The following is a 92705-nucleotide window of genomic DNA, read 5'->3' on the forward strand; positions in this document are numbered from 1 at the left end:
TGCGGAGGTGAGCGTGCCACCAACCAGCCTTGATTGACAGGTATGCAACAAGGATTTGACCTGCAGTTGTCCGAAGGGCGGCCAACTCCGTCCGCTATACGGGGAGGTGACCGCCTCAAGGGTCGTGCGGGGGTGCAATAGGGGTCGTGCAGGGTCGCGGAGAGGGTTTGTGAAAGGTGGTTTCGGAACTCCGGCCGCCTCCTCCGAGCCCCCTTCACGACCCCCTCACGACCCCCTCGCGACCCCCACCCGGCCTCTCCCGACCACCCGCGGGCGACCCTTCGACCGCCTCGCGGCCCCGGCGTCAGTCGAAGACCGGGCCCGAGATCCGCGCCCGCTTCAGCTCCGCGAAGCCCGCCACCGACGCCGCGAGCAGCGTCGCCCGCCACAGCCGCGCCGCCTCCTCGCCCCGCGGCACCCGGGTGAGGACCGGGCCGTTGAAGCCCAGCGGCTGCCCGTCCGGGCCCGGCACCGCGAGGACCGGGCTGCCGGCCTCCTCGCCGACGGCCGTCTGGCTCGCCTCGTGCGAGGCGCGCACCTCGCCGTCGTACGTGTCGTTCCTCGCGTACGGCATGAGCTCGCCGGCCGGCAGGCCCGCCGCCGTCAGCGCCTCCTCGATCACGTCGAGCTCGGGCGCCCGGCCGCCCGGGTGGTAGCGGGTGCCGAGCTCGGTGTAGAGCCGGCCGGCCGCCTCGTTGCCGTACTTGTCCTTGACCGCGGCCAGGGCCCGCACCGGGTACCAGCCCTTGGGGCCGAGCAGCTCCCGGTACTGCTCCGGGATCTGGTCCAGCCGGTCCTCGTTGAGGACGGCCAGGCTCATCACGTTCCAGCGGATCTCGGCGAGACCCTGGCGCTCGGCCTCCACCAGCCAGCGGGAGGTCACCCAGGTCCACGGGCACAGCGGGTCGAACCAGAAGTCGACAGCGACGCGCGTCTGCTCTTCGGTGGTGCTCATTTCCGTTCCTCTCCTCCGTACGTACGACGACGGGGTCCACGTCCGCCGCGTGCCGCCGCGACCGACGTGAACCCCTCACGAATCTGCGTCAGTTGGTCGCCAGGCCCAGGACCACCGGCGCGGCGGCGAGCAGCGCCAGGACCACCGGGACCGGGGCGCCCTTGCCGTCCTTGGCGCGGATGTGCGTGACGAACGCGCCGAGGAAGTACAGGACCACGCCGACACCGGCGGCGATGCCCAGCGGGCGGAACCAGATGCCGGCGATCAGGCCGATCGCGCCCAGGATCTCCAGGATCGCGAGGCGGGGCAGCCAGGAGTCCGGGACGTTGACCTTCTGCATGCCGGCCACGATCTTCTCGTCGCGGACCAGCTTGCCGCGCGCCGAACCGACGAGGACCAGCGAGACCAGGATCGCCAGGACGACATAAGCGATGAACACGGTTGCTCCTTGAGCGGGTGAGGGGGAAAGGGGACGGGGACGGGGACTGTCCAGGAGAGAGAAGGAGGTCAGGGGCGCGGGATCGCCTCGACCACGCTGCTCGGCGAGCGCGTCGGCAGGATCCGCGTGAGGGTGAAGCCGGCGGCGTCGAGCAGGGCGCGGAACTCCTCTGCGGTGCGCTCCTGTCCGCCGCTCAGCACCATCATGTTGAGGTCGATGATCTTGCTCGGCGAGAAGCCGCCGCCCTCCGGCACGACCGTGTCGACGACGAGCAGCCGCCCGTCGGCGGGCATCGCGCGCCGCACGGACTTGAGGATCTCGATGCTCGACTCGTCGTTCCAGTCGTGCAGGACCCACTTCATCGTGTAGAGGTCGGCGCCCTCCGGCACCTTCTCGAAGAAGCTGCCGCCGATCAGCTCGCAGCGGTCCGCGAGGCCCGCCTCGGCCACCCGGGCGCGGCCGTTGGCGACCACGTGCGGCAGGTCGAGGACGATGCCGTGGGCCTTCGGCTGGGCGCGGAGGATGGCGGACAGGAAGCCGCCCTCGCCGCCGCCGACGTCGACGATCGTGCCGTACGGGGTGAAGTCGAAGGCCTCCACGACGGCGTCGGCGACCATCGCGGTGAGGCCGGTCATAGCCTTGCCCAGGTGGTCGGCCAGCTCCGGCGTGCGCTCGAAGTACTCCCAGATCGGGTGGCCGTTCGCGGCCTCGAAGACCGGGGCGCCGGTACGGACGGACTCCGCGAGCAGGCCCCAGGTGCCGTGGTGGGCGGCGCCGAGCTCCAGCTGGACCAGGGAGGCGAGCGAGCCGGGGACGTCGGTGCGCAGCGTGTCGCCGAGCGCGGTGGTGGCGTAGCGGCCCTCGTCGTCGACGCTCAGGACGTCGACGCCTTCGAGGGCGCGCAGCAGGCGGTGCAGGGAGCGCGGGTCGGTGCCGGTCGCCGCCGCGAGTTCGGCGGCGGTCCGGGGGGCCTCGGCCACGAGGTCGGGCAGGCCGAGCGCGGTTCCGGCGTGGACGGCCCGGGACACCCAGTAGCTGGTGACGATCTCGAACATCCGCTGGAAGTCGGGCTGCCGGTCCTGCTGCTCAGGTCCGCTGGTGCGTGCGTCCATGGGGAGGTCTGCTCCGGTGCTCGTGAAGGCGGGACAAGGGACGTGGAAGGGCGCGGGCGCGGGCGTCGGGCGCGCGGCCGTACGGGGTGGCAGGGGCCACCCCGTACGGTCGTGCTGCGGTGCGCGCCGTGCGCCGTGCCGGCGCCGGCTGTTGCTGGTGGGTGCCGGTACCGGTGCCGGTCGCTGGTTGCCGGTTGCCAGGCCGGTTTCCGGTGCCAGTGGCGGTTGCGGGTGCCGGTGCCGGTGCCGCAGGTCAGGCCTCAGGCGGCCGGCGACCGGCCACCGGCGACCGCCCAGCGGCCACCGGCGTCAGGCGTCAGGCGTCAGGCGTCAGGCGACCGTGACGCCGATCTTGCCGACCGTGCCGGCGCCGAAGGCGGCGAAGCCCTGGCCGACCGCCTCCAGGGCGACACTCTGGGCGATCGGCACCGTCAGGGCGCCGGAGACGACGGCGTCGGCGAGGCGCTGCAGGGTGGCCGGGTCGGGGTTGGCCATCACGGAGGTGACGGTGATGTCGAGCTCGGCGGCCGCCTCCGGGCCGAAGCCCAGGGTGGAGGCCAGCCGGCCGCCGGCGGCGACGAGCGCGGCGACGGCGACCGGGTCGCCGGCCAGGTGGGCCGCGGCCTGCACGCCGTTCGGGGCGATGGCCTTGACCTGGGCGGCCAGGTCGCCGGTGTGGTCGACGACGTGGGCGGCGCCGAGGCCCTTGACGAAGTCGGTCTCCTCGCCCGGCTTGGCGGTGGCGATGACGGTGGCGCCGGCCTTGGCGGCGAGCTGCACCGCGTACGCGCCGACACCGCCGGTCGCGCCGACGATCAGCACGGTCTCGCCCGACTGCGGGGCGAGGGCGTCGACGACGCCGACGGCGGCCGAGCCGGCCAGGCCGAGCGCGCCGGCGTGAGCGGCGTCCAGGCCCTCGGGGGCGGCGGCGATGCCGTAACCCTCGCCCACCACCACGTAGTCGGCGAGCGCGCCGTCCTGGACGACGGGCTTCATCACGACGCCGAAGACGCGGTCGCCGGCGGCGCGCTGGACGCCCTCGCCGACGGCCTCGACGGTGCCGGCGAAGTCCTTGCCGAGCGTCACCGGGAACTTGTGCTCAAGGACGTCCTTCAGGAAGCCGTAGATGACGGCGCCGTCGAAGCCGTTGAGGGAGGAGTGGCTGACCTTGACGAGGATCTCGCCCGGACCGGGAACCGGCTTGGGCACCTCGGTGACGGTCGGGGCCGCGCCGAATTCGTCGATGGTCACTGCGCGCATGGGTGTTTCCTCTTTCCGATGAAACGGCGGAACGGTGAATGCGGGTGAAGCGGAAGGTGAAGCGGAAGGCGAACCGTTGCCCGGGTACGCCGGCGGTCAGGCCACGGCCTGCTCGTACGAGGCACGCAGCACCGTCGCCGCGACCTCCAGCTCGTCCTCGTCACGCGGCGCGTAGAGCATCACGATGCTGTTCGGGAACTCCGCGCGGCGGGTGATGGGGTGCGGCTCGGTCCAGCCGAGCTCGGTGAGCGTGGCCAGGGCGTCCAGCGGCACGCACAGGTGCATGAAACCGGAGCGGTGGATGTGGCCGAACTCGTCCACCGACGGGTGCAGGAACATCTCGAACGGCCGGTTCTGCCGGTTGAGGCGCAGGGCGAGCGAGCCGGGCTCGGAGACCAGGCTGGGGCTGGTGAAGACGCCGGGCAGTTCCTGGGCACGGGCGATGAGCGCGTCGCGGATCTCCCGCGGCGAGAAGTCCTCGAGCTGGTCGTGCGGAATCTCCCGGCCGGTCGTCGCGGGACGGGTCCCCTTGCGCGGGGGCAGAACGCTCAGATCGACGGCCATGGGAATTCCTCCGGGTGCGGTGCGAGGTGCGGCGAAGCCGCGCACTTTCCGTGCGCTGGTTACTTCTTGTTTCCGACAGAATTCTGGGCGATCCTTCTGCTGTGGCAGAAGACGGCACTTCAAAAATCCCTACGCACATGAATGTTCCCGAGCAGGTCGGAGAGGGTCTCACCACCTGTCAGCTACGGGATGTGCTCGACCGGGTCGGCGACAAATGGAGCGTCCTGATCATGGCGCTGCTCGGCGACGGGCCGCGGCGCTATTCGGAGCTGCGCCGCTCGATCGACGGCATCTCGCAGCGGATGCTCACCCTGACGCTGCGCAGTCTGGAGCGGGACGGTCTGGTGATCAGGACCGTCACGCCGAGCACGCCGCCGCGGGTGGACTACGAGCTGACGCCGGTCGGCCACACCCTCTCCCGTGAGGTGGCCTCGCTCATCAAGTGGTCCGAGGAGCACCGCGAGTACATCAGCATGTCCCGGCTCACGTTCGACTCGGACTGAGCCCGTACGGCATGCCGACGGCCGGCGGCCCGCTCTCGGCGGGCCGCCGGCCGTCGGCGTGTCCGGTCCGCGACGTCAGGAGACGCGCATCTGGGCCATCATGCCCATCGCCGCGTGGTCGAAGATGTGGCAGTGGTAGAGGTACGTCCCCCGGTAACCGGTGAACGTGGCCTGGATCTTGACCGTCTCCCCCGGGTTCAGGTTGACGGTGTCCTTGAGCCCGACCTCCGGCCCCGAGGTGATCGGCTTCCCGTTCCGTTCGAGGACCCGGAACTGCACCAGGTGGATGTGGAAGTTGTGCGGGATGATCTTGTTGGCGTTGGTGACGGTCCAGATCTCCGTGGTGCCGTAGGCGATCTCGGTGTCGATCCGGTTCATGTCGTAGCTGACGTTGTTGATGTAGCCCATGTCCGTGGCCATGCCGTTCTCGTCCATGCTCAGGGTGAACGAACGGTTGACCGTGGCCGGCGGGAGGGCCGGGAAGGTGCGCATCTGGTACGGGATGGCGCCGAAGTCCTTCGCCCCCGTGCTGCCGATCCGGAACTGGAGCACCTTGGTGATCTGGTCCGCCGGGCCGCCTGGCATGGCGTCGGCCGCGTTCCGGAGCTCCACGGTGCTGTTCAGCGGGTAGTCGTAGAAGTCGATGAGGATGTCGACGCGCTCGCCGGGAGAGAGCATCACGCTGCTCATGTCCTGCGGCTTCTCCAGCAGTCCGCCGTCGGTGCCGATCAGCGTGAACGTGCCGCTGGACAGGCTGAGGTTGAAGTACCGCATGTTCGAGGTGTTGAAGATGCGGAAGCGGTACTGGCGGTGTTCGACGTTGAAGTACGGCCACGCCTTGCCGTTGGCGAGGATGACGTTCCGGTTCAGGAAGTCGTCCATGGCGTAGACGAGCTGGCCCTGGTCGTCGAAGCGGGCGTCGCGCAGCTGGATCGGCACGTCGTACGCGCCCGTCGGCAGGATGGTGTTGCTCTTCTCGACGTCGTCGGTGAGCAGGTACGTGCCGCTCAGGCCGCGGAAGACGTTCTCGGACTCGGCGTGGTGCGCGTGGTCGTGGTACCAGAGGTTCGCGTGCGGCTGGTCGTTCGGGTACGTGTAGGTCTTGGTGCCGCCGTTCGCCGCGATGAGGTCCATCGGGCCGCCGTCGCTGTCCATCGGCACGTGCGCGCCGTGCAGGTGGACGGAGGTGGCGACGGGCAGGTTGTTCGTCTGCTGCACCACGGCCCGCACGCCCGACTTGGCGCGGATGACGGGGCCCGGGAAGCTGCCGTTGAAGGTACGGACCCGGGTGAGGCGGCCCGGCAGGATCTGAACGTCCGCCTCCTTCATGGTCATCGCGTAGTAGTCCGCGGTGCCGGTGGAGGAGTACGGGGCGAGCGTCGGCGGGATCGGCATGGCCTGGGCGAACTTGGGCACGGTGGCCGGATCGAGGTCGGCCGCCTCGGCGGTGCCGCTCGCGACCGGTATCAACAGGCCCGCGGCGCCGGCCGTACCGGCCACCGCCGCGCCCGCCTTGAGTACGTTTCGACGAGTGATCACGAAAATCCCCCATGATGCCCCCGGTGAACGGCCGAGACCGGCGTCCGGGAGTAGTCCGTCGTGAACGAGAGTCCGGCCACGGAGAATCGGGCCGGATCATGGCCATAATTCTCCGGTGGCCCCACGACTTGATCAATGGAGGAGGATTCAGGGGTACGTGCAATTCCGCAGGTCATGCACGCGCCGCGTCAGTTTTCGGCATGCGAATGTCAAGATTCCGCCAGTACGGACCGAAGCCCGTCGGGCACCCTAGGCCGGAATTCGTCGTTCCATTGCGAGGGTCTCGGCCAGCGAATCGCCGATCGGCTCGGCGATCGACTCGGCGATCGACTCGGCGATCGACTCGTGGTGCCGGATGACCTCGGCGACGACGAAGCGCAGGAACTTCTCGGCGAAATCGGGTTCGAGCCCGGCCGACTCGGCGATGGCCCGCAGCCGGGCGATCTGCCGGGCCTCACGGGCCGGGTCGGCCGGCGGCAGACCGTGCTCCGCCTTCAGCTCGCCGACCCGGCGGGTGTGGGCGAAGCGCTCGGCGAGCAGGTGCACGACGGCCGCGTCGAGGTTGTCGATGCTGGCCCGCAGCCGCGCGAGTTCCGCCCGTGCCTCTGCTGCTGCCGTCGTGCCTGCCACGTCTGTCATGCCTGCCAGGCCTGCCAGGCCTGCCAGGCCCGTCATGCCTGTCATGCCTGCTCCTCGCGGTGCAGGAACTCCGAGACCAGGAAGGCCAGATCGAGCGACTGGCTGCGGTTGAGCCGCGGGTCGCACGCCGATTCGTACCGCTCGAAGAGGTCGGGGAAGCCGAGGTCGTGGCCGCCGCCGACGCACTCCGTCACGTCGTCGCCGGTGAGCTCGACGTGGATGCCGCCGGCGTGCGTGCCGAGCGACCTGTGCACCTCGAAGAAGGCGCGGACCTCGCCGAGGATGTCGTCGAAGTGCCGGGTCTTGTGGCCGGACGGGGCCTCGACGGTGTTGCCGTGCATCGGGTCGCAGACCCAGGCCACCCGGGCGCCGGACGCGGTGACCTTCTCGACCAGACCGGGCAGCACGTCGTGGACCCGGTCGACCCCGAGCCGTACGACGAAGGTGAGCCGGCCCGGCTCGCGGTTCGGGTCGAGCCGGTCGATCAGCCGGAGCGCGGTGTCGGCGGTGGTGCTGGGGCCGAGCTTCACGCCGATCGGGTTGTCGATGCGGGAGAAGTACTCGACGTGGGCGCCGTCGAGGTCCCGGGTGCGCTCGCCGATCCACAGCATGTGGCCGGAGGTGGCGTAGACGCGGCCGGCCTCGGGGTCGTGGCGGGTGAGCGGGGCCTCGTAGTCGAGAAGCAGGCCCTCGTGGGAGACGTAGAACTCGGAGTCGTCGAAGGCGCGCGGGCTGGCGCCGGTGGCCTGCATGAACTTCAGCGCGCGGTCGATGCCGTCGGCGATGGCCTCGTACTGCTCGCGCTGCGGGGAGGTGGCGATGAAGTCGCGGTTCCACTCGTGGACCTGGCTGAGGGCCGCGTAGCCGCCGGCGGTGAACGCGCGGACGAGGTTGAGGGTGTTGGAGGACGCCTGGTACATCCGCAGCAGCCGCTCCGGGTCGGGGACGCGGGCCTCGGCGGTGAAGGCGAGGCCGTTGACGGCGTCGCCGCGGTAGGTGGGGAGGGTGAGGCCGTCGCGGGTCTCGGTGGGCTTGGAGCGCGGCTTGGCGTACTGGCCGGCGATCCGGCCGACCTTCACCACCGGCATGGCGGCGGCGTAGGTGAGCACGGCGGACATCTGCATCAGCGTGTTCAGCTTGCTGTGCACGGTCTCGGCGGAGACCCGGTCGAAGGTCTCGGCGCAGTCGCCGCCCTGGAGCAGCAGCGCCTCGCCGCGCGCGACGGCGGCGAGCCGGTCCTTGAGCCGGTCGCACTCGCCGGAGAAGACCAGCGGGGGCGCGGCGGCGAGCTCGGCGGTGACGCGGAGGAGGGCGGCGGGGTCGGGGTACTCGGGCTGCTGGGCCGCGGGCAGCCCGCCCCATGTGTTCACCAGTTCGAATTCAAGGCTCGGGGTCTGGGATTTCAAGGTCTCCATGACGGAAGCTCCCGGAGAGGTGGCGAGGCGGGGTGTGACGGTCCCGCCGGGCGCCGCCCGCGAAGGGGACGCCCGGCCGGGACCGCCGGGCTGCGGCGGAGGGGAGCGCCGCAGGTCTTGTGGGATGTGGGAAGTCGGGCCGGTACGGGGTCAGGCGCGCTGGGCGTGCTCGCGCGCGCCCGCGAGCGCCGCCTTCAGCGACTCGGCCGCCATCTGCTGGAAGCCGGCGAGCCGCGGGACGTGACCGGACTTGGTCATCTCGGCGTGCAGGAAGGTCAGGTCGTCCGCGAGCGCGATCATGCTGAACGCGGCCTTGAGGTAGGGCTCCTGGAAGTCGTACGCGTGCCGGGGCGTCCCCGGGCCGTACGCGCCGCCGCGCGCGGTGACCACGACGACGCGCTTGCCGGCCAGCGGGCCGGTGCCGGTCTCGGGGTCGACGACCAGCGGCGCGACGACGACCCGGTCGAGCCAGGCCTTGAACGTCGACGGCAGCGAGAAGTTGTGCATGGGCAGGCCCAGGAGGATCGTGTCGGCCGCGAGCACCTCGTCGACCAGCTCCCAGGTGATCTCCCAGCTCTCCTTCTCCTCCACCGTCCGGGCCGCCCCGCGCGCCTCGTCGAGGTCACGGACGCCGGCCGTCTCGATCCGCTGCATGACGGCCATCTGCGCCCCGTCGATGTGCGGCACGGGCGCGACCCCGAGGTCGCGGTACACGATCGTCCCGCCCTCGTGCGCGGCCCGCCACGACGCGGCGAACTCGGCGGTGACCCGCCGGGTGGTGGAGCCGAGGCGGGCGCTGGTGTCGATGTGGAGCAGGGTGGGCATGAGGTGGTCTCTCCTGACGGTCCGGTGCGGTGGGAAAAGGACGGGGCGAGGAGCACGACGCGAAGCCCGCGTCAGGGGCGGCGTACGACCCGCCCACCGACCCGCGCGAACGCGAACGCGAACCGGCCGAGACCCCGGACCTCCCGGGAGGGCGGAAGGCCCGGGGGGCCGGACGGGGCGAGGGCCGGGGTGGCCCGAGGCCCCGGACGGGTCGAGGGCCGGGTGGGCCGGGCCGGGCCAGGCCGGGACAGACCAGGCCAGGCTGGACCTGGTCGGACCAGGCCGGACCCGGCCGGACCCGGCCAGGCCGGGCCGGGAAGCCTGGGGCTCCCGCCCCAGACCGGGCCACCGGGGCCGAGGCCCCCCGGCGGCCCGTGCCCGTCAGGCAGCCGCCCGCGCGCCCCGGAGGGCGGACGGACCGACTGCCGGCTCAGCCGAGCACGGACTCGGCCGGGCAGTCGGGGTCCGGCCCGACAGCCAAGCCGGTCGCCAGGCCCGGGGGCCTGAAACTCCGGGCCCGACCGAGAGGCCGAGGAGCAGGCAGCCCGGAGACCGGGCCTCCCGGCCCAGGCCGGAACAGGCCGGGCCCGAGACCCTGGCCTCCCTGCCCAGGCCGGGAGGCCGGACCGAGGGTCCCGGAGGGCCGGGGCTCCGTCAGGCAGCCGTCCGTGCCCCCGACAAGGCGTACTGAACGTCCGCCGACTGCGCGGTCGCGGAGCCGGCCACGGCAGCGGCACCCGGCGCCGGCCCGGCGGCCGGGCCCGTGATCGCGCCCGTGGGCGTGACCGCACCCGGGACCGCGCCCGCGGCCGTCCACCGCGGGTAGCTGCCCAGGAAGCGGGCTCCCGCGCCTACCGCCGGGAGGGCCGACAGGGCGCCGCGGACCGCCGGGTTCTCGACGTGGCCGTCGAGGTCGACGAAGTAGCGGTAGCTGCCGAGGCGTTCGCCGGTGGGCCAGGAGTGGATGCGGCTCACCGGGATGCCTCGGCCGGAGAAGAGGCCGAGGACGTCGGCGAGGCGGGACGGGCCGCCGTCGGGGGTGGTGACGACGAGGGAGGTGCGGTCGCGGGCGGTGCGGGCGGGCGGGAGCCAGGCCGGGGCGACCGCGACGAAGCGGGTGACCGCTCCGCCGCGGCGGCCGAGGCCCTCGGCCAGGATCCGGAGCCCGTACCGCTCGGCTGCCGGCGGAGCGGCGATCGCCGCCGTCCCGCCGCGCGCGCCCGCCGCCGCGGCCGCCGTGGAGTCGGCGGGCACGGTACGGGCGTCCGGCAGGTGCTCGGCCAGCCACCCCGCGCACTGCGCGAGCGCGTGCGGGTGGCTGACCACCTCCCGTACGTCCGCCAGCTCCGTACCCTCCGGCGCCATCAGGGCGAAGGTCACCGCGAGTTCCACCTCGCCGATGATGTGCAGCTCCGCCTCGGCCAGCTGGTCCATGGTGGCGGGCACGACGCCCTTCACCGAGTTCTCCAGCGGGACGACGGCGACCGCGCAGTCACCGCGCCGTACGGCGTCGAGCGCCGCCGGCACGCTGGGGTACGGCCGACGGGGCAGCTCCTCCGCGTAGCCGGGCAGCCTGCGCAGCGCCGCCTCCGTGAAGGTGCCCTCAGGGCCCAGATAGGCGTATGAGGCGAAGGTCATGGCCGGGGCACCCGTCAGCTCTCGATCACCCGGTGGAACGCGACCGTGTCGAAGATGTCCTCCATGCGGACGGCCTTGCCGTCGCGGAACGTCCACGAGTGGACGAACTGCAGCGTCTCGGTGTGGCCGGAGCGGGAGGTGACGTCACGGACGCCGAAGACGACGACCCGGTCGCCGTTGTCGAGGAACTCCAGCGGCTGGAGCTTCATCCCGCCGAGCACGGTCGGGACGTGGGCCAGGAAGGCGCGGACGCCGGCGTGGCCGTGCTTGGTGCCGCCGAGGCCGTACTTGTCCATGCTCTCGGGGTGGATCCACTGCATGTCCTCGGCCATGGTCGCGACGAGCGCGTCGACGTCACGGTCGCGGAAGGCCGCGTAGGCGGCGTGGATCAGGTCCAGGTTGCTCGCGGTGGAGGTCGCCGTGGAGGTCGAGGTGGGGGTCGTGGTGGTCATCTGCGCGTGCCTCAGGCCTTCTTCGCGTACTCGGGATACATGGACTCGACCGTGCGGCGGATGCCCTCGCGCCAGTCGACCTTGCACGGGCCGGTCAGCTGCTTCCGCAGCGTCGGGTCGAACTGGTAGGTCTCGCGGGTGACCTCGCTCGGCGCGAGCTTGGCCTCGACGCCGGTGAGCTCCTCCAGGTAGCGCACGCAGTCGGTCATGCCGACGGACTCGTCGCCGCCCCAGTTGGTGAGGGTGGCGGGCACGGTCGCCGCGTTCCACAGGTGCGGGACCTGCTCGATCAGGTCGTCGGTGTAGAGCAGGGAGCACCAGTTCTGGCCCTCGATCGGGACCGGGATGGGCTCGCCGGCGAGCATCCGCTTGAAGTAGATCATCGGCACGCCGCCGTAGCCGCCGGGGCCGTACGCGATGTTGAGGCGGGCGATGATGGTGGGCAGGCCGAGCGTCTGCGCGTACGCGCGGACCGCGCCCTCCGTGGCTATCTTGACGACCGGGTAGACCGGCAGCCAGTCGGCGACGCCGTCGACCGGGTCGGTCTCCTTGTACTTGTGGTCGAGCGTCTGGCGCTTGTAGAGCGCGCCGGTCGACACGTACAGGAACGCCTCGGCCGTACGGCAGTGGGTCATCAGGCGCCCGGCGGCGACCGTGTTGACCTCGATGGCCTTGTTGAAGTCGCCGTCCTCACCGCGGTTCACGGCGGAGTGGATGACGTGCGTGAAGTCCTCGGGCAGGCCCTTGAGGCCGCCCTCGCTGGTGTCGTTCATGTCCCAGCGGAAGGTGGTGATGCCGTGCTCGCGCAGCGCCTCCTCCGAACCCGGGGAGCCGAAGCGGCCCAGCGCCCAGACCTCGTTGTCCTTGGCCAGCGCCTTGGCGACCGGGCCGGCCACCTGTCCGGTGCCGCCGGTGACCAGGATCTTCTTGCCTTGCATGGTGGTTCAATCCCCTCAGATTGATCTCGGGTGGTTCTCGGAACTGACGTGTTCCGCCGCTTGCTCGCCGCTGCTTACTTGCCGTCGCCGAGCGCCCGGTCGAGCTCCTTGCGGAGGATCGACTGGAAGCTCGCCACGTGCTGCGGGCCCATGAGCGTGTAGTGCTCGCCGGGGACGTCGATGTAGTTGACGTCGTCGGAGTGCTCCTTCCAGCGGCTCAGCTCATTGTTGAGCCAGTCTTCCTTGGTCCCGCGCAGCGGGATCGCGTAGAAGACCGACATCGCGCGCACCCGGCCGGACGGGGAGTAGGTGCGGCCCAGGTTGGTGAGGCCGTCGGCGAGCTCGGCCCAGGCCGTGAACTTGGGCAGGTCCAGGTCGAGTTCGGCGAGCCGGGCCTGCGGCGCGTTGTCGATGAAGTACGCGAGCTGCTCCTCCTTCGACAGGTGGCGCAGCTGCGCCGGCAGCTCCAGCGACTGCTTCTTGTCGATGAGCGCCAGGAAGAAGGCCAGGTTGGCGGCGGTCTCGACGAAGTCGAGCTCGTCCATGCGGTACTTGATGTGCGGCGGCAGGTTGAAGCTGCCGACGAAGTCGACCTTCTCGCCCTCGGCCTCCAGGACCTTGGCCATCTCGAAGGCGACGGCGCCGCCGTACGAGTAGCCGGCCAGCGCGTAGGGGCCGTGCGGCTGCTTCTCGCGGATGGCGGCCACGTAGGTGGAGACCATCTCCTCGAAGCTCTCGAAGGGCTTCTCGCCGGGGTTGAAGCCGCGGGCGCGCAGGGCGTAGAACGGCCGGTCGCCGACGAAGTACTTGGCGAGGTTGACGAAGACGAGGACCTCGCCGACGCCGGGGTGGACGCAGAACAGCGGCGTCTTGTCGCCGATGACCTGCATGGGCACGATCGGGTCGTACGGGCGCTCCACGACCCCGCTGGCGTCCTCGGCGAGCCGGGCGGCGAGCTGGCGGACCGTGGGGTTGGTGAGGACGGTGATGACCTGGAGGTCGTTCGCGCCGAGGCGCTGGGCGACCAGGCTGCGCAGCCGCAGGATGTCGAGCGAGGTGCCGCCGAGGTCGAAGAAGTTGGCGGTGGCGCTCAGCTTCGCCGGGTCCGTGTCGAACATCTCGGCGTAGATCCCGGCGAGGACCGTCTCGGTCTCGCCCTCGGGCGCGGTGTAGCCGCCGAGGCGGCGCAGGATGAGGTCGGCGACGGCGTCGACGGTCTCCGCGTACGCGCCGGCCTCCAGGCGCTTGCGCATCAGCGGGCGCTGGATCTTGCCGAGGCTGGTCTTGGGGAAGGCGTCCTTCGGCAGCGGCAGGATCAGCGAGGGGCGGAAGCCCCAGTGCATGACGACGCTGGAGCGGACGGCGGAGAGCACGCGGTAGAGGGCGAGTTCGTCGCCTTCCTCGGTCTCCGGGTGGAAGGCGATGACGAGCTGCTCGGTGTCGGAGCCGGGGGCGCGGGTCGGGAAGGCGGCGACATAGGAGCGGGCGACGTCGTCGAGCTCCTGGAGCAGCGTCTCGATGTCGTGGCTGAAGTAGTTGACGCCGTTGACGATGATGCTGTCCTTGCTGCGGCCGACCAGGGTGAGCCGGCCCTCGTCGATCCGGCCGAGGTCGCCGCTGCGGAACCAGCCGTCGGCGGTGAAGGCCTCCTTCGTGGCCTGCTCGTTGTTGTGGTAGCCGGGCGTGATCATCGGGCCGATGAGCTGGAGCTCGCCGACCTCGCCCTCGCCGAGCGGGCGGTCGAGCTCGTCGGCGACGCGGATCCGCAGGCCGTCGACGGGGCGGCCGAGGTTGGCGAACTCCTGGCCCTGATCGGAGAGCGGGAACTCGCGGGAGTAGATGGAGCCGGCGCAGGTCTCGGTCATACCGAAGGCGGGCCACACGGTGTCGCCCTTGAGGCCGTACGGCGCGAAGCGCTCCAGGAAGGTCTCGCCGGTGGCGCGGACGACGGCCTCGCCGCCGCTGATGATGTGGCGCAGCTTGGAGAGGTCCACCGGGCCGTGCTCGGTGAGCCGGTCGGCGGCGGCGTTGAGCAGGCCGAGCAGGAAGTTCGGGGTGAACGTCATGGTGACGCCGTAGCGGGAGATCAGCCGCAGGAAGTCGAGCGGCTCGCCGAGGACGACGGCCGCCTGGACGTGCAGCTGGGTGGCGCCGACGGAGAGCGGGAGCAGGTGGCACTCGAGGAGCGCGGCGACGTGGTCGAAGGAGACCCAGTTGAGCGAGATGTCGTCGGCGCCGATGCGGTGGGCGCTGTTCTTGCCGGCCATGGAGGCGAGCAGGTTGGCGTGGGTGAGGCGGACGGCCTTGGAGTTGCCGGTGGAGCCGGAGGTGAGGACGAGCAGCGCGGTGTCCTCGGGCGCCGCCTCGTGCAGCGTCGCGGTGTCGGCCGGCTCGGCCGCGTACAGCGTCTCCAGGGCGGTGACGGCCAGGCCCTCGACGCGGGGCAGTTCGGCGGCGAGGGACTCGCTGGTGACGACCAGCGGGTGGTCGAGGAGGGTGTCGACGTGCCCGAGCTGGGCGGCCCAGCGTTCCGGGTCGCCGCCGAGCGGGGCCATGGGCACGGGTATGTAGCCGCCGAGGAGGCAGGCCCAGAAGGCGGTCAGGAACTCCTGCGGGCGCTCCAGGAGCAGCACGACCTTGTCCTGCGGCGCGAGACCGCGGTCGCGCAGGGCGGTGAGGACCCGGCGGGCCTCGCGGACGAGCTCGGGATACGGCTGGAGGTGGCTGTCCTCGGAGGTGGCATCGCCCTCGTGGTAGAGGACCCCGTTGCCGGGGTGGTCCTCCGCCGCCTGGAGCAGCAGGTCGGCGACGGTCCGGATCGATGGGATGGCCACGGTCATGGCGATGTCCTCTCTTCGCTGAGTGGGGTGTACGGTGCGGGCGCTCCGCGCGAGGGCCGTGTCCACGGTTCGCATGAGGGTCCTTGTGACGGGGCCGTGTGACGGGTCCGGACACACGGCCGCCGCCGGCCGCGGGATGGGCGGCGCGACGGCGGCGTCGGGTTTCGTGGGGGGGGCGGGGATCTACCGGGCCGGAAGGGTGCTTCCGGCTGGGCTGGTCACACGGTGGAGGCAACGCACCGGACCTTGACAACCAGCTTCTTCGGTCGGGCCGCCGGGTTCAATGGGCATCGTGTCAGAGCTTTGTCGGGATTCTCAAATCCCGGTCGGTGTGAGCGGGTTGTCCTGGATTTCGGTCGGGGACGCGAGCCGGTGGAGGCGAGGGGCCGGGGCGTCGGACCGTGGTGCGTGGACGGCGAGCGCGCCGTGGTGGCGGGGGCCGCACGGCAGGTCGTGGACGGTCCAGCCGGCCGGCTCGCCGGTGAGGTCGTCGAGGGTGGTGGCCCGGCCGAGGCCGGTGCCGATGCCCTTCAGGTACGCCTCCTTGCGTGCCCAGATCCGGCTCAGGACGGCCGCCCCGCGCTCCGCGTCGGCCGCGGCCTCGACCTCCGCCCGCTCGCGCGGATGCAGCGCGGGCAGCAGATCCCGTACGGCCGCGGGGACTTGGGCGCACTCGACGTCGGCGCCGACCGGGACGGGCGCGGTCGCGACGAGGACGCGGCCCCGGGTGTGCGACAGCGAGAAGTGCACCGGCGGCTCCGGTACGGCGAGCACCGGCCGCCCGTGCGGCGCCCCGCAGCACGGACACGGCTCCCGCGCGAACACGAGCTCCCCGGGCCGCTCCCCCAACAACCGCCCGAGCACGGCGCGCAGCGCGACATGCGCGGCGACGTAGAGCCGCCGGTCCTCGGCCCGGAGGAAGGAGTCGGCGCGCTCGCGTTCGTGCGCGTCGAGAGTGGCGGTGTCGAGGTCGTCGACAGAGCTCTCGGCGAGCTCCAGAAGCCAGGCTTCGGCCTGCATGATGCGGTGTCCTCACAGTGCGGGCGACGGGCACACGGCGTCGCCCCGCCGGCCTGGTGGGCGGACGGGGCGAGGGCGGTGCGGGGGGTGCGGGGGTGCGGGTAACGGGGTTGGGAGGTAACGGGGTTGGGCCGGGACTCGCGGTCGCGGCGGGCGCGGGCCTGCGCCGCGCGCCGGGCCGGGGCACGCCCGGCCGGTCACGGCGGGCACGGCGGCGCGGCCCGGGGCGCGCGGTCTTGCCGGGTGTGGCCCGACGCCCCGGGGAGCGCCAGGCCACACCCCCCGCGTCACGGCCTGCAGGTCGTCGCCGGGGTGCGGCGGCGGCTGAAGGTGTTGTGGACGTCGGTTTCGGCGTAGTAGGTGCGGCCGCCGAGGTTGCGGCGGCGCCAGCGCTGTTCACTGGCGAGGCGGTAGACGGTGCCGGTGGGTGCGCCGAAGAGTTCGGCGATGTCCCGGGCGGTGAGCCAGCGTTCGCCCGATTCGGGGGCGGCCGCGCGGCGCAGCCGGGACCAGTCGGGGGCGCCCCAGCGGTGCGTGGGGTCGGCGTCGCACTCGATGTGCCGGGCGCCGGGCGGAACGGCGAGCCGGCCCGTGCAGCCGGGCTCCACGCAGGGCCCGACCGGCAGTTCGCGGGCGGGCTCGGCGCGGGCCACCCGGCGGGCCGCGCGGGCCAGCCGGTGCAGCTCGCGGGTGGCGTCGGCGGCGGCCGGGTGCGCGGCGAGCCACTCGGCGCTGCGCAGCACGAAGGCCGCGAGGTGCGCCGGGGTGCGCCGGGGCGCCGGGAAGCGGCGTTCGTCGGCGATCAGTCCGCTCCAGGAGGCGAGGGTGGCGACGATCGCCGAACGCACCTCGGCCGCCGGGCCGTTGAGAGGGATCCCGGCGGGCGCCCCGCCGGTGCCGCGCCGTTCGCCGCCGCCGCGAGCGGGTCCGCCGCCGCCGAGCAGCCGCTCGCACTCGGCGTAGAGGCCGGGCAGCTCCTCGACCGTGGCGACCAGCCGGGTGAGACAGCTGGGGCAGAGCCGGAGCCCCGGCCGCGCGGATCGTTTAGTGCCGCCGTCGGCGGCGTTGCGCCTGCATTCCTCGCCCACGCACATGGTCCGTGGAGGGATGTGCGTTCCCGGGTGAGTCATTTTCTTTTTTCCGTCCTGTTCCGAAGCCTGCCGAAATGCGCACTGAGCGGAATGGATGTCGAAATCCACCGGATGTCACCCGTGGCCGAGTCTGAATCCGACTCCGCGAATGGTGACGATCCAGTCAGGACAGCCGAGCTTGCTGCGCAGGCTGCTGACATGCGTGTCGACGGTCCGCCGGGACCAGGAATCCCCCCAGATCTGCTGCATGAGCTTTTTGCGCGGCACGACGTTTCCGGTATTGGAGGCGAGCAGATAAAGGACGTCGAACTCCTTGCGGGTGACGTCGATCCGCTTTCCGTCCAGGCTGACCTGCCGGGCGCCGGCGTCGATGCGCAGCGGGCCCTGGTCGATGACGTCCACGGTCTGCGGCCGGGGCTTGGCGCGGCGCATGACGGCCTGCATGCGGGCCATCAGCTCGTGGAACCCGTACGGCTTGACCATGTAGTCGTCGGCACCGGCCTGCAGGCCGAGGACGCGGTCGAGTTCGCTGCCGCGCGCGGTGAGCGCGATGATCGGGGTCTCGCCGGCGGAGCGGATGGCCCGGCAGACCTCCAGTCCGTCCAGATCCGGCAGTTCGAGGTCGATGAGGACGAGATCGGCGTTGCCGTAGACCTGCAGGGCGGCGCCGCCCGTCTCGACCCTGGTCACCTGGTGGCCGTGCCGGCGGAGGCCCGCCATCAGCGACTCCGCGTACGTGACGTCGCGCTCCACCACCAGGATCCGCCAGGCTTCGCCGGCCGCGGCGGGAATTATGCTTTCCGATATGAGAGGTGCAGGCTTTTCTTGCGTACGCTGACTCATCATCTCCCCCATGGACTAGTGTCCCCAGGAGTCTAAAAACCGCCGCTTCGCTTTGTCAAAGATCCCCGACGTAAACACGTCATGTCGACGGAGTAACGCGGATCATCGAATCGCTCAGGAATGTTCGGGGAATTTTTTTAATCTCCGAGGATACACGGCGCGGGTGTGCGACCCGTGCCGGGCGAATCATTCCGGACACCCTCCGTGGGGCTTTGGGCAGGGCTCGGGCGGCGCCGGGGGGCCGCCCGGCCGGTCAGGGCGGTGCGAGGCTCGGCCGAAAACAGTCAGGAACACGCGTGTGCGCTGCCCACAGGCATGTGCGCCGAGAGCCTGTTCCGCATATTGAGACCTCCTGGAACCGGCATGGGATTCTCTTTGCCGTAGGCCGTGAACGGGTGTGTCGGGGGTCACTTCCGGCCACATGGGCGGAACCGGAGGTTCAGGGCTCAGGCAGTCCGCTTGCGCGGGGTCGCCTTCTTCGCGGCCTCCTTCTTCGCAGGCTCCTTCTTCGTGGCCTTGGTGACCTTCGCGGCCTGCTTCTTCGCCGCGCTGGACCCGGTGGCGGCGGACTTGGTGGCGGTGGACTTCGTCGCCGTGGACTTCGCGGCCGTGGACTTCGTCGCGGCCGGCTTCGCCGTCCTCGCCGTGGACTTCCGGGCCGGCGCCGCCGTCTTCTTCGCCGCCGTGCGGGCCGTGGACTTCTTCGCCCCGGTCTCCTTGGGCTCGGCCCGGGACGCCGCCGTCCGCCCCCGCGGCCGGAGCTCGGTGACCTCCGCCGCCGCCTCGCCGCGGGCCTCCTTCGCCGCGCGCACGCTGCTCTCCAGGGCCGCCATCAGGTCGATGACCTTGCCGCCGCCGGCCGCCGCGGGCTCCGCGGGCGCCACGGCCTCGCCGCCCTCCGTCTTGGCCGCGATCATCTCCTCGACGGCCTCGCGGTAGTCGTCGTGCAGGCTGGTGATGTCGACCTCGCCGAGCGTGGCCATCAGGGCGTCCGCCAGGTCGAGTTCGGCCTCCCGCACGGTCACCTGGGTCTCCGGCGCGACGCCCTCCGGGGCGCGGATCTCGTCCGGCCAGAGCAGCCCGTGCATGGCGATCACGTCGTCCACCACCCGCAGCATGCCGAGCCGCTCGCGCCCGCGCAGCGCGTACTTCGCGACCGCCACCTTGTCGCTGCGCTTCAGCGCCTCGCGCAGGAGCGTGTACGGCTTGGCGGCGGGCACACCGTTGGCCGAGAGGTAGTACGCGGCGTCCATCTGGAGCGGGTCGATGTCGCCGGCCGGCACGAAGGCCACGATCTCGATCGTCTTCGCCGTCGGCAGCGGCAGGGCGGCCAGGTCCTCGTCGGTGATCGGGATCATGGTCCCGTCGGCGTCCTCGTACGCCTTGCCGATCTCGGCCTGGGTGACCTCCTCGCCGTCCAGCTCGCACACCTTCTTGTAGCGGATCCGGCCGCCGTCCTCGGTGTGGATCTGCCGGAAGGAGACCGACCGGCTCTCGGTGGCGTTGACCAGCTTGATCGGGATGCTGACCAGACCGAAGGAAATGGCACCGTTCCAGATGGATCGCACGCTTCATCCCCTTCGTCCTGGTAACCGTGGGATTCTCATCGTATGACGCCCATCACAGAGGTGGCGGGACGGCGGATCGCCCTCAGCAACCTGGACAAGGTCCTGCACCCGGCCACCGGCACCACCAAGGGCGAGCTGCTGCACTACTACGCCACTGTCGGGGCCGCGATCCTGCCGCATCTGCGGGACCGGCCGGTCTCCTTCCTGCGCTACCCGGACGGCCCGGACGGCCAGCTCTTCTTCACCAAGAACCCGCCGCCCGGCACACCCGACTGGGTGAACACCGCCCCCGTGCCCCGCTCCGACGCGCCGGGCGCCCGGCAGGTGCTGGTCCAGGACCTGCCGTCGCTGATGTGGGCGGCGAACCTGGTGGTGGAGTTCCACACCCCGCAGTGGCGGGACGGCTCACTCGGCGTCGCGGACCGGCTGGTCCTCGACCTCGACCCGGGGCCGCCCGCGACCGTCGTCGAGTGCTGCCGGGTCGCCCTCCACCTGCGGGAACGGCTCGCGGCCGACGGCATCACGGCGTACGCGAAGACCTCCGGCGCCAAGGGCCTGCACCTCCTCGCGCCCCTGGAGCCGGCCCCGTCCACGCAGGTCTCGGCATACGCGCGGCAGCTCGCCGTCGAGGCGGAGGCCGAGCTGCCCGGGCTCGTCGTGCACAAGATGGCGAAGGTGCTGCGCCCCGGCAAGGTCTTCGTCGACCACAGCCAGAACGCCGCCGCGAAGACCACCGCGACCCCGTACACCCTGCGGGCCCGCCGTCTGCCGGCCGTCTCCGCGCCCGTGACCTGGGAGGAGGTCGAGGAGACCGCCGGCGCCGGTGACCCGGACCGGCTCCTCCTGCTCATGGACGACATCGCGCCCCGCCTGGAGGCATACGGCGGCGACCTGCTCGCCCCGCTCTTCGACCCGTCCGCCGCCGGAGCCCTGCCGTGACCGCGGGACCGGAGCGACGTGGTCCCGCGGCCGCCCGCCGCGACCGGAGCCCTGCCGTGACCGGGCACCGGAGCCCCCGCGCGGCCGGAGACGGCGGCGACGTCGTCCCGCGGCCGCCCGTCGCGAGCGGAGCCCTGCCGTGACCGGGGACGCGGGCGGCGTGGTCCTGCGGCCGCCCGTCGAGGTCATGCGGCCCCGGCCCGCCGACGCGATCCCGCCGCAGGGTTCCGTCCCCGGCGGCCTCCAGTACTCCCTCAAGCTCGACGGCTTCCGCGCGCTCGCCTTCGTGCTCGGCGACGGCCAGGTCTTCCTCCAGTCGCGCAACCGGCGCGACCTCGCCCCCGAGTTCCCGGCCGTCGCCGCGTACCTGGGCGAGCGGCTGCCGGCCGGCGTCGTCCTGGACGGTGAGCTCTGCGCGTACCGCGAGGGCCGGCTCAGTTTCACCGACCTGCTGCGCTCGCACCGGGAGCGCGAGCGGGCCGGCATCCCCGTCTCGTACATCGCCTTCGACCTGCTCGCCCTGCCCGGCCACGACCTGCGCGGCCGGCCGCTGCGCGAGCGCTGGGAGCTGCTCGGCGCGGCCCTCGCCGGCACCGGGCCGCCGCTCCAGCGGGTGCTCGCCACCGACGACGAGGCGACGGCCCGCGAGTGGTTCGGGGCGCTGCGGGAGGCGGGCGTGGAGGGGGTCGTGGCGAAGGCGTGGAACTCGGCCTACCGGCCCGGTCACACCTGGCAGTGGCGGAAGGTCCGGCACGCGGACACCCAGGACGCCCTCCTCGTCGGGGTGTTCGGCCCGCCGGACCGCCCGCACGCCGCCCTGGTCCGCCTCCCCGACGGGCGCACCCTGCGCACCACGCCCCGGCTGACCGGCCCGCAGGCCCGCGAGGTCGCCGAGTGGGCGGCGGGGCGGCTCGAAGCGCCGGTGACGGACCCGGAGCACGGGCCCGTGCGCCCGCTCGCCGATCCGCTGCCCGTGGAACTGCTGCTGATCCGGACCCGCCAGGACGTCGCGCGCTTCGTCCGGGTACGGGACGAGCCGGCGGACGAGCCGGCGGACGCCGCCGCGGACGGACCGGCGGACGGACCGGCGGACGCCGCCGCGGACGGACCGGCGGACGCGGCGCCGGACTGAGCGGCCCGCCCCCCCGAACACCCCCTCCACGCCGGCCCGGCACGTGGCTCCGGCGACGGTGACGACACGCCGACGGCGCCGCCCCAGGCCGACAAGCGTCCACGCGGCTGAATCCCGACTCCCCCTCCGCTCCGCTCCGTTCAGGACAAACTCCCTGTGCGTCCGCCGTGCGCGCCCCGGGAGGCACCCCGGCGCACAAGTGCGCCGGTAGGGCGGGCGCGGAGGGCGGTCCGGATCGGCCTGAGGGGGTGTAAGGGGCGCGGTGGAGCGCCGGGCCGGGGGCCGGCCGGGGTCCCGCGACCGCGCGGACGTGGCGCAAAGCGAACGCCCGGGCGGGGCTTACCGGGCAGGCTCCCGCAGGCGGGGCCTTGTTGTCGGTGCGTTGGTGCACACTTGCGTCCTGGTACAGCGCTCACGGGGAAGGCGGCCTTGGCATGCTGACGGGGATCGAGGAGGTCGACTGGGCCTCGCTGGGTCATGCGTACGGCCCCGCGGACGACGTGCCGGAGCTCCTGCGCGGCCTCGCCTCCGACGACCCCGCCGAGCGCGAGCAGGCCCTCGACGGCATGTACGGGGCGGTGCACCACCAGGGCGACGTGTACGACTCGACGCTCGCCTGCATCCCCTTCCTCCTCGAACTCGTCGCCGACCCCGCGGTCCAGGACCGGGGCGGCATCGTCGAGTTGCTCACCAGCATCGGCGGCATCGAGCTGTCCGACGACGACGAGCTCGACGAACTCGACGAACTCGACCCGGACGACGAGGAGTTCATCCCGGCGGCGAACTACGCGATGGCCGCCGCGGCGATCGCGGCCGGCGCCGACGTCTTCCTCGGCCTGGTCGACGACCCCGATCCCGAGGTGCGGCTCGCGGCGCCCTGCGCGCTCGCGTCCCTGCACCCCGACCCGGCGCACGTGCTTGACCTGCTGCGCGAGCGGCTGACCGTCGAGCGGGACACCGAGGTGCGGCTCGCGCTGGTCGCCGCCGTGGGACGGATCGCGCTGCGGCACGAGTCGCTGCGCGCCGAGACCGTCGACTGGCTGGGCTGGCTGTCGTACGTGGCCCAGGCGCCCGGCCTGCGGCTCGCCGCGCTCGCCCAGCTCGCCCGCTGCGCGCCGGCGGAGATCCCCGCCGACGTGGTGGAGCGGGTCACCACCCTGCTCGACGAGGTGCGCACGGCCCCGCCGGACCGCCCCGTCGAGACCCCGAGGGCCGCCGCCCCGACGCTGATCGGCCAGGTCCGCGAGCTGCTCGAAGAGCACTCGGCGGGCCGCCCCACCCCGTGGACCGAGGAGCTGCTCCGCACCCTGCACACCGCCCTCGACGACCGCGTCGACGACCGCATCGCGCTGATCCTGGCGCAGCTGCGCAGCCCCGACTGGGGGCAGCGGTCGGACGCGGTCTGGCTGTGTGGCGGTCTGATACGAGCCTGGCGCGGGCGGTACGAGGAGGTCGTGCGGCTCGTCGGGGAGCAGCTCGCCGATCCGGAGCCGCGGCTGCGCGAGGCCGCGACCTCCTTCCTGGAGCGGCTCTTCGAGCTCGGCGCGCCCGCCGCCGACGCGCTCGCGGCCCGGCTCACGGCGGGGCCCGTGGGCCCGCTGGGCCTGCCGGGGCCGGGTGCCCGCGCGGGGCGCGGCGGTGCGCTGCTCGCCCTCGCCCGTTCGGGTGATGCCCGCGCGATCCCGCTGCTCGCGCGCGCCCTCGACGAGGAGCGCGAGATGCGGCGCGAGCTGCTGTACGCCGTGGACGCGCTGGGCCCGGCCGCGCAGCCGCTCGCCCCGGTGCTCCGGCGCCGGCTCGCCGAGGTCGAGCTGGACGAGCTGCTGTACGACCGGGCGGCGCCGCTGCTCTTCGCGCTCGGGTCGGTGCGCGGCGCGCAGGCGCTGCCGGAGGTGTTGCGGGTGCTGCGCGAGGCGCCGCCGAACCGGCGGGACCGGGTGCGCGAGGCGTGCCTGCGGACGCTCGCCGCGTTCGGGCCGGTCGCGCGGGAGGCGCTGCCGGACGTGCGGGCGCTGCTCGGCGACGGGTCGGCGGCGGTCTCGACGGTCGCCGCGCAGGCCGTCTGGTCCCTGGACGGCTCCGTGGGCGAGGCCCTCGCCGCGCTCGAGCGCTGGCTGCGTCCCGGCACGACCTGCGCCGAGTGGTGCGCGGCCGCCCAGGCCCTCGGCGCCATCGGCCCGGCGGCGGCGGAGGCGGCCCCCGCGCTCCGGGCCGGCCTGGGCGCGCGCGACCTGTGGGTCCGGGTCCGCTCGGCGGCCGCGCTGTGGCGCGTCTCCGGCGAGGCGCGGACGGTGCTCCCGGTCCTCCTGGCCGCCTGGGAGGAGAACCGGCACGCCCGCGTGGCCGTGGCCGAGTGCCTGGCCGAGATGGGCCCGCTCGCCGCGGACGCCGAGCCCGCGATCCGCGCGGAGCTGTCCCGAAGACGTCGCCACAACGCCCGCGACGACGGCTCGGGCTCCCACGACGTCCACGAGGACGAGAAGCTGATCACCCTGTGCCGCGCGGCCCTGTCGCAGATAGAGCACCCGCTCCGCTAATGGGCAAAAAGGACTTCCCTACGAATAAGGTCTAGGGGAAGACCGACGCCCGAGCCGGAGGGAGCAGGGAGTGAGACAGCGCCGCACCCTGCTTCTGCCCGCCGTCCTCCTCGGCGTGCTCGCCGTCGCCTCCGCCGGGCTCACGGGCTGCGGGCGCCAGGGCGGGCTCAAGAGCGCCGGCCCCTCGCCCGCCGCGATCGGTCCGGTGCGGCTGTGGCCGAGTCTGCCGCCGGCGACGAATCCGCCGTTCGACTACGGCGAGTCCGACACCGAGCGCGTGCCCGGCATCCGGGTCCCCGACAACGACGTGCGCCGGGTCGACCCGGTGGCGGTCGTGCAGGCCGAGGTGCGGGCGCACCCGAGCGACCGCTCGGGGCAGGACGGGCTGTACGAGGAGACCGTCAGGGCGGTGCTCGCCTGCACCACGGACCGGCCGCACTGTCCGGTCCTGACGCCGTACTACCGCGACCTCACGGGCAACGGCCGCGACGAGCTGATCGTCGGCATCCGGATGCCGGAGCAGCAGCTCGGGGTCCGGGTGTACCTCGCCGAGAACGACGGCCTGATCCGGATCATGTCCACGGTCGACCAGGTGATCAGCGTCGACGTGGCGGGCCGGGACCTGATCGTGCGGGCGAGTTCGGCCGGGATCCCGGGCTACGAGTACCGGACCGCCTGGTCCTGGGACGAGCAGCAGCGGGCGATGCTGCCGGCCCGGGACGAGATCGTCCGGATCAAGCCGCCCGACCCGGGTGCCTCGCTGGTGCCGGCGCCGGACTTCGTCAGCCCGAGCCCGTCCCGTACCCCCGCGCCCGTGCCGTCCGCGCCCGAGGTGAGTCAGTGAGAGCGCCCCGGCTGCCCGCCTGGACCGCGACGCTCACCTGGAAGGCGGCGGTCTTCATCACGGTGATGTGCTGCGCGCTGGCCGCGCTGCTCGGCGTCCTGGTCCATGTGTCGGTGGCCGGCCAGACGGTGAAGGACTCGCGGGACAAGGCGCTGGCCCGGCTCGGCGAGGTGAGCCGGCTGTACGAGGCGGGCGAGCCGCTGCCGCGCTTCGCCGGGGTGAACCCGCCGGGGATGCCGGACCGGCTGCGGGACCTGGCGGTGCGGGGCGACCGGGGCACGATGGTGGCCGATTTCGAGGGCCGGCCGACGATGTGGGCGGCCGGCCCGGCGGACGGCCGTGCCCTCGCCGTGCGCATCGACTACACGCAGAGCGCCGCCACCATCGACGGGCTCGACCGTTCGATCCTGGGCTCGTCGCTGCTCGCGATCGGGGCCACGCTGCTGGTCGGCGCGTTCGCGGTCACCCGGATCACCCGGCGGCTGCACGCGACCGCGCAGGTGGCCCGCCGGATCAGCGCGGGCGATCTCGACGCGCGCGTCAACGACCCGCGTACGAAGGACCCTTCGCGCCCGCAGGACGAGGTGGCGACGGTGTCGGGGGCGCTCGACACCATGGCGTCCTCGCTCCAGCGCAAGCTGCAGACCGAGCAGCGGTTCACCGCCGACGTGGCGCACGAGCTGCGCACTCCGCTGACCGGGCTGTCCGCCGCGGCCGAACTGCTGCCCGAGGGGCGGCCGTCGGAGCTGGTGCGGGACCGGGTGCGGGCGATGCGCTCGCTCACCGAGGACCTCCTGGAGATCTCGCGGCTCGACGCCGGCACCGAGCGGGTGGACCTGGCGGTGCACGACCTCGGGCCGCTCGCGGAGCGGGTGGTGCGCGCTTCGGGCACCGACACCGAGGTGCGGGTGGTGCGGGACGCGCGGGTGGAGACGGACCGGCGGCGCCTGGAGCGGGTGCTCGGCAATCTGGTGGCCAACGCGCACCGGCACGGGGCGCCTCCGGTGGTGCTGACCGTGGACGGGCCGGTGGTGACGGTACGGGACCACGGGGCCGGTTTTCCGGCGTACCTCCTGGAGTCGGGGCCGCAGCGCTTCCGCACCGAGAGCGGCGGCAAGGGCCACGGTCTCGGGCTGACCATCGCGGCGGGCCAGGCGGAGGTGATCGGCGCCGGGCTGGTCTTCGGCAACGCGCGCCGGACGGAGGGCGGCGGGGCGGTGGCGCGCCTGACGCTCCCGCTCGCCGACCCGGGTGAGCACGGCGACCCCGAGGGCTGACGCGGAGGACGACGCGGCCGACGCCGACTGACGCCGACGACGCCGCCCACGACTGACCCCGACGCCTGACCCCGACGCCTGACTCCGACGCCTGACGGCTCACCGTCACACAAAAGGGACATAAGGCTTACTGCTTGCTACGTTGCGGACCATGACCGCACCGCCGCCGACCGACTCCAGGGACGCCAGGGCCCCCGGGGACGCACCCCCGCCCGGGGTGCGCATCCCCAAGCGGCGCGGTGTGGAGCTGTCCCTGCTGGTCGGCGCGGTGCTGCTGTCCGTGCTGGGTTACGCCGAGGTCGGTCTGGCCCGCAGCGGCGCCGTGCCGCCGGACGCCGCGCGGTACGGCGCCGGGCTCGGCGCCCTCGCGCTCGTCGCGCACCTCGCGGTGCGCTGGCGCGCCCCGTACGCCGATCCGCTCCTGCTGCCGATCGCCGTGCTGCTCAACGGACTCGGCCTGGCCCTGATCTACCGGCTGGACCTGGAAACGCCCGGCGACATCGCCGCGCCGACCCAGCTGGTGTGGTCGACGCTCGGCGTGGGCCTGTTCATCGCGGTGGTCGTGCTGGTCCGGGACCACCGGCTGCTCCAGCGGTACGCCTACCTCTCCGTCGCCGGCGCGCTCGCCCTGATGATCCTGCCGATCTTCTTCCCGGCGGTGAACGGGGCCAAGATCTGGATCCGGATCGGCGGACTCTCCTTCCAGCCGGGCGAGTTCGCGAAGATCCTGCTCGCGGTCTTCTTCGCCGCCTATCTCGCCGCCAACCGGCACGCGCTCGCGTACACCGGCCGCACGGTGTGGAAGCTCCAGTTCCCCACCGGCCGGGTGCTCGGCCCGATCGTGGCGATCTGGGGCCTGAGCGTCTGCGTGCTCGTCCTGGAGCGGGACCTCGGCACCTCGCTGCTGTTCTTCGGCCTCTTCGTGATCATGCTGTACGTGGCGACCGGGCGCACCGGCTGGATCGCGGTCGGGCTGCTGCTCGCCGCCGCCGGGGCGTTCCTGGTGGGCTCGCTGGAACCGCATGTGCACAGCCGGGTGCAGGACTGGCTGGACCCGTTCGCCTCGATCCGGGCGGGCAAGGGGCCCGGGCAGCTCGCGCAGTCGCTCTTCGCCTTCGCCGCCGGCGGGATGCTCGGCGCGGGCCTGGGCCTCGGCCACTCGGTGCTCATCGGCTTCGCCGCCAAGTCCGACTTCATCCTCGCCACCGTCGGCGAGGAGCTGGGTCTGGTGGGCCTGACCGCCGTCTTCCTGCTGTACGCGCTGCTCGTCGCCCGCGGCTACCGCGCCGGACTCGCGCTGCGCGACCCCTTCGGGCGGCTGCTCGCGATCGGTCTCGCCTCGATCCTCGCGCTCCAGGTCTTCGTCATCGCCGGCGGGGTGATGGGCCTGATCCCGCTCACCGGCATGGCGATGCCGTTCCTCGCCCAGGGCGGCTCCTCGGTCGTCACCAACTGGGTCATCATCGCGCTGCTCGTCCGGGTCTCCGACTCGGCGCGTGCCCCGCGCCCCGACATGGCCGACACCGGGGTCATCGCCCCGATCACGGACGACTCGTAGTGAAGGAGACCAGGTGATCCGGTACATCCGACGGGCCGCCGTGCTCTGTCTCGCGCTGCTCGTGGCACTGCTCGTGAACGCGGCCCGGGTGATGGTCGTCGAGGCCGACTCGTACGACGACAACCCGGCGAACCGGCGGATCGCCATCACCCGCTGGGGCCAGCCGCGCGGCGAGATCGTGGTGGACGGCCGCCCGGTCACCGGCTCCCGGGACAGCGGCCAGCAGCTGCGCTACGAACGCACGTACACCCAGGGGCCGTTGTACGCGCCGGTGACCGGCTACGCCTCCCAGACGTACGGCACCACCCTCCTGGAGAGCGCCGAGGACAGCCTGCTCTCGGGCACCGATCCGCTGCTCGCGCCGTTCCCGCTGTGGAACGACCTGAGCCGGGACCGGCGGCCCGGCGGCGACGTCGTCACCACCATCCGGGCCGGGATGCAGCAGGCCGCCTTCCGCGGCCTGGACGGCAAGCGGGGCGCGGTGGTGGCGGTCGAGCCGTCGAGCGGCCGGATCCTCGCCCTGGTCTCCTCGCCCTCGTACGACCCGGGCGTGCTCTCCGGTACGGGCAGCGCGGTCGCCGCCGCGTGGCGGCGGCTCAACTCCTCGCCGAACCAGCCGATGCTGGCCCGGGCGATCCGGCAGACCTATCCGCCGGGCTCCACCTTCAAGATCGTGACCGCGGCGGCGGCCCTGGACGCGGGCGTGGTCACCGACGTCGACGCGCCGACCGTGACGCCCGACCCCTTCGTGCTGCCGGGCACCCGCCAGGTGCTGCCCAACGAGGCCACCGGCTGCGAGAACGCGTCCCTCGCGTACGCGATCCAGTGGTCCTGCAACACGGTGATGGCGGGGCTCGGGGTGAAGGTCGGGCGCGCCGGGATGGTCGACGCGGTGCGCGGCTTCGGCTTCGACGACACCGGCCTGCGCATCCCGTCCTGGGTGGCGAAGTCCAACTTCGACACCGACATGAGCGACGACCAGCTGGCACTGTCGTCGATCGGCCAGTTCGACACGGCGGCCACCCCGCTCCAGATGGCCCTGGTCGCCTCGGCCGTCGCCAACAACGGCGAGATCGCCCAGCCCCACCTGGTCGAGCGCACCACGACCTCCGGCGGCACGACGGTCTCGACCACCGGCCGCCGCAGCTACCGCCGGGCGATGTCCCCGGCCACCGCGACCCGGCTGCGCGAGCTGATGGTCCGCGCGGTCGAGGACGGCACCGGCACCAACGGGGCCATCCCCGGCGCCCTGGTCGGCGGCAAGACGGGCACGGCCCAGCACGGCCTGGGCAACGCGGGCACCCCGTACGCCTGGTTCATCGCCTGGGCCCAGGCAGCGGACTCGGCCCAGCCGGCGGTGGCGGTCGCGGTGGTCGTGGAGGACGCGGAGGCGAACCGCACGGACATCAGCGGGGGCGGGAGCGCGGCGCCGATCGCGCGGGCGGTGATGGAGGAGGGGCTGCGACTGGAGGCGGAGGCGCGGAGATGAGGCCGCTGTTGCCGCCAAACGCCCGGAGGCCCTGCCGAACCAAAGTTCGACAGGGCCTCCGGCCTGTTGCGTTTCGGCAACTAGTCCGACGGAATCGTCGCTACCGTCACCTGCCCGTCCATCAGGCACTCGATGAGCACCGAACCACCCAGCGGGTGGATCCAGAAGTGCGGCCCGGCGTCCAGGATGTCCCGCGCATGTCGTACCGCGACATCCGCGGGCATGGTCACGGTCGGCATCAGGTAGTTGCCCCAGATGACGGCGATCCGCTCCCCGCGTTGCACGTACGGGGAAAGCAGCTCCGCCGCCATCCTCGTCCAGTGCTCCTCGTCGTCCCACCAGAGGCGGTCCTCGTACGGAACGGCTTCGAAGTCGATCGAGTCGCCGGCCCTGGCCGGAAACCTGCTCAGACTCGCTGCCGTCAGTACGCGGTTTTCGGCGAGGTCCAACTTCACGACCTGGCGGCCGTCGTCATCGCGGGGGTCGTTCATGAAGCCCGGAAGGTATTCCGGACGACTCCCGTAGGAACTGGTTCCGGTCATACGTTCTTCTTCAGCCATGTCGAAATGCTCCCACCGGGGAACCGAATCGCCCACTTGCGAACCGACGCACCCTTGCCCGTCATCACGTTGATGTGCGGGCCGATCTTGTCGTCGGTGTCCAGACGGAACGACCTGTATTCGCCACCGCTGGTCGCGGTGAAGCCGGTATCCCTGCCGAAGGTGTCGACCGCGGACTCCATGGTGCCCTGCCGGCGCGTCCACGAACCGGTGTCGATGGGTCCCACGATGTCCAGGCCCATGTTCCTGGCCTGCTCGAACGAGTCCGTGTCCACGACGACCTCGCTGCGGGGCTTCTCCGGGTCGCAGTTGCACAGATCGGAGTGCCCCTCAACCTTCGGGCCGCCCGTGCCACAGTTGTGGACGAGCAGCGACGACGCACCCGCCACCACGTAGTACGTGTGGACGTCGGACACGGTGAGGTTGTGAACCGTGGCGCCCTGGCTGGTCCAGCGCAGGATCTTGGTGATCTGGACCTGGGTACCGGAGGCGGTCCGGAGCCATTCACCGGCCTTGAGGTCGGTGGCGTCGATCCACTTGTGGAGCGCGGCGACCCAGAAGGGGTGGCCGTCGGTCGCGGTGACCTGGGCCGTCTTGGAGCCGGCCTTGCCGTCGGTGTCGATCGTGACCGTGACCAGATGCTTGAGGCCCTGGCCCTTGATCTCGGCGGTGACCGTCTCGACGCGGGTCTCGCCGCTCTTCGGGTCGGTCGTGACGACCTTGTCGCCGGCCTTGACCTTCTCGATCGGCTTGGTAGAGCCGTCCGCCATCAGCACCTTCGTGCCTGGCACGAAGCTGTTTCCGATCGGGCAGGAGCCGCCTTCGGCCTTTCCGGAGCCGTGGCCGCCGCTCGAACCGCCATGGCTGCGCTCGGCGCCGCCGGCCTTGCCCTCGGTCTTCCCTCCGTGACCGCCGCCACCGGAGCCGGCGTGCGCGGAGGACTTGGGCGCGGCCTTGGCCTGGGCCGCCTTGTGGACCGGGTTACCGGTCTTCTTGGCCCGTTCGGCGGCTCGGTCGGCCGCTCTCTTGGCCTCCTCGGCGGCCTTCTTCTTCGCTCTCTGGATGGCCTCCCGTTTGGCCTTCTCGATGGCCAGCTTCTTGGCCCGTAGCGCCGCTGTCTCGGCCGCCTTGGCCGCCTTGAGGACGATTTCCGCGGCGCGCTTGGCCACCTTGAAGGCCTTGATGGCCTCGATGGTGCGGTCGACGGCCTTCATCACGGCCGGGATCTTGCCGAGCTTGCCCCACGGAATGGCGTCGATGATGACGCTGGCGCAGGACCACATGTCACCGCCGAAGCAGGCGATGGCGTCGTTGATGCCGATGAAGTCCTTGAGCGTCTCCCAGGCCACGGCAAGGATCACCGAGGTCAGGGACTTGCCCTGCATCGACTGTGCCTGCGCGACCTCGGCGGCCGACAGACCGGCGCCCGCGAGGGCCGCGGCCCGCTCGGATGCCGTGAGGGCGATGGACAGACCCGAAGGGTCGTCGAACGTCATCGGGTTGTTGTTCGCGTACGCGTACCCGTTCGACTGCATCGGGTCGTTCACGTCGAGCAGCGGGTCGGCGGACAGGAAGCGGCCCACGGCCGGGTCGTAGAGCCGGGCGCCCAGCGGCTGGTAGCCGGACGAGTCGTCCCGCTCCTTGCCGAGGAATCCCTTGTGGCTCTGCAGGTTGCCGGCGAAGGTGCCGCGCTCGTTTCCGAACGGGTCCTGCTTGCGGACGCGCACCGACATGCCGCCGTAGAGGGCGACCTCCGTGTACGCGCTGCCTTGCGGATCCGCTGTCTGGGCGACCAGGGTCTCGGAACCGGTGCCGTAGGAGTAGCGCATGACCGCGCCGCCCGGCGCGGGGTAGGTGCGCTGGGTGTTGACCAGGACACCGCCCTGCTGGAGCGTGACCTCGGCCTCGTCCAGGTACAGGGTGGCCTGCTTGCCCTTGATGGTGAGCAGCCGCGTGCCGTCGGGGCCGTAGATGTGACGGGTGTCGTTCTGCGGCGACCACAGCTGCGCGGCGGAGGCCGCGTCACAGGTCGCGAGCACGATCGCGGTGCCGTTCGCGGTGGCCCCGCCCTGCGCCGCGAGGCACAGGTTGGAGTCCCTGTGGGTCAGCTGGCCGGCGGTGTTGCGGAGCAGCTCCTGCTTGGACGAACCGTCGCACTTCTGGATCTGCACCGCGGAGCCGACCGTGTTCGCGGTCGGCTGGAGGCACCAGTCACCGGAGACCGAGAGCGTGCCTCGGTTGGCGTCGGGCTGCGGAACCGTAGCCGTGGCCGGGGTCGGCGTGAACTTGAAGTTCTGCGGCGACGACGCGTTGCACGCGTACAGCTGGATCGGCTGCGAGGCCGCGGCGAGGCCGGACTTGAGGTCCAGGCACTTCTGCGCCGGACCCACGTACGGGGTCTTGCCGCCGGTGCCCGCACCGGTGATCCGGTCGACCTGGCCGTCGTAGGTCCAGGTCAGGTCCTGCTTGTCGCCGTTGTCGACCGAGGTGACCGTCTTGGTCTCGCCGGTGAGTTCGTACAGCCGCGTGGCCGCGGCGGCGACGTCGGCGCCCGCGGGGGTCTTGTACTTCTTGGTGACCTTGGTCAGCGTGTGGGGCTGGTCCTTGCTGGTGCCCTTTCCGTACTCGTACGAGGTGACGGCGTTCCTTGTGGTGTCACCGCTGAGGTTGTTCTCCGTCAGCTTGGTGCGGTTGCCGAGCAGGTCGTACTCGTACTCCTGCCAGTAGCCGGAGTTGTCCGTGCCCGTGGCGACCCGGAGCGAGCCGGTCGCGTCCCTGTTGAACGAGCCGTCCGGGTTCCTCGGGTTGACACAGTTCGACTGGTCGTTGGAGGTCCAGGCCGACTTCAGCTGACCCATCGGGTCGTAGACGAAGCACTGGCGCTCCGCGATCCCGGTGGACTTCTCCTGGATCGAGGTGACGTTGCCCGCCGGGTCGTAGGTGTACGCCCGGTTGGAGACGAGGTTGCCGCCGACGACGCTCTTGTCGGTCGCGGGGTCGGTGGCGCCCTTCTCGCGGTAGACCTGCTGGTCCTTCAGCTCACCGCTGGACTCGTCGTAGTTGTTCTGCGTCCACACCCGGTAGGGCTGGGCTCCCAGGGTGGAGCGCAGCACCTGGCCGAACGGGTCGTACACGGTCTCGGAGCCGTACCAGTCCTTGCCGGAGATGGAGAGCGGCTTGCCGTCCTTGTTGTAGCGGACGACGAGCTTCTCCGAGGCGAAGTTGCCGACCGCGGGAAGGGTCGTGTCCTCAAGCGCGCCCGTGTCCGAGTACGAGTAGCCGTAGGTGTAGGTCTTCTTGAGTCCCCACGTGTTGACCATGGAGTCGGGCAGCGTCAGCGTGGTCGAGGTCGGCTGGTAGTCCTTGGTGTAGCCGTCGACCGACTGCGTGTACGCCTCGCCGTCCGTGTAGCGGACGGCGGTGGCGGGCATGCCCTTGCCGCCCGGGGCGGTGTCGTACGTGAACGAGGACAGCAGCTTGCCGGCCGCGTCGTTCTCGTGGATCTCCTTCGGCCGCGACAGCTCGTCGTAGCTGTTCCAGACCTTGACGCCGCGGGCGTTGGTGGTCGTCAGGACCCGGCCGCGGTCGTCGTACGCCGTGGTGGTCGTACCCGCGTCAGGGTCGGTTACGGTCTCCATCTGGCCGGCGTGGTTGTACGTCCAGCTCCACGGATGCGCCTTGTCGGCCGACTGCGTCGCCTTCGCCATGCGGCCGTGCTTGTCGTACTCGTAGGCCGTCGAGGTGTAGCGCTCACCCCTGACGTCGGGCGCGGCATCCGGATTGAAGGTGTCCGTGCGGACCGTGCGGCCGAGGGCGTCGGTGTAGACCCGGTAGGAGGAGGCCCCCTGCGGGTTGATGACCTTCGACCAGTCCTCGCCGTACTCGTACTTGGTGGCCCGGTCCTCGAACGCCTTGGAGTAGTCCTTGCCGTCGGCGGGGTCGACCCACTTCATCCACGGCGTCTCCTGCGTGACGCGGCCGAGGCCGTCGTAGGAGTAGCGCGTGATGTTGGGGATCTGGAGGTCGGAGACCGGGGTGAAGAGCTGGCCCGGCGTGGCCTCCTGGGTGAGGTAGGCGTTGTTGGTCTGGTAGACCTCACCGGTCCCGTCGTAGAGGGTGTCGGTGATCAGCCAGCCGGCGTCGTTGTCGGCCTCCTCCTGCGTCTGCCGCTCACGGCCGAGGCCGTCGTAGAGGGTGACCGACTGCTCGATCCGGTCCTCGTAGCCACGGGCGTAGGTGGTGACGTACGGAGGCTTGCGGATCTTGACGTTGGGGTCGTTCGGGTCGGTCTCCTCCGGAGGGACCGAGTAGACGGCGCGGAAGTCCGGCACCGAGTTCGGCGACGGGGTGCGGCCCGGGGCCCACGCCTCGGCGAGGCGACCCAGCGGGTCGTACACGGCCTCGCTGATGAGGTTGTTGGGGTCGGTCGTCTTCAGCGTGGTCGAGCGGCCCGGCTCCAGCTCCTGGATCTGGGTGTGCCCGAGCACGTTGGTCGTGGTGACCTTGAAGATCTGGCCGGTGGCCGGTCCGATGGAGTCGTAGGCGATCGTGGACGACTTCGGCGTCTGCTGCTTCAGCTGGTCGGGGTCGGTCTGCTTGACCACCCGGCCGACCGCGTCGAAGCCCGTGGTGCCGTTGGTGTTCCAGCCGGTGCCCTTGTCGTTGAGCGACCAGGACTCGGTGGCCAGGCCCCGGGTGTCGGAGCCGAGAGCGGTGCCGTAGGCCGTGCCGTCGTACGCGGTGCGGCTGCCGCCGCTGAGCGTCGTCAGGTCGGACCAGTTGGCGTTGGCGCACAGCGTCGGCGAGACCAGCACCTCCTTGGACAGACCGATGAGGTTCTTGTCGGTCCGGTTCAGGTAGGTGGACTTGGTGCAGGACTCGTCACCGCTCTTGCCGGTGTCGCCCTCCGACTCGACTTGGGTCGGGTACCCGTAGGTCGGGTCGTACGTGGTGGTCGTCCGCACCTGGCGCACGGTGCGCGGGTCGTCCGTGTTCGTGCCCGACGACTTGCTGTACGCGATCTCCGTCGGCTCCGTGACCCGCCACGACCGCAGCGGGCTCAGGCCGTCGTCGCGGTTGCGCCTGGCGAGCTCGGTGGCCTCCGGGACGGTGATGGAGCGGGAGAGCCAGTCGCTGTCGGCCTTGGAGGAGTCCAGGTACGTGAGCTCCTCGGCGATCCGGCCGGCGAACGGCTCCTCGTCCTTGGCGATCTCGGAGCCGGTGATGTCCTTGACGGACACGTCACTGCCGAGGCCGCGGAAGAAGCGGGTGACGGCCTTGGACTGCCTCAGCTCGGGGTGCTCGGCGCTGGGCGCCTCGCCGGTGAGGACCGTGGTCTGCTCGAAGCCCGCGAACTGCGAGTAGGTGCGCGTGGACTTCTTGGTGAACTCGGCCTCGGCGAGCTTCCACGCCGGGTTCTTGTACACGTACTGCGTCTGCATCGGCATGGCGCCGTCGACGTTCGGCGACTCCTCGATGGAGTCGACGACGTACTTGTGGAACCAGTCGATGTCCTCGACCTCGGGGTCGGGGTTCCAGAACACCGGGTAGCAGAGCCGGTTGTTGGCCTTCAGCGCCGCCGTGTCCGTCTTGGCGGGCAGGTTGCCGGTGGCGCAGTCGTTGGTCTGGCCGGTCGGGTCGTCTGCCTTCGGCTGCTTGTAGGTGACGAAGGTCTCGCCGCCGTACTCGTTGACGACGTGCCCGATGCGCAGCCGGGAGAAGCCGGGCCGGGAGGGGTGGACCGCCTTGACGCGGTTCGGCATGTCCTCGACGTTGGGCTCGAACCGGACCGGGTTCATGGTGACGCTGGCGTCGGTCGAGCCGTTGCGGGCGTAGCCGGTGCGCTGGACGGACTCCAGCCAGAGGGCGGTGTTGGGGCCGGTCCTCAGCTGCGCGAAGCTCTGCTTGAGCTGGTACTCGTCGACGACCTGGCGGGCGCTGGTGTCGGTGCGCCGCTGGGCCGAGGTCGTGATCTTGTCGAGGCGCTTACGGGTCCAGAAGGACGGGCCCGCGTTCCAGCACTTCTTCTTGGCCTCGCAGCGCAGGTCGGCCGGGGTGTCGAACCAGGGCCGGTACTTGCCCGGGTCCTTGGAGTTGAAGTTGTCGTCGATGCACGTGACCGAGCCGACGGTGTAGCAGCGCTCGGCGACGGTGAAGCCGACGCGGGCCGGGGCGGTCGCCGTGAAGATGTTGTTGTTGCGCTGGCCGTAGTAGATGTGGTCGAGCCAGCCGTCCCGGTCGTAGACGACCGGGTCCTTGAAGTTGAAGTTCGGCGCGTAGTAGTTCTGGTCCTTCTTCCACCACAGCGACATGGCGTTGCCGTGGACGTCCTCGACGTAGTCGAGGCCCCAGCGCCAGCCCTGCGTGCAGTAGGAGTTGGTCCAGTCGGTGGTCGTCGGACCCTTGTAGCAGGGCTCGTCGCTGTGGTTGCCGTAGACGCGGACGGTGAGCACCGAGTCGGTGGTCGGGTCGTCCGGGTCGGTGCCGTGATCGCTCCAGCCGGGCAGCTTGTTCTTGCCGAAGTAGTACTTCGTGCCGTCCTTGGTGGTGACGACCCAGTACTCGCCGTCCTTGGCGCCGTTGGCGGTGGCCGGGTCCTTGATCTGCTCGACCTTGGAGCCGTCGCCGTTGGCGGTGAACCACTGGCCGACAGGCTTGCCGTTGGCGTCGTTCGGGCCCTTGGTGGCGTCCCAGACCAGCTCGGTGGTCATGCCGCCGAGCGAGAGGGTGGCGTTGTTCGAACCCCAGCACAGGTCCGCGGTGCGGTGCGTGGAGTTGTTCGAACCGGCCTTCTTGGAGTCCTGGCGGCAGTTGGCGTACGTACGGGTGATGGAACCCGCGTTGTAGTCCCAGCCGTCGCCGATCCAGGAGGCCTGGTTGTTCGACGAGGAGGTCCGGCCGTCCACGGTCTGCGACGAGTAGGCCAGGCTGACCTTCGGCATCAGGCCGCCGGCGGTCTCCGGGACCTGGATGTCGTAGTTGTACGTGAAGGCGCCGGAGGAGGAGCCCGCCGACCAGGAGCCGGAGGACAGCAGCGGCGAGGCCGTGAAGTCACCGGAGACGGAGCTGCCGGTGTCCAGCATGCCGAGGGCGTTGCCGCCGTTCGCGGCCACCGCGGGCTGGACGCCGTCCTGGTAGGACGCCTTGGTCGCCGTCTTGTCCGCCGTCGACGAGGCGAAGCCCGCGTCGAGGAGGGCGGAGACCGGAACGGTGCCGGTGACGATCTTGTGGACCTTGGCGTTCTTCGGCTCGGGGGCCTTGGTGGGCGCGTCCTTGGCGGCCACCGTCGTCACCGAGCTGCGCAGCCGCTGGAAGTGCTGCTTGCCGTTCTTGACGTCCTTGTCGCCGTCGGCGAGGGACATCGGGGCGGTGCCGCCGCCGTCCGCGCAGTCGCCGGTGGTCGGCGAGGAGTACACGCAGTCGGGCAGCAGCATCAGACCGAAGCGGTCGGCGGCCTGCGGCCCGTAGAGGTCGGCGAAGCCGGTGGTGTCGACGCTGATCGCCACCTCGGCGTTCGGGTCGATGCCGGCCGGCGGGGTGACCTTCATGACCACGCCGGCGGCGCCCGCGTCCACCGAGGTGGTCTGCGGGGCGACACCCACGGTCCAGTTGCCGGCGAGCGCGTTCGGGTCGCCGCCCTCGGGCACGCCGATGGCGACCGGGGTGGTACCGACCGGCTTGGTGGTGCCGGGGGCGTCGGTCGACTGGATGGTGACCGGGAGACCGGCCTGAGCCGTGGAGTTCCACGCGGCGGTGGACGCGGGGACGTACGGGTCGATCGGCGTCTGCGGCGCCAGGTCGAGCGTCGTCGAGGCGCCGGCGTCGCCGTCGGTCTCGGAGCTCGGCGGGATGTCCGGGAGGTCGACCTTCGCGATGTCTTCCGTGCGGTTCATGCCCGGGCCGGGCGCGGCGAGCGCCTCACCGCCCAGGCTCGTCACGGTCAGTGTCGAGGACAGCAGAAGGACTATGGCCGTGCGGCTTCGCCGCCGGCGCCTTCGTTGTGACTCTGTCAAGGCTGGGCGTCCTCGCCCCAGCCATGACAGCGGACCTGAAGCACGCATACGCGTCGACTCCCACCCTGGCGGATCATTCAACGGACGAGGTGCGGAAACACCCACGGTGCGGAAACACCAAAAGGCACACGTCTGGCTCAGGCGCGTGCGTGCGCACTCTCTGTCATGTCCGGCACAGAGTTCAAGATCGGCCCGATGGCCGGAAACCCACTTGAGGTGATCTCCGTCACGCGGCGAAACGGATCAGATCACTCCGCTAACGGCCTTTCAGCCCCTTGGCCGCCAAAGGGTCGAACACGATCATTACAACCCCAGAAACCCCCCTGAAGCGGACTTGATTGATACAACTTCGCATCGGTTCCGCTTTTGCATAACGGATTTACAACATCATCACGCATGGACGCGGATCTTCGCATGTGTGATCGTGTGCGCGCCTTCTGCCCCGCGGCCTGCCGACCGGGGCTGTCTGTGCTGTCCTCAATCCGCTTGGTTCCCACGGGAGTAGACCGCCGTGACCGCGCCGCCCCGATATCTCAGCCCATTCGTGCGCACGCGCACGCGGCTGTCTCTGACCCTCGGCCTCGTGCTGGCCGCACTGACCGCCGCCCTGCTGCCCTGGTGGCACCCCGGCGGCACGACCCCCACCACCGCGGGCGGCGCCACCGACGCCACGCCCGCCTCGACCGGCCCGCGTGACGAGGCCGCCGCCGTCACCGAGGCCCTGCGCACCCACAAGCAGGTCCTCGTCGACACCGCCACCACCGCCACCTCGCTCACCTGGGCGCTGCCCACCGGGCAGTTCAAGGTCCGGATCAACGCGGCCCCGGTCCGGGCGAAGAACGCGTCCGGCCACTGGGCCCCGGTCGACAACACCCTGAAGCGAACGCCCAAGGCTCCCAAGGGCCTTGGCATCGCGCCGGTGAACGCGCCCGTCCCGGTCCGCTTCGCGAGCGGCAACGCTCCGCATCCGCGCGCCGACCGCTCCTTCACCCGCGCCGAGACTCCGGGCGAGACCCTGCTCGCCGAGGTGGAGCTCGCCGGTCACACCGTCGCGTACACCTGGCCGGGCGCGCTGCCCGAGCCGGTGCTCGACGGCCCCCGCGCCCTCTACTCCGAGGTGCTGCCGGGCGTCGACCTGCTGCTCGTGGCCCGTGAGGAGGGCGGTCTGGCCCAGGCCCTGATCGTCAAGACGCCCGAGGCCGCGCACAGCGAGGCCCTGGCCACCGTCTCGTACGGACTGCGTGCCGACGACGCCGTCTTCCGCAGCGACGACAAGGCCAAGCGGGTCCAGGTGCTCGACAAGGCCGGCAAGGAGATCGGGTCGGTCCCCACGCCCTTCGCCTGGGACTCCAGCGGCCGTGACCCCGAGCTGCCCGGCGGCACCGAGCACCGTACGGCGACCGGCACCCCCGCCGACGTCCTGAAGCTCTCCGGCCTCACCGGCGTCGAGCCGGGCGCGCAGTCCGCGCAGCTGCCGATGGGCCTGGACGGCGAGGGCACCGGCACCGCCCACCTGAAGGTCGGCTTCGCCGCGACCGGCCTGGCCGACCGCAAGGACGTCACCTACCCGCTGTTCGTCGACCCGTCGCTGAACCCGGGCTGGCAGGCGTGGACGGTGGCCTACAAGCCGTACCCGAGCACCAGCTTCTGGAACGGCACCAACTTCTCCTCCGGCACCTCCGACGCCCGCGTCGGCCACGAGAGCGACACCGGCGGCACCGCCCGCTCGTTCTGGCGGATGGACTGGGACAGCAGCATCAAGGGCGCGGACATCAGCTCCGCGACCTTCAAGGTGCTCAACAACCACTCGTGGTCCTGCACGGCCCGTGAGTTCCAGATCTGGCGCACCGGCTCCATCTCGTCCAGCACGACCTGGAACGCCCAGCCGAGCTGGTCGGACGACCTCCAGCACAAGTCCTTCGCGCACGGCTGGTCGACCTCCTGCCCGGACGACTACGAGGCGTTCAACGTCAAGGACGCGGCCCAGTACTCCACGGACCACGGCTACTCGACCGTCACCCTCGGCATGCGCGCCACCAGCGAGTCCGACGTCCAGACCTGGCGCAAGTTCAAGGCGACGTCCGCGGTGATCGAGGCCACGTACAACCGCAACCCGAAGGAGCCCTACAACGGCTCCTCGAAGCCCGGCGGCGTCTGCACGCCCGGCCCCGGCGCGGGTGTGACGGTCGGCAAGACCGGCATCACGCTGACGGTGACCGCCACGGATCCCGACAAGAACCTGAGCAAGGTCCGCTTCCGCTTCTGGAAGACCGGCGGCACGATCCCGGCCGGCGACTGGGTCACGTTCGCCGCGGGCGGCGACACCAAGTCGATCACCATCCCGGTCACCGACGCGCGGCTGAAGGACCTCACGACCACCACCACCTTCTCCTGGGACGCCATGGCCCAGGACTCCAACTCGCCCACCCCGGCGACCTCGTCCGTCTACCCGCCGGGCACCGAGCCCTGCCGCATCACGGTCGACCCGAGCGGCCCCTCGCAGCCCGTCGTCAGCAGTGACGTGTGGCTGCCGGTGAACAACGACGGCACGGTCTGGGCGACCCAGCCCTTCGGCACGACCGCCCCGATCACCTTCGAGTCGCCCGAGGCGGTCAAGTTCACCTGGTCCTGGGGCGGCGTCGCCCCGGTCACGGTGAACGCCACCGGCGGCGCGGCGACCGTGCCCAACCTGCAGCCGCCGAACTCCGGCCCGAACACCCTCCAGGTGTACGCGTACGACAACCTGGGCAACCCCAGCGCGCGGACCGACTACACCTTCTACGTGCCGCCGAAGAACACCGCCGACACCCCCGGTGACGTGGGCGGCGACGGCATCGCCGACCTGCTGGTCGTCGACGAGAACGGCAACCTGAAGACGTACCCGGGCCAGACCAACGGCGAGCTGTACCAGAAGCTGTCCGCCTCGTACCTCATGGGCGCGGACGGCAAGCCGGCGCTCGACCCGGCCGGCCACTGGTACGACCCGGCCACCGGCAAGTCCGCCCTGATCGCGCACTACGCGGACGCCTACCCCGGCGACGGCACCACGGACCTGTTCGCCCGTACCCCGGACGGCGGCTTCTGGCTCTACCCGGGTGACGGCTACGGCTCCTTCGACGTCAGCAAGCGCATGAAGGTGCGCCTCCCGGCCAACGCGCCCGCCCCGTCCACCTGGGACACGCTCAAGGCCGTCGGTGACATCACCGGCGACAAGGCGCCCGACTTCGTCGTGAAGGCCGGCACCGCCTTCTGGATCCTGTCCGGCTACAGCGGCGGCACCATCCAGACGGCCACCCTCGAGGAGGGCACCGCCTGGGCCCGTCGCGACATCGTCAACGTCGCCGACATGAACAAGGACGGCACGCCCGACCTGCTCTGGCGGAACCTGGACAACGGCAACATGTACCTGCGCCGCGGCAAGCCGGGCACGGGTGCGGGCAGCGTCGACCTCAACTCGATCGCGCTCGCCGCCAACTCCGCCGCCGGTGTCGACGAGAACTTCGGCACCGGCTGGACCGACGCCAACGTCAAGTACGCGATCGGTGTCCCGGACCTCAACAACGACGGCATCCCGGACATCTGGGCGCTGTTCGTCTCGGACGGCCACATGGCGATCTACAACCCGTCCACGACGAACACCAACGCACCCGTGAAGACGGTGATCTCGTCGGGCTGGACGACGAAGAAGGCGTTCGGGTAGTCCCGGAAGCCCGGAAGGGGTGAGCCCCCGGCGCGCTGATCACGGCGCCGGGGGCTCACCCCTTTCGCGTACGGTCTACGAGGCCGCCGCCCCGCCCTCCGCGATCGTCGCCTCGACCTCCTCGACCCGCTCCCGCTCCTCCGCCGCGAACCGCTCGCGGTCGAGCGCCTCGGCGATCTCCTCGTCCTGGGTCATCAGCAGGTCGAGGTTGGAGTCGCCCAGGTCGAAGACGCCCATGTCGAGGTACGCCTTCTGGAGCCGCTCGCCCCACAGCCCGATGTCCTTGACGCAGGGGACGATCCGGCTGAACAGCAGCTTGCGGAAGAGGTGCAGGAACTCGCTCTGCTCGCTGAGCGCCTCGGCCTCCTTCTTCGGGATGCCGAAGTTCTCCAGGACCTCGACCCCGCGCAGCCGGTCCCGCATCAGGTAGCAGCCCTCGATCACGAACTCCTCGCGCTCGCGCAGTTCGGCGTCGGTGAGCTGCTTGTAGTAGTCGCGCAGCGCCATCCGTCCGAAGGCCACGTGCCGGGCCTCGTCCTGCATCACGTACGCCAGGATCTGCTTGGGCAGCGGCTTGTCGGTGGTGTCGCGGATCATGCCGAAGGCGGCGAGCGCGAGGCCCTCGATGAGCACCTGCATGCCGAGATAGGGCATGTCCCAGCGGGAGTCGCGCAGGGTGTCGCCGAGCAGGCTCTGCAGGTTGTCGTTGATCGGGTAAAGCATCCCGATCTTCTCGTGCAGGAAGCGCCCGTAGATCTCGGCGTGCCGGGCCTCGTCCATGGTCTGGGTGGCCGAGTAGAACTTGGCGTCGAGGTCGGGCACGGACTCCACGATCCGGGCGGCGCATATCATCGCGCCTTGCTCGCCGTGCAGGAACTGGCTGAACTGCCAGGAGGCGTAGTGCCGGCGCAGCTCGCCCTTGTCCTTCTCGGTCATCTTCGCCCAGTGCCGGGTGCCGTGGAGCGACATGGCCTCGTCGGGGGTGCCCAGCGGGTCGTACGGGTCGACCTCCAGGTCCCAGTCGATGCGCGTGGCGCCGTCCCACTGCTTGTCCTTGCCCTTCTGGTAGAGGGCGAGGAGGCGGTCGCGGCCCTCGTCGTACTCCCAGTTGAAGCGGGCGGCGCCGGCGGCCGGCACCTGCCAGACCGACTCCTTGGGGGCCTGGGCGTAGAGGTCGTGCGTCGACACCGACGGCTCCTTCCTTCGGTTTCCCCTTCGGTTTCCAGCAGGCAGGCTCACACGTTGGTAGACGCAGGGTCAACAAGTCGTGCGTGAGGGATTGACGACGTTACTGACGGGGAGTCTTATAAGTGGCATGCCCCGCCTCACCGAGCCCGACTTCGCCCTCCTGCGGGACGCCCTGGGCCCGCTGCGCGACCGCGAGCAGGTCGCGGAACGGCTCCTGGAGTCCTCCGCCAGGCACTCCTTCGACCCCGACACCGAGCTCGACTGGGACGCCCCCTTCGAGGACGGCAAGTGGTTCTGGCCGCCCGAGCTGGTCTCCCTCTACGGCACCCCGCTGTGGCGGAGGATGTCCGAGGAGCAGCGGGTCGCACTCTCGCGGCACGAGGCCGCCTCGCTCGCCTCGCTCGGCATCTGGTTCGAGATCATCCTGATGCAGCTGCTCGTCCGGCACATCTACGACAAGCCGCTCACCAGCAACCACGTCCGCTACGCGCTCACCGAGATCGCCGACGAGTGCCGGCACTCGATGATGTTCGCCCGGCTGATCCGGCGCGGCGGGACGCCCGCGTACCCGGTGCCGCGGGTCTACCACAACCTCGGCCGCATCCTGAAGGCCGTCTCGACCACCCCCGGTTCCTTCGCCGCGACCCTGCTCGGCGAGGAGATCCTCGACTGGATGCAGCGGCTGACCTTCCCGGACGAGCGGGTGCAGCCCTTGGTCCGCGGCGTCACCCGCATCCACGTGGTCGAGGAGGCCCGCCACGTGCGGTACGCACGGGAGGAGCTGCGCCGCCAGATGGCCACCGCGCCGCGCTGGGAACAGGAGTTCACCCGGCTGAGCTGCGGCGAGGCCGCCCGGGTCTTCTCGGTCTGCTTCGTCAACCCGGCCGTGTACGAGCACGTGGGGCTGGACCGCCGCGAGGCCGTGGCCCAGGTGAAGGCGAGCGGCCACCGCCGCGAGGTGATGCAGTCGGGCGCGAAGCGGCTCACCGACTTCCTGGACGACGTCGGGGTGCTGCGGGGCGCGGGGCGGCGCCTGTGGAAGTCGTCGGGGCTGCTGGCCTGACATCCCCCGGGTTCGACCGGAGCCCGCTCCCGCCCGGCGGTGCGGGGTTACGCTGCGGACATGACGAGTCCCGCCTCGCCCGCGTACCGCCGGCTCAGCGTCGAGGAGCGGCGGATCCAGCTGCTCGACGCGGCCCTGACGCTCTTCGCGCACCGGCCGCCGGAGGACGTGTCGCTCGACGACGTGGCCGAGGTGGCGGGGGTCTCCCGGCCGCTCGTCTACCGCTACTTCCCGGGCGGCAAGCAGCAGCTGTACGAGGCGGCGCTGCGCTCCTCGGCCGACGCCCTGGAACGCTGCTTCGCCGAGCCGCCGGCCGGTCCGCCGACCGAGCGGCTCGCCCGGGTCCTGGACCGCTATCTGGCCTTCGTCGACGGGCACGACGCCGGCTTCGCGGCCCTGCTGCGCGGCGGGAGCGTCGCCGAGACCTCCCGGACCAGCGCGATCGTCGACGAGGTGCGGCGGGCCGCGGCCGAGCAGATCCTGTTCCACCTGGGCGTGGAGCGGCCCGGTCCGCGCTTCGGGATGATGGTGCGCACCTGGATCGCGGCCGTCGAGGCGGCGTCGCTGATCTGGGTCGACGAGGGCAAGCGGCCGCCGGCCGCGGAGCTGCGCGACTGGCTGGTCGACCACCTGGTGGCGCTGCTCACGGCGACGGCCGCGAGCGACCCGGAGACGGCCGGCGTGGCGACCCGGCTGCTCGCCCAGGAGCGGGCGGCGGGGCCGGTGGGGCGCCTGGCGCGCGGCGTGCTCCCGGTGGTCGGCGAGGCCGCGCACCTGCTGTGACGCTTTTCTGACGGACACTGGTGGGGTGAGAAGCGAGAACACCCCCTTCCGCGGCGGCCCCCTCGACGGCAAGGTGCTGCCGGTCCTGACCGGCCCGACCGGACACCCGCCGAAGTGGTACGAGGTGCCCGTCCCGGCCCACGACGGGCACCCGGCGACGGTGTACGCGTACCGCCGCGAGCCGGCCGGCTACACGAAGCGGCTCGGGCTGCAGCGCGGCTGGGTGTACGAGTACGCGCCGGAGGGGCGGGAGCGCCGGGAGCTGAAGTGGCCGTGGTCGAAGCCGTCGGGTGCGCCGTCCGAGTGAGCGGACAGGACACCACCCCGATCGTCCGGTAATCACACCATTCATCACGTCATCATCCGGGTGGAGGTGATGACGTGCCGCGACGACGCCTGCTGCGCACGGTCTGCACGAGCGTGTTCGCCCTGACGACGCTGGCCGGGACGGCGACGGCCGCCCCCGGCGCCCCGACCGACCCCACCGACTCGGTCAGCGGCCTGCTCACCCGTCTCCGTACCCTCTACCAGGAGACGGAGCGGGCCAGCGAGGCGTACAACGCCGCCGACGAGGCCCTCAAGCGCCAGACCGCCGACACCAGACGCACCGGCGCCGAGCTGACCGCCGCCCGACGCGCCCTGGAGAAGGGCCGGAACGAGGCCGGGCGCCTCGCCCGGAAGCAGTACCAGGGCCGCTCCGAACTCTCCCCGTACCTCGGCCTGCTGCTCGCGCCCGACCCGCAGCACGCCCTGGACGAGAGCCATCTCCTCGCCCGGGCGGCCCGCGCCCGCGTCACCGTCGTCACCCGCCTCCAGGCCGCCGAGAAGAAGGCCGACGCCCTGGCCACGGCCTCCCGCAAGGCCCTGGAGCAGCGCAAGGCGCTCCTCGACAGCCGGAGGAAGCAGCAGGAGACGGTCCGGACGAAGCTCCGCCAGGTCGAGGGGCTGCTCGCCTCGCTCAGCGCCGACCAGCTCGCCCGCCTCACCTCCCTGGAGACCACCCAGACCGCCGGCGCCCAGAGCCAGCTCCTCGGCTCCGGCGCGCTCGCAGGCCACCGCACACCCTCCGCCGAAGGCGCCGAGGCACTGCGCTTCGCCGTGCGCCAGATCGGCAAGCCGTACGAGTGGGGCGCCGAGGGCCCCGACACCTACGACTGCTCGGGCCTCACCCAGCGGGCCTGGGCGGCGGCCGGCCGCGAACTCCCCCGCACCAGCCAGGAACAGTGGCAGACCCTCCCCCGCGTCCCGCTGAGCGAGCTGCGCCCCGGCGACCTGGTCGTCTACTTCCCCGAGGCCACCCACATCGCGCTCTACCTCGGCGACGGCCTGGTCGTCCACGCCCCCCGCCCCGGCGCCCGCGTCAAGGTCTCCCCGCTCGCCGCCAACCCCTTCCTCGGCGCCGTCCGCCCCGACCCCGACGGCCCGCCCCTGAAGACGTTCGCGCCGCCCGAGCTCCCGGCGGGAGCCACGGACGGCGCGGACGAAGGGTTCTCGGGCGATCAGGCCCCGGACGCCACCGACTCCAGGTAGGCGGCGGTCTTCTCCGGCTCGAAGAAGAAGTTCTCGAAGTCCGCCGGGTCGTCGAAGCCGTTCGCGAAGCGGTCGGCGACCGGCTGGAGCTGCCCGGCCGCGCCGATCAGGTTCAGGACGTGCTCCGGCGGGACGCCCAGCATCGCGTTGGTCCACTTGGTGACGTGCCGCGCGATGTCCCAGTAGCGGTCGAACGTGGCCCGCATCCACGCCTCGTCGAAGGGGCGGTCGCCGTGCTCGACGATCGAGTCGAGGTAGACGGCGGCGCACTTGGCGGCAGAGTTGGAGCCCTGGCCGGTGATCGGGTCGTTCGCGACGACCACGTCGGCGACGCCCAGGACCAGGCCGCCGCCGGGCAGCCGGCCGATCGGGTTGCGCACGGTCGGGGCGTAACGGCCCGCCAGCGTGCCGCCCGCGTCGGTCAGTTCGACCTTCGTGGCGCGCGCGTACTCCCACGGCGTGAACTTCTCCATGAGCTCCAGCGTGAGCGCCAGGTGGTCCGCCGGGTCCTTCACACCCCGGAAGGCGTCGACCGGGCCGCCCGGGATGCCCTCCCAGAAGAGGATGTCGGCGCGGCCCGAGGTGGTGAGGGTCGGCATCACGAACAGCTCGCCGACGCCCGGCACCAGGTTGCAGCGGACCGCGTCGAAGTCCGGGTGCTCCGGGCGCGGGCCGAGCCCGTGCACATAGGAGACCGCGAGCGCGCGCTGCGGCTCGCTGTACGGGGAGCGCTCGGCGTCCCGGCCGAACATCGAGACCAGCTCGCCCTTGCCGGCCGCGACGAGCACCAGGTCGTAGCCGCGCGCGAAGTAGTCGAGGTCGCCGACGGCCGCGCCGTGGATGACCAGCTGGCCGCCGCGCTGGGCGAAGGTCTCCAGCCAGCCGGCCATCTTCACGCGCTGGTCGACGGACTGCGCGTACCCGTCGAGCTTCCCCACCCAGTCGATCGCGCGCCCTGCGTCAGGCGCGGCGACGGAGACGCCGAGGCCCTCGATCCGCGGGGCCTGGGACTCCCAGAAGTTGATGCCCAGGTCGCGCTCGTGCTGGAGCGCGGTGTCGAACATGCACTGCGTGGACATGACCCGCCCGGAGCGGATCTCGTCCGCCGTCCGGTTGGACATGAGGGTGACTTCGTAGCCCTTGGACTGCAGTCCGAGGGCGAGCTGGAGGCCGGACTGACCGGCCCCCACGATGAGTATCTTCCGCATGGCGGGGAGGCTCCTGGGGTTTACTCGGGGGTTGCTTCGAGCGCGTGCTCGACCATCGCGAGCAGCGTCTCGACCACGCTGTACCGCTTGCGCGCGTCCATGATCATGACGGGTACGTGCGCGGGCACGGTCAGCGCGTCCCGGACGTCCGCCTCCTCGAAGCGCTCGGTGCCCTCGAAGTGGTTGACGGCCACGATGTAGGGCAGGCCGCAGCTCTCGAAGTAGTCGAGCGCGGGGAAGCAGTCGGTCAGCCGGCGCGTGTCGGCGAGCACGATCGCCCCGATCGCCCCGCGCACCAGGTCGTCCCACATGAACCAGAAGCGCTGCTGCCCCGGCGTGCCGAAGACGTACAGCACCAGGTCGTCGTCGAGCGTGATCCGGCCGAAGTCCATCGCCACGGTGGTGGTCAGCTTGTCCGGCGTGGCGGTGAGGTCGTCGGTGTCCTCGCTCGCCTGCGTCATCAGCGCCTCGGTCTGCAGCGGGGTGATCTCCGAGACCGCGCGGACGAAGGTGGTCTTGCCGACGCCGAAGCCGCCCGCGACAACGACCTTGGTCGCGATCGGGGCGCGGGTGTGGTCCAGCTGCCAGTCCTGGGCGCCGTCCTCGGGATCGGGCACGCTGTCGGGCTCGCCCCCCGTCGGCTGGGCGGGGATGCCGGTGAGCACCGGCGCGTCGGTTGCGTCAGAGACGACGGAGTCCACTCAGCACCCTTTCGAGGAGCGCGCGGTCGGGACGGTCGGTGCCGTGACCGGTCCCGTACACACGGATCTTTCCCTGGTCGGCCAGGTCGCTGAGCAGCACCCGGACGACACCCAACGGCATCTTCAGAAGCGCCGAGATCTCCGCGACGGTCCGCATCCGGCGGCAGATCTCGACGATGGCCCGCATCTCCGGCATGAGGCCGCGCGCGGCGGGCCCACCGTCGGTGAGGACTTTACGCTCGGGCGCGGCCCCGATGGCCGCGATGTCGAGCGCGGCCACGAAGGTCTCCACGAGGAGCACGTGACCGAAGCGGGTACGGCCGCCGGTGAGCGAGTAGGGACGGACCCGGGAGGGGCGGCGCCCCTCCCCGCGTATCGGCAGCCGATGGGCGTGGGTCGCGGACGTCACTGGTAGCTCTCCATGGACTTCGCCAGTTCGCTGCGGAGTTCCGGCGTCAGGACGTGCCCGGCGCGGCCCACGAAGAGCGCCATGTGGTACGCGACGACGCTCATGTCGCAGTCGGGCTCGGCGTGCACGCCGAGCAGCGAGCCGTCGCTGATCGACATGACGAAGACGCTGCCCTCGTCCATGGCGACCATGGTCTGCTTGACCCCGCCGCCGTCCATCAGCCGGGCGGCGCCCACGGTGAGGCTGCCGATGCCCGAGACGATGGTGGCGAGGTCGGCGGTGGAGCCGCGCGGCCCGGTGGGCCGGTCGGCCGTGCCCTGGACGTCCGGGTCCGACGAGAGCAGGAGCAGCCCGTCGGACGACACCACGGCGACGGAGCGGACCCCCGGCACCTCCTCGACCAGGTTGCCCAGCAGCCATTGCAGGTTGCGGGCCTCACTGCTCAGCCCGAATGTTCCGGTCGCGGTCAACTGCGTGCCTCCTCGACTGTGTCCCCCGTGTTCTCCTCGGTACGTGCTGTCTGTGCGGCCCGGATCTCGTCGGCCACGTCACGGCGGCCGTTCGCGGCCCCCCGCTGGAAGCCTCCGAGCCGGCGGCGCAGCGCCTCGGCGTCCACGCCGCCGCGGCGTATCGGCGTGGTGGTCGTCTTCTCCTGGCGCACTATCCGCGGCGTGCGCTTGGGCAGTCCCTTGTCGGTGACCCGCTCCCACTGGCCGGGCCGGGGGCCGGGCTCGGGAGCCACGGCCGCGTCTTCCACGCGCTCGTGGGCCTCGGGCTCGGGCGGCGGCTGCGGCAGCCGGATCTCAAGGGTGGTCTCGGCGAGGGACTCGGCGGGCGCGGACTCGGGCTCGGGCTCGGGCTCGGCGAGGGTCTCGACGTGGGTCTCTACGGGTGCGGGCTCCGGCTGTACGGGCTGCGCCGGCTCCGGGTCCGTGGTCGTCGCGGCCTCCGCCTCGGCGATGGCCCGTTCCGCTGCCTCGACCAGCGGGTCGCGATGGCGGGACGGCAGGGTGTTGGAGTTGGCCTCGGCGACCGATCCGGGGAGGGTGAGGACCGGGGCCGGGGAGACACCGGCGACCGTGACCGTGGGAGGAACGGCGGTCGGCGGGGCGGCGGGGAGGAGCGGCAGCGGCAGCACCACGACCGCGGCGACGCCGCCCTGCTTCTGCTCGCGCAGCTCGACCCGTACGCCGTGCCGCGCCGCGAGCAGCGCCGTCACCCGGATGCCGAGGCCCTCGCCGTCCGGGCCTGCGGCCTCGGGGGTGGCGAGCCGCGCGTTCAGCTCGGCCAGCCGGTCGGGCGCGATGCCGATCCCGCCGTCCTGGACGGAGAGCATGACCTCGCCGGACTCCAGGAGCCAGCCGGAGAGCTGGACCTGGGTGTCGGGCGGCGAGAAGGAGGTCGCGTTCTCCAGGAGTTCGGCGACCAGGTGGCTCAGGTCGTCGGCGGCGAAGCCGGCGATCTGGGTGTGCGGCGGGAGCGACTGGATGCTGACCCGCTCGTAGCGCTCGATCTCGCTGACGGCGGCGCGCAGCACGTCGACGAGCGGGACCGGGCCGGGGTGGCCGTGGTGGTGCTCGTGGCCGGCGAGGACGAGGAGGTTCTCGCTGTGCCGGCGCATGACGGTCGCCATGTGGTCGAGCTTGAAGAGGGTGGCGAGCCGGTCCGGGTCCTGCTCGCGCTCCTCCAGCTTCTCGATGACGCCGAGCTGGCGCTCGACGAGCCCGAGGCTGCGCAGCGAGAGGTTGACGAAGGTGTGCTGGACGGTGCCGCGCAGCCGCTCCAGTTCGGCGCTGAGCAGCGCGTTCTGGCCCTGGAGTTCGGCGCGCTGGGCGGCCAGCTCGGCGGCGATCGCCTCGCGGGCCCCGGCCAGGTCGGCGCGCTCGCCGTCGAGCTGCTCGACCCGGGCCGCGAGGGCGGCGAGCTTGCCCTGGAGCGTGTTGAGCGACCGTACGACCTGGGCGAACTCGTCGTTGCGCCCGGTGAAGCGGATCGGCTCCTCGTGGTGCGGCTCGGGCGCGGCGGCGAGGCGGGCCGCGCCGATGCGCAGCACGGCGAGCGGCCGGGTGAGCGAGCGGGCCACGTAGGTGGCGATGCCGACGGCGACGAGCAGGCAGCCGCCGAGGAAGGCGACGCGCAGTTCGAGCGCGGTGACGTCGTCGTCGCGGAGCTGGGCGAGGTGCTCGGCGCGCTGGGTGGCGAGGGCGGACTCGACGCCGCGCATCTGCTCGATGCGGGCGGAGAGCGCGGCGTCCAGCTTGGCCGGGTCGGTGTTCAGCTCGGACTCGGAGAGCTCGGGCCGGTCGGTGAGCCGGGCCAGGTAGCGCTCGGCGTCCTTGACGTCGGGGCCGGTGACGCCGGCGGCGAGCGAGTCGCGGGCGGGCGTGGTGGCGGCCTGGTCGAAGTCGGCGAGGGCGGCGAGTTCGCGGACCCGGGCCTGCGACGCGGCGGCGGTGAGCGCGTCACGGTTCCGCTTGTCCTCGTCGGAGCCCTCGGCCGCCTCGGTGACGTACGTCCCGGTGACCGGGTCGTAGTGGGTGGTGGTGCTGGTGGTCGCGGGCTTGGGCACGGCGAGCGCGGCGAGCAGCAGTCCGCGCTCGGCGGAGGCCAGCTCGGTGGCCCGGCCGAGCGCGGCGGGCGCCCGGACGGCCTCGGCGGCGCGGGCCGGGGTGCGCTCGGCGAGCTGGTCGGAGAGCGCCTGGAGCTTGCCGATGACGTCGGTGTACGCCTTGTGCGCCTCCAGGGCGGTGCCCTTGCCGGTCAGCGCGGTGCGCCGGATGGAGGGCAGGGCGGCGAGCTCGCGGCGCAGGTCCTCGGGGGCGGCGGCGCGGATCTCGTCGATCTGGCGGTCGACTCGGGCGGACCGGGCGCCGCTGATCCGCTTCCTGTCCTTGCCTTCGCCCTGCTGGTCGTCGCGGCCTGCGGCGATGTACGCGACGACCTCGTCGCGCTCGTCGGAGAGGGAATGGGCGAGGGTGACGGCCTGCTGGTCGAGTTCGGCGAGCGCGACCAGGTTGACGGTCTCGTCGAGGTCGGCGGAGGCGGTCAGGACCGCCGGGGCGCCGGCGGCGAGCACGGTGACGCCGACCAGGGCGACTCCGGCGACGAGCCGGCTGCGGACCCGCTTGGTACGGCCGGCCGGGGCCGGGGGGGTGTTCTGCACCGGTGCTCGCATTCTCGACTCGTCCGCCCTTGACGCAGAGGTGACGACCGGTCACATGTAAGAGCCCCCACCCCTGGTGTGTCTTCCGACCATTTCAGCGGTTCTGGTCGGGGGACTCGCATCGGCCGCTGCGCCACCCGAACGAGTGAACAACACTCAGTAGTTGGCTAACAACTCGTGTCGGCGAGCGCCGGGGCGCCGGGCTTACCGTCGGTTGGATCTTCCGCGCGGGCTTTGGCAGGATGCCCCGCCGCAGCTTCCCGGAGGTGCCAGTTCCGGCCTTCCGCGCCCTTCACAATCCGTTGGTACAGGCCAATTTCCGCCGTTTGGAGGCGATGTGATGGAGCGATGCGGAGCCGCCGCGAGGCGGGGCAGACTGCGGATCATGCGGACCGAGACGGCGACCCTCCCCGGCAGTCCCGAACGCCCCAACGAGGACTGGTCGGCCACGGCTCAGCCCGCCTCCGGGGCGGGCGGCACGGTGGTCGTCCTGGACGGGGTGACGCCCCCGAGGGGTGACGACGGCTGTGTGCACGGGGTGCCCTGGTTCACCGCGAGACTCGGTGGCGCTTTGACGGAACTGTCCGCTTCACGGGGCGATCTGACGCTGGCCGAGATTCTGTCGCTGGCAATCCGGCGCACCGCGGACGCCCACCGGACCACCTGTGACCTTTCTCACGTACGCACTCCGCAGGCGACGGTGGCCATGGCGCGCTGGGACGGGGCGACGGTGGAGCACCTCGTCCTGTCCGACGCGGCCCTGCTCCTGCGGTCCCCGGACGGCGCGGTACGGGCGGTGCTCGACGACCGGCTCGACCGCGTCCCGGACGAGATCCTGCGCTCCCTGGAGGCCACGGACCGGCTGCGCAACCGCGAGGGCGGCTTCTTCACGGCGGCCGCCGACCCGTCCGTCGCGGCCCGGGCGGTGACCGGTACGACCCCGAGGTCGGAGGTCCGCGCCCTCGCGGCGCTCACCGACGGCGCGACCCGGTGGGTGGAGCTGTTCGGGGCGGGCGACTGGGCGGACCTGTTCGCGGTGCTGACGAAGGAGGGCCCACAGGGGCTGATCGAGCGGGTGCGGGCGCTGGAGGCGGCCGACGCGAGGGCGGGCGGTCCGGCGCGGCGGTGGAAGCTCCACGACGACGCGACGGCGGTGTACGTGGAGCTGTAGCCGGCCCTTCGCGGATGCCGGTCAGCCCTCCGCCGACCGGACGTTGAAGTGGTGGAGCAGCCGTGCCAGTTCCGCGACCTCGGCGCGGTCCCAGTCGGCGAGCTTGCGCACGTACCGCTCGCGGCGGGCGTCCCGTACGTGCCGGAAGCGGCCCTGCCCCTCCTCGGTGAGCCGGACCAGCGAGGCGCGGCCGTCGGCCGGGTCGGGGTCGCGGGCGACCAGGCCGAGCTCCTCCAGGGCGCGCAGCTGCCGGCTCATCGTGGCCTTGCCGACGCCGAACCAGCCGGCCAGGTCGGTGGCGCGCTGCGGTCCGGCCTCGTCGAGCCGGACGAAGAGGCCGTAGGCCGCGGGCTCCAGTTCGGGGTGGACCTCGCGGGCCATCTCGCCGGACTGGGCGCGGGCACGGCGCAGGAAGACCGCCAGTTCGCGCTCCAGGGCGAGGAACTCCTGGTCCACACCACTCCCGGGCTTGGGTCCGGATTCACTCCCCGTACCGCTTCCGTGCACGTCAGCACCCCTCGTGCGCTTTCCGCTCGCTGAAAGTTTCTTCCGGCCGCGGCCATCGCCGCAGCTCGTTGCAGTATTTCGCAGGAGTAGACCAACGGCACCACCCAGGCCCCCTTCCGCCCGCGGGTCTACGTGCGTAGCGTCGTTGTCGGCGACCTCGCCTGACATGTTCAGAACATGTCTGCCAGGACATGCCCCGGAACATGTCTCCCCGCTCCCCCCACCGAGCCTTTCGGAGGCACGCAATGCGTGTGCACAGATCCGGAACATCCCTCGCCGGTGCCGCCCTCGCGGCCCTGACCCTCCTCCTCCCCCTCTCCCTCGCGGGCACGGCCGACGCCGCCGACGCCGACGCCCGTGCCGCCGCCGCCCAGAAGACCCCGGCACGCGGCTCCGCCTGGATGGGCATGGGCGTCATCGCCCACGACGGCCAGGGCGGCAAGCCCGCCGGCGGCGTCTCGCTCCAGGCCGGCCAGACCGAGGGCGTCGACGTGTCCAGTCACAACGGGAACGTGGACTGGGCGACGCTGTGGAACAGCGGAGTCAGGTGGGCCTACGTCAAGGCGACGGAAGGCACGTACTACAAGAACACCTACTTCACCCAGCAGTACAACGGCTCGTACAACGTGGGCATGATCCGCGGCACGTACCACTTCGCGACGCCCGACACGACGAGCGGGGCGACGCAGGCGGACTACTTCGTGAACAACGGCGGCGGCTGGTCCGGGGACGGCAAGACCCTGCCGGGCGCGCTGGACATCGAGTGGAACCCGTACGGCGCGACCTGCTACGGCAAGACGCAGTCCGGGATGGTGGCCTGGATCCAGGACTTCGTGAACCGCTACAAGTACCGGACCGGCCGGGACCCGGTGATCTACACGGCGACGAGCTGGTGGACCCAGTGCACCGGCAACTACGGCGGCTTCGCGTCCACCAACCCGTTGTGGATCGCGCGCTACGCGACGGACGTCGGTACGCTGCCGGCGGGCTGGGCGTACTACACGATGTGGCAGTACACCTCGTCCGGCCCGACGGTGGGCGACCACAACCACTTCAACGGCGACTACTCGCGGGTGCAGGCGCTGGCGAACGGCTGAGCCGACCTACGCGAACGACCGGCGGGGCTCCGGAACCCCGCCGGTTTCGCACTCCCGCGCTCTGCTGGCGCCCGGCTGCGGCCTCGGCGGCCGCACTCACCGCCCTCACCTCGGCGGTCGCCCAGGCCTACGGCGCCGTCTTCAACCGCTGAGCAGAATCGCCGCCTGCTGCACGAAGGCCCTGAGCCCCCCCCCGACGCGCAGCTGTGTAAGAACCTCGTCGCCGTCTCGGCACCCAGCCGCTGTACGACTGGAACGAGCTGGCATCCTCCCGGTCCTGAAGGACCGGGGTTCCATCCGCCCGCATGGTGCGGGCCCTGGCGGGTTCCTGTTTCATCACGCACCGCCCTGGCTAGGCAGGGTCTTACACGCGCTCCGCAGGCGTTTTACCTCTCGGCCTGCCCGGCCGCGAAGATCCGTCGCCCTTCGGCACGGACGTTGGACTCGGCATTCTCGTCCCGGTCGTGGCGCGCTCCACACGAGCACACCCACCACCGAATGCTCAGGCCCTCCAGTCCCTTCGGCCCTTCGACGGAGCCGCACACGGAGCACAACTGTGTGGACGGGAAGAACCGGTCCACCTTGGCGAAGCCGCGCCCGTACCGGGCGCACTTGGCTTCCAGAGTGCGGACGAACATGCCCAGGGACTGGTCGTGGACGGACTTGGCGCGCTTGCCCTTCTTCGATCCCATACCCTTCACGTTCAGATCCTCCAGATAGACCGCTTGGCTTTCGCGGACGATCCGGGTGGTTTCCTGCTCGATGAAGTCGCGGCGCTGGTCCGCAATTCTGGCGTGGATCTTCGAGACGGCGAGTTTCGCCTTCCGGTAGTTGCTGGAGCCTTTCTCAGCGCGGAACAGCTTCCGCTGCGCCCGGCGGAGCTTCTTCTCCTGGCGGCGGAAAAACTTCGGGCTGCTGATCTTCCGGCCACGCAGGACCGCGTAGGAGGACAGACCGAGGTCGATACCCGTCTCGGTGTCGTCCAGGTCCAGTTCCGGGAGCGGGGTGTCCTCGGTCTCGACCACGAACGAGGCGAAGTACCTTCCGGCCGGGTCCTTGACGACCGTGACCGAGGACGGGCCGGAAGGCAGCGGCCTGGACCAGCGGACCTCCACATCGCCCAGCTTGGCGATAAACAGCCGGCCGCTGGGACGCAGAACGAACCCGTTGCGGGTGAGCCGGATCGACTGCCGCCCCGTCTTCTTCTTCATTTTCGGCGGAGCGATCTTCGGCCCCTGCCGCACACCGCGCTTGGAGGCGAAGAAGTTCCGGTAGGCGGTGTGCAAGTCCTGTAAGGACTGCACCAACGCCACCGACGGGGCCTCCTTCAGCCACTCCCGCTCGGGGGTCTTCTTCGCGGCGGTGATCACCATCTTCTGCAAGGTGACATCGGAGATGTACGGCTCGCCGTTCCGCCACGCGGCCCGACGCTCCCGCAGAGCGTCGTTGTAGACCACCCGGGCACAGCCGAAGAAGCGAGCCAGATCCCGCTGCTGCCGGGCAGTCGGATAGATCCGCTCGTTGTACCGCAACTTCATGACTCACCTCCCCGGACCGGTCGGGATCAAGACAACATGATTTCGCTTCTCTCAGCCCTTGAGGGCGGCGACGAAGGACGCCCAAGCCGGCGCGGCCACCACGAGGACCGGGCCGGCCGGCACCTTGCTGTCCCGGACGGGGACGACGCCGGGGACGCCGTCGAGGACCTCGACGCAGGATCCGCCGTCGCCGTCGCTGTAGCTGCTCTTGCGCCAGGCGGCGCCCGCGAAGTCGTAGGTGACTTCGACGCACTCGCCGCCGTCGCCGTCGCTGTAGGAGCTCTTGAACCAGTGGGCGTGGGTCAGGTCGTAGGCGCGCATCGTCTGTAGTCCTCCGCCGCCGATTCGATCAGGGCCAGGGACGCCTCCGGCGACAGCGCGGCGGCCCTGAGCAGATCGTAGGCGGCCAGTGCGCGCTTCACCACAGCCGGATCGTCCAGCAGATTGCCCGAATACACCGCCTCCGTATAGGCCGTTGGCGGCTGGTCCTCGAACTCCATCAGCTGGATCATCTTCCCCATCTGGGGATAGGCACCGGCCGCGAACGGCAGCACCTGGATCAGCGCCTTGCGCTCGCGCGAGGCCGCCAGGAGCTGGTCAAGCTGTTCGGCCATGACCGCCGGACTGCCGACCGGGATGCGCAGCACCGTCTCGTGCAGGATCACCCAGTACATGGGCCGGGTCGCGTCCTTGAGGATTGCGGCCCGGTCCATCCGGCCCCGGACCTTCTCCTCCAGGTACTCATCGGTGGCGAGCGGATTGCTGGCGAGGGTGACGGCCCGTGCATAGGCAGGCGTCTGGAGCAGTCCGGGAACGGTGGTGGGCGCGAAGGCGCAGATCTTCGTCGCCCAGACCTCCAGCTCCGCCGCCGCCTGGAAATACGACGCGTACGGTGACCGATTGATCAGCTTCCGCCACGTCCGTTCGAACAGGCCCCCCGTCTTCAGCACGTCGTCGAACAACTTCGCCAGATCCAGCTGCGGTTTCCGGATTCCCTGTTCAAACAGGCCGATGTACGCCGACGAGACGAACACCCGCGCGCCCAACTCGCTCTGCGTGAGTCCCGCCGCCTCGCGGCGCTCCTTCAGCAGCTCGCCGAAGAACTCCCACGCTTCCTGCCGTTTCGCCTGACCCATGGCTCAACTCCCCGACCCGCCAGTTCAGTTGCCACCCCCGTAGCCGCTCCCGACCCTACGGATTCACCGGCCGCCCCGATACGCAAATGCGCGAAATTCACTCGAACGGGATTCACGCGGACGTCCTCCCTTCGGGTGTCGATTTCACGCCATCCGTACCAGAACAAGCGGAGTCGGGTCATCCGTGGACGTCCTTCGGGAATGCTCTGTTCGAACGGCCGTCAGCGCACGTCGTCCGAACCGTGAAGGAGAGAGCACTCCATGCGGAATGAGGAGCGGTGGGAGTACCACCGCGGGCAGGGACTGCGCACGATCGGGGTCGAGGAGGAGCTGCTCCTGGTCGATCCCACGACCGGGCTCCCCCAGCCACTGTCCGGGACCGTCACCGAGATCGCCGCCTGGCACGCCGATGTGCGGCCGGAGGCGGACCGGGGCGAGCCGGTGAAGCCCGAGTTGTACTGCGAGATGCTGGAGATCGGCACCAGGCCGTGCGCGACGGCGGACGAGCTGGCCGATCAGCTGCGTCAGGCCAGGGCCAACGCCGCGGCCGCGGCCAAGGAGGCCGGGGTGGCGGTCGCGGCGCTCGCGACAGCGCCGATGCGCTTCGAGCAGGTCCTCAACCCGGCGGACCGCTATCGGCGCTTCGAGGACCGGTACGCCCGGCTCATCGACGACAAGCTCACCTGCGCCTGTCACGTCCATGTCCACCTCACCTCGCCGGAGGAGGGCGTCGGTGTCCTGGACCGGATCCGGCCCTGGCTCGCGCCGCTGCTGGCGCTCAGTGCGAACTCGCCGTTCTGGCAGGGCGAGGACACCGGGTACGCGAGCTGGCGCCACCAGCTGTGGTCGCGCTGGCCGATGGCCGGGCCCGCCGAGCTGTTCGGCGACGTCGACGCGCTGGAGGAGACCACGCGGGCGATGCTGGCGAGCGAGGTGCTGGTCGACGACCACATGGTCTACTTCGACGCCCGGCTGTCCCGCAGCTATCCGACGGTGGAGGTACGGGTCGGCGACGTGTGCCTGCACGCGGAGGACGCCCTGCTGCTCGGGCTCCTGGTCCGCGCCCTGGTGGAGACCGAGGCCCGGGCCTGGCGGGCCGGGGTGGAGGCCGACCCGGTGCCGACCGTCCTCCTGCGCCTGGCCGCCTGGCAGGCCAGCCGTTATGGCCTGGGCGACCGGCTGCTGGATCCGAAGACCTGGCGGCCTGCCCCGGCCTCCGACGTCCTCGGGGCTCTGATCGACCATGTCACGCCGGCGCTGCGGGACGCGGGCGACCTCGACCGGACCGTGCGCGGCACCGAGCTGGTCCTCGCCCGGGGCACCGGGGCCGACCTCCAGCGCGCGGCGCACACCGGTGGCGCGAGCCTGGCCCCGGTCGTCGCCGACGCCGTGCGGCGTACGAACCCCGCATAGCTCGAACGGTGGGACGCCCTCCGCGCGGGAGGGCGCCCCACCGTCAGCCGCTCGGGTGCCTTACGCCGCCGCGCTCACCGCGACCGCCGCCGGGGTCAGGGCGATCTCCAGGACCTGGCGGACGTCCGTGACCGGGTGGACCTCCAGCTTCTCCAGGATCTCGGCGGGGACGTCGTCGAGGTCGGCCTCGTTCCGCTTGGGGATCACGACGGTCGTGATGCCCGCGCGGTGGGCGGCGAGGAGCTTCTGCTTCAGGCCGCCGATGGGCAGGACGCGGCCGGTGAGGGAGACCTCGCCGGTCATCGCGACGTCCGTGCGGACCAGCCGGCCCGACAGGAGCGAGGCGAGGGCCGTCGTCATGGTGATGCCGGCGCTCGGGCCGTCCTTCGGGACCGCGCCCGCCGGGAAGTGGATGTGCACGCCGCGGTCCTTCAGGCCGGTGACGGGCAGCTCCAGCTCGGCGCCGTGCGAGCGCAGGAAGGAGAGCGCGATCTGCGCCGACTCCTTCATCACGTCGCCCAGCTGACCGGTGAGGGTCAGACCCGCCCCGCCCGTCTCCGGGTCGGCGAGCGAGGCCTCCACGAAGAGGACGTCGCCGCCGGCGCCGGTCACGGCCAGACCGGTGGCGACACCGGGGACGGACGTGCGGCGCTCGGCCGGGTCCTGGGCGGACTCGGGCACGTGGTGCGGGCGGCCGATCAGGTCGCGCAGCTGGCCCTCGCCGATGGTGAACGGGAGCTCCCGCTCGCCCAGTTCGTGCTGGGCGGCCACCTTGCGGAGGAGTCGGGCGATCGAGCGCTCCAGGGTGCGGACGCCCGCCTCCCGGGTGTACTCGCCGGCCAGCTTGCGCAGCGCCGACTCCTCCAGGACGACCTCGCCCTTCTCCAGGCCGGCCCGCTCCAGCTGCCGGGGCAGCAGGTGGTCACGGGCGATGACGACCTTCTCGTCCTCGGTGTAGCCGTCGAGGCGGACCAGCTCCATGCGGTCGAGCAGGGCCTCCGGGATGGCCTCCAGGACGTTCGCCGTCGCGAGGAACACGACGTCGCTCAGGTCGAGTTCGACCTCCAGGTAGTGGTCGCGGAAGGTGTGGTTCTGCGCCGGGTCGAGGACTTCGAGGAGGGCCGCCGCCGGGTCGCCCCGGAAGTCGGAGCCGACCTTGTCGATCTCGTCGAGCAGCACCACCGGGTTCATGGACCCGGCCTCCTTGATCGCCCGGACGATCCGGCCGGGCAGCGCGCCCACGTACGTCCGCCGGTGGCCGCGGATCTCGGCCTCGTCCCGGACGCCGCCGAGGGCGACGCGGACGAACTTCCGGCCCATGGCGTGCGCGACGGACTCGCCGAGCGAGGTCTTGCCGACGCCGGGCGGGCCGACGAGGGCGAGCACGGCGCCGCCGCGACGGCCGCCGACGACGCCGAGGCCGCGCTCGGCGCGCCGCTTGCGCACGGCCAGGTACTCGGTGATGCGCTCCTTCACGTCCTCCAGGCCCGCGTGCTCGGCGTCCAGGACGGCCTTGGCGCCCTGGATGTCGTACTGGTCCTCGGTGCGCTCGTTCCACGGCAGTTCGAGGACGGTGTCGAGCCAGGTGCGGATCCAGGACCCCTCCGGGGACTGGTCGCTCGCCCGCTCCAGCTTCTCGACCTCCTTGAGGGCCGCCTCGCGGACCTTCTCGGGCAGGTCGGCGGCCTCGACGCGGGCGCGGTAGTCGTCGGACTCGTCGCCCTCCTTCTCGCCGTTGAGCTCACGCAGCTCCTTGCGCACGGCTTCGAGCTGGCGGCGCAGCAGGAACTCGCGCTGCTGCTTGTCGACGCCCTCCTGGACGTCCTTGGCGATGGTCTCGGCGACGTCCTGCTCGGCCAGGTGCTCGCGCAGCTGCGAGGTGGCGAGCTTGAGGCGGGCGACCGGGTCGGCGGTCTCCAGGAGTCCCAGCTTCTGCTCCACCGTCAGGAACGGGGAGTAGCCCGCGTTGTCGGCGAGCGCGCCGACGCCCTCGATCTGCTGGACGCGGTCGACGACCTGCCAGGCGCCGCGCTTCTTCAGCCAGCTCGTGGCCAGCGCCTTGTACTCCTTGACGAGCTCGGTCACCGAGCCGGGCAGCGGCTCCGGCACTGTCTCGTCGACGACGGTGCCCTCGACCCACAGCGCCCCGCCGGGCCCGGTCGTCCCGGCCCCGATGCGCACGCGGCCGCGGCCGCGGATCAGCGCGCCGGGATCGCCGTCGGACAGCCGCCCGACCTGCTCGACCGTGCCGAGCACACCGGTGCCCGCGTAGGTCCCGTCCACCCGGGGCACGAGCAGCACCCTGGGCTTCCCGGTCCCACCGCGCGCGGCGGCCTGCGCGGCCTCGACAGCTGCCCGCACGTCGTTGTCGGACAGGTCCAGCGGCACCACCATTCCGGGCAGCACGACCTCGTCGTCGAGCGGCAGCACAGGCAGAGTGAGCGGCGCGGACGCCATGGACTCAGAAGCCATGATCTCCCCTTCGGCAGTCAATCGCAGTCAATCAAGTTGAGCTATGCCGACTCAATGCATGTGAGCGCGGGATTGTTCCCCGCCCCGCGTTCGCTCTGAGCGATCACTCGTCCCGTGTCCTTTGCCGTGGATCCCTTCGCTTTGCAGCTCCATGTTTCGTCTGGTCGTTCGCTTTGCGGAGTGACCTTTCGTCCCCGGCTCGGGTTAGCGAGTCATGGCAGGTTCGTTAGGGGTACTGCCGGGTGGTGCCTACGGGCCGCCGGCGGAGGGGTTCGAGGTCGCGTACGCCGACCGGGACGGGTCTGAGTTTCGTCGCACGCTGGTGGACGCCTGGACAGTGCGGTTCGAGGATGTCGCGCCGGTACGCGCGTTCAAGTCGTACAGAGGCCAGCGGCATCTGCCGGGCTTGTGGTGGTCGTCCACGGTGGGCAGGCACATTGGATACGAGTCCTGGCTGGAGCGCGATCACGTGATGCTGCTGGACTTCGACCCGTCGGTGGTGGGGATCTCGTCTCAGCCGTTCTGGCTGTTCTGGCAGTCCGACGCGGGCAAGGGCATCTCGCATGCGCCGGACTACTTCGCCCGCCGCGAGAACGGCACGGCGGTGGTGGTCGACTGCCGTCCGGCGGATCGGCGTAAGCCCCGGGACGTGGTGAAGTTCGAGGCGACGCAGGCAGCCTGCGCCCAGGTGGGATGGGAGTTCCGGCTGGTGGGGGCGCCGGATGTGATCGTGGTGCGCAATGTGCGCTGGTTGGCGGGCTACCGCCACCCCCGGCACCGGTTGGAACCTGTGGCCTCCGAGCTACTGGCGGTGTTCGCCGAGCCACATCCAGTGATGGGCGGGGCCTCGGCGGTGGGGGACCCGATCAGGGTGCTGCCGGTGCTGTTCCACCTGCTGTGGTCGCACGAGCTGACAGCGGACATGTCGGTGCCGCTTCATGCTGTCTCGCTGGTGTCGGCAGGGGTGCGACGGTGACGGCTGGGCCGGGCAAGCCGGTGTTGCGACCAGGAGACTGGGTGACCTACGACGACGGGGATCACCAGGTGGTGGGACTCGCCGGCACGTCAGTGCGGCTGCGGTCGGCAACGGGGGCGGAATCGGTGGTGCTGGCGTCGCACCTGATGGCGGCACCGGACTTCACCGTCACCGGCACGGAACCGCTGCCTGCGGTGGAGCCATCCGGGTTGCTCGCGACGTTGCCCGAGCCAGTACGGGAGAGGGCTCGCGAGTGGGAACGGCACATGGTGGAGATCGAGACTGGGCTGCCCCCTGGCACCACGCCGGGCACGCCGCCGCGTCCCGGATATGACCCCGCTGCCTTCTCACTGATGGAACGGATGGCCTCAAAGGCGCGAGAGCTCGGCGTGACCGTTCGGACCGTGCAGAGTCGACGGTCACGCTACGTCCGGCAAGGGCTATGGGGTCTGGTGGACCAACGGGCGACCCAGGTCTGGGAAGCGACAGGCCGGGCAGATGCCCGGCTGGTGGCGGCGATCCGGGAAGCCCTGGAAGCGGAGACGCGTACCTCGACCGGAACCCGGTCGCGATTGATCCGCCGGGTGATCAATCTGGTGCAGGCCACCCACGGCGAAGGGGTGGTGCCGCTGCCGAGTCAGCGGACCTTCTACAAGCTGATCGACGCACTGTCCGCGGGAAGGCATACCTTCGGCTCGGCGACCACACGACGACAGACCGCGAACCGACCCGAAGGGCCGTTCACGCCGACGTTCGCGGACCGACCTGGGGAACAGGTGCAGATCGACTCCACCCCGCTGGACGTGATGGTGGTAATCGATTCGGGGCTCACCGTCCGCGCAGATCTGACGATCGCGGTCGATGTCGCCACCCGCACGATCTGTGCGGCAGTGCTACGCCCCATGGGAACCAAGGCCGTGGACGCCTCGCTGCTGCTGGCACGGATGCTGGTGCCCGAGCCGATGCGTCCGGGCTGGTCCGCCTCACTGCGAATGGCGGCCTCACGGATGCCGCACCGGCGGCTGCTGGACGTGGACACGCGGATGGAGCAGGCCGCCGCGAAACCGGTGATCGTGCCGGACACCGTCGTCATCGACGGCGGGAAAGTGTTCGTCTCCGACACCTTCATCCGGGCCTGCGACCGGCTCGGCATCTCGGTGCAGCGAGCACGCCCGCGCACGCCGACCGACAAGGGCATCGTGGAGGCAACGTTCTCCGCGATCAGTACGCTGTTCGCCCAGCACCTGGCCGGCTACACAGGGCGGGACGTCTCCCGTCGCGGCGAGCGGGTCGAGGAACGGGCGGTCTGGACGGTTCCCGAACTCCAGGACCTCCTGGACGAATGGCTGCTGGCCGGGTGGCAGACGCGGCCGCACGACGCTCTGCGCGATCCCTTCCGGCCAAAAAGGCCGATGTCGCCGAACGATAAGTACGCCTCTCTGGTGGCGGCCTGCGGCTACCTGCCGCTGGTCCTGCGCGGAGAGGACTACCTGGAGCTGCTGCCCGTGGCCTGGAGGGCTGTCAACGACTACGGCATCCGGATCAACTACCGCACTTACGACAGTGCTGACCTGGGGCCTCTGCGGCGCCAGCACTCGGGGCACGCTGCCAAACGCGGGCTCTGGGAGGTGCACTGCGACCCCTACGACCTTTCCAAGGTGTTCGTACGAACCCAGCAGGGTTGGATCACCGTCCCCTGGGTGCACCTGCCGTTGGTCAGCGCGCCTTTCGCGGACTTCACCTGGCAGCACTCGCGTCGCCTGGCCGCCGAGGCCGGCCAGGACGACACCAACGAGACGGCAGTAGCCCGTGTCCTGGACGAGCTACTTACCCGCGCAGAGCACGGCCCGGACACCCGGTCGGCCAGGGTGGCCAGCCGCACACGCGTCGCTGCTGCCGTCCACGCGCCCGCCGTGGCCCCTGAGATCGAGACGAACCTCGATCCGGAACCCGAGGTGCATCCTCCTGCCGCGGTGGCGGGTTTCGGCGTCTTCGACGCCCACGCAGAAGCTGAAAGGTGGCTATGAGCAAACGCAAGCCGTCCTCATCGGCGGGCACCCCGGACTTCGACGGGGTCAAGCAGGCTCCGCCGGACAGTCCGCTGACCACGAAGGAGGGATGGTGCCACTTCGTCGGACACGAGCCGGTCCCGACCCGGCTACTGACCGCGGCCGAGCGGGCAGCGCTGGCCCCGCACGAGCGCACGCGCGAGCAAGAGCGACGCCGGGACTACCACGCGGATCTGCCGCTGGTGAACACCCCGACCATCCGCAAGGTCGTCGCCACCTCCCGGCTGCTGATCCAGCTCAACCGCAACCAGATCTCCGCCCGTCGCGGCGTCATCCTTTCCGGTGCCTCCGGCACCGGAAAGACGACCGCGCTGACCCAGCTGGGCCGGGCCCATGAACTGGCCATCCGCAAGCGTCACCCGCGCGACCCGAACCGGCTGCCGGTCGTCTACGTCACGGTCCCACCGGCTGCCACACCGAAGATGCTGGCAATGGAGTTCGCCCGGTTCTTCGGACTGACCTTCCCCAGTCGGGCCAACGTCACCGACATCGTGGACGCGGTCTGCGCTACCGCCGCCCATGTCCATGTCGACCTCGTCCTGGTCGACGAGCTGCACAACCTCAACCTGGCGACGCGGTCCGGCGCCGAAGCCTCCGACCAGCTGAAGTACTTCGCCGAACGGTTGCCTGCCACCTTTGCCTACGCGGGCATCGACGTCGAATCACGGGGGGTGTTCGCCGGCACCCGGGGACGGCAGATCGCCGGACGCTTCGTCGTCATCCCGGCCGTTCCGTTCACCCACGCCACCACCGCCGACCACGACGCCTGGCGAGCCCTGGTGGGCACCCTGGAGTCCACGCTCCGGCTGCACCACCACGCCCTGGGCACGCTCACCGAACTGAGCGAGTACATCTTCCACCGCACCGGCGGCATGATCGGCAGCCTCTCCCAGCTCATCCGCGGCGCCGCCGTCCTGGCCATCGAGGACGAGAGCGAGCGCATCACCGAGGACCTGCTGGCTCTTGTCCCGATCGACTTCGCCGCCGAGCAGTCCGAGAAACTCACCGCCCCGGCCAGACCTGCCTCCCGACGTAGGCGAGTGGCCTGATGCTCCTGCGCCGTCTTCCTGATCCCGTCCCACCCGCCCGGCACGAGATCGCTGCCTCCTACATCGCCCGCCTGGCCCGGCTCCACGGCCTCGACCTCAACGCCCTCTGGCGATGTCTCACCGAACGCGAAGCCTCCGGAGGCATACGCCGCGTCATCGTCCCTGAGCGCCTCGCCGCCATCACCGGCCGGACCGTCCACACCCTCTCCGGTGCTCTGCCGGAGTTACGCCACCCGCAGCCCGACTGGGCGATGTTCCGTCACCAGCCACAACCCGGCTGCCCTCACTGCAACGCCAAACACCCCGGCGGCGAGGTCATCAGAATCATGCCGCACCACCGCTACGTCTGCACCCAGCACCGACTATGGCTCTGCCCCTCCGACGCCGACGGACACACCACGCCCCTCGACGTTCTCCCGGAAGTCGTTCAAGCACAACGCCGGCATTTGCGCATCGTCTGGCGCCACGGCTGGGCCATCACCTACGACGCCGTCCTCACGGCCATACTCATCTGCGGCCAGCTCTGGTCCCTACCGGAGAACGAAAACGGCGGAGCATGGCACGACTGGGTCCGCCGGGCGGGCATCCTCATCCCGCCTGACACAACCGAAACGGCCTTCTCAGTGGCACGTCTCTGCGCCGTTGTGTATCCCGAAGCCATCGCGCTGGCCCCGCTCTTCGCGTCGCCTTACTGGAGAAAACAAGCGCAGGAATCGACCTGGAACCGCCGCCTCTTCAACGCCGAAATCGCCCGCCGGTTAAGACATCCCGACTACAGATACAAAGAGCATGACAATGATCCCATTAGCCACTGGGCCAACATGAACGCCAAGCGCTCACCGCTTGCTCCTATCTACGTTCACGACCAGAAGCGCCATCTCAGGAAACCAGCCCTGAGCCCCGCCACTCGACTCGCTCAGCAACGGCGCGCCAGCGCCTTCAACCCATCCCACCGAGCTGGTGAAGCGCTCGTTGCACACCGCTACCTCGCGACCGTCTTCCGGCGCGCCTGGGACCCTATGCGGAGACACGCCCTCTCCCCGTCTGGCGACAGCTACTACCGTCTGCGCCAGTGACGCCTTCCCAACGGCATGCGCTCACAGCCCGTTCGACCACTACGACGTCGACTGCCCCTCTGTTGCGTAGAATTGCCGCAAGTCAAGGACGGCCCTTCGGATCGCCCTGTGATCCTGCATGGGTACATCGACATCGACATACCCCTCAGCCTCACCAGCATTGACCGGCAGTGCGCCAAGTGGCGCGCTCTGGGTCTGGATCAGGTCCACATAGGCCCCGTAGTCGATACCCCAGATATCGAACCGCTCGCCAGGTTGATCCTGAGCAGAATACCCACGCCGGAGGATGTGGAGCACGCGGGCGTCGAAAAGCGCGAGCAGAACATCGTCCCGGGCATCGGCCGAGTTGACCAGAAATGCTCGTGCACGCTTCCCACGAATCACCTCGGAAATAATCCATTCGAGCAGCCGGCGCGCCTGAACCAAGCTCGCGAGACCGTTCATCTTGTCGCCGTGGTACCAACTGCGTGCCGCATCACGGACGAGCGGAACGGAGATCTTTTCTTGCCCAGCCTTCATGGCAGCCTTGGCGGCGATGTAGAGAGCATCCCTGGGAACACCTTCGGACGCACGGACCAACTCGTCGAACGCCCGCTTGTCGGTGAACCCAGCGGAGACGACGTTTCCAGACAGGCGCGAAAGGCCCGAGTTGGGCATGGCCGCACCGACGCTCTGAAGGTGCTTGGCGAACAGACCTTGAAAGAACGACCGTGCACGCTCCTCGTTCCCCTCGTAGACCAGGAAGTCGTCGAGGTTTACGTGGGCGCCCATGTCCGCACCGAGCTCAATCCCGATGGTGCTGCCATCGACCTGAGCCCTGAAGTTCGACTGCTGTTCAATGGCGGCGATCTTGACGGTGAACTTCTGGACCGGGAGAATGCAGCGAGTCAAGAAGTGGGCGAGATAAGGCTGGAGATCTCGCGGCACGCTGCTCCACTCGTCAAGCAACAGCCATACTCGACGGCTAGTGAGCGCGTTTCCGAGGTCACGAAGAGCCCTGGCCACATCACTGAAGTTGAGACTGATCTGCTCCGTGCCCTTCCGGGTTTCCCGCTGGAGGCCTCGGTCTTCGGCCGAAGACTCCGAACTCAGCCTGCCGGAGAGCCTCGGCCCACCCTGAGCGAGTGAAGCCTCAGCTGAGACACCGTCCTTGCTTCCGGCCTTACTCTCAGCCTCATCTGTCCGCTCCACCTCGCCGAGAACCCGGACCGAGGTGATCGCGTTGAGAAGCTGGTCGGCCTTGTCCACGAAGTTACTGTCGTCGATCAAAGAGCCGTCTTCGAGCACTGAGATGAGCAGAGAGTCGTGCAACTGCCCGAGAAGGTCCACAAGGAGACGGGCGGCCCTCTCAGTGATCGGAGCCGACTGCGGATCGAGCAGCCCACTCGCCGACCCGATAGTGCGCAAGTCGATGTACAAGGCCAGATCACCGGATTCGGAAGCCTCGGAACCCAAGTAGCTGAGGGCATGCGTCTTCCCGGTGCCACGTCGGCCGTAGATCACCTGGTGGTCAACCGTGTTGATCACATCAACCACCCCCGAGTCAACGAAGGTCTCGTGGAGCTGGGGGCCTTCCTGCTTCTCCGCTCGCTTCGGGATCTGGTTGAAGGCGCGGTTCAGTGACGAGAGAGCTGACATGAGGGGAAGGTTAGACGCATCGGGCAACGAGAGTGATGCGTTCGAACTACGTCCTCAACTTGCCAGTACGTCGAGTCGACTTCGCGGTTGACATCGTTCACGGCGAGGACGAGACCCCGGGCTGAGGGCTGGGGTTACGGGCCCCGCTCTCTCAGCCCAGAACGCGTGCGCGGCGCAGCGGAGACACTCCTCGCTACGCCTCACGAGGCCCTTGTTGAGGCCGCTCGTCCGGCAGAACTCGCCAAGGCCGAAACCCTCCCCACCGTTGCCTGGGAGCGCGGCAAGCCGCTCGACTACGTGACCAGCCACTACCAAGCGTTGGATCCGTGCACAAACGGGGCCGAGACCGGTCGCTCAGAGCGAGGAGGCCCAGGGGTCGTCGTACGGTTCGGGCTCTTCGGGGTGGAGCATGCAGCGAATACAGCGCAGGAGTCCCGGTTCACCGGTTCCGGCGGCGGCGTACATCCACGGCAGGGCGTCCATGACGTGCGCGCGTTCGTCTGTGGCGAAGGTTTCGATCGTCTGGTGTAGGTCCTCGGGGGCGGGCTCATCTGTGAGGCAGAGCCAGCCGATTGCCGCGGCCAGACGGACTTCGGGGGCCTCTGCTCGGTCTTGCCACCGCTCACAGAACCACGAGAGGGCCGGCGGCTGTACGTAAGTTCGGGTGGTCTCGGCGACGGCGAGGAGCAGGGCGGCGCGGACCATGGCGTCATGCTCGGTGGCGAACCTGGCGGCAAGGGCGGTTCGGACCACAAGGTCGGGGTCGGCGGCGGTGGCCAGGGCATAGGCGGCGTCAATGCGGATGGTGGGCTCGGAGTCGTTGAGAAGCGGCAGGAGTACGGGTGTTTCGGCAGTGATCGCGGCTCGGGCGGCGGCCACCGACCAGCCTGCCGGGTAGCCCGTCACCTCGACGCCGTAGTCGTCGTAGTCGTCGGGGGCGTGGTGCCGAGGATCGTTGCGATGGAGAAGGTATTCATCGCGGGAGGCGACGCCATAGTGCCGGGCGCGGGCCGGGCCGGAGAGCACGGCAAGGGCGGCGGCACGGTGAGGGTGGTGGGCATCCGCGGCGATGGGGATCAGGAACGGTACGGCGAGGGCGGCGGCGGCCCGGCTGTCGTTGGCGCACAGGCCGCCCAGCACGTCCGTCGCGCAGCGAGCGGGGTCCTCGCCGCTGTGCAGCAGGTGAACGGCTGCCCGGGCATCGTCACCGTGGGGGAAGTTCCCCCACGAGACGGCGTCGAGGAGCAACCCGCGTTGGGCCCCGGACTGGATGGTAGCGACCGCCGCCCGCACATCGAACGCGCCTCCCGCGAACGAGGCCAGATCCGCTCCGTCCACCAGCGCCCGGCACATCGCGAACGTCGGATCGGTCCGCCAATCCCTCACACCGCACCCCTACCATCGAATCTCCAGAGACTCGATCACGAAAACCCTCACGCCAGAGCCGTCGGGCGAACAGCTGCACCGCTGCTGGCCTGCGTGTCAGTGCCCGCCTCTAACATCCGGCCATGAGCATGATCGGAGAGTACGCCCGCCTGACCTCTGCCGAACTCGATCGCGCGATCCATGACCCGGATTGGGCCCGGGAGTTCGTCGACGAGGTAATCGAGGCGGAGCTGGATTCCAGACCCAAGGTGTCCGACGCACGTTGCCACGACGTTGACAAGGCGTGGCACGCGCTCGACTTCCTGCTGCGTCGCATCAACTTCCCCGTTGACATCGTTCACGGCGAGGAAGAGATCCCCGGGGCTGAGGACTGGGGTTACGGGCCGCCCCGCTTCCTCAGCCCTGAACGAGTACGCGTTGCAGCGGAGACGCTCGCCGCCACACCTCACGAGGCGCTTGTTGAGGGTGTTCGGCCGGCAGAGCTCGCCGAGGCCGAAATTTACCCCACCGTTGTCTGGGAGCGCGGCGAGTCCCTCGACTACGTGACCAGCCACTACCAGGCGTTGGTTCCGTTCTTCCGAGCAGCGGCAGACGCTGGGGACGCCATGCTCATCTGGCTGGACTGACAGTCATCGCCGCTCCGTATTGGCTCCCGAAAACGCAGGGTGGAACTGCACAAAACCGTGTCGGCCAGAGCCACACATTCCTTCATGTCCCAGCTCAACGTCCGGTCACGATGCGACTACAAAACGCAAAGGACAGCCCGCGCCCTGCGCGGGCCCGCCGGAACGGGCATGCTCGGGCCATGGAGTACGCGAAGCGGGAGTACGTGAAGCGGTACGGGCGCAGGTTCGGCGCCGCGGCCGTCCTCGCCGCGGCCGTCGCCGTGACCGGCTGCGGTCAGGCCCCGGCGGCACCGCCGGCCGAGAGCCCGGCAAGCAGTGCCGCCACCCGCACGACCACGGAGCCCGCACCCCAGGACGTCCTGGTCGAGGTCGACGTCAGCGGCGGCTTCGCCGGGGTCAGCAACAAGCTGGTGGTCCACTACGACGGCGCCTACACCGTCCGCCACGGCACCAAGCCGCCCGCCTCCGGACGCCTGACGCCCGCTCAGGCCGCCGAACTGCGCGCCGCCCTGGAGGACCCGGCGTACGCGAAGGTCCCGGACCGGGCCACCGGCAGCCCGGTCCGCGACGGGTTCACGTACCAGGTCACGTACGGCCACCGGCTCGTGGTGACCCAGGACGGCGAGGCCCGCCCGCCCGCACTCCAGCGCGTCTTCGACGCCCTCCCCGACGGCGGCCCGCCGACGGCCCCGTAAAGCCGGACCACCAGGAAACCAGGCCCGGAGTTCCTCGTACGGCACGCGCGTGGACGCCCCGCCGGACGCTCGGCCGGATCGCGCACTACGTCACGCACGAGGCTCGTTAAGCGGTTGTCCCGGCCGCCCGCACCCTCCGAGGATGGCCGGGAGAGCCACGTACAAGCGAGCCACGGAGTGAGCAATGAGCAGCCCCGTCACCCTCGAACGCCGTGAGGGCCCGTACGGAGAAGTCGTCCTGCGGCAGCGCGACACGGACGACGTGACGCACTACGAGATCATCGCCAACGGCACGTTCCTGATGGACACGTCCGACGGCCGCTCGGAGCGCCTGCTCGTCGACGCCGCCCTGGACGCGCTGTCGTCGGGACCGTCGCGCCCGGAGGCGCCGTCCGTCCTCATCGGCGGCCTCGGCGTCGGTTTCTCGCTCGCGCACGCCGCCGCCGACCCGCGCTGGGGCCGGATCGCGGTCGCGGAGCGTGAGGGCGCGATCATCGACTGGCACCGGGAGGGTCCACTCTCGGCCATCTCCGGTGCGGCGCTCGCCGATCCGCGCACCGTGATCCTGCACACGGACCTGGTGGCCTACCTGCGCACCACCACCGACACCTACGACGCCCTGTGCCTGGACATCGACAACGGGCCCGACTGGACGGTCACCGAGGACAACGAATCCCTTTATTCCGCCGAGGGTTTGGCCTCCTGCGCGGCCCGGCTGAACCCGGGCGGAATCCTCGCCGTGTGGTCGGCGCAGCCGTCCGCCGATTTCGAAGAGTCGTTGCGGAATGCCGGATTCAGCGGGGTACGGACCGAAGAGGTCGCGGTTGCCCGGGGCGTCCCCGACGTGGTCCACCTCGCCGTCCGGCCAGCCGGATCGCCTGCGTAGCCTTGACGCGGCGGTTGCCCCTAGGCTGCTGCACCGACATCGGCGACGCGAGGCGGGGCAATGGAGCAGACACACACCACGAACCACGGTGCGACGACTCCAGGGGCCCAGCGCAGAGTCCTGGTGGTCGAGGACGACGCCACGATCGTGGACGCGATCGCCGCGCGGCTGCGCGCCGAGGGCTTCCTGGTGCAGACGGCCGGCGACGGCCCGGCGGCGGTGGACGCGGCCGACGCGTGGCAGCCGGACCTGATGGTGCTCGACGTGATGCTGCCGGGCTTCGACGGCCTGGAGGTGTGCCGCCGGGTGCAGGCCCAGCGGCCCGTCCCGGTCCTGATGCTCACCGCGCGTGACGACGAGACGGACATGCTGGTGGGCCTCGGCGTCGGCGCCGACGACTACATGACGAAGCCGTTCTCGATGCGCGAGCTGGCCGCCCGGGTGCACGTGCTGCTGCGCCGGGTGGAGCGGGCCGCGCTGGCGGCGGCGACGCCGCGCAGCGGGATCCTGCGCCTCGGCGAGCTGGAGATCGACCACGCGCAGCGCCGGGTCCGGGTCAGGGCCGAGGACGTGCACCTGACGCCGACCGAGTTCGACCTGCTGGTCTGCCTGGCGAACACCCCGCGGGCCGTGCTCTCGCGCGAGCAGCTGCTCGCCGAGGTGTGGGACTGGGCGGACGCCTCCGGCACCCGGACCGTGGACAGCCACATCAAGGCGCTGCGCCGGAAGATCGGGGCCGAGCGGATCCGCACGGTCCATGGTGTCGGCTACGCGCTGGAGACCCCGGCGCCGTGAGCCGGGCGGGGCGGGGGGCCCGGGGGGACGACCGGCACGGCGACCAGGACGGCGGCCGGCGGCGGATAGCGATATCGATCAAGACGAAGCTGGGCACCCTGGTCGTCGGCGCCGTGCTGCTGACCTCGGGCCTCGCCCTCGTGGCGATCCGGACCTCGACCGAGTTCCGCTACATCACGATCTTCGCGATGATCGCCACGCTGCTGATCACCCAGTTCGTGGCCCAGTCCCTGACCGCCCCGCTGGACGAGATGAACCACGTCGCCGGCTCGATCTCGCGCGGCGACTTCAGCCGTCGGGTGCGCGGCGCGGACCGCCGCGACGAGCTGGGCGACCTGGCCTCCACGATCAACCGCATGGCGGACGACCTGGAGGCCGTGGACCGGCACCGCAAGGAGCTGGTCGCGAACGTCTCGCACGAGCTGCGCACGCCCATCGCGGCGCTGCGCGCGCTCCTGGAGAACGTCGTCGACGGCGTCTCCGCCGCCGATCCGGAGACCATGCGGACGGCCCTGAAGCAGACCGAGCGGCTCGGCCGGCTGGTGGAGACGCTGCTCGACCTGTCACGACTCGACAACGGTGTCGTCACGCTCCGGCGCAGCCGCTTCGAGGTGTGGCCGTACCTCTCGGGCATCCTGCGCGAGGCGAACCTGGCCGCGTCCCAGCGCGGGCTCTCCTCCACCTCGGGCCTGCACCGCCGTACGGACGTGCATCTGCACCTGGACGTGTCGCCGCCCGAGCTGACCGCGCACGCGGACGCGGAGCGGCTGCACCAGGTGATGGCGAACCTGATCGACAACGCGGTGAAGCACTCGCCGCCGCACGGGCGCGTGACCGTGCGGGCGCGCCGGGGCCCGTATCCGGACAGTGTGGACCTGGAGGTCGCGGACGAGGGCCCGGGCATCCCGGAGTCGGAGCGGCACAAGGTCTTCGAGCGGTTCAACCGGGGCACGGTCCCGGCCCAGCAGGGCCCGGGCAGCGACGGCGGCACCGGTCTGGGGCTCGCGATCGCCCGCTGGGCGGTCGATCTGCACGGCGGTCACATCGGAGTGGCCGAATCGTCACGCGGCTGCCGCATCAGACTCACTCTTCCGGGCAGTCTTCCGCCACGGGATTGACGTAGGGTTCGAACCGGAAGCACTCGTTCTGCGTGTACGTGGACGGGTACGTCGTCAGGGATGCGGCTGAACAGGGCCGCAGCCGCGCTTTCCCGTACCCTCACCGACGCAGAACCACGGTTGTTTCCCGCCATTCACGGCACCGAAACACCTCGTCAAGTGTGACTTGCGCGACGTTGGACTGCCTGGCCTGCACCTCCCGGCCAGGGAGGCGTAGCCTTTATTTCCGCTGTCCATCACCTTGCGAAGCGGAAGAGGGCGGTTGCCGCCGTGTCGTCTCAGTCCCCCAGTACCCCGAGCTCCCCGGCAGACCAAGACGGGCAGGGCGTGAGCCCCGCAGCCGCCTTCGGTGCCAACGAGTGGCTCGTCGACGAGATCTACCAGCAGTACCTCCAGGACCCGAATTCGGTCGATCGTGCCTGGTGGGACTTCTTCGCCGACTACAAGCCCGGAGCACCGGAGACCCCGGCCGCCCCGGCCGCCACCACCCCGAGCGCGCCGGCCGCGCCGCAGGCCGGCCCCGCACAGGCCGCACCTGCCGCCGCCGTGCCCGCCCCGGCCGCTCCGGCCGCCCCGGCCCCGGCGAAGCCCGCCGCCGCCGCTCCGGCCCCGGTGAAGGCCGCTCCGGCCCCCGCCGCCCCGGCGAAGCCGGCCGCCGCCGCGAAGCCCGCCGCCGAGGCCCCCGCCGGCCCCGAGCTCATCACCCTGCGCGGCCCGGCCGCCGCCGTCGCGAAGAACATGAACGCCTCGCTGGAGGTGCCGACGGCCACGTCCGTCCGCGCCGTCCCGGTGAAGCTGCTCTTCGACAACCGGATCGTCATCAACAACCACCTGAAGCGCGCCCGGGGCGGGAAGATCTCCTTCACTCACCTCATCGGCTACGCGATGGTGCAGGCGATCAAGGCCATGCCGTCGATGAACTACTCCTTCGCGGAGAAGGACGGCAAGCCGACCCTGGTGAAGCCGGAGCACGTCAACTTCGGTCTGGCCATCGACCTCGTGAAGCCGAACGGCGACCGCCAGCTCGTCGTCGCCGGCATCAAGAAGGCCGAGACGCTCAACTTCTTCGAGTTCTGGCAGGCGTACGAGGACATCGTCAAGCGCGCCCGCGTCGGCAAGCTGACGATGGAGGACTTCACCGGCGTCACGGTCTCCCTGACCAACCCCGGCGGCCTCGGCACCGTCCACTCCGTGCCGCGTCTGATGCCCGGTCAGTCGGTCATCATGGGCGTCGGCTCCATGGACTACCCGGCCGAGTTCCAGGGCACCTCCCAGGACACCCTGAACAAGCTGGGCATCTCCAAGGTCATGACCCTGACCTCGACCTACGACCACCGGGTCATCCAGGGCGCGGCCTCCGGCGAGTTCCTGCGCATCGTCGCCAACCTCCTCCTCGGCGAGGACGGCTTCTACGACGACGTCTTCAAGTCGCTGCGCATCCCCTACGAGCCGGTCCGCTGGCTCCGGGACATCGACGCCTCGCACGACGACGACGTCACCAAGGCCGCGCGCGTCTTCGAGCTGATCCACTCCTACCGGGTCCGCGGCCACGTCATGGCCGACACCGACCCGCTGGAGTACAAGCAGCGCAAGCACCCCGACCTGGACATCACCGAGCACGGCCTCACCCTGTGGGACCTGGAGCGCGAGTTCGCGGTCGGCGGCTTCGCCGGCAAGTCGATGATGAAGCTCCGCGACATCCTCGGCGTGCTCCGCGACTCGTACTGCCGCACCACCGGCATCGAGTTCATGCACATCCAGGACCCGAAGCAGCGCAAGTGGATCCAGGACCGCGTGGAGCGCCCGCACGCCCGTGTGGAGCGCGAGGAGCAGCTGCGCATCCTGCGCCGGCTGAACTCGGCCGAGGCGTTCGAGACCTTCCTGCAGACCAAGTACGTCGGCCAGAAGCGCTTCTCGCTCGAGGGCGGCGAGTCGGTCATCCCGCTGCTCGACGCGGTCATCGACTCCGCGGCGGAGTCCCGCCTCGACGAGGTCGTCATCGGCATGGCCCACCGCGGCCGCCTGAACGTCCTCGCGAACATCGTCGGCAAGTCGTACGCGCAGATCTTCCGCGAGTTCGAGGGCAACCTCGACCCGAAGTCGATGCACGGCTCCGGCGACGTCAAGTACCACCTGGGCGCCGAGGGCACCTTCACCGGTCTCGACGGCGAGCAGATCAAGGTCTCCCTGGTCGCCAACCCCTCCCACCTGGAGGCGGTCGACCCGGTCGTGGAGGGTGTCGTCCGCGCCAAGCAGGACGTCATCGGCAAGGCCGGCACGGACTTCACCGTCCTGCCGATCGCCCTGCACGGCGACGCGGCCTTCGCGGGCCAGGGCGTCGTGGCCGAGACGCTCAACATGTCGCAGCTGCGCGGCTACCGCACCGGCGGCACGGTCCACGTCGTCATCAACAACCAGGTCGGCTTCACCGCGGCTCCCGAGGCCTCGCGTTCCTCCATGTACGCGACGGACGTGGCCCGCATGATCGAGGCGCCGATCTTCCACGTGAACGGCGACGACCCGGAGGCGTGCGTCCGCGTGGCGCGGCTCGCCTTCGAGTTCCGCCAGACGTTCAACAAGGACGTCGTGATCGACCTCATCTGCTACCGCCGCCGCGGTCACAACGAGGGCGACAACCCGCAGTTCACCAACCCGCAGATGTACAACCTGATCGACAAGAAGCGTTCGGTGCGCAAGCTCTACACCGAGTCGCTCATCGGTCGCGGCGACATCACCCTGGAAGAGGCCGAGCAGGCGCTCCAGGACTTCCAGGGCCAGCTGGAGAAGGTCTTCGCCGAGGTCCGCGAGGCCACCGCGACGCCGACCCAGACCCAGGTCCCGGACGCCAAGCCCGACTTCCCGGTCTCCGTGACCACCGCGATCTCCCAGGAGGTCGTGAAGCGGATCGCCGAGTCGCAGGTGAACATCCCGGAGCAGGTCACGGTCCACCCGCGTCTGCTGCCGCAGCTGCAGCGCCGCGCGGCCTCGATCGACGACGGCACCATCGACTGGGGCTTCGGCGAGACCCTCGCCATCGGCTCCCTGCTGATGGAGGGCACCCCGGTCCGCCTGTCGGGCCAGGACTCCCGCCGCGGCACCTTCGGCCAGCGCCACGCGGTGCTCGTCGACCAGGAGACCGGCGAGGACTACACCCCGCTGCTGTACCTCGCCGAGGACCAGGCCCACTACAACGTCTACGACTCGATGCTCAGCGAGTACGCGGCGATGGGCTTCGAGTACGGCTACTCGCTGGAGCGCCCCGACGCCCTGGTGATCTGGGAGGCCCAGTTCGGTGACTTCGTCAACGGCGCGCAGACCGTCGTCGACGAGTTCATCTCCTCCGCCGAGCAGAAGTGGGGCCAGACCTCCGGCGTCACCCTGCTCCTGCCGCACGGCTACGAGGGCCAGGGCCCGGACCACTCGTCCGCCCGCCCGGAGCGCTTCCTGCAGATGTGCGCGCAGGACAACATGACGGTCGCCATGCCGACGCTGCCGTCGAACTACTTCCACCTGCTGCGCTGGCAGGTCCACAACCCGCACCACAAGCCGCTCATCGTCTTCACCCCGAAGTCGATGCTGCGTCTGAAGGCCGCGGCGTCGAAGGTGGAGGAGTTCACCACCGGCGGCTTCCGCCCGGTGATCGGTGACTCGACGGTCAACCCGGCCGACGTCCGCAAGGTCGTCTTCTGCGCGGGCAAGGTCTACTACGACCTGGAGGCCGAGCGGCAGAAGCGCGGTGTCACGGACACGGCGATCATCCGTCTGGAGCGCCTGTACCCGCTGCCGGGTGCCGAGCTGCAGGCCGAGATCTCCAAGTACCCGAACGCCGCGAAGTACATCTGGGCCCAGGAGGAGCCGGCGAACCAGGGTGCCTGGCCGTTCATCGCGCTCAACCTGATCGACCACCTGGACCTGGCGGTCGGCGCGGACATCCCGGCGAGCGAGCGTCTGCGCCGGATCTCCCGCCCGCACTCCTCCTCCCCGGCGGTCGGCTCGGCCAAGCGCCACCAGGCGGAGCAGGCGCAGCTGGTCGCGGAGGTCTTCGACGCGTAAGCGCCGACGACCGGAGTTCGTACGACCGGAGGCCCGGCACCCCACTCGGGGTGCCGGGCCTCCGGCGTGCTCCGTGACCGTACGGGCCGTCAGCCCAGGTTCGCCTCGAAGTCCCAGTACGGCCGGTTCCGCTGCCGCGCCGACAGCGTGTGCGGGTGCTGGGCGCCCAGCGTCCGGGTGAGGGTCAGCAGGGCGTCCTCCTCCAGCTTGCCCGCCTCCTCGTTCTCCCGCAGGCCGCGCAGGTCGGTGGCGAGGGCGACCTGGCAGGACAGGGTGAGCGGGTGCTCGTTGCCGAGGGTGTGCCGGGCCCGGCGCAGGGTGTCCCGGCTGAGCTCGGCGGCGTCGGCGACCCGGCCGTTGAAGTTGCGGGCCGCGGAGGCGTTGAGGGCGCAGCCGAGGACCCACGGGTGGTCGGGCCCCAGGGAGGCGGTGAGGCCGGCGAGCGCGCCTTCGAGGATGGTCAGGGCGTCGGCACGCTGCCCGGCGGCCTGGAGGACGAGCGCGGTGTTGGCGAACACGCCGGTGGCGACGGGGTGCGCGGGTCCGACGAGGGCGCGGTAGCCGGCCTCTGCCTCCTGGATGAGGTCGCGCGCGTGGGCGAGGTCACCGTGTTCGCGCAGGTAGTTGGCGTAGTTGTTGATGGACGAGAGCGTGAGGTAGTGCTCGCGGCCGTGCACCTGCTGCATCTGTTCGAGCAGGCTGGCCATGGTGGCGCCGAGGTCCTGCTGGAAGCCGCCCTCGCGGCGGCGGCACAGGGCGAGCTGGGCGCGCGCGTACAGGGTGTTGAGGTGCTGCGGGCCGAGGACCTGGACGTGGAAGCGGACATTGGCTTCCTGGCGTGCCAGCGCCTCACGGTAGTTACCGAGCAGCCGGAGGTCCTGGGCGACGGCGTTGCTGGCGCTGAGGGTGTGCGAATGCCGGGTGCCGAGCACGCTCTCGCTGCGGGCGAGAGAGGCGACGTCGTGCTCGTACGCCTCCTTGTACCGGCCGAGCATGCGCAGCATGAGGCCGAGGTTGTGCCCGGCGACCAGGGTGAGGAACTCGCTCTCGCCGAGCAGCCGTTGGGCCTCCGCGAAGGCGTCGCGCTGGATCCGTTCGGACTCCTCGTACTGGCCGAGGAAGCGGAGGTCGCTGGCGATGGAGATGGCCGACCGGAGGGAGCCCAGCTCGTCCCGGTTCGTGGCCTCGTCGAGCCGGGCGCGCAGGGCGAGGTCGAGTTCGTACGCCTCGCGGAAGCGCCCGAACGCGCGCAGGATGTAGCACTCCTGTGTGGTGAGTTCCTGCATCTCGGGGCTGACCGGGTCCATGAAGGCGGACCACTGCTCCCGGATCTTCTCGGCCAGCCGGATGCCGGCCCGGAACTCGGCGCTGCGGAAGCAGTAGCGAAGGCAGTTGAGGACGGCTGTCTGCACGCGTGGGCTGCGGCTGGCCAGGGCCCCGGAGGGCTCCAGGTGGGGCAGGAGCTCGGCATACCGCGGCCAGTGCCGGCTGTCCATGGGGTTGCCGGGGTCGGCCTCGGCGAGCAGGGTGCGGACGGCTTTGCGGTGTGCGTCGCGGTGTTCGCCGTCGGTGAGCCGGGCGACGATGTCGTGGACGAGCCGGTGCATGTGCACGGACTCCTGATGGGGCCCCATCTCGACGCTTGCGACGGGTCCGCGGGACTCGCGGCTGAGTACCGAGTAGTTGACCAGCGTGTCCAGGGCGCGGTTCCAGGCGGGCAGGTCGGTGGCCATCCAGCGCAGGTCCTCGGGCAGATCGGCCTGCGGGTAGGCGCGAACGATGCCGAGGGGGATGCGGCCGGGGGCGAAGGAGGCGCACAGGCTGAGCACGTCGATGGCCTGCGGCTGGGAGCGCCGGAGCCGGTTGATCAGTATCGACCAGGAGGTGAGGGACGAGTGGGGGAAGCCGTCGCCCGACGACTCGCCCATGGCGGAGACGCGTCCGTCACGGACCATCCGCAGGTATTCGGGCACTTCCATGCGGGACTCACCGAGCCAGGCGGCGGCCTGGACGAGCGGCAGGGGGACGTCGCCGAACTCGGCGGCGACCTCGTCGGCCTCGGGTGCACTGATGTGCGGGGCGCGACGCATGAGGTAGGCGGTGGACTCGGCCCGTTCGAAGCTGGGCACCTGGAGGACGTCCGTGTGCTCGCCCCAGGCGCGGTTGCGGGAGGTGATGAGGACGTGCCCGGGCCCCTGCGGCAGGATCACGCCGGCGCCCTCCGTGTCGTCCCAGCCGTCGAAGACGACCAGCCAGCGGGCGTGCGGGTCGCCGCGCCGCAGCGCCTCACGTACGGCGCGGATGCGTTCACCGGGTTCGTTGCCACTGGGCAGCCGGAGCACAGCGGCGAGTTCGCCGAACCGGTCGCGCTGGACGTTGCGGTCGTCGGAGCTCACCCACCAGACGACGTCGTAGTCGGGGCTGAAGCGGTGCGCGTACTCGGCGGCGATCTGCGTCTTGCCGATGCCCGACATGCCGAGCAGGGTGCAGGCCGCCCTGCCGCGCTCGGCGTCCATGAGCCGTTCCTGAAGCTCGGTGAGGAGGTCGTCGCGACCGGTGAACCGGGGGTTGCGCCGGGGAACCTCGCCCCAGATCTCGGGCGGTGTCTCGGGGTAGCGGACCAGCGCCCCGGGCGCGATGCGGCGGCCGGCCGAGCGCCGGGGTTCGATGCCCAGCCTGCTGAGCAGCCGGGCCTCCGCTTCCTCCTCGCCGACGCCCCAGAGGCTGACCGGTTCGAGCACGGCGGTGGCCGGGAGGAGCGTGCGGTTGGTCAGGTTGACGGCCGCGAAGCGCTCGGCCCGGTCCACGACGAAACCGCGCAGGACATCGTTCCACTCGCCGGCGGGGCGGGGGCCGAGCTGGAAGAACCAGTCGTCGAGGACGAGCAGCACGGTCCCGCGGGCGAGCAGCAGATCGCCGAGGGAGTCGCTGAGCGGCGTCTCGCGCGGCGGGTCCCACCGCTGGAGCGTGGCGCGCACCCCGTGGGCCTCCAGGCGCTGGTTGATCCAGGTCGCCCAGGGGCGGTGGTAGCCGGGGAAGACCACGAGGACATGTTCCGGTGCGGCTCTTCCGCCGTGCTCCGCCGTCGCACCGCCCGACCGCTGTTCCGCCATCTGTGTCTCCCGTCCCGCTCCCGCGCAACGCAGTGTCATGTGCCGTGGGCACAGTGTTATCACCCAGGTGCCCCCGGAGCCGCTTTGAGGCTCGCGTGGTGACGCTTCATCTGATGGGCGAACTTCCGTCCCTCATTGGTCAGTTCATCAGATTCAAGCAGGATCGACAGGGCTTCACCCACCTGATCGTGGACCCTCTCGAACTGACGTCCGGCTCTGGTCCGCCAGGCCGCCGGGACGCCCTCCGCGGCGGTGGCGCGCCGCCACAGATCGCTCAGCGCCAGGTGTGCGTACACACCGTGGAACACCCCGGAGACGGGTCTCGGGTCGGCGCGCCAGCCGACCCGGTGCACGGCGGCGGCCCGTCCCGGCCGGTAGAGCGGGACGAGCTCGTGCAGGGTGGCCAGTTTGCTGTGGTGCAGCTCGTGCACGAGTGTCTCCGCCATGTCCGGCGCGTCCGCCGGCAGCGAGGTGAGTACGGCTCCGGGGGCGGCGCTCAGCGTGGCGCCGTAGGAGCCGGGGCCGCACGGGACGAGCGGCACGATCGCGCGCACCGCCCGGCGCACCTCGCCCGCCCGGGAGGGGTCGGTGCGGTGCAGCAGTTCGAGGCCGGACTCCCAACGGGCGGACCAGGCGGCCCGGTCGGTGACATCGTGGTCCGTCGCGCCGCGCGGCGGCGATCCGATGCCGCCGACCGGCACCCGGTAGGGATCGAGGTCGTCGAGCCGGGCGGCGGAACCGCTCAGGACGGGCAGTCCGGTCCAGCCGGGACCACGTCCGACGAGCGCGCCGGTCCGGGGGTCGGTGAGCAACAGGACGTCGGGCGCGGCACGTTCGGGCCCATCGGAGTGGAGCCGGCCGGTATGGGTGCCGCTCCGGACCCGTACCCGGTCCGCGCCCGTGCGCAGCCGGCCGACGCCAGGCAGCACGAGCAGCCCGCCGGGCGCGTCGACGGTCAGGGTCGTGGGGCATCCCGACCGCAGGGCGGCGGTGACGGCGAGGACGTCGAGCCGAGCGAGGTGCCGGTCGAGGGCCGGCCCCACGGGTGCGGCGAGCGCGGTGGCCAGCCAGCCGCCGGTCGTCGGATAGTCGAGAAGATCCTCAACGACCTCGGGGCGGCGCCGCTCCACCCGTTCGAGCAGCCTCCAGGCCGCCCCGAAGCGGCGGAACACGGCAGCGTCGACGGCGTCACGGTGCCGCTCCACGCGTACGAGCAGGGCCTTGAGCAGGAGCAGCCGCCGGGCGTGCAGGGCGGAGCGCAGCAGCACGGCGCTGCCCGGCTCGGAGCGCGTACGGGCCAGTGCGCCGAGGGCCGCGGCGCGAGGTCCGTCGAGGGTCATGCCCGACTCCCTCCCCGGCTCGCCCGCCGGCGTCCGCTTCTGACCGGAAACAGACGGTGGCCGGGCACCGTGGCGTCAGTGGGCGAGGTGCTCCCCGCCGCCGTCGGCCAGGGCGCCCTCCGGCCAGGAATCGGCCAGCTCCTCGGGCTGCCACAGCAACCGCTCGACGGCCGCGACGAGTTCCGCGTCCTCCATGAATCGCAGGGTCCGCAGGTCGACGGCCGCGAGATCGGGCAGGTGTGGCGGGCGGGCCTCCCCCCGGTCGGCATCGGCCACCCACTCCAGGTGCTCCAACACTCTCGGCTCCTCCTCACCTGCGTGCGTCCCCCACGGTCGTAGCGGCGGAGCGGTTCTTCCCGACGTCGTGAAGCCGGAAACCCGTTCGACCCAACTGCGCCCCTGCGCGCCCCCGTCATCCGGCCGTCTCAGACATACGGCCATCTCAGGGCCCACCACGGCACGAGCCGGTGCAACTCCTCCCGGGAGAGGCGGTCCGGCAACACACGGGAGCCGGCGCCCACCTCGGCGAGCAGCGCCCGGGTCCGCTCCACGTCCGCCCAGTCGACCTCCCGCAGCGCCCCGTCGAGCCGCAGCCACTGCTCGGCGGCGGCCGTGAGGGCGGTCCTGGCGCCGAAGGCGCGGCCCATCAGGTACAGCACCGCTCCCTGCGCGTGCAGCGCACGGGCCAGGGTGGGGGTGCCCGGGGTGTCGCCGTGCGCGGTGTGGCTGTCCTCCGCGGCGCGCTGGTACGCGGTGAGCGCGTCGGCCAGCCGGCCGTCCCGGGCGGCCTCGCTCAACTGGAACCGCACCCAGCCCAGTTGCAGCCACACCTCGGCGCGCTCGGCGGGCCCTGCGGCCGCGCGGACGGCCTGGTCGAGGAGGTGGCGGCTCTCGAAGAGGTCGGGCAGGAAGCCGGCCCGGTCGTAGCGCAGGGCGAGCACGCTGCCGATCAGCACCCGGGCCCGGGCGCGGGCCGTGGCGTCGGCGGGCAGGCAGGTGAGGGCCTCGCGCAGGACGGACTCGGCGCGGTCGACGGGCTCGGTGCCGCTGCCGGCGGCGGCCCGCCGCAGCAGGGACTCGCCCCAGGTGAGCAGCAGCCGGCCGCGCAGTTCTCCCTCGGCCGGGGTCAGCAGGGTGGCGGTCTCGTACGCGGCGTCGGCGGCCGGGCCGTCGCCGGTGACGTCGTAAAGGCGGGCCCGGGCGCTGGTCCAGCGCAGCCGGAGCGCGGTGGAGTCACCGAGCAGCGGTTCGGCGCGGTCGAGGGCGTCGGCGACGGTCGCGGGAGCGGCGGCGGCGAGGTGGAGGGCGTCGGCGAGGTCGAGCAGCACGGGCCCGGACTCGTCGAGGGCGAGCGCGGCGCCGAACGCGGCCACCGCCTCGGCCCCGTCACCGCGCGCCCCCCGGGCGAGGAGGAGGCGCCCACGCCGTACGAGCAGGGCGTGGCGGCGGGTCTCGGGCCAGTCGGCCGGGTCTCCGGCGAGCACGGCGACGGCGGCGTCGAGGCGGGCCGGGTCGCCGGTGTGCCGCCACAGGGCGTGCAGGGCGGCGGCCTGTTCGAGCGTGGCCTCGGCCCAGTCGGCGCCGCCGGGCCGGGCGGCCCCGGCGGCCCGTTCGAGCTCGGCGAGCGCCCGGGTCAGCAGCTCCTCGCGCTGTCCCCGGTCCCGTACGGCGGCGGTGCCGGCCTGCGCGTAGAGCACCTGGCCGAGGACGAGCCGGGCGCCCGCGGTGTCCTCGGGGCCGTCGGTCGGGCCGTCGGGGCCCTGGCCGGCGAGCGCGGCCTCGGCCATCTCGCGGGCGGTGGTGAGCAGCGACGGGTCGGACTGGCCGCGCCACTGGGCGAGGAGGCGGCGGGCGGCGGCGAGCGGTTCGGGGGTGACCAGGTCGGGCTGGTAGAAGCGCAGCACGCGGGCGGGGATGCGGGCGAACAGCTCGGAGGCGGCGCCGGCCGGCTCGTCGGTCTCCTCGCCCGGTCCGGTCGCGGCGGGCGTCTCCTCCTCGGTGGCGCCGTCGGGTCCGTGTCCGGCGAGGCGGGCGGCGGCGAGGGCCGGGAAGTTGCGCATGCCCTGGCCGAAGTGGCGCTCGACGAACTCGGAGCAGTGCTTGAGCACGAGCGCGGCCGCGCCCCGGTCGAGCGAGCCGAGGAGGTGCTCCTGCACGGCCGGCGGATAGCTGTAGCAGGGGTACGGGACGGGGCCGGGGAGGCGTCGGAGGAGGCCGCTCAGCAGCACCTCGGCGAGCTCCATGGGGCCGGTGTCGGGGAGCATCGCGCGCTGCACGAGCTGCATGACGGGCAGGGCGAGCGGGGCGGCGGCGAGATGGACGGCGAGCCGGACCGCGCCGGGGGAGGCTCCGGCGCGGAAGGCGCGCAGGAGTTCGTCGTCGCTGCGCCGGGCGCCGCCCGGCGCCCGTACCTCCGCCGGCCGCGCGGGCGCGGGGCCGATGCGGGCGGCCCAGCCGCGGACCGCTCCCCCGCCGTGTCCGGTGAGCAGCCGGGCCCAGGAGGCGAAGGCCTCGGGGGTGGGGGTGAGCACCGGCACGGCCCGGGGTTCGGCGGCGACGGGCTCCCACACCTCCTCGTCGGGCTCGAAGCGGACCTGGCCGCCGGCGGTGGCGGGCCGCAGCAGGGTGCCGGGCCCGACCGGCAGCGCCGTGCGGGCCCACAGCCGCGGTGGCAGCGGCTGGACCAGGGCGAGTGGGGAGTGCCGGGGCCACTGGGTGATGAGCTGCTGGGCGGCGCCGCGCTGCCAGAGCGGGCCGACGCAGTCGCTGACGACGAGGGTGAGGCGGCGGCCGGTGGGGTCGTGCAGCTGGTCGGCGGGGCGGAGCCGGGGGTGGCCGTCGGGGTCCGAGGTGGTGCTGACGAGCGGCGGGCCCTCGCCGGTGTCGTGCAGCCGGTGGACCTGGACGTCGCGGAAGGCGCCGGACTGCTGGCACGCCTGGCGCAGTTCCTCGACCATCCGCTGCCAGACGCCCATGGCGGGCCCGGTGTCCATGAGCAGCTGGATGTCGGGGCGCGGGGCGGCGGCCGGGCGCAGGACGGGGGTGAGGATGCCGGAGGCGGCGCTGTGCTCGGCGGTGGCCTCCTCGTCGAGCCGGCCCTCGCCGGGCCGGACCGGCAGCCCGGTGGCGTAACGGCGCAGCGGGCGCAGCGCCTTCTGCAGGCCGAGGAGTCCGGGCAGGGCGTTCGCGCCGGGCGCGCGGACGGGCAGTGCGGCGCCGATGCCGGCGCTGGTGCGCGGGCGTGCGCCGCCGGACAGCCGGAGGTCGACGGTCTCGGGGCGCCGGGCGGGTGCGACGGCCGGGTCCTCCGGGCCGGGTGCGTCGGGTGGGGCGGTGTCACCGGTGGCCGGATCTCGACGGTGGTCGGCGGGGCCGGGGCCCGCGGAGCCGCCCGTACGGCCGGAGTCGCCGTGCTGTCCGGGACCGGCGGACAGCGGCGGGCCGGCCACCGGATCATCCGCCCCGCCCTCCGGGCCGGCGCGCGGCAGCCACTGGGCGAGCCAGACGGCGTCCGCGACCTCCTCGGCCGTCAGGTCCTGCCCGGCGGCCCGCAGTCTGCGGGTGAGTTCTTCCAGCTGCATCCGGCGGCTCCGGTGCATCCGGCCATCACCTCGGCTGATCGAGCGGCTGCATGAGCATGTCCGCGATGCGTTCCCGGGTCACCCGCTCGGTGCGGGGGGCGTGCTGGGTCAGGTAGAGCGCGTTGAGCAGCTGGTCGGTGGCGATGACCTCGCCGGGCTCGCGGTCGAGGAAGCGGTCGACGAGTCCGGGCTCGGCGGCCGCCGCGTCCGGCCCCAGATGGGCCTCGATCATGGCCGACAGCTGCTCCTCGCCGGGCGCTTCGAGCTCCAGGCGGATGCAGCGGCGCAGCAGGGCGGCCGGGAAGTCGCGCTCGCCGTTGGAGGTGAGCACGATGAACGGGAAGGTGGTGCAGCGGATCCGGCCCCCGTACACCGGCACCTTGCGGCCGTCGTCCGTGAGCACCTCCACCACCGGTTCGCGGTCGGCGAGCCGCTCCAGCTCGGGGATCGCGAACTCGCCCTCCTCCAGGGCGTTCAGCAGGTCGTTGGGCAGGTCGAGGTCGCTCTTGTCGAGCTCGTCGATGAGCAGCACCCGGGGCAGCTCGGAGGGCAGCAGGGCGGTGCCGAGCGGGCCGAGCCGCAGGTACGAGCCGATGCCGGCCGGGCTCGCGGCCGTGCCCGCGGCGTCCGTGCCCGCCGCGTCGGCGCGGGCCCGCTCCAGCTGCACGTCCTGGAGGCGGCCGATGGCGTCGTAGCGGTAGAGCCCGTCCTGCAGGGTCGAGCGGCTGACGATGGGCCACCGGAGCACCCGGCCGAGGCCCAGCTCGTGGGCGACGGCGTGGGCGAGCGTGGACTTGCCGGTGCCGGGATTGCCGGTGACCAGGAGCGGCCGGCGCAGATACAGCGCGGCGTTGACGGCGTCGGTCTCGGCGGGCCTGGGGTGGTGGTTCTGCACCAGCCTGCGGCGCACCCCGAGCCGCCGGTCCGAGCCGGCCAGGGTGTCGTCGGCGCCGCCCGCGGAGAAGTCGCGCCAGGGCGGCGGCGGGGGCAACCGCCGTATCTCCTCGTGCGGATGACCGGCACCACGGTAGATGCGCCAATCGTTCACGCCTGCCCCCTCCTGGCCGCTGACACACGGGTGACTCCGCCGGGCGCGTCGACCGTACCGCTCGCCGCACCGGTCTGCCGACGCTCAAACCGGTCCGTTCGTGGCGAAGTTGAGTTCGAGGGACGGGTCACCGGTCACCGCCGGAATCGTCCTCGCCGAGGAGCAGCGGGCCCTGCAGGGGCGCGTCGTGCGGCGGGCGGTCCGGCGGGTCGTAGAGGACCGCGAGGCCCTCGGCCCAGGCGTGCTCGGCCCGGTCGCGCGGGTCGGCCTCGGTGTCGCCGGTCCGCAACCGCAGCGCGCGCACGGGACCGTGCAGGCCCTCGGCGCCGTCGACGACCGCGAGGAGCTCGCCGGCCCGCTTGTGGAACTCGGCGCAGTCGGCGTGCTCGCGGGCCGAGTGCCGCCACAGCGCGACGGGATGCCCGGCGGCGAGCGCGGCCTCCATCGCGCGCTGGCCGTCGCCGCTGCCCACCGGGCCGCAGTAGACCGGCACGCTGCCGCCCTCCGCCTCGCGCAGCCGCGCGTACACCGCGTTCTGGCTCTCCTTGCGCCGGTGCGGGGCGTGTCCGTCCTCCGCGCCGGGGGCGACCACCTCCGCGCGCAGCGGCACGGCCCGCAGCGGCCCCGACTGACAGCCGCGCCGGCGCTGGCGCCATTCCGGGGAGGGCTCGCGGTGGCCGCGGTGCCGGTCGCGGACGACGACCGTGCGTCGCCGGCCGAGCGGCAGCGAGCCCTCGCCGAAGGGCTCGTCGGGCGCGAGCCGCCAGGTGTCGACGGGCAGGTCGAACAGCTCGCGCGGCAGCACGGCCTCGACGCCGGCCAGGTGCTCGCCCCGGTCGCCGAGGCCGAGGGCCTGCGCGAGCGGGCCGCGGAGCGCCTCCTCCAGCTCGCCGGGGCGCACCCCCTCCGTGCCGGCGCGCACCGCGTTCATGGTGCGGCCGTCGAAGAGGAGCAGCACCTGCCAGGTGTAGCGCGGCGGGTCGCTGTAGGGCACGGGGTCGATCTCGATGCGGACGTCGGCGCGGGCGCGCGGCTCGCGCTCGGGGTCGTCGGCGCCGGGGCGCGGTGCCGCGGGGTCGAGCAGGGCCCGGATGTCCTTGCGGATGCGTGCGCGGGCGTGGCCGGACTCGTTGTAGGTCCAGGCGCTCAGGGCGCGGACGGCGGGCCCGGGGCCGTACCGCCTGGTGAGGTGGCGCACGAGGTGGGCCGCGTAGAGGAGCACGGCGTCGATCCCGAGGTCGCCGGCCGCGGGGCCGTCCGGCCGCTGAGGGGCGTGCAGTTGGTGGAGCCGGACCACTCCGTCGGTCCAGGACCGGGCGTCGGTCTCCAGGACGTCCTGGAACTCGTCCTCCGTGACCCGGTCCTTGACCTCGTCGACGAGGGCCATGACCTCGCCGGGGCTGGTGGGCCGCGGGAGTTCGGCGAGGTGGCCGTAGAGCTGGTTCAGCTGGACGGGGCTGACCCCGCGCGCGGTGGCGGGCCACGCCCGGGTCTCGGCGTCGACCCAGGTGTTCCCCGAACCGGTCTGCGCGGTGAAGTGGTAGCGGTCGTGGGCCCGCAGCACCTCGTGCAGCACCTCGCCGTCCTGGAGGTCGAAGAGCTCGCGCAGCAGGGTCACCGGGGCCGCGGCGCCCTCGCGCGCGTTGCTGCCCTTGCTGACGCCTATGACGGCGGCGCGGCTCACGTCGACGACGGGGCCGCCTGAGCAGCCCTCGACGGGCAGGGACCAGCGAAGCAGCAGGGCCTTGTTCGAGAAGCCGCTCGTCTCGCCGGTTTCGAGGCGCAGTCCGAGCTCGCCGGTCTGGTGGGCGTAGCCGTACAGCCGGACGGGGGCGGAGGTGACGGGCGGGCGGTCGGTGAGCCGCACGCACGCGGCGTCCTCGGCGCCCTCGACCCGGACGAGGGCCAGGTCGGGGAAGTGCCAGGCGTCGAGCGTCTCCTCGGGCGCGGCGGGACGCGGCTTGGCCAGCACGACCCGGCCGACGGTGTCGCCGCCCGCCCAGGTGATGCCGACGGCCGGTTCCTTCCTCCACACCGCGCTTCCCCCTTTGGCCACGACATGGGCGCAGGTCAGCACCCAGCCGGGGGCGATGAAGAAGCCGGTGCCCCAGAACCGGTCGCCGTGCGGGTCATACCCGTCACCGGGCGCCGCGATGCGTACGAGCGCGGGGCGCACCAGCGCGTCGAAGGCGCTCATACGGCGCGCGGGCCGTTCTCCGGTGAGGCGGCGGGTGGCGGGAGGGTGGGGTTCCCGGGGGCGGCGTCGGCGGCCGGCGCGGGGGCGGGGCCGGGCGCGGGGGGCGCGGGAGTGGGCGCCGGGGCAGGGCCGGGCGCGGAGGCGGGGGCGTAGGCGGGGACGGGCGGGGGTGCGGAGGCAGGCGCGGGGTCTGGCGCGGGCGCGGGCCGGCGGCCGGGCTCGGTCCAGGTGAGCGAGACGTTGACGGACGCCTTGCCGCCGCCGTCGGCGAGGACGCCGATCACCTTGCCGGCCTGCGCGGAGAGTTCGATGCCGAAGCTGACGGCGACCTCGACGGAGCCCTCCGGGTCGAGCCCGGCGCGCAGCGAGCCGACCACCCCGCGCACCACGTCGGTCAGTCCCCCGGCCATCGACACGACCCGGTCGCCGAAGCCGGTGTCCTGGAAGCCGCTGCCGCGGTCCAGTTCCTCCGCCCCGCTGATCCGGGCCCAGACGGGCGTGCCGTCGTCCAGCCGTATACGAGCGATCCCATGCGTCACAGCGGCCCCCGCTCCCCGAAACGATGATGAACGAGGCTAGACCTTGGTGCGGAAGAGGAACAGGGGACGCGGCCCGGGTCCGCGACCACGGCCTATTCTGATCGCATGTACTTCACGGACCGTGGCATCGAGGAACTGGAGAAGCGGCGCGGCGAGGAGGAGATCACCTTCGGTGAGCTCGCCGAGCAGCTGCGGACCTTCGTCGATCTCAACCCCGACTTCGAGGTGCCGGTCGAGCGCCTCGCGACCTGGCTGGCGCGCCTGGACGACGAGGACGAGGACGAGTAACGCGGGTTTCCGGGACTACGCACCCCGCAGCCGGTCGTAGGCGATTCCGAGCGCCCCGTCGGCGACGAGGAGCACGCCGGCCGTCGTCCAGCCGCCGCTGCGGCGGGCGATGCCCCAGACGAGCAGCGGCACTCCGGCCGCGAGCTGGACGGCGCCGATGAGCCGGGCCCTGGGGCCGCGGAGGTACGGGCCGAGCCGGCCGCCCTCGACCGCGTCGAGTTCGGCGCGCACGGTGTGTACGGCGTCCCGCCAGCCGGCCCGTTCGAGGAGTTCGGCGCGTACGGCGTCCCACCGGCCGGGCACGTCGAGGAGTTCGGCGCCCCGGGCGTGGGCCGCGGACCGCAGCCGGTCGGCGCTCTCGCCGGGCGAGAGCCCCTCGGGCAGGGCGAGTCCGGTGCGGGCGAGGACGGCGGCGAGGCCGACGAGCCGGGCGTGCGCGTCGGCGTCGCGGTCGGGCCGGGTGAGCGGTTCCAGGGCCTGGACGTCGAGCACCGGGTCGAGCGCGAGGCGGTCGGCGAAGGTCCGCATGGCCTCGTCCTCGCCGACCGGGGTGCCGTCGGCGAGCCAGACGTAGCCGACGGTACGGCGGAAGCCCGAGGCCAGCGTGAACCCGGCGCGGTCCCGGTCCCACCACAGCGCGAGGACGGGCCAGCCCGCGGCGGCGACGGCGAGGGCGGTGGCCCAGCCGGTGACGACCCGGTCGACGGGCTCGCCGTCGTCGAGCCACGGCTTCCCTTCCGGCACGAGGACGCTCCACTCGGGCCCGGCGGGAGCGAGCAGCAGCTGTTCCCGCAGCAGCCCGGCCGGCGGGCGGACCGCCGCGGGTTCGGCACGGCAGAGCAGCAGCGCCCCGGCGGAGCGGGGTCCCTGTGTCGCGTTCATGGCCCCACGCTAGGCCAATTTGTCCCGGTAGGTGGGTGAATGCGACACCCTGAGTGGCCCCTGTCAGGGGTGAATCAGGGTTGACTTGGCTCGACCGCGATATATCGTGTCTATCGAGAAACGCGATATGTTGCGTCGGCACGGTCCGCCGGCGCGAGTCGACGACACGGGAGGCCAGCACCATGACAGAGTGGTCCGTCACCGAGCCCAGGAAGATCCCGCTGACCGACCCCGTGAGCCGGCTTCAGATCCGCATCGTCAACGGTGTGGTGAACGTGGTGGGCACGGACGAGAGTTCCGCGCGTCTGGAGATCACCGAGATCGACGGCCCGCCGCTCGTCGTCACGCAGCAGGGCTCCACCCTCACCGTGACCTACGAGGACCTGCACTGGAAGGGCTTCCTCAAGTGGCTCGACCCCAAGGGCCACAAGCGCCGGGCGGTCGTCTCGGTCGTCGTCCCGGCCGGTGCCGAGGTCGAGGTCGGCGCGGTCGCCGCCGAGACCGTGATCTCCGGCATCAGGGGCCGCACGGCCGTCCGCGGCGTCACGGGCGACACCACGCTCGTGGGCCTCGCCGGGCCGGTGCGGGCCGAGACCGTCTCCGGCGCCCTGGAGGCCCAGACGGTCACCGGAGCGCTGCAGATCAACTCGGTGACCGGCGACGTGACCGTCGTCGACGCCGGCACCGCCGTGAAGGCAGAGACCGTCAGCGGGGACCTGGTCGTCGACCTCGACCCGGCCGCGGGCCTGGACGGGCCGCCCGCCGACATCCGGCTCGCCAGCGTCTCCGGCGAGATCGCCATCCGGCTGCCGCACCCGGCGGACGCCCGGGTCGAGGCGAGCACCACCAGCGGCGCGGTCTCCAACGCCTTCGAGGACCTGCGGGTCGGCGGCCAGTGGGGCACCAAGTCCATCACCGGCACCCTCGGCGCCGGGCGCGGCACACTGAAGGCCACCACGGTCTCCGGCTCCATCGCCCTGCTGCGCCGTCCCGACCCCGAGCCCGGGGGCGACGACTGGACCGCCCCGTCCTCCGCGTCCGGAAAGGTCCTCTGACATGCCGCCCGTCTTCGCCCACGGCCGACTGCGCCTCTACCTGCTCAAGCTGCTCGACGAGGCCCCCCGCCACGGGTACGAGGTGATCCGCCTCCTGGAGGAGCGCTTCCAGGGTCTCTACGCCCCCTCGGCGGGCACGGTCTACCCTCGGCTCGCCAAGCTGGAGGCCGAGGGCCTGGTCACCCATGCCACCGAGGGCGGCCGCAAGGTCTATTCGATCACCGACGCCGGGCGGGCCGAGCTGGCCGGCCGCGGCGGCGAGCTCGCCGACCTGGAGGTCGAGATCCGCGAGTCGGTCTCCGAGCTGGCCGCCGAGATACGGGACGACGTGCGGGGCGCCGCCGGCAAGCTGCGCAGCGAGATGCGGGCGGCGGCGACCGCGTCCCGCTCCACCGGGGCCTCGTCGTTCGCCGAGGCCAAGGAGGAGCTGCGCAAGGCGAAGCAGGAGTGGAAGGAGCAGGCCCGCCAGGCGCGCGCCGAGGCCCAGTCGGCCAAGCGCCAGGCGAAGGAGTTCCAGCGCATCGCCAAGCAGGTCCAGGAGCAGGTGCAGCAGCAGGTCCAGGACGGCATGAGCCGCGGCGAGTGGCCCAAGGGCGTCTGGGAGGGCATCTCCGGCATCACGGCCCAGCTCGGCGACCTGGTCACCGGCGCCTCCCACAGCCGCACCACCACCCCCGAACAGGCCGTCTCGGACTGGGCCGCCGACATAGCGCCCTCCGCCGACCCCGCCCGCGAACTCGACCGCCTCCTCGACCGCTTCCGCGACGACATCCGCGACGCGGCCCGCGACCACGGCCTGACGTCCGCCCAACTGGCCGAGACCCGCCGCCACCTGGGCGCGGCGGCGGACAGCATCCTGTCGCTGCTGGGCGGTTCGGGGCAGAAGCGGTAGGCCGGGGCCGGGACGGGAGACCGGCGCCGGGCGGCCCGAGACAGGGCGGAGCCCGGCCCGGAGAAGGGCCCGGGCCCGTCGCCCTTGGCGCGAGGCCGGGCCGCGCCGCGGGCCAGGAGCAGGCTCCCTCGCCGGACCCGTAGGACCGGGGCCCGAGGCCGGGCCAGGGCCCGTAGGGCCAGGGCCCGAGGCCGGGCCAGGGCCCGTAGGGCCAGGGCCCGAGGCCGGACCAGCGCCGCAGGGCCAGGGCCCGAGGCCGGACCAGCGCCGCAGGGCCAGGGCCCGAGGCCGGACCAGCGCCGCAGGGCCAGGGCCCGAGGCCGGACCAGCGCCGC

Annotated in this window: 69 protein-coding genes and 1 pseudogene; 30 read left to right on the forward strand and 40 right to left on the reverse strand. The window is 71.6% G+C overall.

The genetic code is table 11. The features are described 5' to 3' along the window. Positions 1-304: 304 nt before the first annotated feature. From ACIRSU_RS14995 to ACIRSU_RS15015, 5 genes are all read right to left on the reverse strand, one after another. Complete coding sequence (locus ACIRSU_RS14995; protein WP_403792091.1) at positions 305-955, reverse strand: disulfide bond formation protein DsbA; 651 nt, start codon at positions 953-955, stop codon at positions 305-307. A gap of 88 nt (positions 956-1043) precedes the next feature. Beyond that, entirely contained in the window at positions 1044-1394 is a 351-nt protein-coding gene (locus tag ACIRSU_RS15000; RefSeq protein WP_403792093.1) for a DoxX family protein, read from the reverse strand. 68 nt (positions 1395-1462) lie between these two features. Next, positions 1463-2506 carry a methyltransferase gene (locus ACIRSU_RS15005; RefSeq protein ID WP_403792094.1) on the reverse strand — a complete coding sequence of 348 codons (1044 nt, stop codon included), beginning with the start codon at positions 2504-2506 and terminating at the stop codon, positions 1463-1465. Positions 2507-2836: 330 nt separating this feature from the next. Further along, a complete protein-coding gene (locus ACIRSU_RS15010; protein ID WP_403792096.1) occupies positions 2837-3766 on the reverse strand; it encodes an NADP-dependent oxidoreductase in 930 nt (309 codons plus the stop codon). Between the two features lie 96 nt (positions 3767-3862). Further along, complete coding sequence (locus tag ACIRSU_RS15015) at positions 3863-4330, reverse strand: luciferase family protein (RefSeq protein WP_403792098.1); 468 nt, start codon at positions 4328-4330, stop codon at positions 3863-3865. A 137-nt stretch (positions 4331-4467) separates the two neighbouring features. Here ACIRSU_RS15015 and ACIRSU_RS15020 point away from each other — a divergent pair, with 137 nt between their 5' ends. Continuing rightward, complete coding sequence (locus ACIRSU_RS15020; RefSeq protein WP_403792100.1) at positions 4468-4833, forward strand: winged helix-turn-helix transcriptional regulator; 366 nt, start codon at positions 4468-4470, stop codon at positions 4831-4833. A gap of 75 nt (positions 4834-4908) precedes the next feature. Here the strand turns inward: ACIRSU_RS15020 and ACIRSU_RS15025 are convergent, their stop codons facing one another. The 12 genes from ACIRSU_RS15025 to ACIRSU_RS15080 form a co-directional block, all read right to left on the reverse strand. Continuing rightward, the gene (locus ACIRSU_RS15025) at positions 4909-6372 is read right to left on the reverse strand and encodes a multicopper oxidase family protein (RefSeq protein ID WP_403792102.1); all 1464 of its coding nucleotides are present in this window, start codon (positions 6370-6372) and stop codon (positions 4909-4911) included. Between the two features lie 249 nt (positions 6373-6621). Then, positions 6622-7011, reverse strand: a complete 390-nt coding sequence (locus ACIRSU_RS15030) for a chorismate mutase (RefSeq protein ID WP_403792104.1) — start codon at positions 7009-7011, stop codon at positions 6622-6624. A 41-nt stretch (positions 7012-7052) separates the two neighbouring features. After that, complete coding sequence (locus tag ACIRSU_RS15035) at positions 7053-8426, reverse strand: class II 3-deoxy-7-phosphoheptulonate synthase (protein ID WP_403792106.1); 1374 nt, start codon at positions 8424-8426, stop codon at positions 7053-7055. A 150-nt stretch (positions 8427-8576) separates the two neighbouring features. Then, a complete protein-coding gene (locus tag ACIRSU_RS15040; RefSeq protein ID WP_403792108.1) occupies positions 8577-9251 on the reverse strand; it encodes an FMN-dependent NADH-azoreductase in 675 nt (224 codons plus the stop codon). A 654-nt stretch (positions 9252-9905) separates the two neighbouring features. Next, positions 9906-10889, reverse strand: a complete 984-nt coding sequence (gene pheA, locus ACIRSU_RS15045) for a prephenate dehydratase (protein ID WP_403792110.1) — start codon at positions 10887-10889, stop codon at positions 9906-9908. A gap of 14 nt (positions 10890-10903) precedes the next feature. Next, a complete protein-coding gene (locus ACIRSU_RS15050; RefSeq protein WP_403792111.1) occupies positions 10904-11341 on the reverse strand; it encodes a nuclear transport factor 2 family protein in 438 nt (145 codons plus the stop codon). A gap of 11 nt (positions 11342-11352) precedes the next feature. Further along, positions 11353-12279, reverse strand: a complete 927-nt coding sequence (locus tag ACIRSU_RS15055) for an NAD-dependent epimerase/dehydratase family protein (protein WP_403792113.1) — start codon at positions 12277-12279, stop codon at positions 11353-11355. A gap of 74 nt (positions 12280-12353) precedes the next feature. Next, positions 12354-15119 carry an alpha/beta fold hydrolase gene (locus ACIRSU_RS15060; protein WP_403792115.1) on the reverse strand — a complete coding sequence of 922 codons (2766 nt, stop codon included), beginning with the start codon at positions 15117-15119 and terminating at the stop codon, positions 12354-12356. 315 nt (positions 15120-15434) lie between these two features. Then, the gene (locus ACIRSU_RS15065) at positions 15435-16139 is read right to left on the reverse strand and encodes a 4'-phosphopantetheinyl transferase family protein (protein WP_403792117.1); all 705 of its coding nucleotides are present in this window, start codon (positions 16137-16139) and stop codon (positions 15435-15437) included. Between the two features lie 287 nt (positions 16140-16426). Then, positions 16427-17227, reverse strand: coding sequence for a helix-turn-helix domain-containing protein (locus ACIRSU_RS15070; protein WP_403792118.1), 801 nt, complete (start codon positions 17225-17227; stop codon positions 16427-16429). A 117-nt stretch (positions 17228-17344) separates the two neighbouring features. Continuing rightward, entirely contained in the window at positions 17345-18073 is a 729-nt protein-coding gene (locus ACIRSU_RS15075; RefSeq protein ID WP_403792572.1) for a response regulator transcription factor, read from the reverse strand. Positions 18074-18519: 446 nt separating this feature from the next. Beyond that, entirely contained in the window at positions 18520-19641 is a 1122-nt protein-coding gene (locus ACIRSU_RS15080) for a Ku protein (RefSeq protein ID WP_403792120.1), read from the reverse strand. 42 nt (positions 19642-19683) lie between these two features. On the opposite strand from ACIRSU_RS15080, the gene ligD reads away from it, so the two are divergent. The 7 genes from ligD (at position 19684) to ACIRSU_RS15115 (ending at position 29417) form a co-directional block, all read left to right on the forward strand. Then, entirely contained in the window at positions 19684-20580 is an 897-nt protein-coding gene (ligD, locus tag ACIRSU_RS15085) for a non-homologous end-joining DNA ligase (protein WP_403792122.1), read from the forward strand. Between the two features lie 139 nt (positions 20581-20719). Then, entirely contained in the window at positions 20720-21712 is a 993-nt protein-coding gene (locus ACIRSU_RS15090; RefSeq protein WP_403792124.1) for a DNA ligase, read from the forward strand. Positions 21713-22146: 434 nt separating this feature from the next. Next, positions 22147-24249, forward strand: a complete 2103-nt coding sequence (locus tag ACIRSU_RS15095) for a PBS lyase (RefSeq protein ID WP_403792126.1) — start codon at positions 22147-22149, stop codon at positions 24247-24249. A gap of 70 nt (positions 24250-24319) precedes the next feature. Further along, a complete protein-coding gene (locus ACIRSU_RS15100; RefSeq protein WP_403792128.1) occupies positions 24320-25093 on the forward strand; it encodes a hypothetical protein in 774 nt (257 codons plus the stop codon). Next, positions 25090-26370: an ATP-binding protein gene (locus ACIRSU_RS15105; protein WP_403792130.1), complete on the forward strand. Its 1281-nt coding sequence runs from the start codon at positions 25090-25092 to the stop codon at positions 26368-26370. The genes ACIRSU_RS15100 and ACIRSU_RS15105 overlap by 4 nt, the downstream gene beginning before the upstream one ends. Positions 26371-26521: 151 nt before the next feature. Continuing rightward, entirely contained in the window at positions 26522-27928 is a 1407-nt protein-coding gene (locus ACIRSU_RS15110; protein WP_403792132.1) for an FtsW/RodA/SpoVE family cell cycle protein, read from the forward strand. A 13-nt stretch (positions 27929-27941) separates the two neighbouring features. Beyond that, on the forward strand, positions 27942-29417 hold the full coding sequence (locus ACIRSU_RS15115) for a penicillin-binding transpeptidase domain-containing protein (RefSeq protein ID WP_403792134.1): 1476 nt from the start codon (positions 27942-27944) through the stop codon (positions 29415-29417). A gap of 80 nt (positions 29418-29497) precedes the next feature. Here ACIRSU_RS15115 and ACIRSU_RS15120 read toward each other — a convergent pair whose 3' ends face one another. After that, entirely contained in the window at positions 29498-29977 is a 480-nt protein-coding gene (locus ACIRSU_RS15120) for a hypothetical protein (protein ID WP_403792574.1), read from the reverse strand. Next, on the reverse strand, positions 29956-37914 hold the full coding sequence (locus tag ACIRSU_RS15125) for a ricin-type beta-trefoil lectin domain protein (RefSeq protein WP_403792135.1): 7959 nt from the start codon (positions 37912-37914) through the stop codon (positions 29956-29958). Before ACIRSU_RS15125 ends, ACIRSU_RS15120 begins: the two co-directional genes overlap by 22 nt. A 619-nt stretch (positions 37915-38533) precedes the next feature. On the opposite strand from ACIRSU_RS15125, the gene ACIRSU_RS15130 reads away from it, so the two are divergent. Then, entirely contained in the window at positions 38534-41689 is a 3156-nt protein-coding gene (locus tag ACIRSU_RS15130; RefSeq protein WP_403792137.1) for a DNRLRE domain-containing protein, read from the forward strand. A 75-nt stretch (positions 41690-41764) separates the two neighbouring features. On the opposite strand, the gene ACIRSU_RS15135 is transcribed toward ACIRSU_RS15130, so the two are convergent. Continuing rightward, positions 41765-42877, reverse strand: a complete 1113-nt coding sequence (locus tag ACIRSU_RS15135) for a ferritin-like domain-containing protein (protein WP_403792139.1) — start codon at positions 42875-42877, stop codon at positions 41765-41767. 127 nt (positions 42878-43004) lie between these two features. Between ACIRSU_RS15135 and ACIRSU_RS15140 the strand changes: the two genes are divergently transcribed. From ACIRSU_RS15140 to ACIRSU_RS15155, 4 genes are all read left to right on the forward strand, one after another. After that, complete coding sequence (locus tag ACIRSU_RS15140; RefSeq protein WP_403792141.1) at positions 43005-43940, forward strand: diiron oxygenase; 936 nt, start codon at positions 43005-43007, stop codon at positions 43938-43940. A 60-nt stretch (positions 43941-44000) separates the two neighbouring features. Further along, positions 44001-44723 (forward strand): TetR/AcrR family transcriptional regulator, encoded by a 723-nt coding sequence (locus ACIRSU_RS15145; RefSeq protein ID WP_403792142.1) that lies wholly within the window; start codon positions 44001-44003, stop codon positions 44721-44723. 25 nt (positions 44724-44748) lie between these two features. Continuing rightward, a complete protein-coding gene (locus ACIRSU_RS15150; protein ID WP_403792144.1) occupies positions 44749-45030 on the forward strand; it encodes a hypothetical protein in 282 nt (93 codons plus the stop codon). Positions 45031-45104: 74 nt separating this feature from the next. Next, positions 45105-46253 (forward strand): NlpC/P60 family protein, encoded by a 1149-nt coding sequence (locus tag ACIRSU_RS15155; RefSeq protein WP_403792146.1) that lies wholly within the window; start codon positions 45105-45107, stop codon positions 46251-46253. On the opposite strand, the gene ACIRSU_RS15160 is transcribed toward ACIRSU_RS15155, so the two are convergent. From ACIRSU_RS15160 to ACIRSU_RS15180, 5 genes are read right to left on the reverse strand one after another with little or no spacing between them, the layout of a single operon-like run. Next, positions 46223-47461 (reverse strand): styrene monooxygenase/indole monooxygenase family protein, encoded by a 1239-nt coding sequence (locus ACIRSU_RS15160; RefSeq protein ID WP_403792147.1) that lies wholly within the window; start codon positions 47459-47461, stop codon positions 46223-46225. The genes ACIRSU_RS15155 and ACIRSU_RS15160 overlap by 31 nt on opposite strands. Positions 47462-47481: 20 nt before the next feature. After that, a complete protein-coding gene (locus ACIRSU_RS15165) occupies positions 47482-48162 on the reverse strand; it encodes a GTP-binding protein (RefSeq protein ID WP_403792149.1) in 681 nt (226 codons plus the stop codon). After that, positions 48143-48571, reverse strand: coding sequence for a DUF742 domain-containing protein (locus tag ACIRSU_RS15170; protein ID WP_403792150.1), 429 nt, complete (start codon positions 48569-48571; stop codon positions 48143-48145). Before ACIRSU_RS15170 ends, ACIRSU_RS15165 begins: the two co-directional genes overlap by 20 nt. Then, on the reverse strand, positions 48568-49041 hold the full coding sequence (locus tag ACIRSU_RS15175) for a roadblock/LC7 domain-containing protein (protein ID WP_403792151.1): 474 nt from the start codon (positions 49039-49041) through the stop codon (positions 48568-48570). Before ACIRSU_RS15175 ends, ACIRSU_RS15170 begins: the two co-directional genes overlap by 4 nt. Then, complete coding sequence (locus ACIRSU_RS15180) at positions 49038-51746, reverse strand: nitrate- and nitrite sensing domain-containing protein (protein ID WP_403792153.1); 2709 nt, start codon at positions 51744-51746, stop codon at positions 49038-49040. Before ACIRSU_RS15180 ends, ACIRSU_RS15175 begins: the two co-directional genes overlap by 4 nt. Positions 51747-52119: 373 nt before the next feature. Here ACIRSU_RS15180 and ACIRSU_RS15185 point away from each other — a divergent pair, with 373 nt between their 5' ends. Next, positions 52120-52905: a protein phosphatase 2C domain-containing protein gene (locus ACIRSU_RS15185; RefSeq protein ID WP_403792155.1), complete on the forward strand. Its 786-nt coding sequence runs from the start codon at positions 52120-52122 to the stop codon at positions 52903-52905. Between the two features lie 21 nt (positions 52906-52926). Here ACIRSU_RS15185 and ACIRSU_RS15190 read toward each other — a convergent pair whose 3' ends face one another. After that, positions 52927-53412, reverse strand: a complete 486-nt coding sequence (locus tag ACIRSU_RS15190) for a MarR family winged helix-turn-helix transcriptional regulator (protein WP_403792158.1) — start codon at positions 53410-53412, stop codon at positions 52927-52929. A 245-nt stretch (positions 53413-53657) separates the two neighbouring features. On the opposite strand from ACIRSU_RS15190, the gene ACIRSU_RS15195 reads away from it, so the two are divergent. Beyond that, positions 53658-54509, forward strand: coding sequence for a lysozyme (locus ACIRSU_RS15195; protein WP_403792160.1), 852 nt, complete (start codon positions 53658-53660; stop codon positions 54507-54509). A gap of 386 nt (positions 54510-54895) precedes the next feature. On the opposite strand, the gene ACIRSU_RS15200 is transcribed toward ACIRSU_RS15195, so the two are convergent. Genes ACIRSU_RS15200 through ACIRSU_RS15210 form a run of 3 tightly spaced genes read right to left on the reverse strand, consistent with a single transcriptional unit; the run spans position 54896 to position 57183 of the window. After that, positions 54896-56047: an RNA-guided endonuclease InsQ/TnpB family protein gene (locus tag ACIRSU_RS15200; RefSeq protein WP_403792162.1), complete on the reverse strand. Its 1152-nt coding sequence runs from the start codon at positions 56045-56047 to the stop codon at positions 54896-54898. A gap of 51 nt (positions 56048-56098) precedes the next feature. Beyond that, positions 56099-56368 carry a DUF397 domain-containing protein gene (locus ACIRSU_RS15205; protein ID WP_403792163.1) on the reverse strand — a complete coding sequence of 90 codons (270 nt, stop codon included), beginning with the start codon at positions 56366-56368 and terminating at the stop codon, positions 56099-56101. Next, positions 56350-57183 (reverse strand): Scr1 family TA system antitoxin-like transcriptional regulator, encoded by an 834-nt coding sequence (locus ACIRSU_RS15210; RefSeq protein WP_403792165.1) that lies wholly within the window; start codon positions 57181-57183, stop codon positions 56350-56352. Before ACIRSU_RS15210 ends, ACIRSU_RS15205 begins: the two co-directional genes overlap by 19 nt. A 261-nt stretch (positions 57184-57444) precedes the next feature. Between ACIRSU_RS15210 and ACIRSU_RS15215 the strand changes: the two genes are divergently transcribed. Beyond that, on the forward strand, positions 57445-58596 hold the full coding sequence (locus ACIRSU_RS15215; RefSeq protein ID WP_403792167.1) for a glutamate--cysteine ligase: 1152 nt from the start codon (positions 57445-57447) through the stop codon (positions 58594-58596). A 60-nt stretch (positions 58597-58656) separates the two neighbouring features. On the opposite strand, the gene lon is transcribed toward ACIRSU_RS15215, so the two are convergent. Continuing rightward, a complete protein-coding gene (gene lon, locus ACIRSU_RS15220; protein ID WP_403792169.1) occupies positions 58657-61068 on the reverse strand; it encodes an endopeptidase La in 2412 nt (803 codons plus the stop codon). A 214-nt stretch (positions 61069-61282) separates the two neighbouring features. Between lon and ACIRSU_RS15225 the strand changes: the two genes are divergently transcribed. Genes ACIRSU_RS15225 through ACIRSU_RS15240 form a run of 4 tightly spaced genes read left to right on the forward strand, consistent with a single transcriptional unit; the run spans position 61283 to position 66238 of the window. Then, entirely contained in the window at positions 61283-62044 is a 762-nt protein-coding gene (locus ACIRSU_RS15225) for a TnsA-like heteromeric transposase endonuclease subunit (RefSeq protein ID WP_403792170.1), read from the forward strand. 41 nt (positions 62045-62085) lie between these two features. Beyond that, positions 62086-64071, forward strand: a complete 1986-nt coding sequence (locus ACIRSU_RS15230) for an integrase (protein ID WP_403792172.1) — start codon at positions 62086-62088, stop codon at positions 64069-64071. Next, entirely contained in the window at positions 64068-65162 is a 1095-nt protein-coding gene (locus tag ACIRSU_RS15235; protein ID WP_403792173.1) for a TniB family NTP-binding protein, read from the forward strand. The genes ACIRSU_RS15230 and ACIRSU_RS15235 overlap by 4 nt, the downstream gene beginning before the upstream one ends. Next, positions 65162-66238 (forward strand): hypothetical protein, encoded by a 1077-nt coding sequence (locus ACIRSU_RS15240; protein ID WP_403792175.1) that lies wholly within the window; start codon positions 65162-65164, stop codon positions 66236-66238. Before ACIRSU_RS15235 ends, ACIRSU_RS15240 begins: the two co-directional genes overlap by 1 nt. Before the next feature lie 39 nt (positions 66239-66277). Here ACIRSU_RS15240 and ACIRSU_RS15245 read toward each other — a convergent pair whose 3' ends face one another. Next, positions 66278-67876: a hypothetical protein gene (locus ACIRSU_RS15245; protein WP_403792177.1), complete on the reverse strand. Its 1599-nt coding sequence runs from the start codon at positions 67874-67876 to the stop codon at positions 66278-66280. A gap of 165 nt (positions 67877-68041) precedes the next feature. Here ACIRSU_RS15245 and ACIRSU_RS15250 point away from each other — a divergent pair. Beyond that, positions 68042-68140: pseudogene (locus ACIRSU_RS15250) on the forward strand (DUF1877 domain-containing protein); the annotation flags it as partial. Between the two features lie 90 nt (positions 68141-68230). Here ACIRSU_RS15250 and ACIRSU_RS15255 read toward each other — a convergent pair. Then, complete coding sequence (locus ACIRSU_RS15255; protein WP_403792179.1) at positions 68231-69262, reverse strand: hypothetical protein; 1032 nt, start codon at positions 69260-69262, stop codon at positions 68231-68233. Positions 69263-69384: 122 nt separating this feature from the next. Between ACIRSU_RS15255 and ACIRSU_RS15260 the strand changes: the two genes are divergently transcribed. The 6 genes from ACIRSU_RS15260 to ACIRSU_RS15285 all read left to right on the forward strand — a co-directional run bounded on the left by ACIRSU_RS15260 (position 69385) and on the right by ACIRSU_RS15285 (position 77435). After that, the gene (locus tag ACIRSU_RS15260; RefSeq protein WP_403792180.1) at positions 69385-69888 is read left to right on the forward strand and encodes a YfbM family protein; all 504 of its coding nucleotides are present in this window, start codon (positions 69385-69387) and stop codon (positions 69886-69888) included. A gap of 179 nt (positions 69889-70067) precedes the next feature. Further along, positions 70068-70583, forward strand: a complete 516-nt coding sequence (locus tag ACIRSU_RS15265) for a hypothetical protein (protein WP_403792182.1) — start codon at positions 70068-70070, stop codon at positions 70581-70583. A 184-nt stretch (positions 70584-70767) separates the two neighbouring features. Beyond that, the gene (locus ACIRSU_RS15270; protein ID WP_403792183.1) at positions 70768-71469 is read left to right on the forward strand and encodes a spermidine synthase; all 702 of its coding nucleotides are present in this window, start codon (positions 70768-70770) and stop codon (positions 71467-71469) included. 60 nt (positions 71470-71529) lie between these two features. Then, on the forward strand, positions 71530-72264 hold the full coding sequence (locus ACIRSU_RS15275) for a response regulator transcription factor (RefSeq protein ID WP_403792185.1): 735 nt from the start codon (positions 71530-71532) through the stop codon (positions 72262-72264). A gap of 65 nt (positions 72265-72329) precedes the next feature. After that, complete coding sequence (locus ACIRSU_RS15280; RefSeq protein ID WP_403792576.1) at positions 72330-73382, forward strand: ATP-binding protein; 1053 nt, start codon at positions 72330-72332, stop codon at positions 73380-73382. Positions 73383-73652: 270 nt separating this feature from the next. Then, positions 73653-77435, forward strand: a complete 3783-nt coding sequence (locus ACIRSU_RS15285) for a multifunctional oxoglutarate decarboxylase/oxoglutarate dehydrogenase thiamine pyrophosphate-binding subunit/dihydrolipoyllysine-residue succinyltransferase subunit (RefSeq protein WP_403792186.1) — start codon at positions 73653-73655, stop codon at positions 77433-77435. 89 nt (positions 77436-77524) lie between these two features. Here ACIRSU_RS15285 and fxsT read toward each other — a convergent pair whose 3' ends face one another. From fxsT to ACIRSU_RS15320, 7 genes are all read right to left on the reverse strand, one after another. Continuing rightward, the gene (gene fxsT / locus ACIRSU_RS15290; RefSeq protein ID WP_403792187.1) at positions 77525-80548 is read right to left on the reverse strand and encodes an FxSxx-COOH system tetratricopeptide repeat protein; all 3024 of its coding nucleotides are present in this window, start codon (positions 80546-80548) and stop codon (positions 77525-77527) included. 59 nt (positions 80549-80607) lie between these two features. Further along, positions 80608-81888, reverse strand: a complete 1281-nt coding sequence (locus ACIRSU_RS15295; RefSeq protein WP_403792189.1) for an aKG-HExxH-type peptide beta-hydroxylase — start codon at positions 81886-81888, stop codon at positions 80608-80610. Between the two features lie 75 nt (positions 81889-81963). Beyond that, positions 81964-82185, reverse strand: coding sequence for a hypothetical protein (locus ACIRSU_RS15300; RefSeq protein ID WP_403792191.1), 222 nt, complete (start codon positions 82183-82185; stop codon positions 81964-81966). Positions 82186-82313: 128 nt separating this feature from the next. Continuing rightward, positions 82314-85487 carry an SAV_2336 N-terminal domain-related protein gene (locus ACIRSU_RS15305; protein ID WP_403792192.1) on the reverse strand — a complete coding sequence of 1058 codons (3174 nt, stop codon included), beginning with the start codon at positions 85485-85487 and terminating at the stop codon, positions 82314-82316. Between the two features lie 7 nt (positions 85488-85494). Continuing rightward, the gene (locus ACIRSU_RS15310) at positions 85495-86517 is read right to left on the reverse strand and encodes an AAA family ATPase (protein WP_403792194.1); all 1023 of its coding nucleotides are present in this window, start codon (positions 86515-86517) and stop codon (positions 85495-85497) included. Positions 86518-86644: 127 nt separating this feature from the next. Continuing rightward, positions 86645-88714 (reverse strand): trypsin-like peptidase domain-containing protein, encoded by a 2070-nt coding sequence (locus ACIRSU_RS15315; RefSeq protein ID WP_403792196.1) that lies wholly within the window; start codon positions 88712-88714, stop codon positions 86645-86647. After that, positions 88711-89253, reverse strand: a complete 543-nt coding sequence (locus ACIRSU_RS15320; RefSeq protein ID WP_403792197.1) for a CU044_2847 family protein — start codon at positions 89251-89253, stop codon at positions 88711-88713. Before ACIRSU_RS15320 ends, ACIRSU_RS15315 begins: the two co-directional genes overlap by 4 nt. A gap of 105 nt (positions 89254-89358) precedes the next feature. On the opposite strand from ACIRSU_RS15320, the gene ACIRSU_RS15325 reads away from it, so the two are divergent. Further along, positions 89359-89541 (forward strand): DUF6104 family protein, encoded by a 183-nt coding sequence (locus ACIRSU_RS15325; RefSeq protein WP_403792198.1) that lies wholly within the window; start codon positions 89359-89361, stop codon positions 89539-89541. Positions 89542-89556: 15 nt separating this feature from the next. Here ACIRSU_RS15325 and ACIRSU_RS15330 read toward each other — a convergent pair whose 3' ends face one another. Next, complete coding sequence (locus tag ACIRSU_RS15330; protein WP_403792200.1) at positions 89557-90423, reverse strand: hypothetical protein; 867 nt, start codon at positions 90421-90423, stop codon at positions 89557-89559. A 182-nt stretch (positions 90424-90605) separates the two neighbouring features. Between ACIRSU_RS15330 and ACIRSU_RS15335 the strand changes: the two genes are divergently transcribed. Next, positions 90606-91478, forward strand: a complete 873-nt coding sequence (locus ACIRSU_RS15335; RefSeq protein WP_403792202.1) for a DUF4097 family beta strand repeat-containing protein — start codon at positions 90606-90608, stop codon at positions 91476-91478. A gap of 1 nt (position 91479) precedes the next feature. Next, positions 91480-92370, forward strand: coding sequence for a helix-turn-helix transcriptional regulator (locus ACIRSU_RS15340; protein ID WP_403792204.1), 891 nt, complete (start codon positions 91480-91482; stop codon positions 92368-92370). Positions 92371-92705 lie beyond the last annotated feature (335 nt).

This window comes from Streptomyces sp. NPDC101160, assembly GCF_044768205.1.
Lineage (GTDB): Bacteria > Actinomycetota > Actinomycetes > Streptomycetales > Streptomycetaceae > Streptomyces.

Bases quoted from the DNA above. Each gene is read 5' to 3' on its own strand.
- ACIRSU_RS15145 (WP_403792142.1), top strand. From the start codon at position 44,001: ATGACGAGTCCCGCCTCGCCCGCGTACCGCCGGCTCAGCGTCGAGGAG.
- ACIRSU_RS15060 (WP_403792115.1), bottom strand. From the start codon at position 15,119: ATGACCGTGGCCATCCCATCGATCCGGACCGTCGCCGACCTGCTGCTC.
- ACIRSU_RS15040 (WP_403792108.1), bottom strand. From the start codon at position 9,251: ATGCCCACCCTGCTCCACATCGACACCAGCGCCCGCCTCGGCTCCACC.
- ACIRSU_RS15275 (WP_403792185.1), top strand. From the start codon at position 71,530: ATGGAGCAGACACACACCACGAACCACGGTGCGACGACTCCAGGGGCC.
- ACIRSU_RS15120 (WP_403792574.1), bottom strand. From the start codon at position 29,977: ATGGCTGAAGAAGAACGTATGACCGGAACCAGTTCCTACGGGAGTCGT.
- ACIRSU_RS15325 (WP_403792198.1), top strand. From the start codon at position 89,359: ATGTACTTCACGGACCGTGGCATCGAGGAACTGGAGAAGCGGCGCGGC.
- ACIRSU_RS15235 (WP_403792173.1), top strand. From the start codon at position 64,068: ATGAGCAAACGCAAGCCGTCCTCATCGGCGGGCACCCCGGACTTCGAC.
- ACIRSU_RS15200 (WP_403792162.1), bottom strand. From the start codon at position 56,047: ATGAAGTTGCGGTACAACGAGCGGATCTATCCGACTGCCCGGCAGCAG.
- ACIRSU_RS15215 (WP_403792167.1), top strand. From the start codon at position 57,445: ATGCGGAATGAGGAGCGGTGGGAGTACCACCGCGGGCAGGGACTGCGC.
- ACIRSU_RS15225 (WP_403792170.1), top strand. From the start codon at position 61,283: ATGGCAGGTTCGTTAGGGGTACTGCCGGGTGGTGCCTACGGGCCGCCG.
- ACIRSU_RS15015 (WP_403792098.1), bottom strand. From the start codon at position 4,330: ATGGCCGTCGATCTGAGCGTTCTGCCCCCGCGCAAGGGGACCCGTCCC.
- ACIRSU_RS15160 (WP_403792147.1), bottom strand. From the start codon at position 47,461: ATGCGGAAGATACTCATCGTGGGGGCCGGTCAGTCCGGCCTCCAGCTC.
- ACIRSU_RS15195 (WP_403792160.1), top strand. From the start codon at position 53,658: ATGCGTGTGCACAGATCCGGAACATCCCTCGCCGGTGCCGCCCTCGCG.
- ACIRSU_RS15240 (WP_403792175.1), top strand. From the start codon at position 65,162: ATGCTCCTGCGCCGTCTTCCTGATCCCGTCCCACCCGCCCGGCACGAG.
- ACIRSU_RS15010 (WP_403792096.1), bottom strand. From the start codon at position 3,766: ATGCGCGCAGTGACCATCGACGAATTCGGCGCGGCCCCGACCGTCACC.
- pheA (WP_403792110.1), bottom strand. From the start codon at position 10,889: ATGACCTTCGCCTCATACGCCTATCTGGGCCCTGAGGGCACCTTCACG.
- ACIRSU_RS15035 (WP_403792106.1), bottom strand. From the start codon at position 8,426: ATGGAGACCTTGAAATCCCAGACCCCGAGCCTTGAATTCGAACTGGTG.
- ACIRSU_RS15065 (WP_403792117.1), bottom strand. From the start codon at position 16,139: ATGCAGGCCGAAGCCTGGCTTCTGGAGCTCGCCGAGAGCTCTGTCGAC.
- ACIRSU_RS15005 (WP_403792094.1), bottom strand. From the start codon at position 2,506: ATGGACGCACGCACCAGCGGACCTGAGCAGCAGGACCGGCAGCCCGAC.
- ACIRSU_RS15075 (WP_403792572.1), bottom strand. From the start codon at position 18,073: ATGAGTCAGCGTACGCAAGAAAAGCCTGCACCTCTCATATCGGAAAGC.
- ACIRSU_RS15185 (WP_403792155.1), top strand. From the start codon at position 52,120: ATGCGGACCGAGACGGCGACCCTCCCCGGCAGTCCCGAACGCCCCAAC.
- ACIRSU_RS15330 (WP_403792200.1), bottom strand. From the start codon at position 90,423: ATGAACGCGACACAGGGACCCCGCTCCGCCGGGGCGCTGCTGCTCTGC.
- ACIRSU_RS15095 (WP_403792126.1), top strand. From the start codon at position 22,147: ATGCTGACGGGGATCGAGGAGGTCGACTGGGCCTCGCTGGGTCATGCG.
- ACIRSU_RS15260 (WP_403792180.1), top strand. From the start codon at position 69,385: ATGAGCATGATCGGAGAGTACGCCCGCCTGACCTCTGCCGAACTCGAT.
- ACIRSU_RS14995 (WP_403792091.1), bottom strand. From the start codon at position 955: ATGAGCACCACCGAAGAGCAGACGCGCGTCGCTGTCGACTTCTGGTTC.
- ACIRSU_RS15180 (WP_403792153.1), bottom strand. From the start codon at position 51,746: ATGCGAGCACCGGTGCAGAACACCCCCCCGGCCCCGGCCGGCCGTACC.
- ACIRSU_RS15340 (WP_403792204.1), top strand. From the start codon at position 91,480: ATGCCGCCCGTCTTCGCCCACGGCCGACTGCGCCTCTACCTGCTCAAG.
- ACIRSU_RS15140 (WP_403792141.1), top strand. From the start codon at position 43,005: ATGCCCCGCCTCACCGAGCCCGACTTCGCCCTCCTGCGGGACGCCCTG.
- ACIRSU_RS15210 (WP_403792165.1), bottom strand. From the start codon at position 57,183: ATGGGTCAGGCGAAACGGCAGGAAGCGTGGGAGTTCTTCGGCGAGCTG.
- ACIRSU_RS15315 (WP_403792196.1), bottom strand. From the start codon at position 88,714: ATGAGCGCCTTCGACGCGCTGGTGCGCCCCGCGCTCGTACGCATCGCG.
- ACIRSU_RS15295 (WP_403792189.1), bottom strand. From the start codon at position 81,888: ATGACCCTCGACGGACCTCGCGCCGCGGCCCTCGGCGCACTGGCCCGT.
- lon (WP_403792169.1), bottom strand. From the start codon at position 61,068: ATGGCTTCTGAGTCCATGGCGTCCGCGCCGCTCACTCTGCCTGTGCTG.
- ACIRSU_RS15305 (WP_403792192.1), bottom strand. From the start codon at position 85,487: ATGCACCGGAGCCGCCGGATGCAGCTGGAAGAACTCACCCGCAGACTG.
- ACIRSU_RS15020 (WP_403792100.1), top strand. From the start codon at position 4,468: ATGAATGTTCCCGAGCAGGTCGGAGAGGGTCTCACCACCTGTCAGCTA.
- ACIRSU_RS15335 (WP_403792202.1), top strand. From the start codon at position 90,606: ATGACAGAGTGGTCCGTCACCGAGCCCAGGAAGATCCCGCTGACCGAC.
- ACIRSU_RS15270 (WP_403792183.1), top strand. From the start codon at position 70,768: ATGAGCAGCCCCGTCACCCTCGAACGCCGTGAGGGCCCGTACGGAGAA.
- ligD (WP_403792122.1), top strand. From the start codon at position 19,684: ATGACGCCCATCACAGAGGTGGCGGGACGGCGGATCGCCCTCAGCAAC.
- ACIRSU_RS15205 (WP_403792163.1), bottom strand. From the start codon at position 56,368: ATGCGCGCCTACGACCTGACCCACGCCCACTGGTTCAAGAGCTCCTAC.
- ACIRSU_RS15265 (WP_403792182.1), top strand. From the start codon at position 70,068: ATGGAGTACGCGAAGCGGGAGTACGTGAAGCGGTACGGGCGCAGGTTC.
- ACIRSU_RS15245 (WP_403792177.1), bottom strand. From the start codon at position 67,876: ATGTCAGCTCTCTCGTCACTGAACCGCGCCTTCAACCAGATCCCGAAG.
- ACIRSU_RS15050 (WP_403792111.1), bottom strand. From the start codon at position 11,341: ATGACCACCACGACCCCCACCTCGACCTCCACGGCGACCTCCACCGCG.
- ACIRSU_RS15110 (WP_403792132.1), top strand. From the start codon at position 26,522: ATGACCGCACCGCCGCCGACCGACTCCAGGGACGCCAGGGCCCCCGGG.
- ACIRSU_RS15030 (WP_403792104.1), bottom strand. From the start codon at position 7,011: ATGACAGACGTGGCAGGCACGACGGCAGCAGCAGAGGCACGGGCGGAA.
- fxsT (WP_403792187.1), bottom strand. From the start codon at position 80,548: ATGGCGGAACAGCGGTCGGGCGGTGCGACGGCGGAGCACGGCGGAAGA.
- ACIRSU_RS15055 (WP_403792113.1), bottom strand. From the start codon at position 12,279: ATGCAAGGCAAGAAGATCCTGGTCACCGGCGGCACCGGACAGGTGGCC.